At 72.9% G+C, this 115343-nt stretch carries 69 protein-coding genes and 1 pseudogene (2 of these 70 only partly in view); 42 read left to right on the top strand and 28 right to left on the bottom strand.

The features are described from left to right. The 3 genes in view from ACYVLT_RS04630 to ACYVLT_RS04620 are tightly spaced (each overlapping or abutting the next) and all read left to right on the top strand, a layout consistent with a single transcriptional unit that may run on beyond the window. Positions 1–547 carry the 3' portion of a hypothetical protein gene (locus ACYVLT_RS04630; RefSeq protein ID WP_461118833.1) on the top strand. The gene continues 305 nt to the left of window position 1, outside the view, so 547 of the gene's 852 nt are visible here — the last part of the coding sequence; its start codon lies off the left edge, out of view; the stop codon is at positions 545–547. Then, entirely contained in the window at positions 544–1344 is an 801-nt protein-coding gene (locus ACYVLT_RS04625) for a DUF2786 domain-containing protein (protein WP_461118832.1), read from the top strand. Before ACYVLT_RS04630 ends, ACYVLT_RS04625 begins: the two co-directional genes overlap by 4 nt. Beyond that, positions 1341–2528 (top strand): acyl-CoA dehydrogenase family protein, encoded by a 1188-nt coding sequence (locus ACYVLT_RS04620; RefSeq protein WP_461118831.1) that lies wholly within the window; start codon positions 1341–1343, stop codon positions 2526–2528. Before ACYVLT_RS04625 ends, ACYVLT_RS04620 begins: the two co-directional genes overlap by 4 nt. On the opposite strand, the gene ACYVLT_RS04615 is transcribed toward ACYVLT_RS04620, so the two are convergent. Beyond that, the gene (locus ACYVLT_RS04615; protein ID WP_461118830.1) at positions 2470–3042 is read right to left on the bottom strand and encodes a P-loop NTPase family protein; all 573 of its coding nucleotides are present in this window, start codon (positions 3040–3042) and stop codon (positions 2470–2472) included. The two genes, ACYVLT_RS04620 and ACYVLT_RS04615, sit on opposite strands and share 59 nt — an antisense overlap. 186 nt (positions 3043–3228) lie before the next feature. Continuing rightward, positions 3229–4821, bottom strand: coding sequence for a tryptophan halogenase family protein (locus ACYVLT_RS04610; protein WP_461118829.1), 1593 nt, complete (start codon positions 4819–4821; stop codon positions 3229–3231). 261 nt (positions 4822–5082) lie between these two features. Between ACYVLT_RS04610 and sbnB the strand changes: the two genes are divergently transcribed. From sbnB to ACYVLT_RS04560, 10 genes are all read left to right on the top strand, one after another. Continuing rightward, the gene (sbnB, locus tag ACYVLT_RS04605) at positions 5083–6105 is read left to right on the top strand and encodes a 2,3-diaminopropionate biosynthesis protein SbnB (protein ID WP_461118828.1); all 1023 of its coding nucleotides are present in this window, start codon (positions 5083–5085) and stop codon (positions 6103–6105) included. 36 nt (positions 6106–6141) lie between these two features. Further along, positions 6142–7143 carry a 2,3-diaminopropionate biosynthesis protein SbnA gene (gene sbnA / locus ACYVLT_RS04600; protein WP_461118827.1) on the top strand — a complete coding sequence of 334 codons (1002 nt, stop codon included), beginning with the start codon at positions 6142–6144 and terminating at the stop codon, positions 7141–7143. Continuing rightward, positions 7140–22037 carry a non-ribosomal peptide synthetase gene (locus ACYVLT_RS04595; protein ID WP_461118826.1) on the top strand — a complete coding sequence of 4966 codons (14898 nt, stop codon included), beginning with the start codon at positions 7140–7142 and terminating at the stop codon, positions 22035–22037. Before sbnA ends, ACYVLT_RS04595 begins: the two co-directional genes overlap by 4 nt. Beyond that, positions 22034–22849 carry an ABC transporter permease gene (locus tag ACYVLT_RS04590; protein ID WP_461118825.1) on the top strand — a complete coding sequence of 272 codons (816 nt, stop codon included), beginning with the start codon at positions 22034–22036 and terminating at the stop codon, positions 22847–22849. Before ACYVLT_RS04595 ends, ACYVLT_RS04590 begins: the two co-directional genes overlap by 4 nt. Before the next feature lie 17 nt (positions 22850–22866). Further along, complete coding sequence (locus tag ACYVLT_RS04585) at positions 22867–24075, top strand: cytochrome P450 (protein WP_461118824.1); 1209 nt, start codon at positions 22867–22869, stop codon at positions 24073–24075. 110 nt (positions 24076–24185) lie between these two features. After that, positions 24186–24410: an MbtH family protein gene (locus ACYVLT_RS04580; RefSeq protein WP_360447852.1), complete on the top strand. Its 225-nt coding sequence runs from the start codon at positions 24186–24188 to the stop codon at positions 24408–24410. Beyond that, on the top strand, positions 24410–25354 hold the full coding sequence (locus tag ACYVLT_RS04575; protein WP_461118823.1) for an ATP-binding cassette domain-containing protein: 945 nt from the start codon (positions 24410–24412) through the stop codon (positions 25352–25354). Before ACYVLT_RS04580 ends, ACYVLT_RS04575 begins: the two co-directional genes overlap by 1 nt. Before the next feature lie 135 nt (positions 25355–25489). Further along, positions 25490–26740 carry a cation:proton antiporter gene (locus ACYVLT_RS04570; protein WP_461118822.1) on the top strand — a complete coding sequence of 417 codons (1251 nt, stop codon included), beginning with the start codon at positions 25490–25492 and terminating at the stop codon, positions 26738–26740. Then, entirely contained in the window at positions 26737–27246 is a 510-nt protein-coding gene (locus ACYVLT_RS04565; protein WP_461118821.1) for a flavin reductase family protein, read from the top strand. The genes ACYVLT_RS04570 and ACYVLT_RS04565 overlap by 4 nt, the downstream gene beginning before the upstream one ends. Positions 27247–27329: 83 nt before the next feature. Next, complete coding sequence (locus tag ACYVLT_RS04560; RefSeq protein ID WP_461118820.1) at positions 27330–27923, top strand: hypothetical protein; 594 nt, start codon at positions 27330–27332, stop codon at positions 27921–27923. Here ACYVLT_RS04560 and ACYVLT_RS04555 read toward each other — a convergent pair whose 3' ends face one another. Both ACYVLT_RS04555 and ACYVLT_RS04550 read right to left on the bottom strand, forming a co-directional pair. Further along, positions 27924–28994, bottom strand: a complete 1071-nt coding sequence (locus ACYVLT_RS04555) for an LCP family protein (RefSeq protein ID WP_461118819.1) — start codon at positions 28992–28994, stop codon at positions 27924–27926. It abuts the gene before it with no gap. After that, entirely contained in the window at positions 28991–29497 is a 507-nt protein-coding gene (locus ACYVLT_RS04550; RefSeq protein WP_461118818.1) for a SigE family RNA polymerase sigma factor, read from the bottom strand. The genes ACYVLT_RS04555 and ACYVLT_RS04550 overlap by 4 nt, the downstream gene beginning before the upstream one ends. A 159-nt stretch (positions 29498–29656) precedes the next feature. On the opposite strand from ACYVLT_RS04550, the gene ACYVLT_RS04545 reads away from it, so the two are divergent. The 3 genes from ACYVLT_RS04545 to ACYVLT_RS04535 all read left to right on the top strand — a co-directional run bounded on the left by ACYVLT_RS04545 (position 29657) and on the right by ACYVLT_RS04535 (position 32805). After that, positions 29657–30355 carry a Clp protease N-terminal domain-containing protein gene (locus ACYVLT_RS04545; protein WP_461118817.1) on the top strand — a complete coding sequence of 233 codons (699 nt, stop codon included), beginning with the start codon at positions 29657–29659 and terminating at the stop codon, positions 30353–30355. Positions 30356–30500: 145 nt separating this feature from the next. After that, on the top strand, positions 30501–31778 hold the full coding sequence (locus tag ACYVLT_RS04540) for a DUF4032 domain-containing protein (RefSeq protein WP_461118816.1): 1278 nt from the start codon (positions 30501–30503) through the stop codon (positions 31776–31778). Positions 31779–31803: 25 nt separating this feature from the next. Beyond that, on the top strand, positions 31804–32805 hold the full coding sequence (locus ACYVLT_RS04535; RefSeq protein ID WP_461118815.1) for a YdcF family protein: 1002 nt from the start codon (positions 31804–31806) through the stop codon (positions 32803–32805). Here the strand turns inward: ACYVLT_RS04535 and ACYVLT_RS04530 are convergent. Together ACYVLT_RS04530 and ACYVLT_RS04525 are read right to left on the bottom strand one after the other, a co-directional pair. Then, positions 32795–32923: a hypothetical protein gene (locus tag ACYVLT_RS04530; RefSeq protein WP_461118814.1), complete on the bottom strand. Its 129-nt coding sequence runs from the start codon at positions 32921–32923 to the stop codon at positions 32795–32797. The two genes, ACYVLT_RS04535 and ACYVLT_RS04530, sit on opposite strands and share 11 nt — an antisense overlap. A 45-nt stretch (positions 32924–32968) precedes the next feature. Then, a complete protein-coding gene (locus ACYVLT_RS04525) occupies positions 32969–34786 on the bottom strand; it encodes a S9 family peptidase (RefSeq protein ID WP_461118813.1) in 1818 nt (605 codons plus the stop codon). A gap of 166 nt (positions 34787–34952) precedes the next feature. On the opposite strand from ACYVLT_RS04525, the gene ACYVLT_RS04520 reads away from it, so the two are divergent. Continuing rightward, complete coding sequence (locus ACYVLT_RS04520; protein WP_461118812.1) at positions 34953–35489, top strand: ArsR/SmtB family transcription factor; 537 nt, start codon at positions 34953–34955, stop codon at positions 35487–35489. 91 nt (positions 35490–35580) lie between these two features. Here ACYVLT_RS04520 and ACYVLT_RS04515 read toward each other — a convergent pair whose 3' ends face one another. Beyond that, on the bottom strand, positions 35581–37497 hold the full coding sequence (locus tag ACYVLT_RS04515; RefSeq protein WP_461118811.1) for an FAD-dependent oxidoreductase: 1917 nt from the start codon (positions 37495–37497) through the stop codon (positions 35581–35583). Positions 37498–37599: 102 nt separating this feature from the next. Continuing rightward, positions 37600–39060, bottom strand: coding sequence for an aldehyde dehydrogenase family protein (locus ACYVLT_RS04510; RefSeq protein ID WP_461118810.1), 1461 nt, complete (start codon positions 39058–39060; stop codon positions 37600–37602). Between the two features lie 125 nt (positions 39061–39185). Between ACYVLT_RS04510 and ACYVLT_RS04505 the strand changes: the two genes are divergently transcribed. The 3 genes from ACYVLT_RS04505 to ACYVLT_RS04495 all read left to right on the top strand — a co-directional run bounded on the left by ACYVLT_RS04505 (position 39186) and on the right by ACYVLT_RS04495 (position 41871). After that, entirely contained in the window at positions 39186–40850 is a 1665-nt protein-coding gene (locus ACYVLT_RS04505; RefSeq protein WP_461118809.1) for an IclR family transcriptional regulator domain-containing protein, read from the top strand. Between the two features lie 120 nt (positions 40851–40970). Beyond that, the gene (locus ACYVLT_RS04500) at positions 40971–41429 is read left to right on the top strand and encodes a DUF4383 domain-containing protein (protein WP_461118808.1); all 459 of its coding nucleotides are present in this window, start codon (positions 40971–40973) and stop codon (positions 41427–41429) included. A 22-nt stretch (positions 41430–41451) separates the two neighbouring features. Next, positions 41452–41871: a DUF6292 family protein gene (locus tag ACYVLT_RS04495; RefSeq protein ID WP_461118807.1), complete on the top strand. Its 420-nt coding sequence runs from the start codon at positions 41452–41454 to the stop codon at positions 41869–41871. A 100-nt stretch (positions 41872–41971) separates the two neighbouring features. Here the strand turns inward: ACYVLT_RS04495 and ACYVLT_RS04490 are convergent, their stop codons facing one another. Continuing rightward, the gene (locus ACYVLT_RS04490; protein ID WP_461118806.1) at positions 41972–43144 is read right to left on the bottom strand and encodes a glycosyltransferase; all 1173 of its coding nucleotides are present in this window, start codon (positions 43142–43144) and stop codon (positions 41972–41974) included. Between the two features lie 190 nt (positions 43145–43334). On the opposite strand from ACYVLT_RS04490, the gene ACYVLT_RS04485 reads away from it, so the two are divergent. Genes ACYVLT_RS04485 through ACYVLT_RS04475 form a run of 3 tightly spaced genes read left to right on the top strand, consistent with a single transcriptional unit; the run spans position 43335 to position 44578 of the window. Beyond that, positions 43335–43577 carry an acyl carrier protein gene (locus tag ACYVLT_RS04485; protein ID WP_461118805.1) on the top strand — a complete coding sequence of 81 codons (243 nt, stop codon included), beginning with the start codon at positions 43335–43337 and terminating at the stop codon, positions 43575–43577. A gap of 22 nt (positions 43578–43599) precedes the next feature. Then, a complete protein-coding gene (locus ACYVLT_RS04480; RefSeq protein ID WP_461118804.1) occupies positions 43600–44091 on the top strand; it encodes a metallophosphoesterase family protein in 492 nt (163 codons plus the stop codon). Between the two features lie 52 nt (positions 44092–44143). Beyond that, a complete protein-coding gene (locus ACYVLT_RS04475; protein ID WP_461118803.1) occupies positions 44144–44578 on the top strand; it encodes a VOC family protein in 435 nt (144 codons plus the stop codon). Positions 44579–44615: 37 nt separating this feature from the next. On the opposite strand, the gene ACYVLT_RS04470 is transcribed toward ACYVLT_RS04475, so the two are convergent. The 7 genes from ACYVLT_RS04470 to ACYVLT_RS04440 form a co-directional block, all read right to left on the bottom strand. After that, positions 44616–45251, bottom strand: a complete 636-nt coding sequence (locus tag ACYVLT_RS04470; protein WP_461118802.1) for a class I SAM-dependent methyltransferase — start codon at positions 45249–45251, stop codon at positions 44616–44618. An 82-nt stretch (positions 45252–45333) separates the two neighbouring features. Further along, complete coding sequence (locus tag ACYVLT_RS04465) at positions 45334–45525, bottom strand: MbtH family protein (RefSeq protein ID WP_461118801.1); 192 nt, start codon at positions 45523–45525, stop codon at positions 45334–45336. Beyond that, the gene (locus ACYVLT_RS04460; RefSeq protein ID WP_461118800.1) at positions 45522–46739 is read right to left on the bottom strand and encodes an MFS transporter; all 1218 of its coding nucleotides are present in this window, start codon (positions 46737–46739) and stop codon (positions 45522–45524) included. The genes ACYVLT_RS04465 and ACYVLT_RS04460 overlap by 4 nt, the downstream gene beginning before the upstream one ends. Continuing rightward, positions 46736–65530 (bottom strand): non-ribosomal peptide synthase/polyketide synthase, encoded by an 18795-nt coding sequence (locus ACYVLT_RS04455; protein WP_461118799.1) that lies wholly within the window; start codon positions 65528–65530, stop codon positions 46736–46738. The genes ACYVLT_RS04460 and ACYVLT_RS04455 overlap by 4 nt, the downstream gene beginning before the upstream one ends. 6 nt (positions 65531–65536) lie before the next feature. After that, on the bottom strand, positions 65537–73222 hold the full coding sequence (locus ACYVLT_RS04450) for an amino acid adenylation domain-containing protein (RefSeq protein WP_461118798.1): 7686 nt from the start codon (positions 73220–73222) through the stop codon (positions 65537–65539). A 93-nt stretch (positions 73223–73315) separates the two neighbouring features. Next, entirely contained in the window at positions 73316–74584 is a 1269-nt protein-coding gene (locus ACYVLT_RS04445; RefSeq protein WP_461118797.1) for a serine hydrolase domain-containing protein, read from the bottom strand. 708 nt (positions 74585–75292) lie between these two features. After that, the gene (locus ACYVLT_RS04440; RefSeq protein WP_461118796.1) at positions 75293–75907 is read right to left on the bottom strand and encodes a GTP pyrophosphokinase; all 615 of its coding nucleotides are present in this window, start codon (positions 75905–75907) and stop codon (positions 75293–75295) included. A 180-nt stretch (positions 75908–76087) separates the two neighbouring features. On the opposite strand from ACYVLT_RS04440, the gene ACYVLT_RS04435 reads away from it, so the two are divergent. After that, positions 76088–76933, top strand: a complete 846-nt coding sequence (locus ACYVLT_RS04435; RefSeq protein WP_461118795.1) for an EamA family transporter — start codon at positions 76088–76090, stop codon at positions 76931–76933. Positions 76934–76978: 45 nt separating this feature from the next. Here the strand turns inward: ACYVLT_RS04435 and ACYVLT_RS04430 are convergent, their stop codons facing one another. The 3 genes from ACYVLT_RS04430 to ACYVLT_RS04420 all read right to left on the bottom strand — a co-directional run bounded on the left by ACYVLT_RS04430 (position 76979) and on the right by ACYVLT_RS04420 (position 79093). Beyond that, positions 76979–77506 carry a hypothetical protein gene (locus ACYVLT_RS04430; RefSeq protein ID WP_461118794.1) on the bottom strand — a complete coding sequence of 176 codons (528 nt, stop codon included), beginning with the start codon at positions 77504–77506 and terminating at the stop codon, positions 76979–76981. Positions 77507–77688: 182 nt separating this feature from the next. Next, complete coding sequence (locus tag ACYVLT_RS04425; protein ID WP_360447919.1) at positions 77689–78189, bottom strand: ATP-binding protein; 501 nt, start codon at positions 78187–78189, stop codon at positions 77689–77691. A gap of 358 nt (positions 78190–78547) precedes the next feature. Continuing rightward, a complete protein-coding gene (locus tag ACYVLT_RS04420; protein WP_461118793.1) occupies positions 78548–79093 on the bottom strand; it encodes a YceI family protein in 546 nt (181 codons plus the stop codon). A gap of 92 nt (positions 79094–79185) precedes the next feature. Here ACYVLT_RS04420 and ACYVLT_RS04415 point away from each other — a divergent pair, with 92 nt between their 5' ends. The 5 genes from ACYVLT_RS04415 (at position 79186) to ACYVLT_RS04395 (ending at position 86620) form a co-directional block, all read left to right on the top strand. Next, a complete protein-coding gene (locus tag ACYVLT_RS04415; RefSeq protein WP_360447923.1) occupies positions 79186–79677 on the top strand; it encodes a MarR family winged helix-turn-helix transcriptional regulator in 492 nt (163 codons plus the stop codon). 132 nt (positions 79678–79809) lie between these two features. After that, on the top strand, positions 79810–81981 hold the full coding sequence (locus ACYVLT_RS04410) for a YncE family protein (RefSeq protein WP_461118792.1): 2172 nt from the start codon (positions 79810–79812) through the stop codon (positions 81979–81981). A 120-nt stretch (positions 81982–82101) separates the two neighbouring features. Further along, positions 82102–83088, top strand: coding sequence for an AAA family ATPase (locus ACYVLT_RS04405; RefSeq protein ID WP_461118791.1), 987 nt, complete (start codon positions 82102–82104; stop codon positions 83086–83088). Continuing rightward, on the top strand, positions 83085–84233 hold the full coding sequence (locus ACYVLT_RS04400; RefSeq protein WP_461118790.1) for a DUF58 domain-containing protein: 1149 nt from the start codon (positions 83085–83087) through the stop codon (positions 84231–84233). Before ACYVLT_RS04405 ends, ACYVLT_RS04400 begins: the two co-directional genes overlap by 4 nt. Further along, a complete protein-coding gene (locus tag ACYVLT_RS04395) occupies positions 84230–86620 on the top strand; it encodes a transglutaminaseTgpA domain-containing protein (RefSeq protein WP_461118789.1) in 2391 nt (796 codons plus the stop codon). Before ACYVLT_RS04400 ends, ACYVLT_RS04395 begins: the two co-directional genes overlap by 4 nt. Here ACYVLT_RS04395 and ACYVLT_RS04390 read toward each other — a convergent pair. Beyond that, complete coding sequence (locus ACYVLT_RS04390; RefSeq protein WP_461118788.1) at positions 86617–88230, bottom strand: serine/threonine-protein kinase; 1614 nt, start codon at positions 88228–88230, stop codon at positions 86617–86619. The genes ACYVLT_RS04395 and ACYVLT_RS04390 overlap by 4 nt on opposite strands. 147 nt (positions 88231–88377) lie before the next feature. Here ACYVLT_RS04390 and ACYVLT_RS04385 point away from each other — a divergent pair, with 147 nt between their 5' ends. From ACYVLT_RS04385 to ACYVLT_RS04375, 3 genes are all read left to right on the top strand, one after another. Continuing rightward, positions 88378–89256: a universal stress protein gene (locus ACYVLT_RS04385; protein WP_461118787.1), complete on the top strand. Its 879-nt coding sequence runs from the start codon at positions 88378–88380 to the stop codon at positions 89254–89256. Between the two features lie 100 nt (positions 89257–89356). After that, on the top strand, positions 89357–90631 hold the full coding sequence (locus ACYVLT_RS04380; protein ID WP_461118786.1) for an MFS transporter: 1275 nt from the start codon (positions 89357–89359) through the stop codon (positions 90629–90631). 80 nt (positions 90632–90711) lie between these two features. After that, the gene (locus ACYVLT_RS04375; RefSeq protein WP_461118785.1) at positions 90712–91959 is read left to right on the top strand and encodes a cytochrome P450 family protein; all 1248 of its coding nucleotides are present in this window, start codon (positions 90712–90714) and stop codon (positions 91957–91959) included. On the opposite strand, the gene ACYVLT_RS04370 is transcribed toward ACYVLT_RS04375, so the two are convergent. Further along, a complete protein-coding gene (locus ACYVLT_RS04370) occupies positions 91932–93035 on the bottom strand; it encodes a serine hydrolase domain-containing protein (RefSeq protein WP_461118784.1) in 1104 nt (367 codons plus the stop codon). The genes ACYVLT_RS04375 and ACYVLT_RS04370 overlap by 28 nt on opposite strands. 155 nt (positions 93036–93190) lie before the next feature. On the opposite strand from ACYVLT_RS04370, the gene ACYVLT_RS04365 reads away from it, so the two are divergent. Then, the gene (locus ACYVLT_RS04365; RefSeq protein ID WP_461118783.1) at positions 93191–94888 is read left to right on the top strand and encodes a cholesterol oxidase substrate-binding domain-containing protein; all 1698 of its coding nucleotides are present in this window, start codon (positions 93191–93193) and stop codon (positions 94886–94888) included. 220 nt (positions 94889–95108) lie between these two features. On the opposite strand, the pseudogene ACYVLT_RS04360 reads toward ACYVLT_RS04365, so the two are convergent. Continuing rightward, positions 95109–95300: pseudogene (locus ACYVLT_RS04360) on the bottom strand (FAD binding domain-containing protein); the annotation flags it as partial. A gap of 136 nt (positions 95301–95436) precedes the next feature. Here ACYVLT_RS04360 and ACYVLT_RS04355 point away from each other — a divergent pair. After that, positions 95437–97830, top strand: a complete 2394-nt coding sequence (locus tag ACYVLT_RS04355; protein WP_461118782.1) for a glycoside hydrolase family 95 protein — start codon at positions 95437–95439, stop codon at positions 97828–97830. Positions 97831–97896: 66 nt separating this feature from the next. Here ACYVLT_RS04355 and ACYVLT_RS04350 read toward each other — a convergent pair whose 3' ends face one another. Beyond that, positions 97897–98469, bottom strand: a complete 573-nt coding sequence (locus ACYVLT_RS04350; RefSeq protein WP_461118781.1) for a DinB family protein — start codon at positions 98467–98469, stop codon at positions 97897–97899. Between the two features lie 193 nt (positions 98470–98662). On the opposite strand from ACYVLT_RS04350, the gene ACYVLT_RS04345 reads away from it, so the two are divergent. From ACYVLT_RS04345 to rhaS, 4 genes are read left to right on the top strand one after another with little or no spacing between them, the layout of a single operon-like run. Continuing rightward, on the top strand, positions 98663–100153 hold the full coding sequence (locus ACYVLT_RS04345) for a sugar ABC transporter ATP-binding protein (protein ID WP_461118780.1): 1491 nt from the start codon (positions 98663–98665) through the stop codon (positions 100151–100153). Further along, on the top strand, positions 100150–101148 hold the full coding sequence (locus tag ACYVLT_RS04340; protein ID WP_461118779.1) for an ABC transporter permease: 999 nt from the start codon (positions 100150–100152) through the stop codon (positions 101146–101148). The genes ACYVLT_RS04345 and ACYVLT_RS04340 overlap by 4 nt, the downstream gene beginning before the upstream one ends. Further along, the gene (locus ACYVLT_RS04335; RefSeq protein WP_461118778.1) at positions 101141–102133 is read left to right on the top strand and encodes an ABC transporter permease; all 993 of its coding nucleotides are present in this window, start codon (positions 101141–101143) and stop codon (positions 102131–102133) included. The genes ACYVLT_RS04340 and ACYVLT_RS04335 overlap by 8 nt, the downstream gene beginning before the upstream one ends. 12 nt (positions 102134–102145) lie before the next feature. Beyond that, complete coding sequence (rhaS, locus tag ACYVLT_RS04330; RefSeq protein WP_461118777.1) at positions 102146–103222, top strand: rhamnose ABC transporter substrate-binding protein; 1077 nt, start codon at positions 102146–102148, stop codon at positions 103220–103222. Positions 103223–103354: 132 nt separating this feature from the next. On the opposite strand, the gene ACYVLT_RS04325 is transcribed toward rhaS, so the two are convergent. Next, a complete protein-coding gene (locus ACYVLT_RS04325) occupies positions 103355–105466 on the bottom strand; it encodes a cellulase family glycosylhydrolase (protein ID WP_461118776.1) in 2112 nt (703 codons plus the stop codon). Positions 105467–105950: 484 nt separating this feature from the next. Between ACYVLT_RS04325 and ACYVLT_RS04320 the strand changes: the two genes are divergently transcribed. Both ACYVLT_RS04320 and ACYVLT_RS04315 read left to right on the top strand, forming a co-directional pair. Next, positions 105951–106526: an LOG family protein gene (locus tag ACYVLT_RS04320; RefSeq protein WP_461118775.1), complete on the top strand. Its 576-nt coding sequence runs from the start codon at positions 105951–105953 to the stop codon at positions 106524–106526. Between the two features lie 72 nt (positions 106527–106598). Beyond that, entirely contained in the window at positions 106599–107954 is a 1356-nt protein-coding gene (locus ACYVLT_RS04315) for a serine hydrolase domain-containing protein (RefSeq protein ID WP_461118774.1), read from the top strand. 60 nt (positions 107955–108014) lie between these two features. Here ACYVLT_RS04315 and ACYVLT_RS04310 read toward each other — a convergent pair whose 3' ends face one another. Next, on the bottom strand, positions 108015–108671 hold the full coding sequence (locus ACYVLT_RS04310) for a pentapeptide repeat-containing protein (protein WP_461118773.1): 657 nt from the start codon (positions 108669–108671) through the stop codon (positions 108015–108017). A 112-nt stretch (positions 108672–108783) separates the two neighbouring features. Here ACYVLT_RS04310 and ACYVLT_RS04305 point away from each other — a divergent pair, with 112 nt between their 5' ends. Further along, a complete protein-coding gene (locus ACYVLT_RS04305; protein WP_461118772.1) occupies positions 108784–109215 on the top strand; it encodes a PPOX class F420-dependent oxidoreductase in 432 nt (143 codons plus the stop codon). 130 nt (positions 109216–109345) lie between these two features. Next, positions 109346–111160: a molecular chaperone HtpG gene (htpG, locus tag ACYVLT_RS04300; RefSeq protein ID WP_461119241.1), complete on the top strand. Its 1815-nt coding sequence runs from the start codon at positions 109346–109348 to the stop codon at positions 111158–111160. A 58-nt stretch (positions 111161–111218) separates the two neighbouring features. Here htpG and ACYVLT_RS04295 read toward each other — a convergent pair whose 3' ends face one another. The 3 genes from ACYVLT_RS04295 to ACYVLT_RS04285 form a co-directional block, all read right to left on the bottom strand. Continuing rightward, on the bottom strand, positions 111219–112250 hold the full coding sequence (locus ACYVLT_RS04295; protein ID WP_461118771.1) for a glycoside hydrolase family 5 protein: 1032 nt from the start codon (positions 112248–112250) through the stop codon (positions 111219–111221). Positions 112251–112275: 25 nt separating this feature from the next. After that, the gene (locus ACYVLT_RS04290; RefSeq protein ID WP_461118770.1) at positions 112276–114024 is read right to left on the bottom strand and encodes a glycoside hydrolase family 35 protein; all 1749 of its coding nucleotides are present in this window, start codon (positions 114022–114024) and stop codon (positions 112276–112278) included. A 108-nt stretch (positions 114025–114132) separates the two neighbouring features. Continuing rightward, positions 114133–115343, bottom strand: the 3' portion of a protein-coding gene (locus ACYVLT_RS04285) for an ABC transporter substrate-binding protein (protein WP_461118769.1). 127 nt of this gene lie beyond the right edge of the window; the window shows 1211 of its 1338 coding nt (coding positions 128–1338); the start codon falls outside the window, past its right edge — the gene reads right to left on this strand; its stop codon occupies positions 114133–114135.

Here is a 115343-nt window from a genome sequence, read left to right as displayed (position 1 = left end):
CGACCTGGACTGCCGGCTGGCCGCGGCGACGTACCTGGCCGAGGCCGTGCCCGGCCGACCGCTGTCGTTCTCGCTGTCCGACGTCGGCCGGTGCGCGCCGTTCGCGGCGTTGCGGATCGCGTCCGACTACGCGGTGCGGCACGGCTACACGCGTGCGCTGGTGGTGATCGCCGACCAGGCCACGCTGCCGTACGAGGTGGACGACCGGCCGGCCGGCGACGCCGGGGTGGCGTTGCTGCTGGAGCCGGGTGGCGCGCCGGTGTCGGTGGTGCACACGCCCGGTGTGTCGACCGCCGACCTGCCCGGTGCGATCACCGCCGGGCTGGCGTCGCTGGTCGGCGAGGACGAGCGGGTGGCGGTGGTCGCGGGCGCCGGGATCGACCCGGAGCTGGTGCGGCACGGCGGCACCGTGCGGTCCGCGCCGGCCGGGTACCCGTGCACCGCGCTGTGGGAGGGGCTGGCCGAGTCGCTGGGCCGGGTGGTGCTCGTGGAGCACGACGCGGCGACCGGTGACCTGGGGATCGCTGTGGTGGGGGAGGCCCGGTGACCACGTCGGTGCGGTTGGGTGCGGACCAGCTGTCGCGCTGCCACCTGGCGGCGCGGGAGGAGGGGTTGGCGCCCGCGTTGACGGTGCTGGGCTCGCTCGTGCTGCCCGGTGTGCTGCCGAGCGGCCCGGGTGGGCACGCGGTCGTGCCGCAGGAGGTCGCGGCGTCGGCGAACCGGGTGTGGCTGGACGGTGTCGTGGTGGACCGGTCGTTGCTCGACGAGTCCACTGTGGATACGATCGAGCTGCCCGGTGGCGCGGTCGTGCTGCTGCGGGGGTTGGGTACACGATCGGGTGAAGTCGGCCGGGAAATGTACGGAAACACCGTTCCCGTACCTCGGTTGAGAGAAGCGGACCCCGAAACCAGCCCCGGCACGTCCGACCAGCGCTCCGCCTGGGCCCTGGGCCTGGTGTGGCTGCGGCTCGGGCTGTCGGAGGCGTTGCGCGAGACGTGCATGCGCTACCTGAACGGCAGGCGCACCGGCTCCACCACCCTGCTCCAGCAGCAGATGGTGAAGGCGACCGTGGCCGACGGGCTGATCGAGCACCTGGAGGTGCGCGCGGTGCTGACCGGCGTGGACGCCGGTGGGCTGCCGGGCGTGATCCTGGCCCACCTGCACGCCCGGATCACCGCGGCCGACCGGTGGCTGGTGAACCTGCTCGGCGCGAGCGGCTACCTGGTCGGCGGGCCGGGACAGGTGGCGCACGTGTCGGAGCTGGTGGCCGAGGCGTACGTGACGGCCCAGGGCGCCGACGCCGTCGACGGCGTCGACGCGCGGCCCGAGGGCGTCGAGCCGTGAGCGGGCTGGAGGGGCGGCTGGTCGCGCTGCGGGACCAGGTGCGCGAGTGGGGCGCGGACTTCCGCCGCCTCGGCCTCGCCCTGGACCGCGACCCCGAGCTGATCCGCGCCCACTTCGACCTGCCCGCGGTGCGGTACCTGTCGACGATGGGCATCCCGCCGGAGTACGGGAACGTGCCCATCCCCATCGGGGGCAACCGGTTCTACGGCACGCTCGCGCTGGAACGCGCGATCATCATGGAGGAGCTGGCCTGCGCCGACGTCGGCATGCTGGTCGCCTCGCCGGGCCCGCTGCTGGCCGGGGTCCTGGTCGACCTGCTCGCCGACCGCGAGCAGAAGGAGTGGTTCTACGGGCGGATGCTCGCCGAGCCGCTGTGGACGTTCTTCGCCCTCACCGAACCCGACCGCGGGTCCGACGCGGGCGGCCTGACCTCGACGTTGACCCCGGTCGACGGCGGCGCGGTGCTGGCGGGCGAGAAGCGGTACGTCGGCAACGCGTGCCGGGCGCAGCTCGGGGTCGTGTTCGCGCGCGTCGGCTCCGGACCGCTGGGCATCAACGCGGTACTGGTGGAGACGCCCGCGCCCGGGTTCTCGGCGACCGCGCTGCCGAGCATCGGCCTGCGCGGCGCGCGGATCAGCGCGATCACGCTGGACGACGTGCACGTGCCCGCGTCCCGGTTCGTCGGACGGCACCTCTCGCCGTCACGGCGCGGCATGTGGGCGTTCGTGCAGACGTTCAACCTGCTCCGACCGGGTGTCGCGGCCATCGCGCTGGGCATCGCGCGAGCCGCCCACGAGTACGTGGTCGAGCACCGCACCACGTTGCGGCGCGACGAACGCGACCGGCTGGACGAGCTGGGCCGGCGGATCACCGCGGCACGCGCCCTCGTGCACCTGGCCGCCCGCGCGGTCGACGCCCGCACGTCCGACGGCTACCTGGCGTCCGCCGCCAAGGCGCGCGCGTCCCAGCTCGCCCTCGACGCCACCCGCGCGGCCTGCGAGTTCTTCGGCGTCGGCGCCCGCTTCGACCACCCGCAGCTGGACAAGCTGGTGCGTGACGCGCGCGGCCTGGAGTTCATCGAGGGCACGTCGAACATGCAGAAGCTGAACCTGTTCCAGGGCCTGTTCACCGGGAAGCTGGACCGGGACGACCCGTTCCGGGTGGGCGTCGGCTCACCGCGCTGAACCCCGCGAGCCACCGCCCCACCCCGGCGGCGGACCGCAGTCGCACCCACGGCACCCCGGCGCGCGCCAGGCGGTCCGGGTACTCGGCGAGGTGCCGGCGCCGGGCGCGCACCGCCCACGCCACCACCGAGTCGCGACCGATGAGGGCGTCGAGCCCTTCCCGGTTGCCGTTCCACAGCACGGTCCGGCGCACGATCCGGGCCGTGCTGCGGCGCACCAGGCGCGGCGCGACCACCCACAGCGGCAGGTCCAGCCACACGATCAGGTCCGCCCGGTGCCACAGCACCGCCGCGGTCCGGTCGACGTAGTTGCCGTCGACCACCCACGCGGGCCCCTCGGTGGCCGCCGCGAGCCGCGCCCGGAACTCGTCCACCGGCGGCGGGGTCCAGTCGGGGCCGTGCTGGATCGCGTCCAGCTCGACGTGCGGGCCGTCGACCACGCGGGCCAGCTCACGTGCCAAGGTCGACTTGCCCGCCCCGCTCACCCCGAGGACGACGATGCGGCGTGGGGTCATGCGAAGGCCTCCTGCGGATCCGGACCGGACCTTGCAGATCTACCAGCTCCCCGACCCGTCGGCCAACGGTTTCCCGCGCACGCGACGGACGGCACGCGACGGCACGCATCCCGGCCCGCGCACGGCGACGAGCCCACCGGGTCGGGGGACCGGTGGGCTCGTCTTCTTCCCGGGGGGAGGGAAGTCCTACTTGCCGTGCAGCTGCTTGAGGTACTCGTACGTGGTGGGCAGCGTGCTCATCAGTTCCTTCTGCGTCTGCTTGATCTGCGCGAACACCGCCTCGGCCGAGTCGAGCACCTCGGGCCGCGCGGCCAGCGCCGGCAGGGTGTGGTCGGGCAGGTACTCCAGCCCGGCGAAGATGCAGTAGTAGTTGGAGTTGTTCCAGAAGTTGCGGAACTCCGCCTCGAAGTTCGCGTAGTAGGTCGACTCGTCGGTGATCGGCATGTTGACCGCGAGACCGGCCTTGTACATGCGGACCTTCTCCTTGAAGTCGTCCGCCAGCTCCAGGTCCTTGCACGCCTGCCAGAACGGCGTGTCGTTGCGGGGCGCGAAGCTGAAGTGGCCCTGCACGAAGTCCCGGGAGTCGTCGAACATCGTCTCGATCTCCGCGTTGAAGCGGTCCTGCAGGATCGAGTCGAAGTTCTTGTCCGGGAAGTGCTTGGCCAGCTGGAACAGCGCGGCGTAGATGAAGTAGATGCCGGTCGACTCCAGCGGCTCCAGGAAGCACGACGCCAGGCCGATCGACACCACGTTCTTGACCCACGCCCGGCGGTTGCGGCCGACGCGGAACTTCACCTGGTTCAGCGGGGTGTTCTCGGGGTCGAGGCCCCACATGTTGCAGAACTCCAGCGTGGCGTCGTCACGCGACTGGAACCGGCTGGAGAAGACGTAACCGCTGCCGAAGCGGCCCAGCATCGGGATCTTCCACGTCCAGCCCGAGGACATGGCGATCGCGCCGGTGTAGGGCTCGACGCCGTCGGCCGCGTCGTCGTGGGGGACCTGGGCGGCGACCGCGCTGTCGTTGAGCAGGTGGTCGCTCATGTCCAGGAACGGCTCCTTCATGGCCTGGTTGATGAGCAGGCCGCGGAAGCCGGAGCAGTCGATGAACAGGTCGCCCTCGAGGACGCGCCCGGTCTCGGTCTTCAGCGCGGAGACGTGGCCGCGCTGGTCGATCACGGCCTCGACCATCTTGTCCTGGACGTGGATCGCGCCCTGCTTGGTGGTCGCGAAGCGGCGCAGGAAGTCGGCGACCAGGTTCGCGTCGAAGTGCCACGCGTAGTTGGTCCACTTGGTGCCGTCCATGAACCGCGGCGACAGGTTCTGGTCCATGATCGGGGGCTCGCGGTAGCAGGCGTAGTCGAACGGCTCGTCGGTCTGGCCGGTGAGCTTCTTGTGCGCCCAGTAGTGCGACAGCGGCTGGTTCTCGTGGTTGGGCAGCAGGCCGAACAGGTGGTAGTAGTGGTCGGTCGTGCCCTGGTACGGGCGACCGTTCGCCTCACCCACGCCCGGCGTGCGCCAGTTGGTGAACTTGATGCCCATCTTGAAGCTGGCGTTGCACTCCCGCATCCAGTCCTCCTCGGCGATGCCGAGGAAGTCGAAGAAAGTCTTGTGCAGGTTCGGCACGGTGGCCTCGCCGACGCCGATCTTGGGGATGGCGGGCGCTTCCAGCACGGTGATGGTCACGGCCGGCCCGAGCGCCTTGCCGAGGTACGACGCGGCCATCCAGCCCGCGGTGCCGCCACCGAGCACCACGACCTTCTTGATCCTACGATCTTCCATCGAGGTTTGTCCTCCCGTCATGATCACGACAAAAGCCGTCGGAACCGACGTTCGTCGCAGTGCTGCCGGTGTTCGAAGGGCGAGTGCCCGAGATTCCCGTGTCGGGACAACCTGAACCCAAATAGCTATGGAAGTTCTATATCGGCTGCCGTCAGTGGCGTGTCAGCGGCTTGTCAGCCGTGTTCGCCAACATGTGGTGGTGACCGCTGCCCCGCCGGGTCGGCGCTGGTCCTCGGGCCTGAACGAGAAAGGGGCGGTAACGTGGCACCTGCCTTCGCGGTGATTTCCGGCGCTCAGGTGAACCAGGTATTGCGAGGGCGGGAGAAGCACGTTCTCGAACTCATCGAGGCCGCCTACCGATGGCACGGTGAAGGTGACACGGTCAATCCGCCGTCCTATTTCCTGCGGTTCCCCGAAGACCCCTCGTCGCGGATCATCGCGTTGCCCGCGTCCATCGGCGGCGACATCGGCGTGCACGGGATGAAGTGGATCTCCAGCTTCCCCGCGAACGTGGCCGCGGGCCTGCCGCGCGCGTCCGCCGTGCTGATCCTCAACGACCGCGAGACCGGCTACCCGATCGCCTGCCTGGAGAGCTCCATCGTCAGCGCGGTGCGCACCGCCGCGTCGGCCGCCCTGGCCGCCGACTGGCTCAGCCGCGACCGCGACCGGCCGACCAGGGTCGGGTTCGTCGGCACCGGCCTGATCGCCCGCTACATCCACACCTACCTGACCGCCACCGGGTGGAGCTTCGACGAGGTCGGCGTGCACGACCTGAGCGCCGACTCCGCCAACGGCTTCCGCGAGTACGCGCAGGGCGCCGGCGACGGTGTGGTGAGGATCCACGACAGCGCGGAGAGCCTGATCCGGTCCAGCGACCTGGTGGTGTTCGCGACCGTCGCGGGCACGCCCCACGTCACCGACCCGACGTGGTTCGCCCACAACCCGCTCGTGCTGCACGTGTCGCTGCGCGACCTGTCACCCGAGGTGATCCTCGCCTCCACCAACCTGGTGGACGACGTCGAGCACTGCCTGAAGGCCAACACCTCGCCGCACCTGGCCGAACAGCTCACCGGCAACCGCGAGTTCCTGTCCGGCACCTTGTACGACGTCATGACCGGCGCGGTGACGCCACCGGCGGACCGGCCGCTGGTGTTCTCCCCGTTCGGCCTCGGCGTGCTGGACCTGGCGGTCGGCAAGCACGTCTACGACGAGGTGTCGCGGGCGGGCGAGCTGGCCGTGGTCCCGGACTTCTTCTTCGACCTCGACCGCTACGGCAAGCGCTGAGCCGCCTGACCGTGCACCTCGCCTAGGAGTCGGCGCATGCCAGTGATATCGACGCCCCAGGAGTTCAACGTGGACGACCTCTACGTGGACCTCCGGCGGCTCTCGGGCCACCCGCTGTACCTCAAGTGCGAAGGCTTCAACTTCGCCGGGTCCATCAAGCTGAAGGCCGCCAACGAGATGGTGTCCGCCGCCGTGCGCGCCGGCACCCTGCGCGAGGGCACCACGCTGGTGGAGAGCTCGTCGGGCAACCTCGGGGTGGCGCTGGCCATGGTGGCGGCGAGCCGCGGCTACCGGTTCCTGTGCGTCACCGACGCGCGCTGCAACCTCGCCACCAGGCAGCTGATGGAGGCCTTGGGCGCGCAGGTGCACATCATCACCGAGCCCGACCCGGAGACCGGGTACCTGGGCGCCCGCATCCGCCACGTGCAGCAGCTGTGCGAGAACGACAACCACGTGTGGCTCAACCAGTACGCCAACCCGGCGAACTGGATGGCGCACTACCAGAGCACCGGCCCGGAGATCCTCAAGAGCTTCCCCGAGGTCGACGTGGTGTTCATCGGCGCGGGCAGCACCGGCACGTTGATGGGCTGCGCCCGGTACTTCAAGGAGAACAAGCCGTCGGTGCGGATCGTCGCGGTCGACTCGGTCGGCTCCGTCACCTTCGGCACGCCCGCCCAGCCGCGGATGCTGCCGGGCCTGGGCACCAGCGTCCGCCCGCCGCTGCTGGACGAGTCCTTCGTGGACGAGGTGCTGCACGTGGCCGAGCGGGACACGGTCCGGGCCTGCCGGACCCTGCTGCGGCAGGGGTTCCTGTTCGGCGGCTCGACCGGCACGGTGCTGTCCGGCGCGACCGACTGGCTCACGCGCAACCGGCCCGGCGGCGACATGACCGCGGTCGCGATCGCGCCCGACCTCGGCGACCGCTACCTGGACACCGTCTACCACGACCAGTGGATCGCGGACATCTACGGCGCGGACCTGCTCGGCGACCAGGTCGCCGCGGCCGATCCCGCGACGCTTGCGAGGAGAATGCCATGACCGAAGCGGTGAACCTGCCCCTCTCCGCCGGACAGGCCGAGATCTGGTTCGACGAGAAGCTCAACGGGCGGGGCGTCGCTTACAACTCGGCGGGCTACCTCGACATCCGGGGCCCGCTCGACGTGCCCGCCCTGATCGCCGCCGCACGGGGGATGGTCGACGAGGCCGAGTGCACCCGCACCCGGTACGTCACCGTCGACGCGGACGGCAACCCGACGGAGGCGGAGGGCTCGCCGCGGCAGGTCGTGACACCGCTGCCGGAGCTGCCGCTGACCGAGCTGGCGCTGACCGCCGACGAGGCGGCCGACTGGATGCGCGCCGACCTGGCCACGCCGTTCTCGCTGGACGAGTTCCCGCTGTTCCGGCTCGCCGTGATCAAGGTGGCCGAGGACCGGCACTTCTTCTACATGCGCATCCACCACCTGCTGTGCGACGGGTACAGCCAGGTGGTGTTCTGGCGTCGGCTGGCCGAGCTGTACGCCGGGGTGGAGGGCACGCCGATCCCGCCGTTGAGCGCGCTGCTGGACGGTGAGCGGGCGTACGAGCAGTCCGCGGCGGCGGTGAAGGACAAGGACTTCTGGGCGGGCGCGTTCGACGAGGCGCCGGACCTGGTGAGCCTGTCCACCCGCACGGTGTCCGGGCCCGAGGTGCGGGGTTTCCTGCGCCGCACCGACGTGCTGTCGAAGGACACCGCGGAGGCGTTGCGCGAGCTGGCGAGCCGGTCGGCGTCCACGTGGCCCGCGGTCGTGCTGTCCGCGGTGGCCGTCTACACCCAGCGGCTGACCGGTGTCGGTGACGTGCTGCTCACCCTGCCCGCGACCGCCCGGATGGGCGCGACGATGCGCGCGGTGCCCGGGATGGTGGCGAACTACCTGCCGCTGCGGGTGCCGGTCCGCCCCGGCGAGACCCGGTCGGACCTGCTGCGGCGCACGTCGCGCGAGCTGGCCAAGGCGCTCAAGCACCAGCGGTACCGGGTGAGCCGGATCCGCCGCGGCATGGGCCTGGCCGGTGACGACCGGCGGCCGTTCGGCCCGTTCGTGAACATCCTGCCGCAGCAGACGACGTTCGCGCTGGGCGACTGCGAGGTCGAGGTCAACAACCTGTCGACCGGCCTCATCGAAGACCTGATGCTCACCGTGGTGGACGCGCCCGACGGCGGGCTGGAGGTCCACCTCAACGGCAACCCCGAGCTGTACACCGACGAGGAGGCGCGGGAGCACCTGGCCCGCTTCACCGCGTTCCTGGACCGGTTCGCCCGCGCCGACGACGACGAGCCGTTGGCACGCCTGGACGTGCTGGACCCGGCCGAGCGCTCGGCGTGGCTCGCCGCGACGACCGGCGCGACCCGGCGGGACCCGTTCACCGACGTGGTCGAGCAGGTGCGCGCGTTCGCCGAGCAGCGCCCGCACGCCGTCGCGGTGGTCGAGGACGACTTCGACGTCACCTACGCGTCGCTGGTCGCCCGGGCGAGCGCGTTGTCCCGCAAGCTGGTCGGCGCCGACCTGGTCGGCGTGCTCGCCGCGCCCGGCGCCGGGTTCGTCTCGGCGGTGCTCGGCGCGTGGGGCGCCGGCGCGGCCTACGTGCCGCTGGACACGCGCGCTCCCGCCGTGCGCACGGCGGAACTGGTGCGCGACAACGGGATCGGGCTGCTCGTGGTCGACCCCGCGCACCGCGCGTTGGCGCGCGAGCTCGGCGTCGAGACCGTCGTGCTGGACGGCACGGAGGACACCGACCTCGCGCCGGTGCTCGGCGGCCCGGACGACCTGGCGTACGTGATCTTCACCTCCGGCTCGACCGGCAAGCCCAAGGGCGCGATGGTGCACCGGCGCGGCATGGTGAACCACCTGCTGGCCAAGGTCGAGGACCTGGGCCTGACCGACCGCGACAGCGTGGTGCAGAACGCGCCGCTGACGTTCGACATCTCGGTGTGGCAGATGCTCGCCCCGCTGGTCGCGGGCGGCCGGGTGCGGGTGGTCGGCCGGGAGACCGCGGCCGACCCGGATCAGCTGTTCGGCCTGGTCGCCGACGAGCGGATCAGCGTGCTGGAGCTCGTGCCGTCGCTGCTGCGGGCCGCGCTGGACTCGTGGGACGTGGTCGAGGCGCGGCCCAAGCTGCCGTCGCTGCGGCACCTGGTGGTGACCGGCGAGGCGTTGCCGCCGGACCTGTGCCTGCGCTGGTTCGCCCGCTTCCCGACCGTGCCGGTGGTCAACGCCTACGGGCCGACCGAGTGCTCGGACGACGTCACGCACGCGTTCGTCACGGTCGAGGACGCGGCGGGCACCACCCGCGTGCCGATCGGCCGCGCGGTCCGCAACACCAGCCTGTACGTGCTGGGTGACGACCTGAGCCCGGTGCCCACCGGCGTGCCCGGTGAGCTGTACGTCGGCGGCGTCGGCGTCGGCCGCGGCTACCTCGGCGACCCGCGGCGCACCGCCGCGACGTTCATGGCCGACCCGTTCTCCGGTGGTCGGATGTACCGCACCGGTGACCGGGTGGTGCGCCGCGAGGACGGCCAGCTGGAGTTCCTGGAGCGCCGCGACCACCAGGTGAAGGTGCGCGGCCACCGGATCGAGCTCGGCGAGATCGAGACCACCCTGCGCGGCCTGTCCGGCATCGCCGACGCCGCCGTGCGGGTGGTCCCCGACGCGTCCGGCGGCAAGCGGCTGGTCGGGTACGTGGTCGCCGTCGACGGCCGCACGCTCGGCGACCTGCGCGCCCGGCTCGGCGAGGTGCTGCCGGAGTACCTGGTGCCGTCGGCGTTCGTGGAGCTGCCGAGGATGCCGCTGACCGCGCACGGCAAGGTGGACCGCAAGGCCCTGCCGGCACCCGACCTCACCGCCGGCGCCTCCCGCGCCCCGCGCACCCCGCGTGAACGGGTGCTGTGCGAGGTCGTCGGCGAGGTGCTGGGCCTGCGCGACGTCGGCGTGGACGACGACTTCTTCACCCTGGGCGGCGACAGCATCAGCTCCATCCAGGTGGTCAGCCGGGCACGCCGGGCCGGGGTCGTGTTCACCTCGCGTGACGTGCTCAAGCACCGCACGCCCGCCGCGATCGCCGCGATGGCCTCCCACGCGCACGGCCCGGCGGTCGCCGCGGACGACGGCGTCGGCGAGATCGAGCTGACGCCCATCGCGCACCAGCTGCGGGAGGACCTCTCCCAGCTCGACGACATCACCCGCCAGTACAGCCAGTACGTCGTGCTGCACGTGCCGACCGGCCTGGACGCGGTGAAGCTGGCGGGTGCGGTGCAGACCGTGATCGACCACCACGACGCGTTGCGCGCCAAGCTCTCCGTGCCCCTGCCCGGCCTGTGGGGCATGGAGGTCCTCCCGGTCGGCGCGATCCGGGCCACCAAGCTCGTCCGCCGCGCGCAGGTCGCCGAGTCCGACGACCTGGACGCGGCGGTGACCGGGGAGGTCGCCCGCGCCCGTGCCGCGCTCGCGCCCGAGGAGGGCCGCGTGGTCCAGGCCGTGCTGGTCGACTCCGGTGTCGAGGCGCGGCTGGTGCTCGTGATCCACCACCTCGTGGTGGACGGCGTCACGTGGCGGATCGTGGTGCCCGACCTGGTCGACGCGATGGCCGGCACGCCGTTGCAGCCCGTCGGCACCTCCTACCGGCGGTGGTCGAAGGTGCTCGCCGAGCACGCCCGCGCCGGCGCCCGGGTCACCGAGCTGCCGCTGTGGCTGGGCCAGCTCCAACGCGGCGACGTCCCGTTGGGCAGCCGCCCGCTCGACCCCTCCCGCGACACCTACGGCACCGCGCGGTCGATGCGGCTCGTGCTGCCCACCGAGCAGACGGCGGCCCTGCTGACCACGGTGCCCGCGGTGTTCCACGCCGAGATCAACGACGTGCTGCTGGCCGGTCTCGCGGTCGCGGTCGCCGACTGGCGGCGCAAGCGGCTCGGCACGGCCGACTCGGCGGTGCTGGTCGAGGTCGAGGGCCACGGCCGCGAGCAGGTCGTCGACGAGCTCGACCTGTCCCGCACGGCGGGCTGGTTCACCAGCGTCTTCCCGCTGCGCCTCGACCCCGGTCGGGCCGCCGGCTCCGCCGAGGGGACGGACCTGGACCGCGCCGACCTGTGGGCGGGCGGCGCGAGCGCGGGCACGGCCATCAAGCGGGTCAAGGAGCAGTTGCGCGCGCTGCCCGACCACGGCATCGGCTTCGGCCTGCTGCGCTACCTCAACCCGCAGACCGTCGGCGCGCTGGCCCGGTTCGCCACGCCGCAGATCGGGTTCAACTACCTCGGCCGCTTCGCCGCGGGCGAGCACGGCGAGTGGTCGCTGGACGCGGGCACGGCCATCGGCACGGGCGTCCACCCGGACATGCCGCTGAGGCACACCCTCGCGGTCACCCCGGTCACCGAGGACGGCCCGCACGGGCCCAACCTGGTCGCCGACTGGCTGTGGGCCGACGAACTGCTGACCGAGACCGACGTCGAGGACATCGCCCGCACGTGGTTCCGCGCGCTGGAGACGTTCGTCGAGCACGCCGCGCTGCCCGGCGCGGGCGGGCACAGCCCGTCCGACTTCGACCTGGTCGACCTGACCGAGCGGGAGATCGCCGACATCGAGCGCGAGACCGGCTCGGTGCTGGACGTGCTGCCGCTGTCGCCGTTGCAGAAGGGCCTGCTGTTCCAGGCCGAGTTCGACCGCGACGGCGCGGACGTCTACACCCTCCAGGTCGTCGTGGACGTCGAGGGCGCGCTGGACGTCGAGGCGTTCCGCGCCGCGGCCGAGGCGCTGCTGCGCAGGCACCCGAACCTGCGCGCCTCGTTCCACTCCCGCCCGTCCGGCGACGCGGTGCAGGTCGTCCCGGTGGCCGCGGCCCTGCCGTGGGAGGAGGTCGACCTCACCGGCATGGACCCCGACGACGCGGCGCGCGAGCTGGCGCGGCTGACCGACGCCGACTGGGTGCGCCGGTTCGACATGGCCGACCCGCCCCTGCTGCGGTTCACCGCGGTCCGGCTGGGCGACGGGAGGTTCCGGCTGATCTGGGCCGTGCACCACATCCTGGTGGACGGCTGGTCGATGCCGATCTTCGCCCGCGAGCTGTTCACCCTCACGGCCAACGGCGCGGACCTGTCCGCGCTGCCGCCGGCCGCACCCTCGCGCGGCTACCTGGAGTGGCTGGCCCGCCAGGACGAGGAGGCCGCCCGCGAGGCGTGGCGGACCGCGCTGGCGGGCGTCGACGAGGCGACCCGGATCGGTCCCGCCGACCGGGCGCGCGTCACCGAACCGCCCGCGTCGCTGGTGGTGGACCTGCCGGAGGACTTCACCCGCAAGCTGTCGAGCTGGGCCCGGGCCCGCGGCCTGACGCTGAACACCGTCATGCAGGGCGCGTGGGCGATCCTGCTCGGCCGCCTCACCGGGCGGCACGACGTGGTGTTCGGCGCGGTCCACTCGGGTCGTCCGGTCGACCTGCCGGGCATGGAGTCCATGGTCGGCCTGTTCCTCAACACCCTGCCGGTGCGGGTGCGGCTCGACCCGGCCACGTCGGTGTCCGACCTGCTGGCCCGCGTGCAGGACGAGCAGTTCGACCTGGCGCCGCACCACTTCCTCGGCCTGGCCGAGGTGCAGCAGCTGACCGGCGTGGGCGAGCTGTTCGACACGGTGGTCAGCTTCCACAACTACCCGATGGACACCGACGGCCTGTCCGGGATCATCCCCGGCGTCCGGCTGACCGGCGCCGAGGGCCGGCTGGTCGCCGAGTACCCGTTCGCGCTCTCGGTGTACCCGGGCCGGGAGGTGCGGCTGCTCGCCCAGTACCGCGCCGACATCTTCGGCGAGGACCACATCCGGTCCCTGGTGGACCGCTTCACGCGCCTGCTGCACACCCTGGTCAAGGAACCCGACACCCGGGTCGGGCAGGTCGACCTGCTGTCCGCCGACGAACGCGCCCACATCCTGCACGAGTGGGGCGGCACGATCGCGCCCGTCCCGGACGCCGTGGTCACCGACCTGTTCGAGGCACGCGCGTCCGCCGCACCCGACTCGACCGCGGCCGTCTTCCGCGGCGCCCGCCTCACCTACGCCGAGCTGAACGCCCGCGCGAACCGGCTCGCCCGGATGCTCGTCGCGCGGGGCGTCGGACCGGAGGGCGTGGTCGCGCTGGCCATGCCGCGCTCGCTGGAGATGCTGGTCGCCGTGCTGGGCGTGCTCAAGGCGGGCGCGGCCTACCTGCCCATCGACGCCAAGTACCCGGCCGACCGGGTCGACTACCTGATCACCGACGCCACGCCGAGCGTGCTGCTGTCCACCGCGGACGTCGCCGTCACGCTGGACGTGGACGTCGAGGTGGTCGCCATCGACGCGGTCGACCTCGACGCCTTCGCCGCCGCGGACCTCACCGACGACGACCGCGTCGCGCCGTTGCGGCCGCACCACCCGGCCTACGTCATCCACACCTCCGGCTCCACCGGCAAGCCCAAGGGCGTGGTGGTCGACCACGCGGGGTTCGTCGCGATGGTGCTGAGCCTGATCGACAAGTTCGGGGTCACGCCGGACACGCGGGTGCTCCAGTTCGCCTCGTACAGCTTCGACGCCACGGTGTGGGAGATGGGCCTGGCGCTGTGCGGCGGCGGCACGGTCGTGGTCGCGGGCGACGACGCGCGCGGACCCGGCCAGGCGCTGATCGACCTGATCAACGACAACGGGGTGAACCTGGCCGCGCTGCCGCCGGTGGTGGCGGGCGGCATGCCCGAGGGCACGGTGCTGCCCGCCGACCTGACCATGGTCGTGGCCGGTGAGGCGTGCCCGCCGGAGGTGGTGGCCCGCTGGTCGGTCACCCACCGCATGTTCAACGGGTACGGGCCGACCGAGTCGGTGCTGGCCGCGACGGTCGGTGGACCGCTCTCGCCGGGCGGGCGCCCGCCGATCGGCAGGCCCACCGCCGCGCACCGCGTGTACGTGCTGGACTCGCTGCTCCAGCCCGTGCCGGTGGGCGTCACGGGTGAGCTGTACGTCAGCGGCGGCCTGGCCCGCGGCTACCTCAACCGGCCCGGCCTGACCGCGGAGCGGTTCGTCGCCGACCCGTTCGGTGGCCCGGGCGACCGCATGTACCGCACCGGCGACCTGGTGAAGTGGCACCCGGACGGTCAGCTGGACTACCTGGGCCGCGCCGACGACCAGGTGCAGCTGCGCGGGTTCCGGATCGAGCTGGGCGAGATCGAGTCGGCGCTCCTCAAGCACGACGAAGTGAACCTCGCCGTGGCTGTCGTGCGCGAGGACGACGAAGGCGATCGGAAGTTGGTGGCCTACATCGTCACCGACGAGGGCAAGGCGGTCCCGGCCGGTCTGCGCGAGCAGCTGGTCGAGGCGCTGCCCGAGTACATGGTGCCGTCGGCGATCGTGGTGCTGGACGAGCTGCCGCTGACCACCCAGGGCAAGCTGGACCGCAAGGCGCTGCCGGCGCCGGACTTCGCCGGCCAGGCCCGCGGCCGCGGCCCGCGCAACCCGGTCGAGGAGATCCTGTGCGGGGTCTTCGCGGACGTGCTGCAACTGCCGCAGGTGGGCATCGACGACGACTTCTTCGCCCTGGGCGGGCACTCCCTGCTGGCCACGAAGGTGATCAGCCGAGCGCGTGCCGCCCTGGGTGTCGAGCTGCCGATCCGGGCGTTGTTCGAGGCCCGCACGGTCGCGGGGGTGGCCGAGCAGGTCGGCGGCGCGTCCGACGCCCGCCCACCGCTGCGCCCCTTCGCCCGCGACGAGCGGATCCCGCTGTCGTTCGCGCAGCGCAGGCTGTGGTTCCTGGACGAGTTCGAGGACGGCGCGACCGGCACCTACAACGTGCCGATGGCCGTGCGGCTGTCCGGCGACCTGGACGTGCCCGCGTTGCGCGGCGCGCTGCGCGACCTCGTGCAGCGGCACGAGATCCTGCGCTCGGTGTTCCCCGACGTCGAGGGCACGCCCTACCAGCGCGTGGTCGACGTGCCCGCCGACTACCCCGAGCTGCCGCTGACCCGGCTGCCCGAGGCGGAGCTGTCCGACGTGCTCACCGCCGAGGCCGACCGCGGCTTCGACCTGGCCACCGAGCCGGTGATGCGGGCACGGCTGTTCGGCGTCGCCCCGTCGGAGCACGTGCTGCTGCTGGTGTTCCACCACATCGCGTTCGACGGCTGGTCGATCGCGCCGCTGGTCAAGGACCTGGCCACGGCCTACCGCGCCCGGGTGGCGGGCACCCGGCCCGACTGGTCGCCGCTGGCCGTGCAGTACGCGGACTACGCGCTGTGGCAGCGGGAACTGCTCGGCGACGAGCACGACACCGAGAGCCTGCTGTCGCGCCAGCTCGCCTACTGGACCCGAGCGCTGGCGGGCGTGCCCGAGGAACTGGAGCTGCCCACCGACTTCGCCCGGCCCGCCGTGAGCAACTACGACGGCGACGAGCTGCGATTCGAGGTGGACGCCGAGCTGTACCACCGGGTGGTCGCGCTGGCCCGTGAGGCGGGCGCGAGCGTGTTCATGGTGTTCCAGGCCGCGCTGTCGGCGTTGCTGACCAAGCTCGGCGCGGGCACCGACATCCCGCTGGGCACGCCCACCGCCGGCCGCACGGACGACGAGCTCGGCGAGCTGATCGGCTTCTTCGTCAACACGCTGGTGCTGCGCACCGACACCGGCGGCGACCCGACGTTCGCCGAGCTGCTGCACCGGGTCCGCGACACGAACCTGGCCGCCTACCAGCACCAGGACGTGCCGTTCGAGCACCTGGTGGACAAGCTCAACCCGGAGCGGTCGCTGAACAAGCAGCCGCTGTTCCAGGTCATGCTCGCGCTGAACAGCAGCGACGACATCCCGCTGCACCTGCCGGGCCTGTCCGGTCGGGTGGAGCCGGTGCGGTCGCAGCGGGCGAAGTTCGACTTCACCGTGCTGCTGGAGGAGCGCTACGCCGAGGGCGTGCCGACCGGGATGCACGGCGTGCTGGAGTACAGCACCGAGCTGTTCACCGAGGCCTCGGCGCGCAGGCTGGCCGAACGCCTGGTCGCGTTCCTGCGCACGGTCGTGACCGACCCGGCCGCGCCGCTGAGCCGGTTCGACGTGCTCGACGAGGCCGAGCGGGCGCACGTGCTGGCCGCCGGCACCGGTCCGGTCCGACCCCAGCCGTACGAGGGCGTGGTCGAACGCGTCCGCGCGCTGGCGCTGGAGCGGCCCGACGCGGTGGCGGTCGTGGACGACCGCGGCAGCGCCACCTACGCCGAACTGGTCGGGCTCGCCAGTGCGTTCTCCCGGCGGGTCGGCGACGGGCTGACCGCCGTGCTGGCCGCACCCGGCGTCGGGTTCGTCACCGCGGTGCTCGGCGTGCTCGGCGCGGGCGGCGGGTACGTGCCGCTGGACGTGCAGGCCCCGGTGGCCCGCATCGCCGCGCTGCTGGCCGACAGCGGCGCACGGCGGCTCGCGGTGGACGAGGAGCACCTGGAGCTGGCCCGGGAAGTCGCCGGTGACGTGGAGGTCGTCGTGCTCGACGGCGCGGTGGACGCCGAGCCGGCCCCCGCCCTCGGCGAGCCCGACGACCTCGCGTACGTGATCTTCACCTCCGGCTCGACGGGCAAGCCCAAGGGCGCGATGGTGCACCGCCGGGGCATGGTGAACCACCTGTGGTGCAAGGTGGACGACCTCGAAGTGTCCTCTTCGGACAAGATCGTGCACAACGCGCCGGTCACGTTCGACATCTCGGTGTGGCAGATGCTGACCGCGCTGGTGGTGGGCGGGCAGGTGCGGGTCACCGGCCGCGACACGGCCGTCGACCCGAACGCGTTGTTCGCCACCGTCCCGGACGAGGGCGTGACCATCCTGGAAGTCGTCCCGTCGCTGCTGCGCGCCGCGCTGGACGCCTGGGACATCACCGAGGAGACGCCCGCGCTGTCCGGCCTGCGGTGGCTGGTGGTCACGGGCGAGGCGTTGCCGCCGGACCTGTGCCACCGCTGGTTCGCCCGCTACCCGGACATCCCGCTGGTCAACGCCTACGGCCCGACCGAGTGCTCCGACGACGTCACGCACGCGGTCATCCGGTACGGCGACCCGCTGGGCGGCGCGCGCGTGCCGATCGGCCGCCCGGTCCGCAACACGCGGCTGTACGTGCTGGGCGACGACCTGCGCCCGGTGCCCGCCGGTGTGGCCGGTGAGCTGTACGTGGGCGGCATCGGCGTCGGCCGTGGCTACCTCGGCGACCGCGCCAAGACCGCGGTGACGTTCCTCGGCGACCCGTACGGGGAGCCCGGAACCCGCATGTACCGCACGGGCGACCGGGTGGTGCTGCGGCCGGACGGCCAGTTGGAGTTCCTGGAGCGCCGCGACCACCAGGTCAAGATCCGCGGCCACCGCATCGAGCTGGGCGAGGTCGAGGCCGCGTTGCGCGCGGTGCCCGAGGTCGGCGACGCGGCCGTGGCGGTCGGCGGCGACCAGGGCGGCCACAAGCGGCTCGTCGGGTACGTGGTGGCCGCGCCCGGGTCGGTGCTGGACGTGGCGGCGGTGCGGGAGGCGTTGGCCGGATCGCTGCCCGACTACATGGTCCCGGCCGCGATGGTGGTGCTCGACGCGCTGCCGTTGACGCCCAACGGGAAGGTGGACCGCAAGGCGCTGCCCGAGCCGGACCCGGCCGCGAGCGCCAGGGGCCGCGGGCCGCGCACACCGGTCGAGGAGATCCTGTGCGGCGTGTTCGGCGAGGTGCTCGGCACCACCGAGGTCGGCGTGGAGGACGACTTCTTCGAGCTGGGCGGCCACTCGCTGCTCGCCACCAGGGTCGTCAGCCGGGTCCGCACGGTGCTGGACGTGGAGCTGCCGGTGCGGGCGCTGTTCGAGGCGCGCACGGTCGCCGGGCTGGCCAGGCTGGTCGTCGGCGCGGACCAGGCCCGGCCCGCGCTGCGCCCGGTCGAGCGCTCCGGCGACGAGGGCCTGCCGCTGTCGTTCGCGCAACGCCGGCTGTGGTTCCTCAACCAGCTGGAGGAGGGCTCCACCGGCACGTACAACATCCCGCTCGCGGTGCGGCTGGCCGGCGCCCTGGACGTGGCCGCGCTGGCCGAGGCCGTGGACGACGTGGTGGCGCGCAACGAGATCCTGCGGACCGTCTTCCCCGACGTGGACGGCGTGCCGTACCAGCGGGTGCTGCCCGCCCGGCCCGGCGTGCTGCGGACCGGCCGCACGGACGACATCGCGGCCACCCTTGCCGAAGAGGTCGACCGCGGTTTCGACCTCGGCGTGGAACCCGCGTTGCGCGCCCGGCTCTACGAGGTGGGCGAGCAGGAGCACGTGCTCCTGCTGGTGTTCCACCACATCGCGTTCGACGGCTGGTCGACCGCGCCGCTGGCCCGCGACCTCGCCACCGCCTACGCGGCCCGCCGCACGGGCAAGGCGCCGTCCTGGCGGCCGCTGCCCGCGCAGTACGCGGACTACGCGGTGTGGCAGCGGGAGTGGCTCGGCGACGAGCACGACCCGAAGAGCGTGCTGGCCGAGCAGCTGGCCTACTGGACGCGGGCGTTGGCCGACCTGCCCGAGGAGCTGGACCTGCCGACGGACTTCCCCCGGCCGGCGGTCAGCGACCACGAGGGCGACGTGCGCCAGTTCGCCGTGTCGCCCGAGCTGCACGCGGGGCTGCTGGCGCTGTCCCGCGAGACCGGCGCCAGCGTGTTCATGCTCATGCAGGCCGCGGTGTCGGTGCTGCTGACCAAGCTGGGCGCGGGCACCGACATCCCGCTGGGCAGCCCCATCGCGGGCCGCACCGACGAGGCGTTGCACGACATGGTCGGCTTCTTCGTCAACACGCTGGTGCTGCGCACCGACACCAGCGGCGACCCGACGTTCCGCGAGCTGGTGCGCCGGGTCCGGGAGACCGACCTGGCCGCCTACGCCCACCAGGACCTGCCGTTCGAGTACCTGGTGGAGGCGCTGAACCCGACCCGGTCGCTGGCCCGCCACCCGCTGTTCCAGGTGATGCTGGCGTTCCAGAACGACGACGACGCCACCGAGGCGCTGCCCGGCGTGCACGCGGCCGTGGAGCCGATGAAGGCCGAGCGGTCCAAGTTCGACCTGACCTTCGACCTGGTGGAGCGGCAGCTCGACGGCGTGCCCGCGGGCATGGACGGCGTGCTCGCCTACCGCACGGACCTGTTCCGCCGCACCACCGTGGACGCCATCGCGCAGCGGTTGATCCGGGTGCTCGCCGCCGTGGTGGCCGACCCCGACCGGCCGCTGAGCGACGTGGACGTGCTCAGCCCGGCCGAGCGGCACAAGATCCTGGTCGAGTGGAACGACACCGCGCGCAAGCTGGACCGGGCGCTGGTGCCGGACGTGGTCGCCAACCGGACCAGGCAGATCCCCGGCGTCACCGCGATGGTCGGCGGGGACGGCGAGCTGACCTACCGGCAGCTGGGCGCGCGGTCCAACCGGCTGGCGCGTGAGCTGATCCGGCGCGGCGCCGGCCCGGAGAGGATCGTCGCCATCGCCGTGCCCCGGTCGAGCGACCTGGTGGTGGCGGCGCTGGCGGTGCTCAAGTCCGGCGCCGCGTTCCTGCCGGTCGACCCGGACCACCCGGTCGACCGGATCCGGCTCACCCTGGCCGACGCCTCGCCCATCCTGGTCGTCACGACCTCGGGCACGGACCTGCCCGACGACGGCACGCCGAGGCTGGACCTCGACGCGCCCGAGGTGGGCCGGCTGCTGCGCGGTCGCGGCGGCGCGGCGGAGCTGACCGACCGGGACCGGCTCGCGCCGCTGCGGCCCGAGCACCCCGCCTACGTGATCTACACGTCCGGTTCCACCGGCAAGCCGAAGGGCGTGGTGGTGCCGCACCGGGCGCTGCGCAACCTGATCGCGGACATGCGGCTGCGCCTGGCGATGAGCCGGGACGACCGGCTGCTCGCGGTGACCACGTTCGGCTTCGACATCTCCATCCTGGAGATCTTCGTGCCGCTGGTCTCCGGCGCGACGCTGATCGTGGCCGACCGCGAGGTGGTGCGCGACCCGCACGCGCTCGGCGCGGCCGTGGTCGACACCCGCACGACCGTCATGCAGGCCACGCCGAGCCTGTGGCAGGCGTTGGTCGAGGCCGACCCGTCGGCGCTGCGCCGGCTGCGCGTGGTGCTCACCGGCGGCGAGGCGTTGAGCGAGTCGCTGGCCAACTCGCTGCGCGAGCACGCGCACGACGTGCGCAACATGTACGGGCCGACCGAGACCACTATCTGGTCCACGGTGGCCGAGGTGGACGGCGGCAAGCCGACCATCGGCAAGCCCATCGCCAACACCAAGGTGTACGTGCTCGACCACGCGCTGCGGCCGGTGCCGGTCGGCGTGCCGGGCGAGCTGTACATCGGCGGCGAGGGCCTGGCGCGCGGCTACCTCGGGCGCACCGCGCTGACCGCGGACCGGTTCCCGGCCGACCCGTTCGCCGGGCCGGGGGAGCGGATGTACCGCACCGGCGACGTGGTCCGGTGGGACGCCGAGGGCGAGATCGAGTTCCTGGGCCGCCGCGACCACCAGGTCAAGGTGCGCGGGTTCCGGATCGAGCTCGGCGAGGTGGAGGCGGCGCTGCGGGCCGTGCCGCAGATCGCGGACGCGGTCGTGGTGGCCGCGAACGGCAGGCTGGTCGGGTACGTGGTGCCGGTCGCGGGCGCCGAGGTGCCGGAGCCCGCCGCGGTGCGGCGGCGGATCGGCGAGTCGCTGCCGGACTACATGATCCCGTCCGCGCTCGTCACGCTGGAGCGGTTCCCGCTGAACACCAACGGGAAGGTGGACCGGGCGGCCCTGCCGGCGCCGGACTTCGCCGACCGCACCCCCTCGCGCGAACCGGCCACGGCGGCGGAGAGGCTGCTGTGCGACGTGTTCGCCGACGTGCTCGGCGTGCCGTCGGTGCGGGTGGAGGACGACTTCTTCGAGCTGGGCGGCCACTCGCTGCTGGCCACCGGCGTGGTCAGCCGGGCGCGCAAGGCCGGGCTGCGGTTCACCATCGCGGACGTCTTCGTGCACAAGACCGCGGCCGGGCTCGCGGCGATCGCCGAGGAGCAGGACGTGCCCTCGGCGGGCGCCTCGGCGGTGGCCCGGGTGTTCGACGAGGTGCGCGCGCTGGACTGCGGCGACGACACGCTCGACCCGTTCGCGATCGTGCTGCCGATCCGGCCGACCGGGTCGAGGCCGCCGCTGTTCGTGCTGCACAGCGGGTTGGGGTCGAGCCTGCCCTACGTCGGCCTGGCCCGGTCGCTGGACCCGGAGGTGCCGATCTACGGCATCCAGTCGCCCAGCGTCGGCCACCTCGCGCCGTTGCCCGAGTCGATCGAGGCGGTGGCGCAGGAGTACATCGGCCACCTGAAGTCCGTCCAGCCCGAGGGGCCCTACCACCTGCTCGGCTGGTCGTTCGGCGGCGTGCTGGCGCACGAGCTGGCCGTGCGGCTGCAAGCACAGGGCGACGAGGTGGCGCTGGTGGCCGACCTCGACGGTTACCCGCACCGACCCGGTACCGAGGACGAGGAACTCGGCCACGACGAGTTGCTGCTCCGCGTCATGGAGCAGATCGGGCACGACCGGCGCGAGTTCGCCGGCCGCGAGCTGAAGCCCGGTGACGTGGTCGAGGTGCTGCGCCGCGACCGGCACCCGCTGGCCGAGCTGGGCGAGCAGCGGCTGTTGGCCATGCTCGCCGTGGTGCGCAACCACGGCCGGATCATGGAGCGCTTCACGCCGTCGACCCTGCACGGCGACCTGGTGCTGTTCTCCGCGACCGCCGACCGGTCCGAGGCCGAGATCACCGAACTGGCCGATGCCTGGCAGTCCCACGTGGACGGACAGGTCCGCGTGCACCGCATCCCGTGCGGGCACGAGTACATGATGCACCCCGAACCGCAGGCGCTGATCGGCGCGGCGATCGCGGACGAGCTCCGCCGGGTGCAGGGCAACCACTCCGGGGAGGCACGACCGTGACCACGTTGGACATCCCGCCGTCGGCGGCACCGCCGCTGGCGTCCGTGACCGAGGTGCTGGCCATCGCGGGCCGGCGGTTGCGGCGGCTGCGCCGCAACCCCGGCCGGCTCGTCGGCATCACGCTCAACCCGCTGATCACCATGGTCGCGCTGGGCTACCTGTTCTCCAGCGCCATCCAGATCCCGGGCAGCACCAACTACATCGAGTTCATCTTCGCCGGTGTGGTGATGCAGGGCGCCCTGGCCGCCGTCGGCCCGACCGCGATCGCGGTGGCGCTGGACGTGCAGGGCGGCCTGGTCGACCGGTTCCGGTCGTTGCCGATCTCGCGGTCGGCCGTGCTCATCGGGCACGTCATCGCCGACCTGCTGATCAGCCTGATCGGGCTGGTGATCGTGGTCGCGTTCGGCCTGCTGTTCGGCTGGCGGCCGCACAACGGGATCCTGCCGACGCTGGCGGGGTTCGGCTTGGTCGCGGTGTTCATCTTCACCGTGCTCTGGGTCGGCGTGCTGCTGGGCATGGCGATGAGCAACCTGGAGACCATCGAGTCGGTCGGCGGCCTGGTGGCGGTGGTGTTCTCGTTCCTGTCCACCGGTTTCCTGTCGGTGGACAAGCTGCCCGGCTGGATCCAGCCGATCGCCCAGTGGAACCCGGTCAGCTCGGTGATCAGCGCCTGCCGGGAGTTGTGGGGCAACGCCTCGCCGACCGGAACCGGGTTCCCGGCCGAGAACCCCAGCCTGGTGATCCTCGTGTCGCTCGGGTTGCTGTTCCTGGTCACGTCCGTGCTGAGCGTCCGCCGCTACCGCAACGCCTGAAGGGACCGCACCCCGCGATGATCGCCGATCCGGCCACCCTCGACCTCGCCGACCCGCAGACGTTCCTGGACGTGGACCTGCCCGAGCTGTGGCGCCACCTGCGCGCGGAGAACCCGGTGCACTGGAACGAGCCGCGCGGCGACAACCCCGGTTTCTGGGCGGTGACCCGCCACGCCGACTGCGTCGCCGCCTACAAGGACAACAAGCGGCTCACGTCCGAGCGCGGCAACGTGCTCACCACGTTGTTGCAGGGCAACGACTCCGCGTCGGGCAAGATGCTCGCCGTCACCGACGGGGAGCGGCACCGCGCGGTGCGCAACCTGATGCTCAAGTCGTTCTCGCCGCGGTTCCTGGAGTCCGTGGCCGAGCAGGTCCGCAAGCGCACCATGGCGTTGCTGTCGGAGGTGATCGCGCGCGGGTCGTGCGACTTCGCCACCGACGTGGCCGACCACATCCCGATCAACACCATCGGCGACCTGATGGACGTGCCCGCCGCGGACCGGGCGAAGCTCGTCGACTGGAACAACCGCACGTTGAGCCGGATCAGCTCCGAGGACAGCCAGATGGACGAGTGGCTGGCCCGCAACGAGATCCTGCTCTACTTCAGCGACCTGGCCGACCAGCGCCGCCGCAACCCCGGCGACGACGTGCTCAGCGCGTTGGCCAACGGCCTCATCGACGGCGAGCCGCTGGCCGAGGACGAGGTGGTGTTCAACTCCTACAGCCTGATCCTGGGTGCGGACGAGTCGAGCCGGATGTCGTCCATCGGCGCGATCCTCGCCCTCGCCGAGCACCCCGAGCAGTGGCGCGCGCTGAAGAACGGCGACGTCTCCCTCTCCACCGCGACCGAGGAAGTCCTGCGCTGGACCACGCCCGCGATGCACTTCGGCCGGCGCGCGGTGACCGACGTCGAGCTCGGCGGTCGCACCATCCGCGAGGGCGACGTGGTCACCATGTGGAACAGCTCGGCGAACTTCGACGAGGACGTGTTCGACGACCCGGCGCGGTTCGACCTGGGCCGCACGCCCAACCGGCACATCGCGTTCGGCTTCGGGCCGCACTTCTGCGTCGGCGCCTACCTGGGCCGCGCGCACGTGTCGTCGGTGCTGGAAGGCCTGCGCGACCTGGTGTCGGAGATCCACGTCGAAGGACCGCCCACCCGTCTGTACTCCAACTTCGTCTACGGCTACAGCAGCCTGCCCGTGCGGCTGTCGCCGCAATCCTGAAGCGCACCGCCCGGCCGAGCGCATCACCCATCTGTCAGCGCCCGGTCAGCGCGGGCCGAAAGCATTGACCAACTGGGGTCCCCCATCCGCCCGAGGGTACGGAGAACCGAATGACGAACCCCTTCGACGATCAGGACGGCAGGTTCCTCGTGTTGGTGAACGACGAGGGTCAGCACTGCCTCTGGCCCGCGTTCGCCGAGGTCCCAGCCGGGTGGACCGTCGCACTCGCCGAGTCCACCCGTGAGGCCGCGTTGTCCTACGTGGAGGACAACTGGACCGACATGCGACCCCGCAGCCTGCGCGAGGCAGGCGCCGGCGAGAGCAGGGCGAGCTGATGGACCTCGCCATCGAAGTCACCGGACTCCGCAAGACCTACGACAAGACCGAGGCCCTGCGCGGCATCGACCTGTCCGTGCGCACGGGTTCGGTGCTCGGATTGCTCGGTCCGAACGGCGCGGGCAAGACCACCGCCGTGCGGGCGCTGGCCACGTTGCTCGTGCCGGACGGCGGGCAGGCCAAGGTCGCCGGGTTCGACGTGGTGCGGGAGCCGCGCGAGGTGCGCCGCCGGATCGGCCTGGCCGGCCAGAACGCGGCCGTGGACGAGCTGCTGACCGGCCGGGAGAACCTGGTGCTGCTGGGCAGGCTGCTGCACCTGGGCGGTGCGGGCGCCCGCCGTCGCGCGCAGGAGCTGCTGGAGCGCTTCGACCTCGTGGCCGCGGGCGACCGCCCGGTGGGCACCTACTCCGGCGGGATGCGCCGCCGGCTCGACCTGGCCAGCTGCCTGGTGGGCCACCCGCAGGTGCTGTTCCTGGACGAGCCGACCACCGGGCTGGACCCGGCCAGCAGGCAGTCGCTGTGGAACACCGTGCGCGGCCTGGTCGCCGAGGGCATGACCGTGCTGCTGACCACCCAGTACCTGGAGGAGGCCGACTACCTGGCCGACCAGATCGTGGTCATCGCGGCCGGCCAGGTGATCGCCGACGGCACGCCGGACGAGCTCAAGCGCAAGGTCGGCCAGGAGTGGCTGGAGGTGGCCGTCGCGCTGCCCGACCGGCTGCCCGCCGCGGTGGGCGTGCTCGCGCCGCTGGCCGTGGACGAACCGACCACCGACCCGGCGAAGGGCCTGGTGAAGCTGCAACTGCGCGACGGCATGGACGGCATCGCCGCCGCCGCGGTCGCCCTCCGGGACGCGGGGGTGGACGTCGCCGACTTCGCGCTGCGCCGCCCGACCCTCGACGACGTGTTCTTCAACCTCGTCGGGCACCAACCGCAGAGCTGATCGACACGACCGCAGAAGGCACCACCGACCGGTGAGAAGGGACTTGGCCGTGCACATGCGCATCCCCAACTTCGCGGGCAGCCGCGCGCTGTCGATGACCAGGCATGACGTCCTCGGATCACCGGGGGCGCGACCATGAGCGACATCCTGTTGCGCGCGGGGCACGTGGTCGCCGTCCTGGCGGTCGTGCTGGTCGCGGCGTACCTGGGCCGGGTCGCCGCACGCGCGTCGCGGCAACCCGAGGTCATCGGCGAGATCCTGGCGGGCATCCTGGTGGTGCCCGCGGTGCTCGCGGTCGGCGGTGCGCCGACCCTGGCGGCGGTGCTGCCCACCGACGTCGTGGACCCGCTGAAGGTGATCGGCCAGATCGGCCTGGTGCTGTTCCTCGTCGGCGTGGCGCACGACCTGCGCCACGGCGGCTCCGTGCTCGGCGCACGCGCGGTCGGCTGGGTGACCGCCGGCTCGTTCGTGCCCGCCCTGCTGACCGGCCTGGCGATGGCCGCGTGGGTGATCTGGTCGGCCGACCCGGACCTGCGCGGCGACGCCTCCACGCCGGCGCTCGTGCTGATGGTCGCGGTCGCCCTGAGCGTCACCGCCGTGCCCGTGCTGGCCCGCGTGCTGGAGGACCGCGGGATGGTCGACAGCCCGGCGGGCAAGCTCTCCATGGCCGCGGCCGTGGTCACCGACTCGGCGGCGTGGGTGCTGCTGGTGGTGGCCGTCGGCATCTCCGGCGGTGTCGTGGTGTCCCTGGTCCTGGTCGCCCTCGGCGTCACGGTGACCGTGGTCGGCCGCATCCTGTTGCGCGGCCGGGTGCCCATGTCGACCGCCGAGCGCTTCCCCCGCGCCACCGGCGCCGCCGTCGCGGCGCTGGCGCTGCTGGTCGCGTTCCAGTTCGAGCACTGGGGCCTGACCGCCGTGTTCGGCGCGTTCGTGGTCGGCCTCGCGATCCCCGGCGGCGCGTGGGCCGAGGTCGTGCGACCCGTCATGGGGTTGGGCCGGTTGCTGGTGCCGGTGTTCTTCGTGGTGGCGGGCATGGGCGTGGCCAACGCGCCGCGCGGCTCGGTGCCGTGGGCCGCCATCGCGATCGCCATCGCGCTCGCCGTCGTCGGCAAGGTCGGCGGCGGCTACCTCGGCGGGCGGTTGGCCGGCCAGGACCGCCGCACCTCGATCACGGTCGGCGTGCTGGTGAACACCCGCGGCCTGACCGAGATCGTCGTGCTGCAAGCCGGGTACAGCGCCGGTCTGCTCCCCGTGCAGCTGTTCCTGGCCCTCGTGGTGATGGCGTTGGTGACGACCGGCATGACCGGTCCGCTGCTCTCCCTCATCGAACGCACCCGCGCCCCGAGGCGCGTGCCGGTCCCCGAGTTGCCCGGGAGCAGGTCATGACCCAGTCGCTGCCCGCGATCGAGATCGCCGAGTTCCGCACCCTGATGTCGCACTTCCCGACCGGCGTCGCCATCATCACCACCACCGCCGAGGACGACTCGCCGCGCGGCATGACCGTCTCGTCGGTGTGCAGCGTGACGTTGTCGCCGCCGACGCTGCTGGTCTGCCTGCGCAACGGCAGCCCGACCCTGGACGCCGTGCTCGCCCGCGGCGCGTTCGCGGTGAACTTCCTGCACGGCAACGCGAAGGCGGTGGCGGAGCTGTTCGCCTCCGGCGCGCCGGACCGGTTCGACCTGATCCCGTGGCACCTGCCACCCAGCGCGGGCGGCCCGCACCTGGTCGAGGACGCGCACGCGGTGGCCGACTGCAGGGTCAGCCGGACCGAGGCGGTCGGTGACCACACGGTGGTGTTCGGCGAGGCATTCCAAGTCGCGCAGGAACAAGGCCACCTGCCGCTGCTCTACGGGATGCGCGAGTACCAGGTCTGGCGCGCCGACCAGGGGTAGGGCTGGCCCTACCGGCAGTTGGAGAACCACGATCGCCCCGGCGGCCCCTGCCGCCGGGGCGGTTCGCCACTAGCCTCGGGAACGTGGCCCGGTTCTCGCCAGTCATCGCCAGGTACGTGCCGGAGAACTTCGACCTGTGGCCGGTGTCCGGCGGCAACGGCCCGTGGCTGCACCTCGACGGGACGGTGGACCACGCCGGGGTCGGCGCCGTGCTCTGCACGCTCTACCTGCACAGCGGCGGCCGGGGCGCGCGGACTGCGGACGCGGCCGTGCACGAGCTGATCGGCTTCGACAGCCTGTTCGGGCGTGGCGGTCTGCTGCTCGACGGCGACGACGGCGTGCGCGCCGAACCAGGCGGCACCGACCTGTTCGAGTGGCGCACGTGGCTCGGCGCGCTGCACCGCGCACCGGTCGACCTCGGTCACCCGCCCGCGCCGCGGGTCGAGTACGTGGGCGAGGACGTCGTCCGCGTGTGGGTGGACGACGGGCTCGACGTGCCGCACGTCGACTTACCCAGGCGTGCCCTGCCGGCGATGCTGCGCGCCGCTCAGCGCGACCTGGTCGACTTCCTCGGCCCGCTGCGCGGCTGGGCCGGCGTCCACTCGCCGCACCAGGCGGAACTCCTGGTGGCGAGCGTGGACGCCGGCCTGCAGATCACCGAGCCGTTGCCGCTGTAGCTAGCTCACGCAGTCGCGCTCCGGCTGCTGCCTGCCGGGCGCCTGGGTCTCCGTGGCCAGGGGCACGGTGAACCCGCCGGTCGGCGTGTCGGTGGCGCCGTCGGCGAAGAACCCCGCCGTGAACGCCCGGACCGCCGCCGGGTCGACCGCACGGCCCCGGACCGCGCCCGTGCCGTTCTCCACGTCGACCTCCGCGCCGAGCGGGATGATCGCGGTCCGCACGGTCGGGGTGATCCGCTGGGCGAACTCCAGCAGGTTCAGGTCCGGGTCCGTGCGCACGGTGGAGCGCGCCGCCTCGACCACCCGCGTCACCAGCGCCGGGTCCTGCGCGCCGACGACCTTCGCCGCCAGGGCGCGCAGGAACGCCTGCTGCCGCACGACCCGGTCCAGGTCGCCGTTGGGCAACCCGTTGCGCTGCCGCAGGAACGCCAGCGCCTGGTGTCCACCCAACAGGGTGCGCCCGGCGGGCAGGTCGACGCCGGAGAGGTCGTCGCGGGCCGGCCGGCGCAGGCAGACGTCCACCCCGCCCACCACGTCGGACAGCGCGGCGAAGTCCGCCACGTCGACCTCGGCGTGGTGGTCGACCTCGACGCCGGTCAGCGACTCGACCGCGGCCGCCAACGCCTCCGCGCCGGCGCTCGCGCTCGCCTGGCCGGTTCCGGCTGCCCGTGAGTAGGCCGAGTTCAGCCTGTCCACGCCGACGCCGGGCAGGTCGACCAACGCGTTCCGGGGCAGCCACACCGCGCTGACCGGGGTGTCCGCGGCGACCCGCACCAGCACGATCGAGTCGGTGTTCCCGGCGCCGTCCGTGCCGATCAGCAGCACGGTCCGCGCGGACGAGGGCGGCGGAGCCACCTGCCCGCCGGGCGGCGCGGCGGTCCGGTCCAGGCTCAGCGGCACGATGACCGCGACGGCCGCCGCGGCGGCGGTCAGGGTGGCCGCGGCGAACAACGCGATCGGCCGCCGCCGGGACCGCTCGCGCCGCAGGTGGGCCAAGACCTCGCGGTGGTCGACGGCCTGGTCGGCCTCGGCCGCGATGGCCTCCCGGATGAGAGCTTCGTGGTCGGTCATCGCAGCACCTCCGACGGCGTGTTCTCGTTGACCCGGAGCTTGTGCAGCGCGCGGGAGATGTGGCTGCGCACGGTGCCTTCCGTGCAGCCCAGGACTTCGGCGATCTCGGCGTCGGTGCTGTCCTCGTAGTAGCGCAGCACCAGCGCGGCCCGTTGCTTGCGCGGCAGCACGGCGATCCGGGCGCGCATCGCGTCCCGCTCGGCGTGCCGGATCGCGGGGTCGGCGACCGCGGGCGCCAGGTCCTCCAGCGAGACGTGGGTGGACGAGACGTCCCGGGCCGCCCGACGCCGCCGCCATGACAGGTACTCGTTGGTCACCATCCGCTTGACGTAGAGGTAGGGCACGTCCACCGCCCCGATCCGCGCCCACCGCTGCCGGGCGCGCAGCAGCACGTCCTGGACGATGTCCTGGGCGAGGTGCTTGTCGCACGTCAAGGCCGTGGCGTAGCGCAAGAGTCGATCGAGACGTTCGGTGACGAACTGGTCGTAGTCGTCGTCCGGCACGTCGCCCCCTTCTGCCGCTGTCGGTGTCGCGTTGCGGTCGGGAAACCCTTGAGAGGACGCGCCACGTTGAACCATCCGGGTGTGACCTGCGACACGGCTTGTGTGTAACCCCGTGAGGGGGTATGAATGGGGTTATAACGATTTGAGGAGGTCGGACGCGTGCCGAAGATCAACGTCTACCTGCCCGACGACCTGGCCGAGCAGGTCAAGGAGGCGGGCGTGCCGGTGTCCGCGGTGTGCCAGCGCGCGCTGGAGCAGGCCGTGCGGCGGATCGGCACGATCAGGGCGATCCGGCTGGACGAGCCGGCGACGCAGGACGCGGCGGCCCGGCAGTCGAGGTTCACCGACCGGCTGCGCACCGCGCTGCGGCTGGCCGCCGACCGCGCCCGGGCGGACGGTGCGGCGACCGTGGGCACCGGGCACCTGCTCGGCGGCGTGCTGGCGGAGGGGGCGAACCTGGCGTTGCGCGTGCTGCGGGCGATGGACGTCGACCCGGAGCGCGTGCACCTGCCCGAGCGGTCCGGCGACACCACACCCACCGCCTACGGCACCGCGGCCGCCGCCGCGCTGGAGCTGGCCGTCACCGAAGCGCTCACGCTGGGCCACAACTACGTCGGCTGCGAACACCTGCTGATCGGCCTGGTCGCGGAACCCGACGGCTCGGCGGGCCGGGTGCTGCGCGGCCTGGGCGTCGACCCGCGCGGCGCCCGCCAGGCCGTGGTGGCGGCGTTGAGCGGTCTCGCGCACCTCCAGGCCGCCACGGCGGCGCAGCCCGACCCGACCGCCGTGATCACCGCGGTGGTCCGCCGGGAACTCCAGCCGCTCGTCGAACGGATCGAACGCCTGGAGAGCGCCTGACCGGGCCGTGCGGTCCGCGGTCGCACCGGGGGGTCGGCCGCGGATCGCACGTTCTGGATCGTGATGACCAGGACACATCGCGTGGCTGGACGGCGTCGTGACGAGGTAGCTTCGGCGTCGTCCGCGCACCAGCCACGGGGAGCACATGCGATTCCTCTTCCGCCCACCCGCCACCGAGGCCGGTGGACTGCTCGCCCTGCCGTGGGCACAGCCCCTGGAGGAGTGGGACGAGAAGCTGTTGCTGACCGTCCCGCAGCGGGGCATCTCGCGGCACGTCGTGCGGTTCGTGGCCAGCGAAGGGCGCGTGTACGCGCTCAAGGAGATCTCCGAGGCGCTGGCCCGCCACGAGTACGCCGTGCTCGGTGAGCTGGAGGGGGAGGGGATGCCCTCGGTGTCGGTGCTCGGGCTGTGCGTCGACCGCCCCGACGACCAGCAGGCCATCCTGGTCACCCGCTACCTCGACCACTCCATGTCCTACCGCTACCTGTTCTCCAGCCCGCGCGGCGACCACTCGGCCGAGCGCCTGGTGGACGTGCTGGTCGAGCTGCTGGTGCGGCTGCACCTGTCCGGCACGTTCTGGGGCGACTGCTCGCTGTCGAACACGCTGTTCCGGCTCGACGCGGGCAACCTGGCCGCGTACCTGGTCGACGCCGAGACCGTCGAGCGCCACCCGCAGCTGTCGGACGGCCAGCGCACCTACGACGTGGACCTGGCGCGCGAGCGCATCGGCGGCGAGCTGATGGACCTCGAAGCGGGCGGCCTGCTGCCGGCCGACATCGACCCGGTGGTGGTGGCCGACAGCGTGCCCGAGCGCTACGCCGCGCTGTGGGACGAGGTGACCCGCGAGGAGTTCTTCCGGCTGGACGAACAGCGCTACCGGGTCGCCGAACGCCTGCGCCGGCTCAACGACCTCGGCTTCGACGTCGGCGAGGTCGAGCTCGTCACCTCCGACAGCGGCGCGCGGCTGCGGGTGGACATCCGGGTCGCCGAGATCGGCCAGAGCCGGCGCGAGCTGTTCAAGCTCACCGGCCTGGAGGTGCAGGAGGGCCAGGCCCGCCGCCTGCTCAACGACCTGCGCTCGTTCCGCGCGTACCTGGAGCAGCGCGACGGCGCGCCGGTGCCCGAGACCACCGCCGGGCACCTGTGGCGCAACGAGGTCTACGACCCGGTCGTCGCCGCCGTCCCACCCGACCTGCTCGGCGTGCTCGCGCCGGCGGAGCTGTTCCACGAGGTGCTGGTGCACCGCTGGTTCCTGTCCGAGAACGCGGGCCGCGACGTCGGCACCACCGCCGCGTTGCGCTCCTACCTCGCCACCGTGCTGCCGGACCGGGAGGCGGCGGAGCGGGAGGGCGACCTGGCGGACGGGGACCTGGAGTACGAGGACTTGGCGGACGAGGACTTGGCGGACGAGGGCCTCGCGTGACCGCGGGCCGTCTACATTGGCCCGCATGATCTTCGGGATCGCGGCGCTCGTGCCCGCTCTGTTCTTCGTGGTCGGCGTGATCCGCGACCGGCGGCGACTGGGCAACGCGGTGTGGCTCGGCGTGACGCTGGTGTTCCTCGTGCTGTGGTTGGTGTTCCGGGCCTCGGTGAACGGCGGGTGGTCCGCCGCCGTCGTCGGGTACGCGGTCGTGGTCCTGCTCCTGGGGTTGGGGTTCGTGCTGCCGGGCGCGTTGATCGCCAACGGCGTGCTGATGGTGCGCCGGGAGGGTTTCGGCCTGGCGAACCTGCTCTCGCTGCTCGCCGGGCTCGCGATCTTCGGCGTGGTGGCCGCGTTCGGGTTCGCCACCGCGCACACCGGACCCGCGGTGGACGCCGTGATCGGGTCGCTGCTGATCGTCGCGGCCTACGTCGCGTTCCTGTTCGTCAGCCTGCTGCTGTACTCGATCGTGTACGGCAGCATCGGCCGCCGCACGGGCTTCGACGCCGTGGTCGTGCTGGGCGCGGGCCTGATCGGCGACCGCGTGCCGCCGCTGCTGGCCGCGCGGCTGGATCGCGGCCTGCACCTGTACCGCCGGGAGGTCGCCGCGGGCCGCACGCCGCTGCTCGTCGTCTCGGGCGGGCAGGGTCCGGGCGAGGTGGTGTCCGAGGCGGCGGCGATGCGGGACTACCTGCTGCGGCACGGCGTGCCGGACGAGCTGATCGTGCCGGAGGACCGGGCGACCACGACCGAGGAGAACCTGGCCTACAGCGCCCGGCTGCTCGCCGAGCGGGGCTGGACCGGTCGGGCGGTCGCGGTGACCAACAACTTCCACGTCTTCCGCGCCGCCGTGCTGGCCCGCAGGCTGCGGTTGCGCATGCAGATCATCGGCGCGCCCACGGCGTGGTACTTCCTGCCCAGCGCGTTCCTGCGGGAGTTCGCCGCGCTGCTCACCCACAACCCGGTCGTGCACACCGTCACGTGCGGCCTGCTGGTCGGGCTGCACCTGCTGCTGACCCTCACACCCTGACCGTGAGCGAGGCCGTGTAGCCGGCGTCGACGTCGCCGGTGACGTGGGCCGGCTGCTCGTCGTGCCCGTCGCGGAACACGGGGTCGAAGGCGCGGCCGCGGTCGTGGATCGGCGTCATGCCGTCCACCACGACGCCGGTTCCTGTGGGCCGCCCGTGGAGTTCCTATGCGGTTCTTGGCTCCAGGTGCTCGGCGAACCAGGAGACGATCAGCTCGACCGCGTCGGCGAGCCCGGCCCGGTCGATGCCGTGCCCGACCCCGGGGTGCAGCACCAGCCGTGCCGGTTTGCCCAGCTCACGCAGCCTGCGGTACATCTGCTCGGACTCCTGCGGGTTCACGTTCTTGTCGTTCTCCCCGTGCATGATCAGCACCGGCGCGCGGAGCCGGTCGGCGTTCTCCAGCGGGCTGCGCTCGGTGAGGCGGGCCACGTCGTCGGGGTCGTCGGGGTCGCCGATCCAGTCCACCGCCCGCTTGCGCCAGGTCGGCGGGAACGACCGGATGTCGCTGAGCAGGTCCGACGGCCCGCACTCGCTCACCCCCGCCCGCCACAGGTGCGGCAGCAGGGTCAGGCACGCCAGCGCGGCGAACCCGCCGTAGGACGCGCCGTGCACGCCGACCCGCGTCGCGTCGGCCCACGGCACGTCGTCCAGCAGCCGGACCGACGCCTCCAGGTCGACCAGGTCGCCGCCGCCCCAGTCGCGGTAGATCAACCGCTGGTAGCGCATCCCGTAGCCGGACGACCCGCGGAAGTTCGGCGCGAGCACACCGATCCCGCGGTGCAACAACGCCTGCACCACCGGCTGGAACAGCGGCAGCGCCTGCACCTCCGGTCCACCGTGGACGGTCACCACGACCGGCGCGGGGTGCTCCGCGCTCGCCGACGGCGGCCGGTAGAGCAGGCACGGCACGGTGAGCCCGTCCGCGCCGACCGCGCGGACCACCGTCGGCGGCACGATCGGCGAGGGCAGGCCCGCACCGCAGTCGGTCAGCTGCCGGACCTCACCGCGCGGCAGGTCGACCAGGAACAGGTCGGTCGCCGCGTCCGGCCGGCCGAGCTGCACCAGGAGCTCGCCGGACGGCGTGAACCGCGGGGCGAACCCGTCGAGGCCGAACTCGGTGACCGCGACACCGGGCGGCAGCCCGACGACGTCGGCGGCCGGACCGCCCACGTCCGCCCACCGCAGCCGGGTGTAGCCGTCCTCGTTGACACCCCAGACCAGCCGAGTGCCGTCCGGTGCCGGCGCGGCGCCCTCCACATCGGACTCCGGCGTGTCGATCCAGGTCAGCCCGCCGTCGAGGGACAACACCGCGAGGCCGAGGAAGTCACGGCCCTGGGACGTGCACAGGTAGACGCCGGTGGCGTCGGGCAGCCACGCGACGGGCTGGTACTTCGCCGGACCCTCGTGCGGGGTGAGCAGCCGGACCGTGCCGTCGGCCAGGTCGCACGCGAACAGGTCCTGCTCGGTCTGCTGGTGCAGCCGCAGCACGAGCAGCAGCCGCGAGTCGGGCGAGAAGCCCATCGGCAGGTACCGGTCGTCGCCGTGCAGCACGATCCGCTCTTCACCGGTGCGCAGGTCGCGCACCAGCACGTCGAACACCTCGGGGTCGCGTGCGTTGGAGGCGTAGGCGAGCAGCGTGCCGTCGGCGTTGTAGGGCTGCCCGGTGCTGCCGAAGGGCGTGCCGATCTCGCACCGCACGCCGTCCTCGGCGACCAGCCACTCGACGTCGCCGGTCACCGGGTCGACCTCGGCGAGCCGGTGGTCCTCGCCGCCGTCGGGGTCGGTCAGCACGAGGAGCCGCGCGCCGTCCGGTCGCCACGCACACCGTTGGACGGACCCGGCGACCTCGATGTGCCGGGCTTCGCCGTCCAGCGGCAGCACCCAGGGCTGCGGTCGCCCGGAGGCGTCGCTCACGTACACCACGCTCTTGCCGTCGGGGCTGGGGTCGGCGCCGTGCAGCCACTCGAAGTCGGTCCAGCTCACCTTCGCACCTCCGCGATCCCGCGCCGCCGGTCGCCTGCCTGACCCGCCGTGCCCGGCCCCATCCTGCCCACCGCTACCCCCGGAGTGATTTCACTTTGTGCAATCGATAGCAGTGAACCAAATCGGTGACGGTCGCGGCAAGAGCGGGTGGGTTAGCCTCTTCGGCGTGCCGGTCCTGCCCGATCACCCCGCCCGCGACGCCACGGTCGAGGAGCTGAAGGCGCTCGCGCACCCGTTGCGCTGGCGGATCCTGCGGTTGTGCTGGGACCGGGCGTTGACCAACAAGGAGCTGTCGGACCGGCTCGACGTCGCGCCGGCGACCGTGCTGCGGCACGTGCGGGCGTTGGTGAAGGCCGGGTTCCTGGCCGCCGACCCGGTGCGCAGCGGCGCGCGCGGCGCGTTGGAGCGGCCGTACCGGGCGACCGGTCGGACGTGGCGGCTCGGGCTCGTCGACGTGGCGGGGGAGGGCCTGGCCCAGCGGGTGGACCTGGCGATGCTGGCCGCGCACCGCGCCGAGGTGCTGGAGGCCGGGCCGGACGCGAACCGGGAGACCGCCAGGGGGGTGCTGCGCCTCGGCGCGACGTCCCAGGCCGAGCTCAACGCCCGGCTGCTGGAGCTGATCACGGAGTTCGCCCGGCGCGACGAGCCCGACGGCGAGCCGTTGAGCTACCTGTGGTCCCTGGTGGCGCGTTCCGAGCGTTGAACTCGGGTGTTCTGAACGTAGGACTCTCGCGTTCTGGAGGTAGGACACGCGCGTGCTGGAGGTAGGACACGCGCGGGGGTTGGGTGGGTGGTTAGGCGGCGCCGGTTTGGTGGTTGGTGGTGGGCAGGGTGGTGGAGCCCAGGGCGTTCTCCAGTTGCTCCCAGCGCGTGACCAGGTCCGACATCATCAGCATCAGCACGTCGGGGAAGGCGTAGAGGAAGCTCTGGTAGCGGTAGTGGTCCAGGTAGAACACCACGACGTCGTCGCTGAGCGCGGTGACCGATGTGGTGCGGGCGTTGAAGAACAGGTCGTGGTGGCCGAGCACGGTGCCCGGCCCCAGCACCGCGCGCTGGTAGATGCCGCCGAAGTCGACCTCGACCTCGCCGCGCGCGACGAGGAACACCCCGTGCGCGGCCTCGTCCTCCCGGCAGATCGGGTCGCCCGCGGTGAAGGGGATCTCGTCGAACATCGAGGCGAGCGTCTCCAGCTCCGAGTCGACCAGCGAGGCGAACAGCCGCACCCCGTGCGGGTCGACGCACTCGCGCAGGCACGCCACCCGCTCGGTGAGCTCGCGGTCGGTGATGTGGGTCATCCGCATCCGCACGAAGCGCAGCATCCGGTCGGTGTTGCGCGACTGGCGACGTGAGGTGCCGGCGCTCGGCGGTGCGTAGAGGGCGGAGTCCCCGCTGATCCGCGCGGCTTCCCGCCGGCCGGACTCGTAGGCGCTGTGCACGCAGCCCCAGTGGTAGGGGTTGGTGCCCTCGCCGGCGAAGAACAGGCGGTCGCCGACCGGTTCGGCGAGCGTGCCGATGTCCTTGGCCGAGGAGTCGACGCCGATGCAGGTGTAGGTGCCCCGGGCGAACGGGTCGCTGGACCACGCGGTGCGCGAGACGAGCTCGGGCGCGGGCGCGCCGGCGCCGAAGAGGTCGTGCACGACGGTGGTGGCGTAGCCGGCGACCTCCTCGTCGGACCAGGTCTCCATCTCCCGGCCGAGCGAGGCGCCCAGCAGCATCACCAGCACCGGCTTGCCGTGCGACTTCCACATGCTGATGACGACCGTGGGGTAGCGGTCGGTGTCACGGCACAGGTAGCCGAACACGTACTGGTCCCTCGGCCAGAAGGGCTCGCGGTAGTGCAGGGCGATCTTGTTGAGGGTGCCGAAGCCGAGCCGGGCGATCGCCGACCGCTTGGCCTCGGGCAGCGAGGGCTCGAAGCGCACCGCGCCTGCCTTGAGCACGCCCAGCGGCACGGTCACCAGCACCTTGTCGGCCTCGAACCCGCCGCGGTCGGTGGTGACCCGCACCCGCCCGTCGCCGGTGTCGACCCGCGTGACCACGTGCTCCAGCCGCACGTCCAGCCCTTCGGCCAGGGCGTCGACCACGGACTGGTAGCCCTGGTGCAGGACGCTGTCGCCGTAGCCGTAGACCAGGTAGCCGTCCTCCCAGTACTGGAACGACAGCTTGTCGACGTCCTCGGCCACGTCCTCGCGCAGGATCACGTTGAGGTGGTAGCGGACCGCCTGCTCGTCCTCGGGCGACAGCCCGCGCTCGGCGAGCACCCGGCGGAGGGCCTCGCCGAGCGGCATGTCCGGGTGCTGCCCCTTGCGGGCGATCGCGGCCCGCCGTTCGAGCTCGTGCAGCACGTCGTCGGCCAGTTCCAGGGTGCGGCTCTTGTGGCGGTGGTTCGCCAGGCGGTTGTCCGCGCCGAACAGGTCCAGGCTGTCGAAGCCACCGGTGTAGGCGCTGTCGCCGCCCACGTAGCTGTACGGGATGCCCAGGTCCTCGACCAGTTCGGTGATCGGGTTGCCGTCGGTGCCGTGGATCCAGTGCGCGCCGAGGTCGACGCCGTGCTCGTCGGTCCGGATCCGCCCGCCGACGCGGTCACGTGCCTCCAGGACGGTGACGGGGTGGCCGAGGTCGCGCAGCGCCCGCGCCGCGGCCAGTCCGGCCATGCCGGCACCCACGACCAGGACGCTGGGCGGACCGTCGGTGTCGGCTCTTGCGGACATGACCTGATTGTCGGCCGGTCACCACGGGTACGGACAGTCCCGGATCGTGTGCTTGCCGCTGGTCCGACCGGGTTGTCCTCGGCCGGGCACCGGTACGGAGGGTCAGAACGGGTAGCGGGACGGGGTGGTGGCGACGGTGAGCCATCGGGTGGTCGTGAAGGCGTCCACGCCCCAGCGCCCGCCGAAGCGGCCGTAGCCGCTGGCCTGCACGCCGCCGAACGGCGCCTGCGGCTCGTCGTCCACGGTCTGGTTGCCGACGTGCACGATCCCGGTGCGCAGCCGACGCGCGACGGCGAGGCCCCGGCGGGTGTCCTCGGTCAGGACACCGGCGGTGAGGCCGTACTCGGTGTCGTTGGCGAGCGCGATCGCCTCCTCGTCGTCGGCCACCGCGAGCACGGTCACCACCGGGCCGAAGACCTCCTCGTGGTGGATCCGCATGTCCGGCGTGACGCGGTCCAGCACGGTCGCCGGGTACCGGGCGCCCTCCGGTGGGCCACCGCCCGCGCGCACCCTCGCGCCGCGCCCGACCGCGTCGGCCACCAGGTCGGCCACCCGCCGCGCCGACGTGGCGCCGATCAGCGGACCGACCACCGTCGCGGGGTCGGTCGGGTCACCGTGCGGCAGCCCGGCGACCTTCATCGCCAGCCGTGCGGTGAACTCCTCCACGATCGACTCGTGGACCAGGACGCGGTCGGCCGACATGCACACCTGGCCCGCGTTGGCGAACGCGCCGAAGGCCACCGCGTCCACCGCGTGCCCCAGGTCGGCGTCGTCCAGCACCAGCACGGCGTTCTTGCCGCCCAGTTCGAGCACGGCGGGCTTGAGGCGGCGCGCGGCCGACTCGCCGACCACCCGACCGACCCGGGTGGAGCCGGTGAAGTTCACCAGTCGCACCCGGTCGTCACCGATCAGCGCCTCGGCGACGACCGCCGCGTCCGCCCGGTCGTTGGTGACGACGTTGAGCACGCCGTCGGGCAAGCCCGCCTCGCGCAGCACGTCGGCGAGGAACAGCCCGCTCGCGATCGGCGCGTCCTCGCTCGGCTTGAGCACCGCGGTGTTGCCGACGGCGAGCGGTGTCGCGATCGCCCGCGCGCCCAGGATCAGCGGCGCGTTCCAGGGCGCGAACGCCGCCACCACGCCGACCGGTTCGCGCACCGCCAGCGACAGCCGGCCCTCGGCCTCGGTGGCCAGCACGTCGCCGACGGGCTGGGTGACCGCCGCGGCGGCCTCGCGCAGGACGCTCGCCGCGAACCCCACGTTGAAGTGCGCCCACCCGGCCACCGCGCCCACCTCGGCGGCCATCAGCGCGACCGCCTCGGCGGCCCGCGCCTCCAGCACGTCGGCCGCCCGCAGCACGATCGCCCGCCGCGCGGACGGTGGCAGCGCCGACCACGACCCGAACGCGGTGTCGGCCGCCTCCACCGCCCGCCGCACGTCGACGACACCGGCGGCGGCGACGGTCGCGTACACCTCGCCGGTGTGCGGGTCGAGGTCGGCCGTGGTCCGCCGGTCCGCGGCGGGCACGTCCCGGCCGCCGATGAGGAGTCCGCGCGTCAGGGTCATCAAGGCTCCGTTCGCTGAGCGAAATCCGGTTCGCTGGAGGTGCACCGAGTGTCGTTCGACCGCCCGTCCCCGTCAAGGTCCGCCTACGATGTCCCCCCGGACACCGCGACCAGACTGGAACCGACGTGCAGTTCGCCGCCACCACCACCGAGGCCGCGGGCACGTTCGAACGCGGGCTCGCCGTGCTGCACGCCGTCGCCACGCACCCCGAGCCGAGGCTGCGCCGGGGCGACCTGGCCAAGGCGAGCGGCCTGCCGCGCGCCACCGTCGACCGCGTCACGGCAACCCTGCTGCACCTCGGCCACCTGCGCGCCGACGGTCACGACCTGCGGCTCGCGCTGCCCGCCATGGAGCCGGGCAACGCCTACCTCGCGTCGTGCGGGCTGGTCGGCCCGCTCGCGCCGCTGCTCACCCGGCTCGCCGACGAGCTGGACGAGTCGGTGACGCTCGCCGTGCCCGACGACGACGGCGCCCGGCTGATCGCCCAGTCGACCCGGCGGCGTGCCGTCTACCTGGCGTTCCACGTCGGCGCCGTGCTGCCGGACGACCGCACCGCCGCGGGTGTGGTGCTGGCCGCGACCTGGGGCGAGGAGCGGTTCGAGACGTGGCGGCACCGCCGCACCGCCGACCCGCTCGACACCGGGTTCCCCGCCGTGCCGACGCTGACCGACCCGCCACCGGACCGCGAGGCGGTGTTCCGGGCCCGCGTCGAGCAGGCCCGTGCGCGGGGCTGGTCGCTGGACGACCAGTGGGTCGAGCCGGGGCTGCTGGCCATCTCCGCGCCCGTGCACGACCCGGCCGGCCGGCCGGTGGCGGCGGTGAGCGTGTTGAGCCACACCAGCAGGCACACCGCCGGCACGTTCCCGGACACCGTGCTGCCACGGCTGCGTGCCGCGGTGGCGGACATGGAGGCGGCACTGCGCGAGACCCGCCGGGTCACCGAGCGGATCCCTCCCCGGCGGACCGTGCCTCCCGCCGACGACCCGCGATCCGCGAAGGCGGAACTGGGCATGAGCTTCCTGGAAGGCCTCGCCAGGGGCTTGGCCGTGCTCACGGCGTTCCGGGAAGCACCGGACGGCCACACGATCGCGACCGCCGCGGCGGCGTGCGGCCTGGCCCGTGCCACGGCGCGTCGGGCACTGCACGTGCTGTGCGACGCGGGCTACGCGGAGACCGACGGCAGGCGGTTCGTGCTGCTGCCGAAGGTGCTCGACCTGGGTTACGCCCGCCTCGCGCCGCTCACGTTGTCCGACATCGCCCAACCGCACCTCGCCGACCTGGCCGCGGGCGTGGGCGAGTCGGCGTCGATGGCCGTGCTCGAAGGCGACCGGGTCCGGTACGTGGCGCGGGTCGCGGCCGGCCGGGTCGTGCGGGTCGACATCGCGATCGGCACCCGCCTGCCGGCGTACGCCACGTCGATGGGCCGCGTGCTGCTGGCCGACCTCCCCGCCGCCGAACGGGCCGAGCTGATCCGCGCCGCCGACCCGCGCCCGCTGACCGGCCGCACGCTCGTGGACCCCGACGCGCTGGAAGCCGCCGTGCACGCGGTCGTCCGGGACGGCTGGGCGATGGTGGACGAGGAGCTGCACGAGGGTCTGCGCTCGCTGGCGGTCGGCGTGCGCGACCGGTCCGGCGCGGTGGTCGCGGCGGTCAACGTGGCCCTGCACGTCGGCCGCGCCACGCCGGAGGAGGCCGTGCGGTGGCTGTTGCCCGAGCTGCGCGCCGCCGCCGACCGGATCGAGGCTGACCTGGCCGTGGCGTTCGACCAGGTCCCGCTGGTCGTGCACTGACCCGGTGCGCGCTTCCACCGGGCCCGGTGCGGGTGGTGCGGGGACGGGTCGTTTGCCCCACCCGACTCCGGGTAGTCGGACGGCATCGGAAGTGGGTTCCGCGATGCGACGGGAGTCGACATGTCCAGACCCGACACAACCACGTCACGCACACCGGTCCAGCTGGCCGCCACGGTGGTGGGCGCGGTGTTCCTCGTGGTCGGCATCGCCGGGTTCATCCCGGGACTGACCACCAACTACGACACGCTGCGGTTCGCGGGTCACGATTCCCAGGCCATGCTGCTCGGCGTGTTCGCCGTCTCGATCCTGCACAACATCGTGCACCTGGCGTTCGGCGCCGCGGGCCTGGCGATGGCCAGGACGGCGCGCAACGCGTTCCTGTACCTCGTCGCCGGTGGTGTGGTGTACCTGCTGCTGTGGCTGTACGGCCTCATCATCGACCACGACAGCGCGGCGAACTTCGTGCCGGTGAACACCGCCGACAACTGGCTGCACCTGGTGCTGGGCCTCGGCATGATCGCGCTCGGCTTCGCGCTGGGCCGCTCGGCCCGGGCCGACGGCCTGCCGCGGGCCACCTGACCCGGGAACGGCGGCGAGCGGCGTGGACCCGGACTTCGACCCGGACTTCGGCGACACGCCGACCTGCGGCCTGCGGCGTTACGTGCGGGCCGTCGCGGCGGGCCTGGGCTTGGCGGGCCAGTGCTGGCACGTCGACCCGGGCCCGCCCGCGACGGCCGGGCTCGCCGTGGCCGCGACCCTGCCGTCGTTCCCCGACCGGGACTTCGCCCTGCTGTGGGACGAGGAGTACGGCTGGGCCGCCACCGTCCGCGCGGGCCACGACGAGCCACCGGTCGTCATCACCTACCTGGGTGGCGACGTGCTGCCGGGGCCGGCCGAGGTGGCCACCTTCGTGGCCGCGCTGAGGTACGACCGGCACCCCGGCGACCCGAGGCCGATCCGGTTGCGCGCGTACGGCACCCCCGACGACCTCGTGGACCGCCTCCGCACCTACCCCTCGTGACCGACCCGGGCCCCGCCGGCGAGCATCCCGCCGGCGAGCCGTCCCGCGAGCCCTTCCGCCGGCGCGAGCACATCGCCTCGCAACCGCGGTCGCGGCGCGGTCAGCCGTCGTGCACCGACGCCTCCACCGTCTCCGGCCGGCCGGCTGCCTCGCGATAGACGCGGATCGTCTCGGCGGCGATCCGGACCGTGCTGTACCGGGCGTCGACGCGGTCGGCGCCGGCTATGCCGTAGGCCTCGCGGCGGGCTTCGTCTGCCAGCAGGGAGCGCAGCGCCCGGGCCAGCGCGCGTGGGTCGTCCGGCGGCACGAGCAGCCCCGTGACGCTGTCCACGACCGTGTCCGTCGCCGCGCCGACGGTGGCGGCCACGACCGGCACGCCGCACGCCATGGCCTCCAGCGGCGTGACGCCGGGCGAGTCCGGCGCGCCGCACACGACCACGTCGGCGGACCTCATCAGCGCGGGCATCGCCGCCCTGGGCACCCGGCCGACCAGCCGCACCCGGTCGCCGACCCCGGACGTGCCGGCGTGCTCGCGCAACCGGCGCACGTCCTCCGCCCGGCCGCCGACGACCACCAGTTCGGTGTCCCACACCGACCGCAACGCGGTGATCACGTCACCGGCGCCGGCGGCGGGGCAGACCAGCCGGTGCGGCAGCGGCCGGTTCAGCCGCGGTCCCTCCGGCTTGAACTGCTCGACGTCCACGGCCTGCGGCACCAGGGCGATCCGGGCCCGCGGCACGCCCATGCGCACCAGCTGGTCCTTCTCGTCGGTGCAGCGGGCCACCACCCGGCTCGCCTCGCGCCCGATCAACCGCTCGGTGGACAGCCGCGCCTCCGGCACGGCCTCGTCACCCGAGTGCTGCACCACCACCCCCAACGAGTGGAACGTCTGCACCACCGGCACGTCGAGGCCGTTGGCGGCCAGCACCGACGCCACGCCGGACGTCCAGTAGTGGGCGTGCACGACGTCCGGCGGGTCGACCCGCCACTGCGCGCGCAGGAACCGGGTGAACTCGTCCAGGTGAGGCAGGAGCTCGTCCGGGTGAATCGGGCTGGGCGGCCCGGCCGTCACGTGCACCACGTCGTAACCGAGCCGGGTGCGCACCACATCGGGTGATCGAGGGGAGTCACGACGGGTGTGCACCACGACGTCGTGACCGCAGGCGGTGAGGGCCGCCGCCAAATCGGCGACGTGGACGTCCTGGCCGCCCTCCTCGGCATCGCCGAGCACGGGCAACGGGTTCGCGTGCGCCGAAACGAGCGCGATTCTCATGGGTTTTCCTCCAGCCGCGGATGCGGAACCGACCGCGTCACGTCCGCTTAGGCTGTCGTCTCAACCCAAGTTGGCACCGTACAAGCAACCTACGGCCGCTGCCACCGGAGCGCATGACGAGACGTGTGGTTGGCCGGGCGGCTGCCGGGTATGGCACAGGGCGACCACGCTCGACGACCGAGGAGGGATCATGGCCACCGGGGAGACCGGCTTCGACGACGTCAGCTACGACCTGATCTCCGTGCAGTACCACGCGCTCAAGGCCGGCCACGACTACGGCCAGTACGTCCGGGACGCGGAGAACGCGGGCAAGCAGGAGATCGCCGACTTCTTCCGCCGCGTGATGGAGGAGGACTCCGCGCGCGCCAAGCAGTGCCACGAGTTCCTCAAGGAGCTGTCCCTCAGCGGCGACGCGGGCCCGGCCCTCGGCTGAGCCGGACGGTGGGTCGAGCGCCATGCGGGTGGTCGTGCTGTCCGACACCCACGCGCCCCGGCGGTGGAAGTCGTGTCCCCCGGCGGTGGCGGAGCACCTGCGCCACGCGGACGTCATCCTGCACGCCGGTGACGTCTGCGTGGCGGCCGTGCTGGACGAACTGGCCCAGTACGCGCCGGTGACCGCGGTGTGCGGCAACAACGACGGGCCGGACGTGGTCGAGTGGGGCGCGCCGGAGACCGTCGAACTCGACCTGGCCGGACTGCGGGTGGCGATGATCCACGACAGCGGCCAGGCCACCGGCCGCACCGCGCGGATGCGCCGCCGGTTCCCCGGGGCCGACCTGGTGGTGTTCGGCCACTCCCACATCCCGATGGACGTCACCGGCGACGGCGTGCGCGTGTTCAACCCCGGCTCGCCCACCGACCGCCGACGTCAACCGCACGGCACCGTCGGCCTGCTCGACATCGCGGACGGCGCACTCGTGACCGCCCGGATCGTCCCGGTCACCTAGCGCGTGGCCCACCGGATCCCGGTGAAGATCACGCGCCACTATGGTGGGACCCATGGCGTCGGTCAGGCAGGTCCAGGTCACCTTCGACTGCGCGGAACCCGAGCGCGTCGCCCGGTTCTGGTGCGAGGTGCTGGGCTACGTCGTGCCGCCGCCACCGGACGGGTTCGCCACCCGGGACGACTACGACCGCTCGTTGCCGCCGGAGCGCCGGGGTGCGGACTTCGCCTGCACCGATCCCACGGGGGTGGGTCCGCGGCTGTTCTTCCAGCGCGTGCCCGAGGGCAAGGTCGTCAAGAACCGGGTGCACCTCGACGTGCGGGTCGGCACCGGGCTCGTGGGTGAGCAGCGCCTCGCCGCGCTGGAGGCCGAGTGCGCGCGACTGGTCGCGCTCGGCGCGGTCCGCGTGCGACTGCTGCCCGCCGACGGCGTGGACGAGTCCTGCATCGTGATGCAGGACGTCGAGGGCAACGAGTTCTGCCTGGACTGAGCCCGCGACCGGGCGGGCCGCGGGCGGGTGGGCGTGCTCAGCGCCGGCACAGCAGCACCCCGCCGGGCACGTCCGCGTCCGGTTCGAGGAGCACCTGCGCCTCGACGGTGAAGCCCGCGGCACGCAGCCAGGTCGCCACCCGCTCCACGGGGCGCCGGTGCACGTGCAGCGACATCGGGTGCCCGCCGTACCCCTCGGTCTTGAGGTGGTCGCGGTCGCCGACGTGGAAACCGACCATGACCACGCCACCGGGGCGCAGCACGCGGTGGAAGTGCGCGAACACCGTCGGCACCTCCGCGTCCGGGACGTGGATGACGGAGTAGAACGCCAGCACGCCGCCGACCGAGCCGTCGGCCAGGTCGAGGTCGGTCATCGAGCCGACCTCGAACCGCAGCCCGGGGTGGTCGCGGCGGGCGATCTCGACCATCCGGGGCGAGAGGTCGATGCCGAAGGCGTCCACCCCGAGGCCGGCGAGGTGGGCCGCGATCAACCCGGGTCCGCACCCGACGTCGGCCACCGGCCCGCCCAGCTGGCGCGCCGCCTCGGCGAACAGCGCCAGGACACCGCGCAGCAGCGGGGCCGTCGCCAACGCCCCGCGGGTGAAGTCGGTGTAGCTCTCGGCCACGGTGTCGTAGGAAACCCTGGTGTCGGTCAACCAGTCGTGTGCGGTCACGGCCGAGACGCTATCGGCCGGCGGAACCAGGGCTGCGGGAGGTCGTGGCCCGCCCGCGCGGGCAGGCCACGACCGGGGGCGCTCAGTCCATCGCCGCGCGCAGGGACGCGGGTCGCATGTCGGTCCACACTGTGTCGATGTGCGCCGAGCACTCGTCCTTGGTGCCCTTGGTGCCCTCGAACCGCCACCCGGCGGGCACGTCGTGGTGCGCGGGCCACAACGAGTACTGGCCCTCGTCGTTGACCAGGACCTGGTAGGTGATGTCGTCCCTCATGCGCTCTTCTCCTCTTGTTCCTTCGCGTACCCGCGCAGAGTCGGGCTGACTGTGACGAAAACCGTGATCAGGGCGATGCCCGCGGCGCAGACCAGCACCGCGGTGCGCGCCGACAGCGACTCGGTCAGCACGCCGCCGACCAGGGGGCCCACGGCCCCGGCGGCGCCGACCACGACGCCCATCACCCCGCTGAGCCGTCCTCGCAGCTCGTCCGGGGTGAGGAGCAACTGGTGGGTGTTGATGGTGGTGTTGGCGGTCGGCGCGAAGAAGCTCATCAGGGCGAACAACGCCCCGATCAGGTAAGCCGACTCGACCAGCAGGGCGCACGGCACCAGCACCGTCAGCACCCAGAACACCGACGCGATCGACCGGTGCGGCCCGAGCACGCGGTGCAGCCACGGCGCGGCCAGGGCGCCGAGCACACCGCCCACGCCGAGCATCGCCGCCATCACGCCGATCTCCGCGCCGGACGCCCCGCGCCCCTCCACCAGCACGATGACGACCAGGTAGAACGCGGTGAAGAACAGGTTCAGCACCACCGCGCACCACGCGGTCACCCGGATCTCGGGCCTGCTCCACACCCACCGCAGGCCTTCGCCGATCGACCGCAGCAGGGGCGGGTGGGACTCGACCGGCGCGGACGGCGGCACCCGCAGGAACAGCAGCGCCACGAACGCCACCGCGTGCGTGACCATGTCCACCAGGAACGGCAGCCACCGCGTGACCGCGAACAGCACGCCACCCAGCGCCGTGCCCGACATCTGCCCCAACGACGACCGGGCGCTGTTCATCGCCACGGCGGTGGCCAGCTGCGACTCCGGCACCAGCCGGGGCAGGGACGCGTCCTCGGCGGGTTCGAACAGCGCCCGGCACACGCCGAGCACCGCGGCGACCGCCAGGACGTGCGGGATCGTCACCGCGTCGACCCACACCGCGATCACGAGCCCGCCCAGGGCGAACACCTGGGCGGCCTCGCAGCACAGCATGATCCGGCGCCGGTCCCACCGGTCCACCAGCGCGCCGGCCGGCAGCCCGACCACGAGCTGCGCGGTGGCGTCGACGGTGAGCACCAGGCCCGACAGCAGCGGCGACCCGGTCAGCACCAGCACGAGCAGCGGCAGCGCGAGCATCGAGGCGCTGAACCCGACCTCGGCCAGCGCCTGACCGCCCCACAGCAGCGTGTAGTTGCGGTTGCGCGCCAACGACGTGGTCACAGCGCACCCCGGCAGTCCGCGGCGATCGCCCGCAACGCGGCGGCGAAGTCGGCGGCCACCGACTCGACCTCCGCGGTCGGGTGCGCCGACTGGTGGTGGTACCAGGTGAAGCCCAACGTCCTGCCGGCCTCGCCGACCACGTCGATCAGGTGGTCGCCGACGTCGGCCGGGTCGTGCTCCGCGCCGACCGAGGGCAGCACCTCCCGGTACAGCCCGGTGGGCGCCGCGGTGTCCCCGGCGGACCGGGTGGAGCCGAACTGACCCAGGTAGTTGAACGACACCGCGGGCCGCCCGCCGTCGGGCACCATGCCGTGCTGCCGCAGCGCCCCGTACCCGAACCCGTTGCCCGGCACGGCCCGCAACTGGCGGCGCACCGCCTTCACCCGGTCCCGCCAGCTGCCCTCGGGCAGCTCCAGCTCCACCGGGAACACGGTGGTGAACCAGCCGACGGTCCGGGAGAGGTCGACGTCCAGCACGTCCTCCCGCCCGTGGCCCTCCAGGTCCACCGCGACCCGGGACGAGCCGGTCCACCGCGACAACGCGTAGGCCAACGCGGCCAGCAGCACGTCGTTGATCTGCGTCCGGTAGGCGGTGGGCGCGCCGCGCAGCAACGCGTCGGTGTCCTCCTCCGACAGCTCGACCGTCACCGATCCGGGCGCGCCGCACGGTGCGGGGAAGGGCGGGAACGACCGGGTCCAGTACTCGACCTCGTCCGCCAGCCCGCCGCCGAGCACGTGGGCCTCCAGCCGCCGCGACCACTCCTGGTACGAGGTGGTCTTGGCGCCCAGGTCACCGCCCCGGTAGGCGGTCTCCAGGTCGTCGAGCAGGATCCGCCACGACACGCCGTCGACCACGAGGTGGTGCGCCACCAGCAACAGCAGCGGCGGCTCGGTCCCGGGTGACCCGGTGCGGAACAGCACGGCCCGGAACAACGGCCCGGACGCCAGGTCGAACGACGCGTGCACGTCGTCGGCGACCTTCTCCAACTCGTCCACGCCGTCCACGACGGTCAGCACGTCGACCTCCGACACGGGGTCGTTGACCTGGCGCCACACCCCGTCGGCCGACGTGAACCGCAGCCGCAGCGCGTCGTGCTGCGCCGGCAGCGCGCCCAACGCGCGCCGCAGCGCCGCCACGTCCACCGCCGGGTCCAGCTCCACCAGGTGCGACTGGTTGAAGTGGTGCGGGTTGCGCCGCCCCGAGGTGAGGAACCAGTGCTGGATCGGCGTCAGCGGCACGTCGCCGACCACCGGCGCCCGATCGGCCGTCGACACGACCTCCACCGTGACGTGCGGCGCGAGCGACGCGGGGGTCTGGTGCACGAACAGGTCGCGGGTGGTGAACCGGTACCCGGCCTGCCGCGCCCGCGCCACCACCTGCATGCTCAGGATCGAGTCGCCGCCCAGCGCGAAGAAGTTGTCCTGCGCCCCGACCCGCGGCACGGAGAGCACGTCCGCCCACACCGCCGCCAACGCCTCCTCCACCGGCCCGGACGGGGCGACGTACGCCGCCCCGACGAGCGCGCCGAAGTCCGGCTCGGGGAGCCTCGCCCGGTCCACCTTGCCGTTGGGGCTGATCGGCAGCGCGTCCACCGGCGCGAACACCGACGGCACCAGGTAGTCGGGCAACGACTCGCCCAGGAACTCCCGCACCTCCTCGACCTGGAACCGGGCGGCCACGACGTACGCGACGAGCCGCTTGTGGCCCCGCGCGTCGGCCTTGGCCACGACGACCGCCTCCCGCACGTCGGGGTGGCGCAGCAGGGCCGTCTCGATCTCGCCGAGCTCGATCCGGAAGCCGCGGATCTTCACCTGCTCGTCCGCCCGGCCGACGAACTCCAGCACACCGGTCGGCCGATCACCGGCTCCGCCGGAGGTGGCGTTCCACCGCACCACGTCACCGGTGCGGTACATGCGCGATCCGGGCGGCCCGAACGGGTTCGCCAGGAACCGCGACGCGGTCAACCCGGGCCGGTCCAGGTACCCGCGGGCCAGCCCGACACCGGAGACGTACAGCTCACCGGGCACCCCGATCGGCACGGGCCGCAACTCGGCGTCCAGCACGTGCACCCGGGTGCCGGGGATCGGCTTGCCGATCGGCGGCACCCCACCGGGTCGCAGCGGCTCGCTCCACGACGTGACCACGGTGGACTCGGTCGGACCGTAGGCGTTGATCATCCGCCGGCCGGGCGCCCACCGGCGCACCAGGTCGGCCGAGCACGCGTCACCACCGACCACCAGGGTGCGCAACGTCGGCAGCTCCGCGTCCGGCACGGTCGCCAGCGCGACCGGCGGGATCAACGCGTGCGTCACGCCGCGGGAGTCGACCACCTCGGCCAGCTGGTCGCCCAGCAGCGGCCCCGGCGGCGGCACCACCAGCGCCGCGCCGGCGGGCCACGCCATGCACAGCTCCAGCACCGACGCGTCGAAGCTGGGCGAGGAGAACTCCAGCACCCGGTCGCCCGGTCGCACGTCGAGGTGCGCGATCTCGGCCGCCGAGAACGTGGCCAGGCCGGCGTGCGACACCACCACGCCCTTCGGCCGCCCGGTCGACCCGGACGTGTAGATCACGTACGCCGGGTGCTCCGGCCGCACCGCCACGCCGGGGTTCGCGTCGGGCTGCCCGGTCACGTCGACCGGACCGTCCAGCACGACCAGCGGCCGGGCGTCGTCGACCATGAACGCGATCCGCTCGGCCGGGTAGTCCGGGTCGACGGGCAGGAACGCGGCGCCCGCCTTGAGCACCGCCAGCTCCGCCACCAGCAGGTCCACCGATCGCGGCAGCCGCAGCGCGACGATCCGCTCCGGACCCGCGCCCAGGCCGATCAGGTGGTGCGCCAACCGGTTCGCGCGGGCGTTCAGCTCGGCGTAGGTCACCTCCGCCGCGCCCGTCAACGCCACGGCGTCCGGCGTGCGCGCCACCTGCGCCTCGACCAGCTCCACGAGACCGGGGCCGTCGACGGCCGGGCCGCCCGCGCCCCACGCCGCCAGCAGGTCCCGCTCGGCCTCGGGCAGCACCGGCAGCGCCCACAGCGGACGGTCGGCGTCGGCCGCGATGCCGGCCAGCAGCACGCCCAGGTGCTCGACCAGCCGCTCGACCGTGCCCGCGTCGAACAGGTCGGTGTTGTACTCGACCGAGCCGTGCAGCCCGCCGTCCTCGGCCTCGCTGAACTCCACCGTGACGTCGAACCCGGTGCTCACCGTGGGCTGCGTGACGTCCTCCGCGTCCAGCCCCGGGAAGCCGGGCGCCTGCGGCGCGTTCTGCAACGCCACCACGGCCTGGAACAGCGGCGTGCGACTGGTGTCGCGGTCGGGTTGCACCGCGTCCACCACCCGCTCGAACGGCACGTCCTGGTGCGCGAACGCGTCCAGCACGGTTTCCCGCGTGCGGGCCAGGAACTGAGGGAACGTCGCCGACGGCTCGATCCGGGCCCGCAACGCGACCGTGTTGACGAAGAACCCGACGAGGTCCTGCGTCTCCGGCCGGTCGCGCCCGGACGCCACCGTGCCGACCGCGAAGTCGTCCTGCCCGGACCAGCGGTGGAACAACACCTCGCAGGCCGCGACCAACGCCATGAACAACGTGCCGTCCACGGCCCGCGCCAGCTCCCGCAGCCGTTGGGCGACCGGCGCGGGCACGGCGAACTCGGTCTGCGCGCCCGCTGTGGTCTGCACGGGCGGCCGCGGCCGGTCCGTGGGCAGCTCCAGCGCGGGCACGTCGGCCAGCGCCTCCCGCCAGTGGTCCAGCTGCGCGTCCAGCGGCTGCTCCCGTTGCCAGGCCGCGAAGTCGCCGTACCGGATGGGCAGCGGCGACAGCTCCTCGCCGCCGTACAGCGCGGCCAGGTCGGACATCAGCACACCGCCTGACCAGCCGTCGGTGACGATGTGGTGCATGGTCAGCGCCAGCACGTGGTCGTCCGGACCGCGACGAACCAGCGCCGGCCGGAACAGCGGACCCTCGGCCAGGTCGAACGGCTCCGGCGCGGGCAGGGCGTCCACCAGCGGCAGCGTCACCGCGGCCGCCGGCCGGACCACCGCGACCGGCAGCCCGTCCACCGCCGGGAACGTGGTCCGCAGCGAGTCGTGCCGCTCGACCAGCGCGGTCAGCGCCCGCTCCAGCCGGGGCACGTCCAGCTCGCCGCGCAGCCGCACGGCCAGCGGCGTCACGTACTCGGTGCCACCGGGCTGGAACTGGTCCAGGAACCACAACCGCTGCTGGGCGAACGACAGCGGCACGTCGCCGTCGGTCCGGGGGATGGCCGCGCCGTCCGAGCCCGATCCCCACGGCCCGGACCCGGACAACCGGGCCGCCAGCGCCGCCACGGTCGGGTGGTCGAACAGGTCGCGCGGCGAGGCGTCGAACCGCGACCGCAGCCGCGACACCACCCGGATGCTGGAGATGGAGTCACCGCCGAGGGTGAAGAAGTTGTCCTCGACGCCCACCTCCGACAGGCCGAGCACCTCGGCCCACACCTCGGCGACGAGCCGTTCGGCGTCGGTGCGCGGCGCGACGAACCCGACCGACGCCGACGCCTCCCGCTCCGGCGCGGGCAGCGCGGCCCGGTCCAGCTTGCCGTTGGCGTTGAGCGGCAACCGCTCCAGCGCCACGTACGCGGTCGGCACCATGTAGTCGGGCAGCGACCGCTCGACGTGCTCGCGCAACCCGCCCGCGTCCGCCATGCCGACGGGCACGTAGTAGGCGACCAGCCGGTCCTCCCGCACGACCACCGCGACCTGCGCCACCGCGTCGTGCGCGGCCAGCACCGCCTCGATCTCGCCGAGCTCGATCCGGAAGCCGCGGATCTTCACCTGCTGGTCGGCGCGGCCGAAGTACTCCAGCCGACCGTCCACCCACCGGGCCAGGTCACCCGTGCGGTACATGCGCGTGCCCGCCGGACCGAACGGGTCGGCCGGGAACCGCTGGGCGGTCAGGCCCGGCCGGTTGAGGTAGCCGCGCGCCACGCCCGGCCCGGCCACGTACATCTCGCCGACCACGCCGGGCGCGACCGGTTGCAACTCGTCGTCCAGCACGTAGACGCGCAGGTCGGGGATGGGCACCCCGATCGAGCCGTCGGCGGGCGTCCAGGTCACGTGGACCGTGGTCTCGGTGATGCCGTACATGTTGATCAAAGCGCCGGAACCGCGCCACGCGGACAGCTTGCGCATGTCCAGCGCCTCACCGCCGAAGATCACGTACCGCACGCCGAGGTCGGGCGCCTCCTCCAGCAGCTGGTAGAACGCCGACGGCGTCTGGTTCAGCACGGTCACGCCCTCGTCGGCCACCAGCCGGGCGAACTCGCGCGGCGACCGCGACACCTCGTACGGCACCACGACCAGCCGGCCGCCGTGCAGCAGCGGACCCCACAGCTCCCACACCGAGAAGTCGAACGCGTAGCTGTGGAACAGGGTCCACACGTCGTCCGGCCCGAAGCCGAACCAGTGGTCGGTCTCGGCGAACAACCGCACCACGTTCGAGTGCGGCACCACCACGCCCTTGGGTCGGCCGGTCGACCCGGACGTGTAGATCACGTAGGCGGTGTTCTCCGGTCGCAGCGGCACGTCCGGCGCGTCCACCGGCATCCCGGACAGGTCCGGCAGGGCATCCAGGGTCACCGCCGGCCGTGCGTCCTCGATCATGTACGCGATCCGGTCGGCCGGGTAGGAGACGTCCAGCGGCAGGTAGGCCGCACCCGACTTCAGCACGCCCAGCACCGCCACCACGAGGTCGAGCGAGCGCGGGAACCTCAGGGCCACCAGCGATTCCGGTCCGGCGCCCGCCGCGATCAGGTGGTGGGCCAACCGGTTGGACCGCTCGTCCAGCTCGCGGTAGGACAGGCTCGCGCCCTCGCACGTCACGGCGACCGCGTCCGGCGTGCGCGCCGCCTGGGCGGCGAACAGCGATGGGATGGTGTCCTGCACCACCGCGCCGGACGACGTGCCGTTCCACGACACCAGCACCTGGTCGCGTTCGTCGTCGGACAGCCACGGCAGCTCGAACACCCGCCGGCGCGGGTCCGCGCCGATGGCGTCGAGGAGCCGGGCCAGCCGGTCGCCGAGCGCGGTGATCGTGCCGGCGTCGAACAGCCGCGGGTCGTAGGTCAGCTCCACGTGCAACTCGTCGTCCACGTGCGCGCGAACCGTGAGCGGGAACGAGGTGGTGTCCAGGCCGTCGACCTCGCCGATGCCCGGCGCCCCGTCCGGCGAGTCCTTCTCGACCGGGTAGTTCTCGAACGCCAGGAGGCTGTCGAACAGGCGCGTGCCCGACCCGACCTTGGCCAGGCCCTGCACCTGCGCCAGCGACACGTGCTCGAACTGCCTCGACTCGGTCTGCGCGTCCTGCAACCGGCGCAGCCAGGCGACCACCTCGGCGTCGGACTCCACCGTCACCCTGGTGGGCACGGTGTTGATGAACATGCCGACGATCGACTCGACGCCGGGCAGCTCGGCCGGCCGGCCGGACACCGTGCTGCCGAACACCACGTCCCGCTGCCCCGAGGTGCGGGCCAGCAGCACCGCCCACGCGCCCTGCACCAGCGTGTTCACCGTGAGCCCGTGCGTGCGGGCGACCGCGTCCAGCCGCTCGGCCGGCAGGTCCAGCACGATCTGCGCGGACGACTCGGCCCGGTGCGCCTCGGCGGGCGCGCGGTCGAACGGCAGGGGAGTGGGCGTGTCGAACCCGGCCAGCACACCGCGCCAGTACGACTCCACGGCCGACTGGTCGACCTCGGCGAGCCAGGCCAGGTAGTCGCGGAACGGCCGCCGCGCCGGCGCCGTGCCGCCCGCGTACTCGGTGAGCACCTCGCCGAACACCTGCGCGGTGCTCCAGCCGTCGAGCAGCACGTGGTGCGAGGTCCACAGCAGGTCGACCTCGGTGTCGGACACCCGACCGATCGCCAGCCGCATCAGCGGCGCGGTGGTCAGGTCGATGCCCGCCGCCGCGTCGGCCGCGACCAGGTCGTCGGTGACGTCGGCGTAGGTCACCGGCACGGTGACACCGCGCCGCACGACCTGCACCGGCTCGTCCAGGCCCTCCCACACCACGTCGGTGCGCAGGATCGGCGTGCGGTCGACCACCCGTTGCCACGCCTCGGCGAAGCGCTCCGGGTCGTCCACGTTGGACAGTCGCACGCGCAGCTGGTTCACGTAGGCCGTGCCGTCGTCCATCAGGCTGTGGAACAACATGCCCGCCTGCAACGGAGTGAGCGGGTAGACGTCCTCCACGTCCCGGTCGGCGATCCGGTCCACCTGCTCGGCGGTCAGCTTCGCCAGCGGGAAGTCCGAGGGCGTGCGGCCCCAGGAGTCGGGCCGGGCGCAGAACGCGACGATCCCGCGCAGCGCGTCGGCCATCCGGTCGGCCAGCGCCCGCACCGCGGCCTCGTCGTGCGCCTCGGTGGAGTACTCCCACTCCAGCACCAGCTCGCCCGACGACACGGCGGCGGTGATGTCGAGCAGGTGCGGGCGAACGGCGTCGTCGGGCACCTCACGGCCGTGGTCGACGTCGGAACCCTCGTCGTCGTACTGGCCGAGGTAGTTGAAGCACACGCGCGGCAGCGCGCCGGTGACGCCCCGGTCCCAGTACTTCAGGGCCTCGTAACTCAACCCCTTGTCCGGCACGGCGCGCAACTGCTCCTTCACCGACTTCAGCGCCGTCCCCCAGTCCGCGTCCGGCAGCTCCAGCGCCACCGGGAACTGGGCGGTGAACCAGCCGACCGTGCGGGACAGGTCCACGCCGTCGAAGATCTCCTCCCGGCCGTGACCCTCCAGCGCGACCAGCGCCCGCCCGGCGAACGCCGAGGTCAGCGCGGTGAGCAGGACGTCGTTGACCTGCGTGCGGTAGGCGTCGGGCACGGCGTGCAGCAGGGCGTCGGTCTCGGCCTTGCCCAGCCGCACGGACACGCTGCGCGCGCTGCCCGCCGTCGTCGGCGCCGGTTCCTCGGCCGGCACGTCCGCCCAGTGCGGCAGGGCGTGGTCGAACCGGCCCTCGCGCACGTGCCGGTCCAGCCGGTGCGCCCAGTCGGTGAACGCGGTGCTCTTCGGCCCCAGGTCGCGGCCCGCGAGCGCGGTCTCCAGGTCGTCCAGCACGATTCGCCACGAGACCGCGTCGACCACCAGGTGGTGGGCCGTGACGAACAGCCTGCCGTCGCCGAACAGCACCGCGCGCAGCAGCGGGCCGTGGCGCAGGTCGAGGCTCGTCCGGGCCAGGTGGGCCTCCTCGGCGAGGTCACCGGAGGCGACGCGGAACACCTCGGCGGACTCCACCTCCGCCACCTCCTGCCGCCACACGCCGTCGACCTGCGTGAACCGCAGCCGCAGGGCGTCGTGGTGGGCGATCACGGCCCGCACGGCGTCGCGCACCGCGGCCGGCTCGACGTCGCCGAGCTCCACCACGACGGACATGGTGAAGTGCGCCGAAGGGCTCTGCTCGGCGAAGAACCAGCGCTGGACCGGGGTGAGCGGCGCCGGTCCGGCCACCGCCTCGTGGGTCGTCCCGGTGTCGTCGGTGACGGCGAGCGCCAGGTCGGCGACGGTCTGGCGGAGGAAGACGTCCTTGGACGTCAGCTTCAGCCCGGCCTGCCGCGCCCGGGACACGACCTGCATGCTCAGGATCGAGTCGCCGCCCAGGGCGAAGAAGTTGTCCCGCGCGCCGACCCGGTCGACACCGAGCACGTCGGCCCAGATGTCGGCGAGCGTGGCCGCGACACCGGGCTCGGGCGCCACGTACCCGGCGTCGGTGAACGTCGGCGCGGGCAGCGCCCGCCGGTCCACCTTGCCCGCCGGCGTCATCGGCAACGCCTCCAGCGTCACGAACGCCGACGGCACCAGGTAGTCGGGCAGCCGCTGCTTGAGCCAGCCGGCCAGGTCGGCGGCCGGACCCGCGGTGTAGGCGACGAGCCGCTGGTGGCCGTTGTGCTCGCGGGCCACCACGGCGGCCTGCGTCACGTCCGGGTGGTGCAGCAGCGCCGTCTCGACCTCGCCCAGTTCGACCCGGAAGCCGCGGATCTTCACCTGGTCGTCGTTGCGTCCCAGGTATTCCAGCCGGTCGCCGACCCAGCGCACCTTGTCGCCCGTGCGGTACATACGCGCACCAGGCTCGCCGAACGGGTCGGGCAGGAACCGCTGGGCGGTCAGCCCCGGCCGGTCGTGGTAGCCGCGGGCCACCTGCGCGCCGCCGAGGTGCAGCTCACCGGGCACGCCCACCGGCACCGGTCGCAGGTCCTCGTCCAGGACGTGCGCGACGAGGTTGGACAGCGGGCGGCCGATCACCGCGCGGTCGCCGGTGACGACGGTGGACACCGAGTCCACCGCCACCTCGGTGGGGCCGTAGTAGTTGTGCGCGGTCGTCCGGGACGTGGCCAGCGTGTGCCACAGCGCTTCGGGCAGCGCCTCGCCGCCGAGCATCACGTTCGCGGGCACGTGCTCGCCGTCCAGGAGCCCGGCCGGGATGAGCTGCTGCACGTAGGACGGGGTCAGGTCGAGGAAGTCGATCCGGTGCTCCCGCACGTACCCGACCAGGGCGGCCGGTTCGAGCCGGACGTCGTCGGTGATCACGTGCAGTTCGTGGCCGGCCGCCATGAGCAGCGGGCCCTCCCACGACGTGTCGAACGAGAACACGGCGGTCAGCGCGATCCGGGTGCGCTCACCGGCGAGCGCCCGGTGGTGGTTGTGCAGCAGGTTCGTCAGCTGCCGGTGCTCGACCACCACGCCCTTGGGCACGCCGGTCGAGCCGGACGTGTAGATCACGTACGCGGCCTGGTCCGGCCGCACGGCCACCTCCGGCCGGGTGTCCGGGAGGTCGGAGAGGTCGGGCACCGCGTCCAGCACCAGCGCCGGGCGTGCGTCGCGGAGCAGGAAGTCGACCCGCTCGCGCGGCAGGTCGCGGTCGACCGGCAGGTACACCGCGCCCGCCTTGTGCACGGCCAGGATCGCCACCACGGAGTCCGCCGAGCGCGGCAACGACACCGCGACCGTCCGCTCCGCGCCCGCGCCCCGCGCCAGCAGGTGGTGCGCGAGCCGGTTGGCCCGCGCGTCGACCTCGGCGAAGGTGAGCCGGGTGTCGCCGCACACCAGCGCGCCCGCGTCGGGCGTGCGGCGCGCCTGCGCCTCGAAGACCTCGGCGAACGTGGTGTCGGGCACGTCCAGGCGCTCGCCGTGCCCGTCCGGCTCGTCGCCGAGCAGCAGCGGCACCTCGGCCAGCGGCCGGTCCGGCGCCGCGGTGACGCCCTCCAGCAGCGTCACCAGGTGCCGCGCCATCCGGTCGATCGTGTCCGCGTCGAACAGGTCGGTGCTGTACTCCACCGCGCCGCGCAGCTCGCCGTCGACTTCGCCGAACTCGAACGTGACGTCGCACGTCGAGGTCAGCAGCGGCAGCCCGATGTCGTCCACCCGCAGGCCGGGCAGCTCGGGCGCCTCGGCGCCGAAGTTCTGCATCAGCACCATGACGTCGAACAGGGCGTTGCGGCTCGGGTCGCGGTCCGGCCGGACCGCCTCCACCACCCGTTCGAACGGCACGTCCTGGTGCGCGAAACCGTCCCGCACGGTGGTCCGCACGTCGGCCAGCAACCCGGTGAACGACCGCCGCAGGTCCACAGAGGACCGCAGCACGACGGTGTTGACGAACAGGCCGACCACGTCGTCCAGCTCGGCCCGCCCGCGACCGGACACCGCCGTGCCGACCGCGATGTCGTCCTGGCCGGTGTAGCGGGCCAGCAGCGCCTTGGTGGCCGCGACCAGCGCGGTGAACAGCGTGTCGCCGTGCTCGGCGGCCAACGCCCGCACCGCCTTCGCGACCGGGGTGGGCACGGTGAACTCGTGCATCGCGCCCGCGGTGCCGCGCACCGCCGCGCGCGGCCGGTCGGTCGGCAGCTCCAGCGGCGGCACACCGGTCAGGTGCCCGGTCCAGTAGTCGACCGGGGGTTCCGGCAGCCAGGCGGTGTAGTCCACGTACTGCACGGTGAGCGGCGGCAGCTCCGCACCCGCGTACAGCGCGCCGAGGTCACGGGCGAGCACGCCGGTGGACCAGCCGTCGGTGACGATGTGGTGCAGCGTCAGCACCAGCACGTGCTCCTCGGGCGCCACCCGCACCAGCCGGGTCCGGAACAACGGGCCCTGGCGCAGGTCGAACGGCGTGCTCACCTCTTCCAGCAGCACCCCGTCCCACGGGGTGTCCTCGACCGCGAGCGCCACCTCGTACGGCTCGTGCACGACCTGCACGTCGTCGTCGAACGTCGTGCGCAGCGACTCGTGCCGTGCCACCAGACCGTCGAGGGCACGCCGCAGGGCGTCCGGGTCCAGCGGTCCGCGCAGGCGCAGCGCGGTGGGCGTGACGTACTCCGTGCCGCCGGGTTCGAACTGGTCCAGGAACCACAACCGCCGCTGCGCGGGCGACTGCGGGTGCACGAGCGGAGGGTGGACGCCATCGCGCGGGATCACCGGGATGGCGTCCACCTCATCCTTGCCGGACTCCGCCCCGGTGCTGATGGCGGAGGCGAGCCCGGACACCGTGGGGTGTTCGAACACCGCGCGCGGCGACAGCTGCACGCCGAACGCCGCGCGCAACCGCGAGGTCACGCGGATGCTGAGGATCGAGTCGCCGCCGAGCCGGAAGAAGTCGTCCAGCGCGCCGACCCGCTCCAGGCCGAGCACGTCGGCCAGCACGTCGGCGACGACCCGTTCGGCGTCGGTGCGCGGCGCGACGTAGTCGCCGGCCAGGTCGGCCTCGGGCAGCGCCCGCCGGTCCAGCTTGCCGCTGGGCGACAGCGGCAGCTCGTCGATCACCACGACCGCGGCCGGCACCAGGTAGTCGGGCAGCGTCCGCGCCAGCACGTCACGCGGGTCGGTCTCCGGCGTGCCCGTCACGTACCCGATCAGCCGGTCGTGCCGGACCACCACGGCGGACTCCCGCACGCCGGGCACGTCCAGCAGGGCCGCCTCGACCTCGCCGGGCTCGATCCGGAAGCCGCGGATCTTGACCTGGTCGTCGGCCCGGCCCAGGTACTCCAGGACCCCGTCCGACGACCAGCGGACCCGGTCGCCGGTGCGGTACATGCGCGCGCCTGTCGAGGAATCCGACACGGCGAACGGGTCGGCGATGAACCGCTGCGCGGTGAGCCCGGGCCGGCCGAGGTAACCGCGTGCCACCTGCACGCCGCCCACGAACAGCTCACCGGGCACGCCCGGCGGCACCGGCCGCAGGTCGGCGTCCAGCACGTACGCGGTGAGGTTGTCCAGCGGGCGCCCGATCACCGGGTGCTCGCCGACGACCCGGGTCGCCACCGAGTCGACCGTGACCTCGGTGGGGCCGTAGTAGTTGAAGCCCTCCACCGGCGACTCGGCGATCTCCCGCCACAGCGGCGCGTCCACCGCCTCGCCGCCCAGCATGATCCGGCGCAACCCGGACTCCAGCAGCCCGGCCTGCACCAGCTGCCGCGCGTAGGACGGGGTCAGGTCGACCGTGCCGATGCCGTGCTCGGTGATGTACCGCACCAGCGCGGGCGGGTCCAGCCGCAGCTCCTCGTCGATGACGTGCAGCTCGCTGCCCGCCGCCAGGAACAGCAGGCCCTCCCACGACGTGTCGAACGAGAACGTCGCGGTGACCGCGAACCGCGTCGGTTCCCCCATCAGGGCGGTGCTGTTGGCGTAGAACAGGTTCGCCAGCTGCCGGTGCTCGACCACGACGCCCTTCGGCGTGCCGGTCGAGCCGGACGTGTAGATCAGGTAGGCGGCTTGCTCGGGGCGCAACACCACCGGCGGCGGCGCGTCCGGCAGGCCGGTCAGGTCCGGCACGGCGTCCAACACCAGCGCCGGTCTGGCGTCGCGCAGGAGGAAGTCGATGCGCTCGGCGGGCAGCCCCGGGTCGATCGGCAGGTACACCGCGCCCGCCTTGAGCACCGCGAGCACGGCCACCACCAGGTCGGCCGAGCGCGGCAGCACGACCGCGACCGTGCGCTCCGGGCCCGCGCCGTGCGCGAGCAGGTGGTGCGCCAGCCGGTTCGTGCGGGCGTCCAGCTCGGCGAAGGTCAGCGCCGTGCGCGACCCCGTGCGGTCGTGGCAGACCAGCGCGGTCGCGTCCGGCGTGCGGCGGGCCTGCTCGGCGAACACCTCCGGGTACAGCCCCCAGGGCGTGTCCCGCCCGGTCCGGTTCCACTCCACCAGCACCTGGTGCCGCTCGGCGCCGGTCAGCCACGGCAGGTCGGCGATCGGCGTCGTCGGGTCGGCCGCGATCGCCCGGACCAGCTCGCGCAGCCACCCGGCCAGCCGTTCGGCGGTGGCGGCGTCGAACAGCTCGGGGTCGTAGGCCAGGTCCAGGTTGAGCCGGTCGGTCAGGGACGCGCTCAACGTCAACGGCAGCGTGGCGTTGTCGACCGCGTCGACCTCGGCCACCCGCGGCCCGTCGCCGTCGCGTTCGAACGGGTAGTTCTCGAACACCACCACGGAGTCGAACAACCTCGTCCCGACCCACGACTGGATCTCGGCCAGCGAGGTGTGCTCGAACCGCCGCGACTCGCTCTGCGCCGCCTGGAGCTCGCGCAGCCACGCGCCCACCTCGGCCGTGCCGTCCACGACCGCCCTGGTCGGCACGGTGTTGATCAGCATGCCGACCATCGACTCGACCCCGGCGAGCTCCGCCGGGCGGCCGGACACCGTGCTGCCGAACACCACGTCGGCCTCACCGCAGGCGCGGGCCAGCAGCAACGCCCACGCGCCCTGCACGACCGTGTTCACGGTCAGCCCGGCGCGCTGCACGGCGTCGTCCAGCTCCAGCGAGAACTTCACCGACTCGGACGCCTCGGCGCGGTGCGCCCGCGTGGGCGGGCGGTCGAACGGCAGCGGCGTCGGTCCGTCCACATCGGACAGCACGGTCCGCCAGTGCGCCTCGGCCGCGGCCCGGTCCTGCTCGGCCAGCCAGTGCAGGTAGTCCCGGAACGAGCGCCGCGCGGGCAGCCGGGCGGGCGTGCCGGTGGTGATCGCCCGGTACTGCTCCAGCACCTCGCCGAACACCTGCGCGGTGCTCCAGCCGTCCAGGATCACGTGGTGCGACGACCAGACCAGCTCGACCCGGTCCTCGCCCAGCGGCGTGACGGCGACCCGCAGCAGCGGCGCGACACCCAGGTCGAACGGCGCGTCCACCGGTCCGTCGGGTAGCTCCACGTGCCGGTGCACGACCTGCACCGGCTCGGCCACCCCGTCCCACACCACGCTCGACCGCAGCACCGGCGTGCGGTCCACGACCCGTTGCCAGGCCTGCCGCAGCGCGGCCGGGTCGCGCACGCCTTCGAGCACCAGCCGCATCCGGTCCACGTACGTGCCGGGCTCGACCAGGCTGTGGAACACCATGCCCGCCTGGAGCGGCGTGAGGGGGTAGACGTCCTCCACGTCCGGCCCGGCGAGCGCGTCGACCTGCTCCTGGGTGAGGCGGGCCAGCGGGAAGTCCGACGGCGTGCGGCCACCGGCACCGGGCCGGGCGCAGTGCGCCACGATCTCCCGCAGCCCGGCCAGCATCCGCTCGGCCAGCCGCCGCACGGTCTCCTCGTCGTGCACGTGCTCGGAGTACTGCCAGCTCAGCTCCAGCTCGCCGCCCTCGACCAGCCCGGTCACGTCCAGCAGCTGGGTGCGGTGCTCGTCGGCCGCCAGGTCCGCACCGACCGAGTCCCGGCGGGCCCGGTAGAAACCGCCGTCGGCCACGTCGAACCGGCCGTGGTAGTTGAACGAGACCTGCGGCAGCGCGCCACCGCCCGGGCCGCGGATGTCGAGGGCGCCGAAGCTCAACCCCCGGTGCGGTGCCGCGCGCAGCGACTCCTTGACCGACTTCAGCGTCCGGTCCCACTCCTCGAACGCGGGCAGCACCACCGGGAACTGCGTGGTGAACCAGCCGATCGTGCGGTTGAGGTCCACGCCGGGCAACAGCTCTTCGCGGCCGTGGCCCTCCAGCACCACGCTGACCGCGTCCCGTCCGGTCCACTCGGCCAACGCGCGGCCGAGCGCGCTGAGCAGCACGTCGTTGACCTGCGTCCGGTACACCGGCGGCACGGCGGTCAGCAACGCGTCCGTGGTCTCCCGGTCCAGCCGCACCGACACCACGCGCGCCGAACCGGCGGTGTTGGCGCCGTCGCGGTCCACCGGCAGCGCTTCGGGCTCGGGCAGCGAGTCCCAGTGCTCCCGCGCGCCGTCGAACGCGCCGGACCGCACGTGCTCGTCCAGCCGGTGCGCCCACTGCGTGAACGACGTGCCGACCGGTTCCAGCGGCACGCCCCGGTAGGCCTGCTCCAGGTCGCCGAGCAGGATCCGCCACGACACGCCGTCCATCACCAGGTGGTGCACGGTCAGCAGCAGCTTCGGCCGCGCGCCGGGGAAGAACACCGCGCGCAGCAACGGTCCCGAGTTCGGGTCCAGGCTGCGCTGCGCCTCCCGTGCCGCGGCTTCCACGTCCGCGTCCGCCTCGACCCGGAACACGTCGACCTCGGTGTCCGCGACCTCCTGCGCCCACCGCCCGTCGACCTCGCGGAACCGCAGCCGCAGCGCGTCGTGGTGCCCGACCACGGTCCGCACGGCCGCGCGCAACGCCTCGGCGTCCGCCTCCGGTTCCAGCTCGACCAGCAACGACATGGTGAAGTGCCGCAGCTCGCCGTACTCGGCGAAGAACCACCGCTGGATCGGGGTGAGCGGCGCCGGCCCGGTGAACTCCGGCTCCGGCGCGGTCTCGGCGGCCTCGGACACCACCAGCGCCAACTCGGCCACGGTCTGGTGCCGGAACACGTCCCGCGAGGTCAGGTGCAACCCGGCCTGCCGGGCGCGGGACACCAGCTGGATGGACAGGATCGAGTCGCCGCCCACCGCGAAGAAGTTGTCCTCGACGCCGATCCGGTCCGCGCGGAGCACCTCGGCCCAGATCCGCGCCAGCTCGGCCTCGACGGGCGTGCGGGGCGCGACGAACTCGCCGTCGGCGACCGCCCGGGGCGCGGGCAGCGCGGCCCGGTCCAGCTTGCCGTTGGGCGTCAGCGGCAGCCGGTCCAGCTCCACGAACGCCGACGGCACCGCGTAGTCCGGCAACGACTCGCGCAGGTGGGCCCGCAGGTCGACCGGCCCGGTGGTGACGACGTACGCGACCAGCCGGGTGTGCCCGTCGTCCTCGCGGGCCACGACGGCGGCCTCGGTGACGTTCGGGTGGGTGGAGACGGCGGCTTCCACCTCGCCGGGCTCGACCCGGTACCCGCGGATCTTCACCTGGTCGTCGGTCCGCCCCATGAATTCGAGGACGGCCCGCTGTGCCCCGGCGTCGGCTCCGTCGACGGCCACCCAGCGCACCCGGTCTCCGGTGCGGTACATGCGCCCACCCGGCCCGCCGAACGGGTCGGCCAGGAACCGCTGCGCGGTCAGCCCCGGCCGGTCCAGGTAGCCGCGGGCCACCTGGGCGCCCGCGATGAACAGCTCGCCCGGCACGCCCACCGGCGCCGGCCGCAGGTCGTCGTCCAGCACGTACGCGGTCACGTTGCCCAGCGGCGTGCCGATGACCGGCCGGTCGCCGGTGATGCGGCACGACACGGCGTCGACCGTGGCCTCGGTGGGGCCGTAGTAGTTGTGCGCCCGCAGACCGGCGGCGACCAGGTCGCGCCACAGCGCGGTGCCCAGCGCCTCGCCGCCCAGCAGCAGCACCTTCGGCCCGTTCTCCGCCGTCAGCAGGCCGTCGGCCAGCAGCTGCCGGACGTAGGACGGCGGCAGGTCGAGCAGGTCGATCCGGTGCTCGCGGGCGTAGCCGATCAACGTGGCGGCGTCGAGCCGCACGTCGTCGGTGAGCACGTGCAGCTCGTGGCCGTCGGCCATGAGCAGCATGCCCTCCCACGACGTGTCGAACGAGAACACGGCGCTGAGCGCGACGCGCATCCGTTCGCCGGCGAACGTCTCGCGGTGGTTGTGCAGCAGGTTCACCAGGTGCCGGTGCTCGACCACCACGCCCTTGGGCAGCCCGGTCGAGCCGGACGTGTAGATCACGTACGCCGCGTGGTCGGGCCGCGGCCGCACGTCCGGCGCGGTCCCGGGCAGGCCGGAGGTGTCGACCGGCGCGTCGATCACGCGCACCGCGCCGGAGTCGGCCAGCAGGTACTCCCGGCGCGCGTCGGGCAGGCCCGGGTCGACGGGCAGGTACACCGCGCCGGCCTTGAGGATGCCCAGGACCGCGACGACCCAGTCGACACCGCGAGGCAAGGAGAGGGCGACGATCTGCTCGGGCTCGACGCCCTCGGCGAGCAGGTGGTGCGCGAGCCGGTTGGCGCGGGCGTCCACCTCGGCGAACGTGAGCGCGTCGCCGTCGCACACCAGTGCCGTGGCCTCGGGCGTGCGACGGGCCTGCGCCTCGAACGACGCCGGGAACGTGGTGTCGGGCACGGTCAGCGCCGGCCCGCGGCCGTCCGGCTCGTCGCCGAGCAGCATCGGCAGCTCGGCCATCGGCCGGTACGGGTCGGCGGTGATCGCGCTCATCAGCGCGAGCAGGTGCCGCGCCATCCGGTCGACCGTGTCGGCGTCGTACAGGTCGGTGCTGTACTCGACCGACCCGAGCAGCCCGCCGGGGGTCTCGGTGAACTCGAAGGTGAGGTCGAAGTTCGACCACTCGCGGCTGAGCGGGTGCTCCTCGACGCGCAGGCCCGGCAGCTCGGGCAGGGTGTGCCCAAGAAATGAAGCACTGTGGAGCACGACCATCACGTCGAACAGCGGCGTGCGGCTCGGGTCGCGTGCCGCGCCGACCGCCTCCACCACCCGGTCGAACGGCACGTCGTCGTGCGCGAACGCGTCCAGCGCGGCCCGGTTCGCCTCGGCCAGGAACTCGGTGAACGACCGTGATTTGTCCACTGTGGACCTCAGCACCACGGTGCCGACCAGGAAACCGACCAGCCCGGCCAGCTCCGGCCGGTTGCGCCCGCTGGTGACGGTGCCGACCGCGATGTCGTCCTGGCCGGTGTAGCGGGCCAGCAGCAGTTGGCACGCGGCCAGCAGCGTGGTGAACAGCGTGGTCTCGTGCACCCTGGCCAGCTCCGCCAGGTCGCCCGCCACCCGCGCGGGCACGGTGAACTCGTGCGTCGCGCCCGCCGACGTGCGCTCCGCCGGTCGCGGCCGGTCGGTGGGCAGGTCCAGCGGCGCCACCCCGGCCAGGCGGTCGACCCAGAACCCGGTGTCCACCGGCCGGCCGCGCTGCCAGACGGCGTAGTCGGCGTACTGCAACCGGGGCTCGGGCAGGGCTTCGCCCCGGTACAGCGCGCCCAGCTCGTCCGCCAGCACGCCGAGCGACCAGCCGTCCACCACGATGTGGTGCGAGGTCAGCAGCAGCACGTGCGACTCGTCGGACCCGGTCGGCGGCGCCGCGAGCAGCGCGGCGCGGAACAGCGGCCCGTGCCGCAGGTCGAACGGCTCGTCCAGCACGTCGCGCAGGTCGTCGGCGGCGACGAGGTCGACCTCGACGTCATCGTGCACCACCTGCACCGGACGGCCGTCGACCTGGTCGAACGTCGTGCGCAGCGACTCGTGCCTGCGCACCAGGCCGCGGACGGCCCCGGTCAGCCGGCGCCGGTCGAGCGGACCGGTCAGGCGCAACGCGATCGCGCTGGTGTACTCGGTGCTCCCCGGCTGGAACTGGGCCAGGAACCACAGCCGCTGCTGGCCCGCCGACAGCGGCAACGGCTGGTCGCGCGGCGCGGGCGGGATCACGTCGGCCCGCGGCGCGGCGCGGCCGGCGAGCCGCGCGCGCAGCTTCTCGCGGAGGTGCTCCGGCAACGCGGAGATGCGGTCGTTCTTGGACGCGGTCATGACGGGTCACGCCTCCGTGTCGGCAGCGAGAGCTTCGAGGTCCGCGAGCACCAGGTCCTCGACCAGGTCGGCCAGGGCGGAGACGGTGCGCGCGGTGAGGACGTCGCGCGGTGACAGGTCGACGCCGAACGCCGCCTTGGTCCGGGACGTGATGTGCAGGCTGCGGATCGAGTCGCCGCCCAGGGTGAAGAAGCTGTCCTCCACGCCGACCTGGCCGACCCCGAGCACGTCCGCCCAGATGGCGGCGATCGCCTCTTCGGTCTCGGTCCGGGGGGACACGTACTCGCCGGATGTGACCGCGTCGCGCTCGGGCGCGGGGAGCGCGACGCGGTCGAGCTTGCCGTTCACGGTCAACGGCAGGCTTTCCAGTGCGACGAACGCCGCGGGCACCATGTGGTCGGGCAGGACCTTGGCCGTGTGGTCGCGCAACTCCGCCGCCGTAGTCGGCTTGTCCGGCACGAAGTACGCCACCAAGCGTTGTTCGTTCGCCACTACAACGACCTGGGCGACGGCAGGATGCGCGGCGAGCACCGATTCCACCTCACCGAGCTCGATCCGGAACCCGCGGATCTTCACCTGCTGGTCGGCGCGGCCCAGGTAGTGCAACACGCCGTCCTCCCACCGGGCGAGGTCGCCGCTGCGGTACATGCGGGTACCGGGTGGGCCGAACGGATCAGCGACGAACCGGGACGCGGTCAGCCCCGGTCGGTCGAGGTAGCCGCGGGCCAGGCCCGGCCCGGCCACGTACATCTCGCCCGGCACGCGCGGCGGGACCGGGTTGAGGTCCTCGTCCAGCACGTAGACCCGCAGGTCCGGGATGGGCACGCCGACGGAGCCGTCGGCGACCGTCCACGTCACGTGCACGGTCGTCTCGGTGATCCCGTACATGTTGATCAACGCGCCGGTCCCGCGCCACGCGGACAGCTTGCGCGTGTCGAGGGCTTCGCCGCCGAAGATCACGTAGCGGACGCCGAGGTCGGGCGCGTGCTCCAGCAGCTGGTAGAACGCCGACGGCGTCTGGTTGAGCACCGTCACGCCCTCGTCGGCGATCAGGCGGGCGAACTCGCGCGGCGATCGCGCCACGTCGTGCGGCACGACGACGAGCCGGCCGCCGTGCAGCAGCGGTCCCCACAGCTCCCAGACGGAGAAGTCGAAGGAGTAGCTGTGGAACAGGGTCCACACGTCGTCGGGCCCGAAGCCGAACCAGTGGTCGGTGGCGGAGAACAGCCGCACCACGTTGCCGTGCGGGACGACCACGCCCTTGGGCCGTCCGGTGGAACCGGAGGTGTAGATGACGTACGCCGAGTGGTCCGGGCGCAGCGCAGGCGTCGGCGCCGTCGTGGGCAGGCCGGTCAGCTCCGGGATCTCCGACAGCACGGCCACCGGTCGCGCGTCGGCGATCGTGGCCGCGATCCGGTCGGCCGGGTAGGCCGGGTCCAGCGGCAGGTAGGCCGCGCCCGACTTGAGCACCGCCAGCACCGCGACGACCTGGTCCAGCGAGCGGGGGAACCGCAGCGCGACTATCCGCTCCGGCGCCGCGCCGAGGGCGACCAGGTGGTGCGCCAGCCGGTTCGCACGCTCGTCCAGCTCGCGGTAGGTCAGGTGCGCGCCCTCGCACGTCACCGCGACCGCGTCCGGCGTGCGGGCGGCCTGGGCGGCGAACAGCGCGGTGATCGTGGTGGTCGGCACGTCCACTGCGGTGCCGTTCCAGTCGGACAGCACCTGGCGGACCTCGTCGTCGGACAGCCACGGCACGTCGGCCACCGGCCGGTCCGGGTCGGCGACGAGACCGACCAGCAGCCTGCGCAGCCGCTCGCCGAGCCGTTCGACCCCGGCCCGCTCGAACATCGCGGGCTCGTAGCCCAGCAGCACCCCCAGCCGTTCGGCCGGGTAGACGGTGGCGCTGAGCGGGAAGCTCGTGGTCTCGACCGCGGACAGCTCCCGCAGACCCATGTCCGCGGCGAGCTCGACCGGGTAGTTCTCGAACACCACGACGCTGTCGAACAGGTTCGTGCCGCGCTCGACCTCGCTCCAGGACTGGATGTCGGTCAACGGCACGTGCTCGAAGCGCCGCGACTCGACCTGGGCGTCCTGCAACGCGCGCAGCCAGTCCGCGACCGGCGCCGCCCCGTCGACCTGGACCCGGACCGGCAGCGTGTTGATGAAGATGCCGGTGATCGCGTCCACGCCGGGCAGCTCCGCGGGCCGGCCGGAGACCGTCGCGCCGAAGCAGACGTCACGCCTGCCGCTGGAGCGGGCCAGCAGCAGTGCCCACGCGCCCTGCACGATGGCGCTGGGCGTGAGGCGGTGCCGGCGCGCGAACTCGTACAGCCCCGCGGACTCCTCGTCGGTCAGCTCGACCTTGAGGCGTTGCGACGACGTGCCGTGCTCGGCCGGGCGGTCGGCGGGCAACGGGGTCGGCGAGTCGAACCCGGCCAGCACCCGCCGCCAGTGGGCCTCCGCCTCGGCCTCGTCCTGCTCGGCCGTCCAGGCGACGTAGTCGCGGAACGGCCGCCGCTGCGCCGGTTCGCCGAGCACGTCGGACAGCACGTGGAAGATGCTCCAGCCGTCGAGCAGCACGTGGTGGAACGTCCACAGCACTTGCACGCTGGTGGGGGACAGGCGCGCGATCGCGACCCGCATCAGCGGCGGCGCGGCCAGGTCGATGCCCTCGGCCCGGTCCTCCGCCAGCAGTTCGCGCAGCCGGTCGGCGCGGGCGCCGTCGTCGAGGTCGCTCCAGTCCAGGAACGTGAACGGCACGCGGACGTGCTCGTGCACGACCTGCAACGGCTGCCGCACGCCCTCCCACAGCACGCTACTGCGCAGTACGGGGGTCCGGTCCACCACCCGCTGCCAGGCGGCGGCGAACTCGGCCGGGTCGGTGACGCCGTCGACCACGAACGTGGTCTGCTGGAAGTACACGCCCTTGTCGCCCAGGCCGTGGAAGACCATGCCCGCCTGCATGGGCGTGAGCGGATAGGCGTCCTCGCCGGTGATCCGGTCCACCTCGGCCTGGGTGAGGTCGGCCAGCGGGAAGTCCGACGGCGTGCGGCCACCCGCGCCCGGCTCGGCGCAGTGCGCCACGATGCCGCGCAACGCCGCGGCGAACCCGTCGGCGAGCCGGGAGATCGTGTCCCGGTCGTGGTTGTGCTCGCTGTAGTGGAAGGTGAACTCCAGCCGGTCGCCGCGCACCTGGCCGACGACGTCGAGCAGGTGGGGTCGCGGCGCGCGCGGGTCGGCGGACAGCTCCAGGTCGCGCTGGTCGGCGTCGAACCGGCCCAGGTAGTTGAACGAGATCCGGGGGTCGCAGGCGGGCGCGGTGCGGGCCAGGTGCCGCAGCGCGCCGTACCCGATGCCGCGTCCGGGCACGGCCCTGAGCTGTTCCTTCACCGACTTCAGCGCGGTGCCCCACTCGTCGGGCGCTCGGTCGTCGGACGCCCGGTCGCGGTCGGGCAGGTCGAGCGCGACCGGGAAGACGGTGGTGAACCAGCCGACCGTGCGGGACAGGTCGACGTCGGCGAACAGCTCCTCGCGGCCGTGGCCCTCCAGGTCGAGGAGCACCCGCGGCCGGCCGGTCCAGTCGGCCAGCACCCGGCCCAGGGCGGTCAGCAGCACGTCGTTGACCTGGGTGCGGTACACGCCGGGCACGTCGCGCAGCACCGCGCGGGTCTCCTCGGCGGTGAGCCGCACGGTGACCTCCCGCTGGGAGCCGACCGTGTTCGGGCCGGGCCGGTCGACCGGGATGTCGGTCGGGGTGGCGGCCACGGCGGTCCAGTGGTCGAGCTCGGCGTCGAAGCCGTGCTCGGCGTGCTCGGCGAGCCGGTTCGCCCAGTCCCGGAACGACGTCGTCTTGCGTCCGATGTGGACGGTCTGACCCGCGTGGGCCTGGTGATAGGCCGTGGTGAGGTCCTCGACCAGCACCCGCCACGAGACGCCGTCGACCACGAGGTGGTGCGCGGTCAGCCGCACCGACCGCGCGTCGAGCACCTCGGCCCGCAGCAGGGGGCCGCGGGTGAGGTCGAAGTGCTCCAGCGCCAACGGGTCGGCGTGCGTGACGGGCTCGACCACCTGCCGGTCCCCCTCGAACCGGGTGCGCAGCGCGTCGTGGTGCTCGACCAGCGCGGCCAGGGCGGTGCGCAGCGCCGGCACGTCGAGGTCGGCGTCGAGGTCGACGACGACGGACTGGTCGAAGTGCTCGGGGCGAACGGCGTGGTGGTCGAGGAACCAGCGTTGGATCGGGGTGAGCGGCGCGTCGCCGGTGACCTCGCCCTGATCGGCGTCCGGCGGCAGGTCGCGGGTGACGTGCGGCGCGATGGCGGCGATGGTCTGGTGCGCGAAGATGTCCCGCGAGGTCAGCACGAGGCCGGCGCGGCGGGCGCGGGTGACCACCTGGATGCCCAGGATGGAGTCGCCGCCCAGGGCGAAGAAGTTGTCCCGCACGCCGACCCGGGCCGCGCCGAGCACGTCGGCGAACACGTCCGCCAGCACCGCCTCGACCGGCGTGCGCGGTGCCACGTAACGGGTTTCGGCGCGTTCGTCGGGCGGTGCGGGCAGCGCGTCGCGGTCGAGGTGGTCGAGCCCGACGAACGTCGTGGGCACGGCGTGCGCGGGCAGCACCTGACCGAGGAACCCCGCCAACGCGGCCGCGTTGACCGGGGGCGTCACGTACGCGACCAGTCGGCGGTCGGCGAGGACCACGGCCGCGTCGGTCACCTCGTCGTGCCGCCGGATCGCCCGCTCGACCTCGGCGAGGTCGACCCGGACGCCCCGGATGCGGACCGTCTGGTCCGGCGTGCCGTCGTCCGACCCCGGGTCGAGGTCGACCAGGCCGCGCAGCGGGCGGTCCGGGTCGTCCACCACCAGGCGCAGCAACGCTTCCAGGTCGTCGCCGAGCGACTCGACGGTGGCGGCGTCGAACAGGTCGGTGTTGTACTCGACGGTCAGCGCGAGGTCGTCGCCGCGCGGCCAGAACTCCACCACGAGGTCGAACCGGGCCACCGGCCGGGGCAGGTCGTGCTCGACCGCGGTCAGCCCGCCGAACGCGGCGTCGCGCAGCAGCGGCTGGTGCAGCGCCACGACGGCCTGCACGAGCGGCGTGCGGCTGGGGTCCGGGTCGGGCCGCACCGCCTCCACCACCCGGTCGAACGGCACGTCGTCGTGCGCGAACGCCTCCAGCGCGGTGTCCCGCACCTGGTCGAGGAACGCGCTGAACGGCAGGTCCGGGTCCACCCACGAGCGCAGCACGAGCGTGCGCACGAAGAAGCCGACCGCGCGTTCCAGGTCGGCGCGGTCGCGGCCGGAGCTGACCGTGCCCACGGCGACGTCCCGCTGCCTGCTGCGCGCCGACAGCAGCACCTGCACGGCGGCGGTGAGCGTCATGAACAGGGTGGCGTCGTGCGCGCGGCCGACGGCCGTGAGCCGCCGGACCAGCCCGGCGGGCAGCGGGCGGCGCAGCACCGCGCCGGACGTGGTGCGCAGCGGCGGTCGCGGGCGGTCGGTGGGCAGGTCCAGCGCCTCGATGCCGTCGAGCCGGTCGCGCCAGTAGGCCGGGTCGCCCGCGGGTCTGGCCATGTCCCACACGGTGAAGTCGGGGTACTGCACGGCCGGCTCGGCGGGTTGCCCGCCCGCGTACAGCTCGGCCAGCTCCTCCAGCAGCACCTGCACCGACCAGCCGTCGGTGACGATGTGGTGCTGCACCAGGACCAGCAGGTGCTCGTCGGTGCCGAGCGGGCTGAGCACGGCGCGGGTCAGCGGGCCGCGCCGCAGGTCGAACGGCTCGTCCAGGCCGAGGTCGGCGGTCGTGGCCCGGTCGGGCAGCACGCGCAGCGGGATCGTGCCGCCCGGCGCCACGACCTGCACCGGCTCGTCGCCCATGAGGTCGAACGTGGTGCGCAGCGCGTCGTGCCGGCAGGCGACCGCCTCCAGCGCCCTGGCCAGCCGGGGCACGTCCAGCGACCCGGTGAGCCGGATGCCGACCGCGGTGTTCTGCTCGGCGGTGCCGTCCAGCGAGAACAGCCGGCGCTGGGCCGACGACAGCGGCAGCGGCGTGACCCGCGGCACGCGCGGGATCGGGGTGCCGTCCTGTTCGGGCAGGGCTTCGGCGAGCGCGGCGACCGTGCGGTGGTCGAACATCGCCCGCACCGGCAGCCCGCCGAGCCGGGACAGCGCCCGCACGGCCAGGATCGAGTCGCCGCCCAGGGCGAAGAAGTCGTCGTGCGCGCCCACTCGCGGCACGCCGAGCACGTCCGACCACACCTCGGCGACCCGGCGCTCGGCCGCGGTGCGCGGCTCGACGTGATCTTCCGGCACGTCGCCGACGACGGGCTCGGGCAGCGCGTCGCGGTCCAGCTTCCCGTTGGGCGTCAACGGGAACGCCTCCAGCGCGACGAACGCGGACGGGACCAGGTAGTCCGGCAGCTTCGCGGCCAGGCCCTGGCGCAACCCCGCCAGGTGCTCGTCCGACCCCGTCTCGCCGACCACGTACGCGACCAGCCGCTTCGGCTCACCGCGCGCGACGACGACGGCGTGCTCGACACCGGGCTGCCGGCGCAGCAGCGCCTCGATCTCGCCGGGCTCGACCCGGAAGCCCCGGATCTTCACCTGGTGGTCGGCGCGGCCGACGAACTCCAGCTGGCCGTCGGCGCGGGTGCGGACCACGTCGCCGGTGCGGTACATGCGGGCGCCGGGCGGGCCGAACGGGTCGGCCACGAACCGCTGCGCGGTCAGCCCCGGCCGGCCCAGGTAGCCCCGCGCCAGGCCGACGCCGGTGACGTACAGCTCGCCCTCGGTGGACGGGCGCAGGTCGTCGTCCAGCAACCGGACCTCGGTGCCGGGGATGGGGCGGCCGATGGGCGGCGTGCCGCCGGGCTCCAGCGGCTCGCTCCACGACGTGACCACGGTGGACTCGGTGGGCCCGTAGGCGTTGATCATGCGGCGGCCGGGTGCCCACTTCGCGACGAGGTCCGGCGGGCAGGCGTCGCCGCCGACGATCAGCGTGCGGAAGGAGGGCAGCGCCACGTCCGGCACGGTGGCCAGCGCCACCGGCGGGATCAGCGCGTGCGTGACGCCGAAGCCGGCGATCACCTGCGCGAGCTGGTCGCCCAGCAGCGGGCCGGGCGGCGGCACCACGAGCGCCGCGCCGGCGGGCAGCGCCATGCACAGCTCCAGCACCGAGGCGTCGAAGCTGGGTGAGGAGAACTGGAGCACCCGGTCGCCCGGGCGCACGTCGAAGTGGTCGATCTCGGCGGCCGAGAACGCCGGTAAGCCCCGGTGCGGCACTACCACGCCCTTGGGTCGGCCGGTCGAGCCGGACGTGTAGATGACGTACGCGGGGTCGTCCGGTCGGATCTCCACGTCGGGCGCCGTGGTCGGACCGCCGGCGAGCTCCGGCGTGCCGTCGAGCACCAGCAGCGGCTCGGCGTCCTCGACCATGAACGCGATCCGGTCGGCCGGGTAGTCCGGGTCGATCGGCAGGTACGCGGCACCGGTCTTGAGCACCGCGAGTCGCGCCACCACGTTGTCCACCGACCGCGGCATGGCCACCCCGACGATCCGTTCCCGCCGTGCCCCCTTGGCGACCAGCAGGTGCGCGAGCCGGTTCGCGCGCTCATCGAGTTCCCGGTAGTCCAACACCTCGTCGGCGGATATGACGGCGGGTGCGTCGGGGGTGCGCAGCGCCTGCGCGGCGATCAATTCCGGCAGTGTGCGGGCGTGCGTCATCGCGAGAGGTGCCTTTCTGACCGAAGGGCGCGGTTTACCCATTCCGCGGGGGTCTAAACGTGAAGTTCAGTGCATTTTCGCGACTTGCCTGCGGGCGAGCCGGCCGCCGATCTGGATCCACCTGATCCCGCCGCCGCCCGGGTCGCGCAGGAAACGCCCGGTCTGGTTGGTGTCGCCGGTGTCGGAATCACGCATCGCGAACACCAGGCCGTCGAACAACGACAGGTCCGCGAACGGCTCGCCGTCCACCGTGAGCGCCAGGCGCTCGCGGTCCACGGCGCGCACCGCGTATTCGACGTCCCCGTTGCGGAAGCTCCCGGCGCAGTCCGGGGGAGGGGCGATGCGGCGGTGCAGGCCGCTCATTCCGTCGTAATCGGCCACCGGCAGACCCGCGGCGACCAATTCCGGCACGAGGTCCCGCCACATCGCGAAGCCGCTGCTCCCGTTGGTGGTCAGGGCGACCGCGGTGCCGTCGGCCGGGTTGATCCGCAGGTGGCACGACGTGCCGTCGGCGGTGCCGTCGTGGCCGACCCAGCGCACGCCGTCGCGCTGGAACAGCGCCAGGCCGAGGCCCCAGCCGTCGGCCATGCCGAACGGCTCGGCGTGCCGGACCGGTGTGCGCATCAGGGCGAGGTCGGCCGGGTCGATCAGGTGCGGTGCGGCCCCGCCGAGCATCCGGCCGAACGCGACCAGGTCGGTGGCGCTGGCCGCCAGGGCGCCGGCGGGCGCGTCGACCGGCGCCAGCGACTGGACCACCGGGACCACCCGGCCCGTGCCGGCGTTGACCGCGTGACCGGTGACGACGTCGGCGTCCATGGGGGTGGTGAACCTGGCGCGCACGCCCAGCGGCCGCAGCAGGACCGCCTCCACCGCCTCCGACCAGGACATACCGGTCGTGACCTCGATCAGGTGGCCGATCAGGCAGTAGCCGATGTTGGAGTAGGAGAAGCCTGCGCCCGGCTCGTGCAGGGGGTGCAGTTCGCGCAGCGCCTGCCGCACGTGGTTGCGCAGGGACGTGGTGCGCACGTCCTCCGGGTCCGACGGCAGGCCGCCGGTGTGGCTGAGCAGGTGGCGCAACGTGAGCTCGTCGGCCACCCCGGGCAGGTGGTCCGACAGCGGCGCGTCCAGGTCCAGGTCCCCGTCGGAGACCAGAGCCATGGCCACGGTCGCGGTGAACGTCTTGGTGATCGAGCCGATGGGCACGGCCGCGTCCGCGGCCAGGCCCACCTCGTGCGTCCACGTGCGTCCGGCGTGGTGCACGGCGAGCTGCGCTCCGGGCACGAGGTGCTCGCGGGCGAGCATAGTTAATCGGGTGGCGATCCGGTCGGTGTCCATGCGTGATCCTCTGGAAATTTGCCTCAGCGTCAATGAGTTACCGGGGCTCGGGGCAACGTTGGCTGTCGGTGGGAGATCGTCGCGACCGCCGAACGGAGCATTCACCGAATGGACGTTCCCTATTTTGAGGGAACTGTAACCCAATGTTAGAAGGGACACTTCCCGGGTTCACTCGAACGGCCTGGTTTGGACCGGCCCGTCTCGTAAATACGCCCAGTACGCGAGGGTTATTCGCAGTCACGTGTCAACGGGTTGCGCGACTGCCTAGGCTGTCCATCAGATGGGCATCAAAATGTTCTTCGTGGTCCGTTCAGACGGATTTCGATGATGTGCCCAGAAGGCCGTAACCTTTGTCGAAGAACGTCGTTTGGCGTTACTCGGCCGTAGCCGCCGAGGTGGTGCGCCGGTACTGGCGGGTGGCGCGGGCCCGATTACTGCGCGCCGGCGAGCGCCACTCGCGTCTCGGCTGGTCTTTTGTGGAGTAGAGCACGCATCCGGCGCGTAGCAGGAGCACAACAGCGCGTGTTCGGGCCCCGGTGTTCGTCAGGCGGATCGCCCGAGCACGCCTGGACACCCGCGACCCCGGTCGCGTCGCCGCCGCGTGCACATCGGACTCGGTGCGGCGCGACCGGCCCGAGTCCGCGCGGGGGCACGACGAGATCGTCGCGTTCCCGACCACGTGGCCATCGCGGACGCCGACCGCCGCCGTCAGTCGCGCTGGACCTCGTGGTGCAGGGCCTGCATCCGGGCGTCGAGCTCGGCGGCGATGGCGGCGGTGGCGGTCAGCTCCTCGACGAAACCCGCGGGCACCTGGTCGTCGTACTTGTAGTAGAGCTTGTGCTCCAAAGTGGCCCAGAAGTCCATCGCGATGGTCCGCAGCTGCACCTCGACCTTCACGTGCTCGACCCGGTCGGACAGGAACACCGGGATGCGCACGATCAGGTGCAGGCTGCGGTACCCGTTGGCCTTCGGCGCGGCGATGTAGTCCTTGGTCAGGAGGATCTCCACGTCGCTCTGCCGCGCCAGCATGTCCCGCACCCGGTACACATCGGACACGAACGGGCACACCACCCGGACGCCCGCGACGTCGTCGAGGTGCTCGGCGGCCAGCGCCAGGTCGGCCGGCAGCCCCTTGCGCCGGAGCTTGTCGAGGATCGCGTCGGGCCGCTTCACCCGGTGCGTGACGTGCTCGATGGGGTCGTGCCGGTGGACGAGGTCGAACTCCTCGCTGAGGATCCGCAGTTTCGTCATGAGCTCGTCGACCGCGAACTTGTACACCACGAGGGACCGCCGCAGCAGGTCGTCCGCGACGCCGATCTCCATGATCCCACGATACCGGGACGGGGTTCGGCTAGGCTGCCGGTCGTGAACACCCATTGGCACGTGGTCCTTCCGCCGCCGTGCGCCTGACCGGGCGCACTCGCTGACACACCTCCGCACGCCTGCCTGATCGCGCAGTGCGCCCGTTCGCGTCCCTCTTCTCGTCTCGCGAACGGAGACCTCGTGTCGACCATTGTCGTACAAGCACGCCCTGCCGCCACCCGCGGACCGCTGCCGATCCTGGCCGCGTGCGTCCTGTGGGGCACCACCGGCACCGCCAGTTCGCTGGCGCCCGCCTCCGCACCGGCCGCGGCCGTCGGCGCGGCGGGCCTCGTGGTGGGCGGCCTGCTGCTCTTCCTCACCGCACGCGGCACGCGTGCCGTGCTGCGGACCGCCGACCGGCGGCTGCTGCTGCTCGGCGCGGTGACCGTCGCGGGCTACGCGCTCGCGTTCTACCCGGCGGTCGCGCGCACCGGTGTGGCGGTGGCCACCACCGTGGCGTTGGCCACCGCGCCGGTCGTGCTCGGCCTGCGCTCCCGACCGGTGGTCACGTCGACCGCCGTGCTCGGCTGCACGGTGCTCGTCCTGGGCGGCGGTGACGCGCACGTCGACCTGGTCGGCGTGGCGTTGGCGCTGGTCGCGGGCTTGTCGTACGCGGCTTACTCGGTGATCTGCGCCTACCTGGTCGGGCTCGGGCACCCGTCCCGGGCCGTGGTGGGCACGGTGTTCGGCGGCGCGTCCGTGTTGACGCTGCCGGTGCTGCTCGTGCTCGGCGTCGGGTGGGTGGCGAGCCCCGCGGGGCTGGCGGTGACCGCGCACCTGGCGGTGTTCACCACGTTCGCGGCCTACCTGCTGTTCGGGCTCGGGCTGCGGCACGTCAGCGCGGCCGCCGCGACCACGTTGACCCTCGCCGAGCCCGCCGTGGCGGCGGTGCTGGGCGTGGTCGTGCTGCACGAGCGCCTGCCGCTCGTGTCGTGGTGCGGCATGGGCTTGCTGGCGCTCGCCCTGGTCGCGCTCGCCCGCGGGTGACCGCACGGGGTCGGCGCCCGAACCCCGGTCGCCGACCCCGGCGGGTCACCCGCGAGGGGTCAGCACCCACTCCTGGGTGCCGTCGTCACGGATGTCCTGGATGTCGACCTGTGGTGGGTAGGTCGGCCGCGGCGACCGGTCGAGCCGCAGCATGCCACCCAACACCGGGTGGATGCGCACGCGGTCGGGCGCCGAGCCGACGACGCTGACGGACCAGGAGAACGGGTACGGGCTCGCCACGACCGGCCGGCGGTGCTGCGGCTCACGCCCGCCCAGCCCGAGGTAGAGACCGGTGCGGACGTTCCGGATGAGCTGGCTCGTCCGGCTGTCCCGGACGAACTCCCACTCCTGACGCCCCGGCTCGCCGAACGACGGCAGCAGGACGGTCGGCGACCCCTGCTGGTTCGAGATGTGGGTGACCAGGGCGTTCCCGTCGCCGCCGAAGGCGATGCGGTAGACCCCGTCGGGGACCACGCGGGCCGGCGACGCCACGGCCGCGGGCGCGGCCGCCAACGCCAGCACCGCTACCGCCCACGCGACCACCCCCCTGGCGGCACGTCGGAGAATCATCATCAACGGATCCCTTTCCTCAGGCGTGCTCCTCGCGGGAGCGAGGCACCTCAGGAATACCGCCATCCGGCCGCCGGTGCAGTCGATCGAACGGTGGTACTGCTCGTTCGGAGGATGCCCGTTCGGAGGACGCCCGTTGAGAGGGGAGAACCCGCCGGTGGCGGAGGGCTGGTCGGTGCGGCCGGCTAGTCGGTGCGGTGTGCTCCGCCGCCCAGGCCGTAGAGGATGCGCTGGATCACTTCCGGGTCCACGTCCGGCTCGTCGCCCAGCTTCTCGGCGGCGGGGGAGCGGCGGGGCTCGCGGCGCGGCAGCGGCACGGCCGAGGCGTTCATGCCCGACGGCAGGGCCAGCTCGCACCACGCCAGGTGGCCGCCCGCGGTGAGGTCGACCAGGCCCGCGCGGGAGCCCGCCAGTTCCGGCGGCAGCGCGACGCGGTTGCCCTCGACCTCGACCACCAGGTAGGTGCCGGTCAGCCGCAGGCGCACCAGCAGGAAGCCGGGCGCGCGCCGGTCGGCCACGTCGACCGCGGCGCCGACCAGCCGCCGGATGGTCTGCGCGGCCTCGTCCTGCATCGCACGCAGGCGCCATTCGCCGAGCGAGAAGCGGACGAACATGTCCGCGACGTTCACCGCGGTGGGCAGCGCGACGAGTCGAAGGTCGTCGACCTGTTCGGTCTGGGCGTTCACACCGATCCTCCTCGCCTGCGTCCGGCGCGTGCTGCGCCAGATGGTGCCATGAACACGTCCGATGTCACCCACGTGGTCTACGACCGTGAGCGGAACGTGTCCGCATCGAGTTCTACAGCTTCAGTGTTGACCGAAAGAGAACCCTGGTTCCACGACCTACTACGGGTGAAGACGGTGCACGGTTCACACGGGTTGCGGCGGCGGACCGAAAACTACCGAAATGCGAGCCGAAAGGGAATCACGGCGGAGGTGCACCCGGACGTGCAACTTTGCCTACGCAGCGTAGGCGACAGCACCCTCTACGTCGTCGAAGGGCCCGCCGACGTTCCGGCGGGCCCTTCGACGGGTCGTGAGGGGGTCAGACCTGCTTGACGGCCTCGATCTCCAGCAGGATGGTGATCTTGTCGCCGACGACGGCGCCGGCCGGGCCGCCGGTCACGCCGAACTCGCGGCGGTTGATCTCGGTGGAGGCGGAGAAGCCCGCGACCTTGGCGCCCTCGAAGCCGTCGCCGAAGCCGTTGATCTCCAGCTCCAGCGTCACCGGCTTGGTCACACCGTGCAGCGACAGCTCACCGTCGACGAGGAAGCCCTCGCCGTGGGCGCGCACGCCGGTGGACGTGAAGGTGAGCTCGGGGAACTTCTCGACGTCCAGGAAGTCCTCGCCCTTGACGTGCGCGTCGCGCTGGTCGTTGCGGGTGTCGACGGAGGTGGCGTCGATCTTGGCGGTGACCGTGGACTCCAGCGGGTCCTCGGCCGTCACGATGGTGCCCTCGAAGGTGCCGAAGTGGCCGCGGACCTTGGACACGCCGAGGTGGCGGACCACGAAGGAGACGTCCGAGTGCACCGGGTCGATCGCCCACGTGCCCGCGAGGTAGCCGGGGATCTGCACAGTCTGCGTGGTCATTGAGTGGTCCTTCTGGGTTGGTCTGGTTGAACTCTCAACAGAATATAGCTCATCCTGGTTGAGGGTTCAACAACGCCCGTATGATGGGAGGCATGAGCGACGTGCGGTGGCTGAGCGCCGAGGAGCAGCAGGTGTGGCGTGGCTTCATGACCGCCGTCACCAAGTTCACCGAACACCTGGACCGGCAGTTGCAGCGCGACTCCGGCATGCCCATGGCGTACTACGAGATCCTGGTCGCGCTGTCCGAGGCGCCCGGGCGTGAGTTGCGGATGAGCGAGCTGGCGGCGGTGTGCCACTCGTCGCGGTCGCGGCTCTCGCACGCGGTGGCCCGGCTGGAGAAGGAGGACTGGGTCGTGCGGCGGGCGTGCCCGTCGGACCGGCGTGGCTCGATCGCGGCGCTCACCGACGCCGGGTTCGCCGTGCTGGAGCAGGCGGCGGCGGGGCACGTGACGGCCGTGCGCGAGCACCTGTTCGACGTGCTGACCCCTGAGCAGCTGCGGTCGCTGGCGGAGATCAGCCGGGCCGTGGACGCGGGGTTGACGTCGGAGTGCGCGAAGGTGCGCGAGGAGTACGCCGACCTCTGAGGTCGGGCGATCCCACGTGCGGAGGACGTCCGGTCCGATGTGGACGCATCCGGCGCAGTGGCGCGTGGGCCGAGCGGAGCAGGTTCGCGGGTCGTCTCAGAATTGTCATGTCGGCCCGTTAGCATCCGGCTCGTGGGAGCGAAGCTGGGCAGGGTCGCGCGTCGGGTGATCGGCGCGGGACAACGCGAGTCGGCCAGTGTCGGCGCCGCCGCGTTGGGTTTGCTGTTGCTGGTCGGCGCCGCACTGGGCGACGGCATCTCGCGCACCGCCGTCGAGGTCTCCGACGGCTTGACCTGGCTGGGCGACGACCAGCGCGGCGAGGTCGTCCAGGTCAACCCCAGCTCCGGCAAACCGCAGACGCGGTTGCAGGTCAGCGGTGCGGACGCGCAGCTGGAGATCGCGCAGTCCGACGACAAGCTGATCGTGCTCGACCGCCGCACCGGGCAGATCACCGTGATCGACCTGGCCACGTTGCTGTCGTCCGGTCGCAGGCAGGCGCCTCCCGGACCGTCGGCGAAGGTGCTCATCGCGGGTGACCGCGTGTTCGTGGTCGACCGCGCGGCGGGGTCGGTGCACAACGCCGACCCGGTGACGCTGGCCGACATCGGCTCGCCGTGGTCGGCGGGCCAGCCGCTGGCCGACGTGGTGGTCGACGACCACGACGTGGTCTGGGCGGTGGACCACGGCGGCAACCTGTACGCGTTGGAGTGGTCCGAGGACGACCAGGAGTTCGTGGAGCGGTCCAACAAGGCGGTGGCGGGCGCGGGCCCGCGGACCGCGTTGGTGCCGCACGAGCGCGGCGTGACGCTGCTCGGGTTGGAGGGCGGCGTGGTGGTGCGTGACGGCACCGGCCGCGACACCACCGTGAGCACCTCGTCGTTCACGGGTGAGGTGCTGGCCGCGCAGATGAGCCCGTCGGGCCTGGTGCCCGCGTCGGTGCCGGACGCGTCGGTGGTCGTGCTGGTGATCGGTGACGAGGTGGTGCGGGTCGACATGGGGCGGTTCGACTGTCGCAAGCCGGGCCGCCCGGTGGTGTTCCGCGAGCGGGTCTACGTGCCGTGCCGCGGTTCGGGCAAGGTCGTGGTGCTGGACCGGTCGGGTGAGCGTGGCGCGAAGGACGTGCCCACGGGCGGTTCGGGCGATCCGACGCTGGTGTTCGACGACGGCAAGTTGTTCATCAACGCGCCGGGCGCGGACCAGGGCGTGATCGTGGACGCCGACGGCCGCACCCGCGACGTGGTGATCCGCAGCCCCGAGTTGCCGGTGCTGGACCCGGAGCGGTCACCGATCCCGAGCGTGCCGAGCCCGCCTCCGCCGCGTCCCGAGCCGCCGACGCGCGACAACCGCGGCAACGGCCAGAACCCGCCGCCGCGCGGCGACCAGGTGACGACCACGGTGCCGGTGACGACGAGCGCCGGTGCGCCGGGTGCGGTGCCGGGGCGTCCGGCGGGTGTGACGGTCTCGCAGCGCAGCAACAACGGCACGTCGGTGGTCGTGGCGGTGAGCTGGAACGCGGTGCCGGACGGCGGTGAGCCGATCTCGGGCTACGCGGTGACGGGCACCGGCGGGTTCTCGGGTGGCACCCGGGAGACGCAGGTGGCGGGCACGTCGGCCGAGTTGGTGTTGCCGTGCGCGGGTTCCACGTTCTGCACGAGCGGCAAGGTGGACGTCGCGGTGGCGGCGTACAACCGGTTCGGCGCGGGTGAGGCGGGCACGGCGTCGTGGACGATCCGCCCGGCGGGCGGGCCGCCGATCACCACCACTACCACCACCCAGGCACCCGTGGTCACGACGACCACGACCACGCAGGCGCCCCCGCCCCCTCCGCCTCCCACGACGACCACCACCGTGGCTCCGCCACCTCCGTCGCTGCCCCAAGGGGGCGTGACCGTGATCAGCCTGGTCGGTGCGGGCTCCCACCGGTACGAGAAGAAGGTGACCACCGCGCCACCCGCCGACTGGGCGAGCCACACCGGCCGCTGCGAGGTCGTCAACACGACCCACGAGAACAGCGTGCCGATCGCCTGTGCGGGCGGCACGGTGACGATCGCGGTCGACATCGGCCCCAACGCGCTGGTCGTTCGGGCCTATGCCGCGTCCGGTTCGGGTTCGGTGGACTCGGCGGTGCGCAACGCGCCCGTGCGCGAGACCGAGAACTGCGGTGGCGGCCGGATCTGCCAGCCGAGGAGCGTGCCCGCGTCGGAGGAGAGCAACCAGTTGGTCGGCGGCGGCATCGGGTTGCTGGCGACGGCGTGGCTGTTGACGTTGCGCAACCGGCGGATGCGGCGCGGCGAGTCGGAGTGACGGCAGTAGGAGTGACGGCTGTCCGGTCGTGAACCGCGGGCGTTCGCGCCCCGAATGCCCCTGCGGGTGTAGCGCACGGCGGGCTTGCGGCGATGTGGGTCGAGTGACGAGGGGCGAGAAGTGACGACTACGGCGGTGCCGGCGATCGGCGAGGACGAGATCGCGGCGTTCCGCGCCCTGCACGCGCGGCTCGGTGACGCGGTCGAATCGGCGGTGCGGGGCAAGCGGGACGTGGTGGACCTCGTGCTGGTGGCGATGTTCGCCGGTGGGCACGTGCTGCTGGAGGACGTGCCGGGCACCGGCAAGACGACGCTGGCGCGTGCGGTGGCGGGCGCGCTGGGCGGGGTGTCGCGGCGGGTGCAGTTCACGCCCGACCTGCTGCCGTCGGACGTCACGGGCACGTCGGTGTACGACCCGCAGACCGGTCAGGTGCGGTTCCGGCCGGGTCCGGTGTTCGCCAACATCGTGCTGGCCGACGAGATCAACCGCGCCGCGGCCAAGACGCAGTCGGCGCTGCTGGAGGTCATGGAGGAGCGGACGGTCACGGTCGACGGCGTGGCGCACGCCGTGCCCGCGCCGTTCCTGGTGGTGGCCACGCAGAACCCGATCGACCTGGACGGCACGTACCGGCTGCCCGAGGCGCAGCTGGACCGGTTCATGCTGCGCACGTCCATCGGCTACCCGTCGGTGCGGCACGAGATCGACGTGCTGCGGCCCGGCAGCGGCGCGGGCCAGGTCGGCGCGGTGCCGACGGTGAGCAACCCGCACGTGATCGCCGAGCACGGGCGTCGGTTGGCGACCCTGCACGTGGCGGACCCGTTGTTGCACTACATCAGCGACATCGGGGTCGCCTCGCGGGGCGACAGCCGGTTGCGGTTGGGCGCGAGCACGCGTGGGCTGCGTGCGCTGGTGCGGTGCGTGCAGGTGTACGCGGCGGCGCAGGGCAGGCACTTCGTGGTGCCGGGTGACGTGCAGGCGTTGGCCGTGCCGGTGCTGGCGCACCGGTTGGTGCTGACCCGTGAGGCGCAGTTGGCGGGCACCACGACCGAGGAGGTCCTGGCCGACGTCCTGGCCGGCGTGGCGGTGCCGCGACCGGCCGCGCGATGACCAGGGTGCGGCTGACCGCGCGGGGGTCCGGCGCGGTGCTGCTGGGCGTGCCGTTGGTGGCGTGCGGGTTGTGGTGGCGTTATCCGGGTGTGGCGGGGTTGGGCATCGCGCTGCTGGTGCTCGCCCTCGCCGGTGTGCTGTCGGTGCTGTCGCGTGCGCAGGTCGCGCCGAAGCGGACCGTCCGGCCGCGGACCGTGCAGCGGTTGGGCGCGTGCACGGGCGTGGTCGAGCTGACCGGCACCAGCAAGAGGTTCCCGGTGGTGTTCGACGCGACCGACGAGGTGGCCGGTGACGTCGTGGCGGTGGACATCCCGCTGCTCGCGCCGGGGCAGAAGGTGAAGGTGGAGTACCCGATCCCGACGCACACGCGTGGTCTGCTGCGGGTGGGCCCGCTGACGTTGAGCCGCCGCGGTCTGGCGGGTCTGGCGCACGCCCGCACGGTCGTCGGCGAGGTGGTCGAGGTGCGCGTGGTGCCGCGCGTGCTGCCGGTGCGCGGTCTGCCCGGCGGGGTGCGGCGCGGGCACGTCGGCGCGGACGAGCGGGTGGAGCGCGGCGGCACGGACCTGGTGGGGTTGCGGGAGTACGTGCCCGGTGACGACCTGCGCCGGTTGCACTGGGCGACGTCCGCGCGCACGGGCACGTTGATGATCCGCGAGGACGCGGACCCGGCGCGCCCGCACCTGGCGGTGGTGCTGGACGACCACGCCGGTTCCTACGCCGCGGCCGGGGACTTCGAGGACGCGGTGGAGGTGGCGGCGTCGCTGGTGGCGGTGGCGATCGCCGAGGGGCACCCGGTGCGGTTGGTGTCGTCGTCGGGCGCGGTGGACGTGGAGCTGCCCGCGGGCGCGGTGGACGCCGACGCGTCGGTGGTGCTGGCGGCGTTGGCCGACCTGAAGGCCGCCGACCGGCCCGCCGCGGCACGTCCGCTGCCGATCCGGGACCTGGACGTGGTGGCGGTCGTGTGCGGCGCGGAGGCCGACATGTCCGCGCTGATGCTGGAGGCCGGGCGGGCGTCGGTGGGTGTGGTGCTGGCGGTCGATCCCGCGCCGACGCACCCGATCTCGGCGGTCGGCTCGGTGTTGGTGCTGCGCGACGCGAAGGCCGAAGGGCTGTTGGACGCCTGGAACACGGCGGTGTCGCGGTGAGGGCGCGGTCGAGCTGGTCGGCGTTGCTGGTGGTGGTCGCGGCGCTGCACCTGGGCTCGGGGTGGCAGGGGTACACGGCGTCGCTGGTGTTCGCGGGCGCGGTGGTGGTCGCGTTCGGCTGCCTGCCGTTGGTGCGGTGGCGGCGGATGCCGACCGGGCTGGTGGTGTTCTCGTTGGTGGCGCTGGCGCTGGTCGGCGGCTACTGGGTGGCGCGGGGCACGGCGATCGACTCGACCGACCCGCTGCCGGTGCTGCTGGACCTGGTGCCGCGCCTGCTGACCGCCGCACGGCCCGCGCCCGCGACGCCCGAGCTGCTGGTGCCGGGCGCGTTGCTGGTGTTCGGCGTGTCGCTGGTCGTGGTGCTGGCGCTGGTGCGGCGTGGGCGGTCGCTGCTCGCGCCGGTGGTCGGTGCGGCGGTGCTCTACACCTGCACGGCGTTGCTGACGGCCGGGCGGGCGGACCGGTACGGCGTGGTCGCGGTGGTGCTGGTCGCGCTGGTCGCCCTCGGTTGGCTGCTGGTCGACCGGCTGGAGGCCGGTGGCCGGGTGCTGCTCGGGCTGCCCGCCGTGCCGGTGGCGGTGGTGGCGGCGCTCGCCGTCGTGCTGCCGTCCGGTGACGCGTTCGAGCCGCGCGAGCTGGTCGAACCGCCGGTCAGCGACCTGGGCGTGGCGAGCCCGCTGCCGCAGCTGGCGTCGTGGGCGAACCTGGGCGACACCGAGCTGTTCCGGGTGCGCGGGCCGGAGCGCGCGGTGCGGCTGGTGGCGTTGTCCGACTACTCCGGCGCGGCGTGGCGGGCCGCGTCGCTGTACGGGCCGATCGGCGCGGTGGCCGAGCCGGACCTCCCGTCGGGCGCGCGGGTGGACGAGACCGAGGTGGAAATCACCATCGGTGAGCTGGGCGGACGGTGGCTGCCCGCGGTCGGGCGGCCGACCGGGGTGACGTTGGACGGCGCGATGGTCGACCCGGACTCGGGGTCGCTGGTGCTGCTGAACGAGCTCAGGCCGGGCCTGTCGTACCGGGTGCGCGGTGTGCTCGACGTGCCCGACGACACGGACCTGCTCGGCGCCACGGTGCCCGCCGACGCGGGCCGGTACCTGGCGTTGCCGGGGTTGCCGTACTCGTTGGCGGAGTACGCGCGGCAGATCGCGCAGCACGCGCGGACGCCGTACGAGCGGGCCGTGGCCATCGAGCAGGTGGTGAAGCAGGGGCGGACGCCGGATGCCCAGGCGCCGGTCGGGTCGTCCTACGCGCGGTTGGAGCGGTTCCTGTTCGGCGGGCCCGGTGAGCCGGGGGCGAACGCGGGGACGGCGGAGCAGTTCGCGTCGGCGTTCGCGGTGCTGGCGCGGGCGGTGGGGCTGCCGACCCGGGTCGTCGTCGGCTTCCAGCCCGCGGCCGGTGAGGAGCGGGTGGTGCGCGGCAGCGACGCGACCGCGTGGCCCGAGGTGTACTTCGCCGGGTGGGGCTGGGTCCCGTTCGACCCGGTGGCCGGTGTGTCGTCGGGTGGTTCGAGCGCGGCGCAGAAGCGCGAGGTGCTGGACCGGTTGGCGTCGGTCACCGCCACGCCGACCAGCACCCCGCTGTCCGCACCGCCGCCGTTGGCGACGCCGTCGAGCCAGGTGGCCGCGCAGGGGACGCCCGCCGAGTCGCGGCGGTGGATCGGCTACGCAGTGCTGGGCGGGGTGCCGGTGCTGGTGCTGCTGGTGCTCGGGTTGGCGCGGTTGGTACGGCGCGGACGCCTGCGTGCCGCGGGCGCGACCGGCGCGTGGGCCTACGTCCTGGACGGCCTGCTGCTGGCCGGCCGAACCCCGCCGTGCGACCGGACCGCGCCGGACATCGCGGCGGACCTGGCGTCGGCGCCGGCGGTGGAACTGGCCCGGTTGGCGGACTACGCGGCTTTCGCCCCGGCGCACTCGGACTACCCGGCCACCTCGGGCTCCCGGCCGCCTGGCACGACCACCGCACCACGAACCGGTGACGTAGCCGGCCGGGCCGTGGCGGGACACGGGGGAGTGGGCCACGCGCCGCCGCAAACGTTGGGGGCACCGGGCCATCCGACATCAGGGCCTCGGGGGTCGGGCGGTGTGCCGGCGAGCGGTGGGGCGGCCGGTCACCCGGTGTTCGATCCGTCGGTGGCGGGTTCCGGGTCACCGGGGGCCGGGGGAACCGGGGTGGGTGGTCAGCCGATGGCCGGGCGCGGGGGAGTGGGGTACGCGCCACCGAGAGGTGATCAGCGGCTGTCGGGTCGGACCGGGCCCGGCGGCACGGGGAGTGCGTTGCCGTCGGCTTGGTGGTTGGCGCGGCAGGTGCGTGGTGGGCTTCGGCGCGGAATACCCTGGTACCGCAGGCTTTTCTGGGCGGTCGACCCGCGGCCCCTGTGGCGGCGCTAGCCGTTGCGCACGGCGCAGGTGCGGGCGGAGGCGCCGCGTTGGGTCGACGGGTCGGCCAGACCGATCGCGAGCACCTGGAAGCAGTATTGCGGCGCCTTCGGCTCCAGTCCCTCCAGCACGTGTGACGTCGCCCCGGCCGCCACCGTCACCAGCGGCTTCGCGGCCGGGCCCGTCACGTCCACCACGACGAACTGGGCGTTGCCGTCGCTCGGATCGGTCCAGAACAGCTCGATCCGGTCGCCGTCGTCCTCCAGCCGCTTGAGCACCGGCGTGAACTTCGGGTCGCCACCCTCCGGCAGGCTCGCCGTCGTGGCGGTCGTCGTGGTCGCGGCGACCGTACTGGTGGTCGTGGACACCGACGACGACGGCGTCGCCGCCTGCTCCGACCGACCGGGCAGGCTCAACGCCACCCCCACGACCACGCCCACGAACACCGCGCTCACCGCCGCCAACGTCCACGACCGGCGCGACCTGCGCGGCGCCGGTTCCGGCAGCGCCACCAACGGCGGCGCGGGCGGCGGCACGGGCGGACGGCGCTCGGTGTGGTGGCGGACGGTCAGGTCGGCCAGGTCCTCGGTCCACGACCTCACCGGCTCGGCCGCGACGGCGGCGGGTTCCGGCGCCGCTTCCACCACCTGCCGCGGGCCGAAGTCGGGCAGCTCCGTCGGACCGTCCGGGTAGCGCTCCGGCACCTGCCGCCGCACCGCCGCCGTGTGCTCGGGGTCCACTGTGGACTGCGGCGTCCACGTCGGCACCGCGGCCAGCGCCGCCCGCAACGACGCCGCGTCGGGGAACCGCTCCTCGCGCGCCTTGCGCAGGCACCGCAGGAGGATCGCCATCAGCTCGACCGGCACGTCCCGCCGCAGCAGCGACCTCGGCTGCGCCTCCCGCACCCGCCCGAGGTAGGCGAGCATGGTGTCCTCGCCGGGGTTGGCCGACGCGAACGGCGGCTGCCCGTCCAGCAGCGTGAACAGCGTGGACCCCAGCGACCACAGGTCGTCGGTCGCGGCGGGCGGCTGCCCGTCCACCATCTGCGGCGCGGCGTGCCGGTAGCTCACCATGTGCAACGACGCCGTGTGCGCCGCGTCCGCGCCCCGCGCGATGCCGAAGTCGGCGAGCACGTACGACGTGGGCAGCACCAGGATGTTCTGCGGCTTCACGTCCCGGTGCAGGATCCCCTGGCCGTGCGCGAAGGACAGCGCGTCGGCCACCGCGATCCCGGCCGCGACCACCTCGTGCACGGGCAGCGGTCCGCGCTGCTGCAACCGGTCGTGCAGCGACCCGAGGTCGTAGTACTCCATCACGATGCACGGCCGACCGGCGATCACACCGGTGTCCAGCACCGTCACGACGTGCGGGTGCTGGCGGCCGAGCCGGACGGTGATCTCCAGCTCGCGGCGGAACCGGCTGACCGTCTCCGGGTCGGTCACGTCCAGCACCTTCACCGCGACGTCGCGCCCCAGCCCGTCCTGGGTGGCCCGGTACACGGTGCCCTCGCCGCCGTGCGCGACGAGCCGGAAGTCGCTGTAGCCGGGCAGCGCGACGGCCTGCGCCGCACCGCCCCCACCCGGCGGGGGCGCCCAGGCGAGCAGGTCGTCGGCGGGGTCCACGCGAAGGATCGTATCCGGCCGGCACGACACCGCGAGGACTCCTCCGAACGCGGTGGTGCGGTGGCCCGCACGGCTGTCGACGTGCGGCCGGACGCCCGTCGTCGGATGGTGTGTGGGTGTCGCCGACGTCGGCTGGAGGTAGCGGTGATGAGTGGTCCGATCGTGGTCGGAGTGGACGGCTCGGAGTCGGCGCTGAGGGCCGTCCGGTGGGCCGCGGAGCAGGCCGCGCGGCATCGTGCGCCGCTCCTGCTCGTGCACGCCTACCTGCTGCCCGCGCACGGGTACCCGGAGGTGGTGCCGAGCGGCCGCGAGGTGCGGGAGGCGTTCGAGGAGCAGGGCAGGCGGTGGCTGGAGACGGCGGCGGCGAGCGTGCACGACCTCGTCGCCGAGCTGCCCGAGGTGCGGACGTCGGTGGCGGTCGACCAGCCCGCCGCCGCGCTGATCGCCGCGTCCCGGGACGCGCGGGCCGTCGTGCTCGGCTCGCAGGGGCTGGGCGCGTTCCTCGGGCTGGTCGTCGGGTCGGTGGCGGTGTCGGTCGCCGCACACGGCCACGGCCCCGTGGTCGTCGTGCGCGGCCCGTACCCGGCCACCGGCCCGGTCGTGGTCGGCGTGGACGGCTCGCCGGCGGGGGAGGCGGCGATCGCGTTCGCGTTCGAGGAGGCGTCGGTGCGGGGGACGACGCTCACCGCGCTCATCGCGTGGACGCCGCTGCTCGCGGACACCCCCTACGCCGACCGGATGCGGGTTCACTCGGACGAGGTGCGCGAACAGCAGCGGCAACTGCTGGCCCAACGCCTGGCCGGTTGGCAGGAGAAGTACCCGGACGTGGTGGTCGACCGACGGGTGGTGCGCGACCGCCCGGCGAAAGCCCTGATCGACGCCTCACGGGACGCGGGGCTGCTGGTCGTCGGCAGTCGCGGCCGCGGCGGGTTCACCGGGATGCTCCTCGGCTCCACCAGCCAGGCCCTGGTCCACCACTCGCCGTGCCCCCTGGCGGTCGTCCGACCGCACGCGTCGGTGGACTGACCCGCCCACCGGGTCCCGCCATCCGACGTGATCTTCGGGCATGATCGGCACCCCGAGGCGAACGCCTCGGTCCGTACCGGCGACGCGGCGGGGGAGCGGAATGGTCGCAGTGCTCGGTGGTCTGCGGGGGAACCGGGACCTGGCGGTGCTGGTGGGCGGGTCCGGCGTGGCCTGCCTCGGCGCGCAGCTCACGCTGATCGGGTTCACCACCGAACTGGCCGCCGGTGGGGCGTTCGCCGTGGCCGGGCTGTTCGTCGCGGTCGCGTTCGGCGCGGTGGTCGGCGCGCCGCTCGGCGGGTGGGCGGTCGACCGGTTCCCCAACCGCCTGCTGCTCACCGTGGCGGTGTTCACGCAGGTGCTGCTGCTGGTCGGACTGCTGTTCGGGCACGCCCGGCTGCCGGTGCTGTACGGGGTGGTCGCGCTGCTCGGCGTGTGCGGCGGCGTCGTGCGGGCCTGCGCGTCCGCGCTGATCCCGTTCGCCACCGGCGAGGAGGGCGCGGCCGGTGGGCACGCGTCGTGGTCGTCGGCGCAGAACACCGGGTCGGTGGCGGGCATCGTGCTGGGCGGCGTGATCGCGGTCGGGCCGGGTGTCGAGTGGGCCGTCATGCTCGACGCGGTGTCGGTGTGCACGTACCTCGCGCTCGTGGTGCTGTGGCTGCGGGTGGACCGCGACCCCGGGCGGGACGACGTGGTCGCCGCGTCGGACGGCCAGTGGAGCGGCTGGGTGCTGCTGCGCAGCGACCGGTTGCTGCTGGGACGCGTCGTCGCGCAGGCCGTGGTCGGCGTCGCCGTGGCGATCGCGCTGGCCAACGAGGTGTTCCTGGTCTTCGGCCCGATCGGCGGCAACGAGTTCACCTACAGCGCGATGCTCGCCTGCTGGACGGCGGGCCTGCTGCTCGGCGCGGACCTGGGCAGGCGCTTCACCGCGGCACGCGCGTCGGTCGCGGCCTTCGCCACCGGCAACGTGGTCCTGGCGTTGGCGCTCGCCGCACCGGCGCAGCTGCCGCACCTGCTGGTCAACGCGGTCGCGTGGCTGGTCGCCGGTGCGTGCGGCGCGGTGCAGAACGCGACGCTGAACGGCTTGGTCGAGGCCAGGACGCCCGAGGCGGTCCGGGGACGGGTGTTCGCCACCGTCGGTGCGGTGACCGCCTGTTCGGGCGTGGTCGGCATCCTGGTCGCGGGCGCGGTCGTCGGCGCGGCCGGCCCACTCGGGGCGCTGACCGTCGCGTCGGTGTTCGCGGTGCTGGCGGCCCTGATGGCGGGTCTGGCGGTGCTGCGCCGGGACCACCTGCGCGGTTCCGTCGTGGCACCCGACTTCGGCCCTGCGACCCGCGAACGCGCGTCCCGCTCACGCGTCCGGCACGGCGCCTCATAGCCGGGGACCGGGCGAACCAGGTCTGCGAGCACTCCGGCACCGCCTTGTCCGGTCGGTGATCTTGCGGTAACGATGGGTGCATGACTCCGGGCTCGCACACGCTCGACCCGACCGGTCGCGACATCCACGCCGAGGCCGCGGCCCTGCGCGCGGTCGGGCCGGTGGCGCGAGTCCGACTGCCGGGCGGCGTCACGGCCTGGTCGGTCGGCGACCTCGACCTGCTCCGCCGGCTGCTCGCCGACCCGCGCGTCTCCAAGGACGCGCGCCGCCACTGGCCCGCCCTGATCGACGGTGAGGTCCGGGAGGACTGGCCGCTGTACCTGTGGGTCGCCGCGCGGAACATGTTCACCGCCTACGGCGCCGAGCACCGCAGGCTGCGTTCGTTGATCTCCAAGGCCTTCACCGCCCGCCGGACCGAGGCGCTGCGCCCGCAGGTGGAGCGGATCGCGGCGGACCTGGTCGACCGGCTCGCCGCCGGACCGGACGAGGTCGACCTGCGCGCCGGGTTCGCCTACCCGCTGCCGATCGAGGTGATCTGCGGCCTGCTGAGCATCCCCGACGACGCCCGTCCGGGCCTGCGCCGGACCGTGGACAGCCTCTTCGACACCACGACGACCCCGGAGGAGGCGGTGACCAACCAGCGCCTGCTCTACGAGATCCTGGGCGGCCTGGTCGCGGCCAAGCGGGCCGACCCCGGTGACGACCTGACCAGCGGCCTGATCGCGGCGAGCGACGAGGACGGCACCCGGCTCACCGAGCCGGAGCTGCTCGACACCCTCCTGCTGGTGATCTCCGCGGGCCACGAGACCACGGTCAACCTCCTCGACCACGCCGTCACCGCGCTGCTCACCCACCCCGACCAACTCCGCCTGGTCCGGTCCGGCGAACGCGGCTGGGACGAGGTGATCGAGGAGACGCTGCGGTGGCAGGCCCCGGTGGCGAACCTGCCGCTGCGCTACGCCGTCGAGGACATCGCGGTGGACGGCGTCACGATCCGCCGGGGCGAGGCGATCCTCGCCGCCTACGCCGCCGCCGGGCGCGACCCGGCCCACCACGGGACCGGGGCCGACCGCTACGACATCGCCCGCGCGGACAAGACGCACCTGTCCTTCGGCCACGGCGTCCACTACTGCCTCGGCGCGCCGCTGGCCCGCATCGAGGCCGAAGTGGCGCTGCGCACCCTGTTCGACCGCTTCCCCGACCTCGCCCTCGCCGTGCCCGCCGACGAACTGCGACCCCTGCCGTCGTTCATCTCCAACGGCCACCGCACCCTGCCGGTCGTGCTCGGGACCGGCCGTGGTCAGGCCGCGGCGGCGAGCCCGTCGTAGGCGGCCAGCACGATCCCGAGGCCGCGGTTGTCGCCCATCGTGCCCTGCTCCAGCATCTGGTTCATCACGTACGCGACCGTCATGCGGGTGTCCAGGTCGACCACCACGACCGAACCGCCCCACCCGCCCCAGGAGCACGTCCGCCCCTCGACCCGGAAACCCATGCCGTAGCGCAGCGGCACGCCCAGGTAGTGGTCCACGCCCCGGAACTGCTGCTCCAGCACGCGTCGGCACCCGGCCTCCGACAGCAGCCGCACGCCACCGACCGTTCCGCCGCACGCCAACGCGGACTGCACCAACGCCACCGAACGCGCGTTGCCGTGCCCTCCGGCGGACGGGATCTCCGCCCGCCGCCACGCCGGCGCGTTCGCGTCCTCCGCCACGATGGCGGGGTTGGGCTCCTCCCCGGCCAACCCGGGAGCCGCCTCGCCCGCCGAACCCGGCGGCGGGATCACCCGCGCCACCCGGTGGTCGTGCTCGACGGGCAGGCCGATGTGGAAGTCGGCGCCCAGCGGCCCGGCCACCTCCTCGGCGAAGAACGCGCCCAGGCCGCGCCCGGTCACCCGGCGGACCACCTCGCCCACCAGGAACCCCTGCGTCAACGGGTGGTAGCACCCGACCGCGCCCGGCTCCCACCGGGCGGGCTGCGCCGCCAGCCGTGCCGTCGCGTCCTCCCAGTCGAACAGGTCGGGCACCGTGATCGGCTCCTGCCAGGTGGGCAGGCCCGCGGTGTGGCCCAGCACGTGCCGCACCCGCACGCCGCCCTTGCCCGCCGCGGCGAACTCCGGCCAGTACTCGGCGACCGGCGCGTCCAGGTCGAGCACGCCCCGGTCGGCGAGGATCAACGCGCACAGCGCGGCCATGGTCTTGGTGGTGGACCAGACGTTGACGATGGTGTCCCGTTCCCACGGCCTGGTGCGCGCCGCGTCGGCGTGACCGCCCCAGAGGTCGACCACCGGCTCGCCGTCCAGGTACACCGCGACCGACGCGCCGACATCGTCCCGGTCCAGTGACGCCGCCAAGGTGTCGCGCACCGCACCGAACCGCTCGTCGCACGTGCCGTGGATCTCCGCCATCGGCGGAACGTATCGCCGGCGGACCTCGCCCGGCGACCGGATTGTTGCCCAGCCGGCGGCGAGGCGCGCCAACCGAGACGATCGCGCTGCGCTGTTCGGCGCAACCTCCCGTCGGCGCCGCGCGAGCCACCCCGGGTGGACTTAGGGTCGGGATCATGAGCCCGCTCGGCGATTCCCTGTCCCGCCGCAGTTTCCTCGGCGCCTCGGCCCTGGCCTGGTTGCCCGTCGGCGCGCTGTCGGCGGGCGAGGTCGCGGCCGACCCGCCGCCCGCGTTCCCGTCGGGCGTCGACCTGTACCGCCAGGCCTACCGGAACTGGGCGGGGGAGATCCGCACCGACGACCTGTGGACGTGCGCGCCGCGCACCCCGGCCGACGTGGTGCTCCTCGCCAACTGGGCGCACGGCCAGGGGTACACGTTGCGGCCCAGGGGTTTCCGGCACGGGTGGTCGCCGCTCACCGTCACCGCCGACACCACCGGCGCGGACCGCGTCGTGCTGGTCGACACCACCCGCCACCTCAAGGCCGTGACCGTGCTGCCGGGCGCGGTGCGGGCGCAGACCGGCGCGTCGATGGACGACCTGTTGGCGCTGCTGGAGGACGCGGGCCTCGGCGTGACCAACACGCCGGCGCCGGGCGACCTCACCGTGGGCGGTGTGCTGGCGATCAACGGCCACGGCACGTCGATCCCGGCGGTCGGCGAGACCCGCGTGCCGGGCCACACCTACGGCACCCTGAGCAACCTGATCATCTCGCTGACCGCCGTGGTGTGGGAGGGCGGCGAGTACCGGTTGCGCACCTTCCAGCGCGACGAGCCCGAGTGCGCCGCGCTGCTGACCCACGTGGGCCGCGCGTTCCTGACCGAGGTCACCCTCCGCGTCGGCGCGAACCAGAACCTGCGCTGCGTGAGCCGGGTCGACATCCCGACCAGCGAGTTGTTCGCACCGCCGGGCAGCGGCGCGACCCGCACGTTCGCGAGCTTCCTCGACCAGGCGGGACGGGTCGAGGCGATCTGGTTCGTCTTCACCGACCACCCGTGGCTCAAGACGTGGAGCGTCGCGCCGACCAAGCCGCCGACCTCCCGCCACGTCGTCGCGCCGTACAACTACGTGTTCTCCGACAACGTGCCCAAGCCCGTGTCCGACCTCGCCGACCTGCTGATCACCGGCGCGTGGGCGCTCACCCCGACGTTCGGGCAGCTGCAGTACACGACGGCGGCCACCGGGTTGACCGCCACGCTCACCACCGACCTGTGGGGCGCGTCGAAGAACCTCCTGCTCTACGTCAAGCCGACCACGCTGCGCGAGACCGCGAACGGGTACGCGGTGCTGACCAGCCGCGCCGAGGTCCAGCGCGTGGTCAGCGACTTCGCCGCGTTCTACCAGGAGCTCCTGCTGTCCTACAAGAACCGCGGGCTGTTCCCGGTGACCGGCCAGGTGGAGATCCGCGTCGGCGGCCTGGACGACCCGTCGCACGTCGGCGTGCCCGGCGCGCAAACGCCCGCGCTCTCCGCCGCACGGCCCCGCGCGGACCACCCCGAGTGGGACGTCGCGGTGTGGTTCGACGTGCTGACCTTCCCGACCGCGCCCGGCGCGGCGGCGTTCTACCGCGAGCTGGAGCAGTTCTTCTTCACCCGGTACACCGGCGCGTACGCGACGACCCGGGCCGAGTGGTCCAAGGGCTGGGCGTACACGAACCAGGCGGCCTGGGCCGACCACACGATGCTCACCTCCACCGTGCCCGACAGCTACCGGCAGGGCCCGAACCCGAGCTGGGACGCCGCCCTGGCCACCCTCAACGCCTTCGACCCGCACCGGGTGTTCAGCAACCCGTTCCTGGACGTGCTGCTGCCCTAGACCGCGACCACGTCACAGTCGGGCGGCCCGGGCCGCCCGGCTCAGCTCCCGCAGCGCGGACACCACCGCGTTGCGGGCCAGGACGGCCTTGAAACCGTTGCCCGCCAACGGCGCGCGCCCGCGAGCTCCGCGTCGACCGCCCGGTGGAACACGTCCTCAGGTCCACCGACGTGATCAGGTCGGACGGGGTCACCTGCGCGTCGAGCGCCGCCATCGCCACGCGCTTGTTGCCCGGCGTCGTGACGTCCCGGAAGTACCCGCACCGGGTGCGTTGCAGCAGGTTCCCGGCGGTCGTGGCGAGGTTGCGGATCTGCCCGGACGCGCCGGACGGCAGCGCACGGGCCGGCACCGGGTAGTCCCGCCCGACCACCGGGTGCGCCGCGAGATCGGCGTTGGCTTCCCGCGCACCCAGGGGTCAATCGACGATCCACCGAACGGTTTCACCCCTCCGATGTATCGCTCCATCTAGTGCGTCATTCGGGCGTGCGAGCCGCAGAGGGCTTCCGACACTTCGGATGTATTGTTACCGTCACGGAGACATGAGACGTATGCGCAGCAGTGTGGCAGCGGTCGTCGTCGCGGGTCTCGCCCTCGGCGTCGGCGTGCCCGAGGAGGATCGAGCGGTGGCCGCGGTGGATCGGGGAACGTTGACGCTCTGGTACGACGAGCCCGCCGCCGACTGGGAGCGCGAGTCGCTGCCCATCGGCAACGGCGCCCTCGGCGGCGGCGTGTTCGGCACCGTGGCGCGCGAACGCATCCAGCTCAACGAGAAGACCCTGTGGACCGGTGGTCCCGGCTCGGCGCAGGGCTACGACTTCGGCAACTGGACCAGCCCGCGACCGGACGCCGTCCGCACCGTCCAGGAACTGGTCGAACGCGATCAGCGGGTCGCACCGGCCACCGTCGCGGCGGCATTGGGCCAACCGCGCCGCGGGTTCGGCGCCTACCAGCCGTTCGGCGAACTCGGCCTGACGCTCACCGACCCACCCGCCGAGGTCACCGACTACCGGCGTGCCCTGGACCTGTCCCGCGCGGTCGCCTCGGTGACCTACGCGGCGGACGGCGTGCGGTACACGCGGGAGTACTTCGCCACCGCCGCCGACGGCGTGCTGGTCGCCCGGCTGTCCGCCGACCGGCCCGGCCGGATCGGCTTCACCACGTCGATCACCGCGCCGGACAACCGTTCCGCGCACACCGCGGCCGGCGGCGGCCGGTCCACCCTCACCGGCGCGTTGCACGACAACGGCATGCGGTTCGAGTCCCAGCTCCAGGTGCTCAACCGGGGCGGCACGCGCGTCGACAACGCCGACGGCACGGTCACCGTGACGGCCGCCGACAGCGCGGTGCTGGTGTTCGCGGCGGGCACCGACTACGCCGACGACTACCCGACCTACCGCGGCCCGGACCCGCACGACCGCGTCCGAGCGCTCGTCGACGCGGCGTCGGCGAAGGGCTGGCACCGGCTGCTCGACGCGCACGAACGCGACCACCGCGCGCTGTTCGACCGGGTGCGGCTGGACATCGGGCAGCAGCGGGTGGACGTGCCGACCGACGAACTCCTGCGCGGCTACGCCACCGCGCCCACGACGGCCCGGCGCGCGTTGGAGGCCCTGTACTTCCAGTACGGCCGCTACCTGCTGATCTCCTCCTCGCGGTCCGGGTCGCTGCCCGCGAACCTGCAAGGGGTGTGGAACAACTCGGTGTCGCCGCCGTGGAGCGCGGACTACCACGTGAACATCAACCTGCAGATGAACTACTGGCCCGCCGAGACGACGAACCTCGCCGAGACCACCGGGCCCCTGTTCGACTTCGTGGACGAACTGCGCGAGCCGGGCGCCGTCACCGCCCGGGAGATGCACGGCAGCCGCGGCTGGGTCGTCAACAACGAGACGAACCCCTTCGGCTTCACCGGTGTGCACGACTGGGCGACCGCGTTCTGGTTCCCCGAGGCGGGCGCGTGGCTCGCGCAGCACTACTACGAGCACTACCTGTTCACCGGTGACCGCCGGTTCCTGCGCGAGCGGGCGTACCCGGTGATGAGGGAACTCGCCCGGTTCTGGCTCGACGGGCTGCGGGTGGACCCGCGCGACGGCACGCTCGTCGTCACGCCGAGCTACTCGCCCGAGCACGGCGACTTCTCCGCGGGCGCCGCCATGTCGCAGCAGATCGTCGGGCAGCTGTTCGCCAACGTCGTGTCCGCCGCCGACGTCGTGGGCGACACCGCGTTCGGCGGCGAGGTGCGCAAGGCGCTCGACCGGCTCGACCCCGGCACGAGGATCGGGTCCTGGGGCCAGTTGCAGGAGTGGAAGCAGGACTGGGACGACCCGGCGAACACCCACCGGCACGTCTCGCACCTGTTCGCCCTGTTCCCGGGCAACGGGATCAGCCCGCGCAAGACCCCGGAGCTCGCGGCCGCCGCCGAGACCTCGTTGACCGCGCGCGGCGACGGCGGCACCGGCTGGAGCAAGGCGTGGAAGATCAACTTCTGGGCGCGGCTGCTGGACGGCGACCACGCGCACAGGATGTTGGCGGAGCAGCTGATCGGCAGCACGTTGCCGAACCTCTGGGACACCCACCCGCCGTTCCAGATCGACGGCAACTTCGGCGCGACCGCGGGGGTGGCGGAAATGCTGCTGCAGAGCCAGGACGGCGTGGTCGACGTGCTGCCCGCGCTGCCCGGCGAGTGGCGCGACGGGTCGTACGCGGGCCTGCGGGCGCGCGGTGACGTCACGGTCGACGTGCGGTGGTCCGACGGCGCGGCCCGGGAGATCACCCTGGCGACCGGCCGGGACGGCCCGGTGACGGCCCGCAGCACCCTGTTCCGCGACGGTTTCCGGCTGGTCGACGTGCGGACCGGGAGGCAGGTGCCCAGCCGCGCGGACGGCGACTCCATCACCTTCACCGCCCGCGCCGGGCACCGCTACGCGGCCACGGCCCGGTGAGCCGTGCCTGTGCGCCCGCCGTCCGGTGAGCCCTGCCGGTCGGCGAGCCCTACCGGCCGTTGGGCCCTACTGGCCGACCCGGCCGTCGATCCGCTCGCGGATGAGGTCGGCGTGGCCGTTGTGCCGGGCGTACTCCTCGATCAGGTGGATCAGGACTTCGCGCAGCGGGATCGGGGCGTGTTCCGGGTCGCCCGTGCCCGGCACGTCCAGGTCCGGCGCGGCGGCCACGAAGCGCTCGGCGAAGGCCACCTCGGCCCGCCAGGTGGCCCACGCGTCCTTGACCACCTCGGGATCGGCCCTCGCCTCGCCGAACGCGACGGTCGCCGAGGTGTAGTGCGGTGTGACGTCCTGGCCTGCCATCACCCGCCGGAACCAGTACTGCTCGACCTCCGCCAGGTGCCGCACCAGCCCGAGCAGCGACAGGTCCGACGGCGGCACCGTGCGGCGGGCCAGGTCCTCCGCGCCCAGCCCGGCGCACTTCAGCTCCAGCGTCAACCGCCGGTCGCGCAGGTACCGCACCAGGGTCTGGCGCTCACCGGAGTACGGCCCGCCCGCCTCGCGCGGGTCGTCCTCCGGCTGGGCCCACATGTCCGCCCAGCCGAACGCCCGATCGCTCGCGGCCGCGCCGTCACCCGTCATGCGGCCGATCGTCGACGGCCCCGTTCGGCGGCGCAACCGGATAACGCCCAAGGGTCCGGCGGTGGCGCCATCCGACGCGGGGTTCTGAAACGTATCAGCGACCATCGGCGCCTTGACGGGTCCGGGTGGGCTGGATAACGTCGGCCACGTGGAATGAAACGTTTCATGCTCGCACGGCGGGAGCGAGGTCAGCGTGGGTCCACTGCTCCAGCTCCGGGACGTCGCCAAGTCGTTCCAGGCCGTGCGGGCGCTGCGCGGTGTCTCGATCTCCTTGCAGGCGGGCGAGGTGCACGCGTTGGCCGGTGAGAACGGCGCGGGCAAGTCGACCGTGGTGCGGATCATCGGCGGCGAGCACCGGCCGGACGCGGGTGAGGTGCTGCTCGACGGCGAGCCGGTGCGGTTCTCCTCGCCGCGCGACGCCCGGCGGCGCGGTGTCGCGGTCATCCACCAGGAACCGGTGCGGTTCCCCGACCTCAGCGTGGCCGAGAACGTCTTCATGGGCAGGCAACCGCTGCGCCGCGGCCGGCGGATCGACCGGCGCGAGATGCACCGGCGCACGGCCGGGTTGCTCGACCGCCTCGGCGTGCCCCTGGACCCGTCCCGGCCGACCAGGGGCCTGTCGATCGCCGACCAGCAGATCATCGAGATCGCCAAGGCGTTGTCCGCCGACGCGCGGGTGATCGTGATGGACGAGCCGACCGCCGCGCTGTCCGCGGTCGAGGCCGAGCGGCTGTTCCGGGTGGCGCGCGGGCTGGCCGGGCGCGGTGCCGCGCTGCTGTTCATCTCGCACCGGCTGGAGGAGATGTACCAGCTGTGCGACCGGGTGACGGTGTTGCGCGACGGCGCGCTGGTGTCGACCGACCCCATGGCGGAGGTCCCGCGCGACGAGCTGGTCCGGCGCATGGTCGGCCGGTCGGTCGAGCGGCTGTTCCCCCGGCGGCGCACCGAGATCGGCGAACCGCGCCTGGTGGTCGAGGGCCTGACGCGCACCGGGGTGTTCCACGATATCTCGTTCACCGTGCGGCGCGGTGAGATCGTCGGCCTGGCCGGGCTGGTCGGCTCCGGCCGCACGGAGGTGGCGCGGGCCGTGTTCGGGGTCGACGACCGGGACGCGGGCATGGTGTCGGTGGACGGGGCGCGGCTGCCGGCCGGCGACCCGCGCACGGCCATCGACCGGGGTGTGGCGCTGGTGCCGGAGGACCGCCGCGAGCAGGGCCTGGTGCCGGAGCTGTCGATCGAGCGCAACGCGAGCCTGGCCCGGCTGCGGGAGGTCTCGCCCCGCTGGATCACCCGCCGTGCGCGGGAACGGGCGTTGGCCGGGGAGTGGGGACGGCGGCTGTCGGTGAAGGCGGGCCGCCTGACCGACCCGGCGGCCACGTTGTCCGGCGGCAACCAGCAGAAGGTCGTGCTGGGCAAGTGGCTGGCCACCGAGCCGTCGGTGCTGATCGTGGACGAGCCGACCCGGGGCATCGACATCGGCACGAAGGTCGAGGTGCACGCCCTGCTGGCGGAGCTGGCGTCCGGTGGCATGGCCGTGCTGCTGATCTCGTCCGAGCTGCCCGAGGTGCTCGGCATGGCCGACCGGGTGCTGGTGATGCACGAGGGCCGGATCACCGCCGAGCTGTCGGCCCGCGACGCCACCGAGGAGGCCGTGATGCGGGCGGCGACCGGGGGCGCGGCATGAGGTTGCGGGCGCTGCTGTCCGGCCGGGAGATGGGCATCGTGGTCGCGCTCGTCGTGGTGGTCGCGGTGACCACGGCGGTGCGGCCGGCGTTCCTCGACGCGCAGGGGTTGCACGACCTGTTCCTCAACGCCTCCATCATCTCGTTGCTGGCCATCGGGCAGACGCTGCTGGTGATCACCCGCAACATCGACCTGTCCGTCGGCTCGGTGATGGGGCTGACCGCGTTCCTGTCGGGACAGCTGTTCCTGGCCGACCGCGACCTGCCGGTCGTGCTGGTGCTGGTGGCCGGGACGGCACTGGGCGCGGCCTGCGGCGCGTGCAACGGCGCGCTGGTCGCGGTGGCGAAGGTGCCCGCGCTGGTGGTCACGCTCGGCACCCTGTACGTGTTCCGGGGCCTGGACTACGGCTGGGCCGGTGCCACCGGCGTCCGGCAGGTCAACGCCGATCGGATGGCGCCGGAGTTCCTGGCGTTCGGCAGCGGCGCCGTGCTGGGCGTCCCGAACCTGACCCTGATCGCCGTGGGCGCGCTGCTCGTGACGGGGTACGCGCTGCACAACTGGCGGTCCGGCCGCGAGCTGTACGCGATCGGGTCGAACCCGGAGGCCGCGCGGCTGGCGGGCATCCCGGCGGGCAGGCGGGTGTTCACCGCGTTCGTCGTGTCCGGCGCGCTGGTGGGCTTGGCCGGTGTGCTGCACGCGGCGTACTTCGGCACCGTGAACGCCTCCGTCGGCACGGGCCGTGAGCTGGCGGTGGTGGCGGCCGTCGTGGTGGGCGGTGTGGCGATCTTCGGCGGCAGCGGTTCGGTGCTGGGCGCGGTGCTCGGCGCGTTGCTGCTGACCACGATCACCGGCGCGTTGCCGATCCTGGGGGTGCCCGCGTTCTGGCAGCGGGCGGTGGACGGCGCCGCGCTGCTGCTGGCCATCTCGCTGGACCGGGCCGTGATGCTGCGGTTGGCCGCCCGCTTGCGCCGGGAGAGGGGTGCGAGCCGTGCGTGAGAAGGTGCTGCGCTGGGAGGCGGTGTTGATCCTGTTGTGCGGCGCGGTGTTCGTGTTCGGCTCGGTCGGCACGCCCGGGTTCGCGGACGGGGACAACGTCGGCTTCCTGGTGCAGGACTTCGCCGAGGTCTCGTTGCTGGCGATGGCGTTGCTGCCGATCGTGCTGACCGGTGAGATCGACCTGTCGGTGGCGTCGGTGCTGGGGTTCTGCTCGGCGTTGATTGGCGTGCTGTGGGACGCGGGCGTGCCGTTCGAGACCATCGTGCCGTCGGTGCTGGTGGCGGGCGCGGTGCTGGGTTCGGTCAACGCGGGGCTGATCGTGTGGTTCGGGCTGCCGGCGCTGGCCGTCACCATCGGCACGCTCGGCCTGTACCGGGGCCTGGCCTACGGGGTGCTGGGCGACGGCGCGGTGACGGGTTTCCCGGAGAACTACCGGCCGTTCGCCACCGACGCGATCCCCGGCACGTTCCTGCCGTACACCATGATCCCGGTGCTGGTGGTCGGGTTGCTGGCCTGGCTCGTCGTCCACCACACGCCGGTGGGGCGATCGCTCTACGCCATCGGGTCGGGCGAGCAGACCGCGCGGTTCTCCGGCATCCGGGTGGACCGGGTCAGGTTCACGCTGTACGTCGTGTCGGGCGTGCTGTGCGCGGTGGCGTCGCTGATCTACACGTTGCGGTACAACAGCGCCCGCGCCGACAACGCCGGCGGCATGGAACTGGTCGCGGTCACGGCGGTGCTGCTCGGCGGTGTGTCGATCTTCGGCGGTCGCGGCACCGTGCTGGGCGTGGCGAGCGCGTTGCTGCTGATGGCCGGGCTGCGCAACGTGCTGTTCCTCAACGACGTGACCAATGAGGTCCAGCACGTCGTCAACGGCCTGCTGCTGATCGTCTCGGTGTTGGTGCCGGTGGCGGTGGACGTGCTGCGGGGACGACGTCGCCCGCGGCTCGTGCGGGCACGTCCGAGCTCGTCCGATCTCGTGTGAGGAGGACCGACGATGATCCGTTCCGCGTCAGGGGTGAAGGTGGCCGGCGTCGCGCTGGCGGTCGTGCTGGTGGGGGCGTGCGGTGGGACGACCAAGGACTCCACGGCCGGGACCGGCACCGGCGGTTCGACCGGGACCGGGCGGACGGCCGACCCGAACGCGCCGGTCAAGGAGGGGGTGAAGGTCGCCTTCCTGCCCAAGGAGGTCGACAACCCGTACGAGATCATCATGGACCAAGGCGGCATCGAGGCGGTCACCGAGCTCAAGGGCGAGGGCAAGGAGGTCGGCCCGTCGGACGCGTCGGCGTCCTCGCAGGTGTCCTACATCAACACGCTCGTGCGGCAGCGGCAGGACGCGATCGTGATCGCGGCCAACGACCCGAACGCCGTCGCGCCCGCGTTGAAGGACGCCATGGCCAAGGGCATCGCGGTGGTGACGGTCGACTCGGACGCCGCTCCCGACGCACGGCAGGTGTTCGTGAACCAGGCCGACTCGGAGGAGATCGGGCGGTCGCAGATCAGACTGGTCTCGGCCCAGGTCGGCGGTCGGGGCAAGATCGCGATCCTGTCCGCCACGCCGAACGCCACCAACCAGAACACCTGGATCGGGTTCATGCGGGACGAGCTGACCAAGCCCGAGCACCAGGGCCTGGAGCTGGTCCGGGTGGCGTACGGCGACGACGACGACCAGAAGTCGTTCCAGGAGACGCAGGCCCTGCTCCAGTCCATCCCGGACCTCAAGGGCATCGTGTCGCCGACCACGGTCGGCATCTCGGCGGCCGCGCGGTACCTCTCGTCCTCGCCGTACAAGGGCAAGGTGGCGTTGACCGGCCTGGGCACGCCCAACCAGATGCGGCAGTTCGTCAAGGACGGCACGGTGACCGAGTTCGCGCTGTGGGACCCGAACCGGCTGGGCTACCTGGCGGGGTACGCCGCCGTCGCGCTCGCGTCGGGCCGGATCACCGGCGCCGAGGGGGAGAAGTTGGCGGCGGGCACGCTCGGCGAGCGGACCATCGGCAAGAACGGCGAGATCATCCTCGGCCCGCCGACGAACTTCAACGCGGCCAACATCGACCGGTTCGACTTCTGACGACCGGGACGGGCGCGGGGCCGGGTGGTCGAGCCTCCGCAGGAGCTCGAGCACCAAGCGCACCACGAACAGCAGCGCGAACGGCGGGCCCGCAGCGAGGTGCTCCGGGCCCGCCGTTCGCACCGGGTGCGGTCAGGCGGTGGTGCCGGTGACCGACGTGCCGGACTTGGTGACGTAGTAGGTCAGCTTCGCGCCGCTCCAGTAGTGGAACGTCAGCGTGACCCGCGAGCCGTCGGTGACCTCGGCGAAGAACTCGGGCTTCAGCGTGGTCGTGTTGGCGGTGTAGTTCGGCGCGAACGTGACGTCGAACTCCTTGAACGAGGTCCAGTTGTGCGGCCCGGCGTTGCTGCCGTCCGCGTACTTGGCCTCCATGGTGGCCAGCTGGTCGCCGCGGAACTGGGTCGGGACGGCGAACGCGCTCGTCGTCCCGGTCGCGTTCTGCAGCACCGGCGTGTCGTAGGTGACCAGGTTGATCCGCCACGGCACGCCCGCCGAGAACCGGGCCGACAGCGTCGCGTTCGTGCCGTACGCCCGCGACCCGCTCAACCGGGTGATCAAGGCCGCCTTGATGGTCAGCTGGTCGCCGCTGACGGTGTAGTCCGTGCCCCGCACCAGGTCGGTGGTGCCGTGGCGCAGCCCGACGAACGACGTGCCGTTCAAGTTGAGCGTCAACGCCTTGTCGGTGACCGCCGACGCCTTGGCGCTGAACACCTGGTCCGCCGAGGCCGTGCCGGACCGGGTCGTCCAGCTCGACTTGATCTGCGCGATCAGCTCCGCGTCGCTCCACTGGAACGAGGTGCGGCCGAAGTGCTGGCCGTTGTCCCAGAGCATCGTGGTGATCTTCTTGGCGCGCGCGTAGTGGCCGAGGAACTCGAAGAACTTCAGCTTCTCGCCCTGCTGGATGGTGCCGGTGTGCCGGTCGAAGCCCAGCAGCCCGTACTCGCCGAGGATGACCGGGATGCCGCGGGCCACGAACGCGTTGGCCACGCGGTCGAACGAGTCGGTCAGGTCCTTCTGCACGGCGGCGTCGAACTTCGTGCCGCCCGCGACGTTCACGCTGAACGGCCAGTAGCCGTAGAAGTGGAACGTGGCGATGAGGTTCGGGTCGTTGAGCGCGTTGAACGTGGCCACCAGCTCGTCCACCCGGGCCTGCTCGGACGAGGTGTGCAGGGTGGGCAGGACGAGCAGGCGGGTGGCGTTGTTGCCACCCGAGGCGCGCACGATCCGGTGGAACGAGGTGTTGAGCTCGTGCAGCAGCTGCGCGTTCTGCGCGTCACCGGAGCTGTTGGCGAACTGCGGCTCGTTGACGCTCTCCAGCATCAGCTTGGCCGACGAGTCGCGGAACGCGCCGGCGATCTGCGTCCACGCCGCGTTGTAGCGGGCCAGCACGTTCGCCCGGTCGGTCGGCATGGCGTTGATCCACTGCCACGAGTCGTGGTGGATGTTGATCATGACGTAGAAGCCGTCCGCCAACGCCCAGTTCACGACCTCCTTCACCCGCGCCAGGTACGCCGCCTCGATGGTGTAGCTCGGCGCGCCGCCCTGGTGCGCGCTCCACGTGACCGGGATGCGGATGCTCTTGAAGCCCTGCGCCCGGACGTTGTCCAGCAGCGCCTCGGTGATGCGCGGGTTGCCCCACGACGTCTCGTCGCTGCCGGTGGCGTCCAGCGAGTTGCCGAGGTTCCAGCCCGGCTGCATCTCCGCCACCCTCGCCATGGCGTCGCCCGGCGGGTTGGTCGTCGTCGTGGTGGTGGTCGTGGACGTCGTGGTTGTGGTGGTCGTCGTGGACGTGGACGTGGTGGTCGTCGTGTCACCGGTGCAGGTGACGCCGTTGAGCGCGAAGGACGTGGGAGCGGTGTTCGAGCCGGTCCACGAGCCGTTGAAGCCGAACGACACCGTCCCGTTGGTGGGCAGGCCCGCGTTGTAGCTGACGTTGGTCGCGGTCACCTGGGCGCCCGACGACGTGACGGTGGCGTTCCACGCCTGGCTCACGGTCTGACCGGCCGGGAACGCCCACGTGAGGCGCCACCCGCTGATCGGGTCGCCCAGGTTGGTGATGCTGACGTTGCCGGTGAAACCGCCCTGCCACTGGCTGGGCACCGAATACGCGACCCGGCAACCCGCGGCCGCCTGGGCGTCGGTCACCGCGACCACACCCATGCCGGCGAGCAACGACACCATTCCGGTCGCCAGCAGGCCAACCCGCCAACGGATTTTTCTCAGCTTGCCGCGCATATCGGCCATGACGCTCCTCGTAATCGCATGCGGCAGCGGGAGGGGTGGGAACCGAAGGCGCGCGGGCGGTGCGCCCGGCCGCAGTGGGAATCCAGTTGCGCCGGTCGCCGCTCGGCGCACCCGCACGCCACGACCGGGTCCGGGCGCGGCGGCGTGTTCCAGCGCTGCCTCGCCATGATGTTGGCGGTAACGGATGGGTGACACAAGGGTTTCGACGGTAATCGACTCCGCGACACCATCGGACAATGCGGGATCCGGGTACGCGGTCGAATTGGTTCGACGGACCGCCGGGTGCCGTTCGACAAATCCGTCGAATGCGTTCGACGTTCCGGTCGTCGAATTCCGGGAATTGTCGGTCCGAGGAGCGGATCGATCCCGGCCGAATCGGCGCCGACAGGAAACGGGGCATGCGGTCGCGGCCGCACGGTCGACGTCGCCTCGCCGGGCGTCGCCGTTCTGGGCCGCTGACCGCCCCGGCCACTACCGTGGCGGGATGCGGGTGTGCGTGTTCTGCGGTTCCTCCAGCGGACGGGTGCGGCACGTCGAGGTGGCCCGGCAGGTCGGTCGCACGCTGGCCGAGCGGGGCATCGAGGTGGTGTACGGCGGCGGCCGCGTCGGCACGATGGGCGCGCTGGCCGACGGCGCGTTGGCGGCGGGCGGGTCGGTGATCGGCGTGATACCGCGCGACCTGGTCGACTGGGAGGTCGCCCACGTGGGGCTCACCCGGCTGCACGTGGTGGAGTCGATGCACGAGCGCAAGGCGTTGATGGCGGAGCTGTCCGACGCGTTCGTGACCCTGCCCGGCGGCGCGGGCACGTTGGAGGAGCTGTTCGAGGTGTGGACGTGGGCGCAGCTGGGCCTGCACACCAAGCCGGTCGGCCTGCTGGACGTCGACGGCTACTTCACGCACCTGGTCGCGATGATCGACCACATGGTCGAGGAGGGGTTCCTCAAACCGCCGTACCGCGACATGTTGCTGATGGACCAGGACTTCGACCGCCTCCTGGCGCGCTGCGCCGACTACCGGACCCCTGACTTCAGGTGGACCGAGGACAAACCGCTCCCGTAGACCCGAAAATCGGTACGGTGGGTTGCTTGCGAGGTGTTTCGCGAGTTCCGCGCAATCCGGGGGGATCGGGCGATGGACATCAACCACTGGCAGGGTCGTTTGGCGGAGCTGTGCGTCGCGCACCGGGTGCCCGGCGCGTCGCTCGCGGTGCTGGTCGACGGCGAGATCCACGAGTGCGCGACGGGCGTGCTGCACTGCGGCACGGGGGTCCCGGTCACGGCGGACTCGTTGTTCCAGATCGGCTCCATCAGCAAGCTCTACACCGCCACCCTGATCATGCAGCTGGTCGCCGAGGGCAGGCTCGACCTGGACGCGCCGGTGGCCTCCGTGCTGCCCGGGTTCGCCGTGGCCGACCCCGTGGCGACCGAGACCGTCACCAGCCGACAGCTGCTGACCCACACCAGCGGCATCGACGGCGACTTCTTCCACGACACCGGGCGCGGCGACGACTGCCTGGCCGCCTACGTGGCGGCCTGCGCCCGGCTCGGCCAGAACCACCCACCGGGCGCCACGATGTCCTACGGCAACAGCGGGTTCTCCGTGCTCGGTCGGATCATCGAGGTGCTGACCGGCCAGGTCTGGGACGTCGCCCTGCGCGAACGCCTGCTCGACCCGCTCGGCACGCGCGGCACGATGACCCTGCCCGAGGACGTGCTGAGGTTCCGCTCGGCCATGGGGCACCTGGGCGAACCCGGCGAGGCGCCGGTGCCCGCGCCCGTGTGGGGGCTGCCCCGTTCGGCCGGACCGGCCGGGACGATCAACGCGACCGCCGCCGACGTGCTCCGCTTCGCCCGCCTGCACCTCGACGGCGGCCGCACGCCGGACGGCACGGTGGTGCTGGCCGCCGACCACGTCGCCGCGATGCACCGACCGGTGGTGGAGCCGCCGTCCAGCGAGGCGACCGGCATGCGGTGGGGCCTCGGCTGGATCGCCTACGACTGGCCCGGCGGTCGGGTCATCGGCCACGACGGCGCGACGGTCGGGCAGAAGGCGTTCCTGCGCGCCGTGCCCGAGGCCGGGGTGGCGGTCGCGCTGCTCACCAACGGCGGTGTGCCCGCCGAGGTCTACCAGCGGCTGTTCACCGAACTGCTGACCGAGCACGCCGGCGTCGCGCCGCCGCTGTTCGAGCCGCCCGCCGAGCCGCCCGTGGTCCCGGTCGGCCAGTACGTCGGCTCGTACCCGCGCGAGGGCTACGACGTGGCGGTGACCGAGCGGGACGGCGTGCTGCACCTGCGCGGCGTGACCACCGGTGAGCTGGCCGGGATCAACGCGGTGACCGAGGTGGACCTCGTGCCGGTGGAGGAAGGCCTGTTCGCCGCGCGGCGCAACGAACACGAGCCGTGGGTGCCGGTGGTCTTCTACCGGCTGCCGGACGGCTCGCCCTACCTGCACTTCAGCATGCGCGCGGCACCGAAGCGCGAAGCCTGACCCGGCCGTCCTCGACGCGGCTGACCTCGACCCAGCCGCCTCGACTCAGCCGTCTTGGACTCAGCCGTCCTTGACGGTGATGCCGAGCGTGTGGGCGAACACCGGGGCCAGGTCCAGCGCCTGGGTGAAGGTGATCGTGGCACCCCGCAGCGAGTCGCACCCGTTGCGGATGCCCAGTTCGGCCGCGTCGCGGAAGTCGACCTTCTTCAGCTTGACCTGCTCGAACCGGATGTCCTCCAACGTCGAGCCCGGGAACGTGACGCCGGTGAGCTCGGCTTCGGTGAAGTCCACGTCGCGCAGCACGCAGTTCACGAACGTGACGTCGCGCAGCGCGGCGCCGCGCAGGTTGACCGAGATCAGCTTGCAGCCGAAGAACGACACCCGGCTCAGCCCGGCCTCGAACATCGCCACCCCGGCGAACGCGCTGTTCACGACCTCCGCGTCGAGCCACCCGGTCTCGGCCAGGTCGGTGCCGATGACCTGGACGCCGTGCAGCCACACGTCGTTGAACCGCGACCGGCGCATCGCCCCGTCGGTGAACCTGATCGTGGCGAGGGCCGATTCGCTGAACCGCGCGTTGCCCGCCGCCGGCTCGGTGAACTCGCGGTCGGCGATGTGCACGACGTTGTAGTCACCGCCGGGCTCCAGCTCGGCCCCGTCGTGGGCTTCGAGGTAGGGGGCGAACGGCAGGTCCGCGATCGTCCGGGGTTCCTGCACGCGCACCTCGTGGTGATCGACTGTGGCCGCTTGGTCCCGGCCGATCCTAGTCGGCCCGAAAGTGTGACGGTGGGCGGGAATATCCGGCCGTTGATCGTGGGTTGCCGCCGGCATGACCGACACCGGATTCGACCCGCTCGCGCTGCTCGCGCGCAGCAAGCTCGCCGTGCTCGCCACGATCAAGGCCGACGGTCGCCCGCAGCTGTCCCCGGTCCTGCCGTCCTACGACCCGGACGCCGGCGTCATCCGGGTGTCGACGACCGCCCGGACCGCCAAGTTCGCCAACCTGCGCCGTGACCCGCGGGTCGCGCTGGAGGTCACCGGCGAGAGCGGCGCGGAGTGGGCCACGGTCGAGGGCACGGCGACCATGACCGGGCCGGGCACCGACCCGCACGGACCGGAGGTCGACGCGCTGGTGGAGTACTACCGCGCCGCCGCGGGCGAGCACCCCGACTGGGACGACTACCGGTCGGTCATGGTGTCCGACCGGCGGGTGCTCCTGACGATCGCGATCGACCACGTGTACGGCGCCAAGGTCGCCTGACCCCGCCCGGCCGGAGGTGAACCGCACCGCGTCCGACTGGATACGATGACGGGTCGACGGAAGTCGGAGAGAAAGGACGAACGTGGAAACGCTTGAGTTCCAGTCGGAGGCCCGTCAGCTCCTGCGGCTGATGATCCACTCGGTCTACTCGAACAAGGACACGTTCCTGCGCGAGCTCGTGTCCAACGCCTCGGACGCCCTGGACAAGCTCAGGCTGGAGACCTTCCGCGACAAGGACCTGGTCGCGGACACGTCGGACCTCCACATCGCCCTGGAGGTCGACCGCGAGGCGCGCACGTTCACGGTCCGCGACAACGGCATCGGCATGACCCGCGAGGACGTGATCGGGCTCATCGGCACCATCGCGAAGTCCGGCACCGCCGAGTTCCTGCAGAAGCTGAAGGAGTCTCAGGACGCCGCCTCGCAGGACCTGATCGGGCAGTTCGGCATCGGCTTCTACTCCTCGTTCATGGTCGCCGACAAGGTCACCCTCGTGACCAGGCACCCGCGGGCCGAGGGCGTCCGGTGGGAGTCCACCGGCGAGGGCACCTACACGATCGAGGACGTCGCCGACGCGCCGCAGGGCACGGCGGTGACCCTCCACCTCAAGCCGGCCGACCCCGAGGACCACCTCGCCGACTTCACGTCGACCGCCAAGATCACCGAGATCGTCAAGCGGTACGCCGACTTCATCACCTGGCCGATCAGGATGGCGACGGAGGACGGCGCCGAGCCGACCACGATCAACTCGCGCAAGGCCCTGTGGGCGCGGTCCGCCTCCGACGTCACCGAGGACGAGTACGCCGAGTTCTACCGGCACGTCAGCCACGACTGGAACAAGCCGCTCGACACGATCCGGATGCACGGCGAGGGCGTGTTCGAGTACCAGGCGCTGCTGTTCATCCCGTCCCAGGCGCCGCTGGACCTGTTCATGCGCGAGCGCAAGCGCGGTGTGCAGCTCTACGTCAAGCGCGTCTTCATCATGGACGACTGCGAAGAGCTGATGCCGGAGTACCTCCGGTTCGTCAAGGGCGTGGTGGACGCCCAGGACCTGTCGCTCAACGTGTCCCGCGAGCTGCTCCAGCACGACCGCCAGATCCAGCTGGTGCGGCGGCGGCTGGTGAAGAAGGTGCTCTCCACCGTCAAGGCCATGATGGCCGACAAGCCCGAGTCGTACGCGACGTTCTGGCGCGAGTTCGGCGGCGCGGTCAAGGAAGGCCTGCTCAGCGACCCCGAGAACCGCGACGCCATCCTCGGCATCGCCTCCTTCGCCTCCACGGCCGACGCCGAGGAGCCGACCACGCTCGCCCGGTACGTCGAGCGGATGAAGGACGACCAGCAGCACATCTACTACATGACCGGCGACTCGCGGGCCACCGTGGAGAACTCGCCGCACCTGGAAGCGCTGCGGGCCAAGGGCTTCGAGGTGCTGATCCTCACCGACCCGATCGACGAGATGTGGGTCGACGCCGTGCCCGGCTTCGGGGACAAGACGTTCCAGTCGATCGCCAAGGGGCAGGTCGACCTGGAGACCGACGAGGAGAAGGCGCGGGCGCAGGAGCGGCGCGAGGAGTTCGCCGACTTCCTGGGGTGGATGACGACCACCCTGGCCGACCAGGTCAAGGAGGTGCGCCTCTCCTCCCGCCTCACCTCCTCGCCCGCGTGCGTGGTCGGCGACGCCCACGACCTGACCCCGACCCTGGAGAAGATGTACCGGGCGATGGGCCAGGAGCTGCCGCCGGTCAAGCGGATCCTCGAACTCAACCCCGACCACGCGCTGGTCGCCGGCCTGCACAAGGCCTTCGCCGACCGCGAGGACCGCGGCTCACTGGCCGGGTCCGCCGAGCTGCTGCACGGCATGGCGCTGCTGGCCGAGGGCGGCGACCTGCCCGACCCGGCCCGCTTCGTCCGGTTGATGTCCGAGCACCTGGAGCGGGCGCTGTGACGTCGTGACCTGCGGGTTCCCGGTCACCACGACCGGGAACCCGCAGGTCGCGGGGCGATCAGCGGCCCCGACCCCAGCCCCACCGCAGGCGGTCCAGGCCGCTGCGGTTGGTCACGGTCAGGGACAGGTCCGCGCCGGTCCCGTCGAGGGTGGTGAGCGAGTAGGTGTCACCGGTGCGCAACCCCGGCCAGTAGACCGAGCCCATGCCCAGCTCGCGCAGGGTGTCGGTCACCGCCTGGATGTAGGCGATCTCGTTGGACCCGTTGACCGGGCCGTTGTAGTCCAGCCCGGTGGTCATCGACGCGCCGAACTCGTCCAGGACGGTCCGGGACGCGCACGTGCCGATGCGTTCCCTCAGGTCCGCGGCCCACTGCTCGGGCCTGGTCCAGTCCTGGTGCCAGAACCCGTACTGGTGCAGCGCCAGGTACGTGCCGTCGAGGCGGCGGTCCGCGCACACCGGCTTGACGTCCTCGCTGTACTTCACCCCGCCGATGAAGACCCGGTCGCGCCGCACCCGGGGGAAGGTCGCCAGCCAGTCGGCGGCCACGTCGCGCCACTCCTGGCTGCTGTAGCCGAACGGCTCGTTCATCGGCTCGAAGTACACCGAGCCGTGGCGGGCGTACCGCGAGGTGACGCGGCTCCACATCCGGTGGAACGCGTCGGCGTCGTCGATCCGGCCGTCCTTGGCCGGCACCGGCGACTCCCAGTAGGCCAGGATCACCTTGAACCCCCTGGCCGCGGCCGCGTCGATGGCGCCGGTGTAGGAGTGCCAGAACGGGCCGTTCACCGTGGCCGGGTTGATCGGCAGCCGCACCGTGTTCGCACCGAGCTCGGCCGCGAACTCGCCGATCACCGCGCTCGCCTTGGCGTAGGTCGTGGCGTAGCCGTCGGTCTTGGCCAGACCGGAGGGCACGACCTCGTCGGCGGCGTAGTTGTCGCGCGGGTCGGCCCAGTTGACGCCCTTGAACTGCTTGGTGGTCGCGCCGGCGGCGGGCGCGACGGCGGTCAGCAGACCGGCCACGCCCGCGGCACAGGCGATCACGGCGACCAAGCGCGACAACGCGCGTCGGCCGGCAGGGGAAGCGCTCATGGTCGATCTCCTCCTGGGCAGGGGTTCAGCGATCGGTCGGACCGAGATCGGGCCGCGCCACCAGGGCGACCGCGGCACGGCGCGCGGCGTGCAGTTCGAGCACGGTGATCTCGTTCGCGCCCGGCCGCAGCACGGGCGCGGGCACGTAGAGCGTCTGCTGCGGGCCGCGCGACCAGTAGCGGCCGAGGTGGAAGCCGTTGACCCACGCGTTGCCCTTGGTCCAGCCGGCCAGCGACAGGAACGTGTCGGCCGGGGTGTCGACGTGTGCCAAGCCCCGGTGGAACGTCGGGCCGACCGGCGGCGCCGTGGTCGGGGCGAACCGCAGGCCGGTGAGGTCGTCCAGCGGCAGGGCCCGACTGGTCCAGTCCTCGACCTCGGCACCGTCCAGCAGCACGGGGCCGGTGACGCCCTTGCGGTCGTGGATGGCCTGGCCGTAGTCGACGCGGCCCTGGTTCTCCACGAGCAGCGCGAGCGTCGCACCGGCGTGCGGCACGGTCAGCGCGAGCACGTGCTCGTGCCGCTCCCGCTCCAGCACGCCCACCGGCTGACCGGCCACGAACACCTGCACCCGGTCGCCGAACGCGGTGACGTCCAGCAGGGCGGGGCCTGCCTGCGCGATCGAGGTCTCGTACAGCACGAAACCGGAGGCCTGCCCCAGCTGCTCCATGCTCGACGGCCGCACGTCCTGCTTGGCCACCCCGAGCACGCCCACGCCGTCCAGCAGCGGCACGCTGTCGGTCAGCTCCACCTCGGGCACGGCCAGCTTCGGACCGGCCTGCGGTGGCGGTCCCGACGGCACCGGCGCGTGCTTGGCGATCACGTCCCGGAACGCGAAGTACTTGGCCGTCGGGTCGCCCGCCTCGCTCAGCGGGCTGTCGTAGTCGTAGGAGGTGGTGATCGGCCGGTAGACGCCCTTGTCGTTGGCACCGCTGGTGAAGCCGAAGTTCGTGCCGCCGTGGAACATGTAGAGGTTGACCGACGCCCCGGCGGTCAGCATCTCGTCCAGCGTGGCGGCGGCGTCCGCCGCGGACCGGGTGACGTGGTGCCCGCCCCAGTCGTCGAACCAGCCGTTCCAGAACTCCGAGCACATCAGCGGCCCGGTGGGCTGCTGCGCGCGCAACGCGGCCAGCGACTCCGCGACCCGGCTGCCGAACGTGACCGTGCGCAGCACGCCGGGCAGCGCGCCGCGGGCCAGGTCGGCGGGCTGGTCGCAGGTGAACAGCGGCACGTCGACACCGTTGTGCCGCAACAGCTCCGCGAGCCGGCGCAGGTAGTCGGTGTCGTCGCCGAACGCGCCGTACTCGTTCTCCACCTGCACGGCCAGCACCGGACCGCCCCGGGTGGCGAGCTTGTCCACCAGCATCGGCCACAGCGCCGCGAAGTAGGACTCGACCGCGTCCAGGAACCGGGGATCGGTGCTGCGGTAGCGGATGTCGGGCTCGGTGAGCAGCCACGGCGGCAGGCCGCCACCGTCCCACTCCGCGCAGATGTACGGCCCCGGGCGCAGGAGCACGTGCAGGTCGTGCTCCTGCGCCAGGTCGATGAACGCGGGCAGGTCGAGCCCCGCCTCGGCACCGACGACACCCCGCTGCGGCTCGTGCAGGTTCCACGGGATGTAGGTGTCGATGGTGTTCAGGCCCATCCACTTCGCCTTGCGCATCCGGTCCGCCCACAGCCGCGGGTGCACGCGGAAGTAGTGCAACGCGCCGGAGATCATCCGGAACGGGGCGCCGTCGAGGGTGAATCCGTCATCGGCGATGCCCAGCACGCCCATGTGCGTCCCTTTCGTAGTGGTGGTGGGGTCGGCGTGCGTCCCGACCGCGCCGGGTCGGGACGCACGCCGGGTCGGGACCGCGCTGCGCAGCGGCTGCGCCGGGCCGGGTCAGGACCCGACCGTGAAGCCCTGTTCCTTGCCGTACTTGACGGTCGACTCCTGCCAGGCCTTCAGCCCGTCGTCCAGCGTCGTGCCCGACACGTAGGCCTTGCCGACGGTGTCGTTGAAGACGCTGTTGGCGTAGACCTGGAAGGGCAGGTACGACCAGCCGGTGACGACGTTCTGCGCGGCCTGGGAGAGCACCTCGTTGGCCTTCTGGCCGCCGAAGTAGGGGAACTCGGCGTTGAGGAACTCCGGTGAGGTGAGCTCGGCCGTGGTCGCCGGGAACGCGCCGCCGTCGACGCGGGCCTTGACGCCCTCCTCGGTGGTGGCGTACTTGACGAACGCGTAGGCCAGGGCCTTGTTCGCGCCGGCGGCCGGGATGGACAGCCCGCTGCCGCCGTTCTCCGAGACGGCCTTGCCGCCCGCCTGCCACTGCGGCATCGGGGCGACGCGCCACTTGCCCGCGCCCGCCGCGACACCGGACTGGAGGTTGGCGGGCATCCACGCGCCGATGACCAGCGTGGCGATGGTGCCGTCGCCCAGGCCCTGGTACCACTGGTCGCTCCACCCGTTCACCGGCGCGACCAGCTTCTCGCTGACGAGCTGCTGCCACAGGGAGGTGAACCGCTTGGTGCCCTCGTCGGTGAAGTCGACCGTGACGTTGGTGCCGTCGACTCCGTAGGGCTTGCCGCCTGCCTGCCAGATCATGCTGGTGGTGAAGCCGGCGTCACCGGTGTCGCTGGTGATGTAGGCCTTCGGGTCCGCCGCGTGCAGCTTGCGGGCCGCGGCCAGGTACTCGTCCCACGTGGTCGGGACCTGGATACCATGCTTGTCGAAGACTTCCTTGTTGTAGAACAAGGCCATCGGGCCGGAGTCCATCGGCAGGCCGTAGATGCCCCCGCCCGCCTGGACCGACCCCCACGGACCGGGGGTGAACCTGCCCTCGAACGAGCCCGCGTCGAACGACTTCAGGTCGACCATCGACTTGGCCAGCGCGAACTGCGGCAGCGCGTAGTACTCGACCTGGGCCACGTCGGGCACGCCCGAGCCCGCCGCGATCGCGTTCTGCAACGCGGTGTACTGCTTGTCGCCGGTGCCCGCGTTGACCAGCTCGACCTTCACCTTCGGGTACTTCCGCTGGAAGCCGGTGACGACCTCCTTGAGCGTCGGTTCCCAGGCCCACACCTTGATCGTGCCGCCGGCGTCCAGCGCGGCCT

Source organism: Saccharothrix stipae, assembly GCF_054781895.1.
This window is presented reverse-complemented; position numbering and strand designations above follow the sequence as displayed.

Coding starts and splice junctions, on each gene's coding strand:
- ACYVLT_RS04615 (WP_461118830.1), bottom strand. CDS start 3,042: ATGACCCCACGCCGCATCGTCGTCCTCGGGGTGAGCGGGGCGGGCAAG.
- ACYVLT_RS04610 (WP_461118829.1), bottom strand. CDS start 4,821: ATGGAAGATCGTAGGATCAAGAAGGTCGTGGTGCTCGGTGGCGGCACC.
- sbnA (WP_461118827.1), top strand. CDS start 6,142: ATGCCAGTGATATCGACGCCCCAGGAGTTCAACGTGGACGACCTCTAC.
- ACYVLT_RS04595 (WP_461118826.1), top strand. CDS start 7,140: ATGACCGAAGCGGTGAACCTGCCCCTCTCCGCCGGACAGGCCGAGATC.
- ACYVLT_RS04585 (WP_461118824.1), top strand. CDS start 22,867: ATGATCGCCGATCCGGCCACCCTCGACCTCGCCGACCCGCAGACGTTC.
- ACYVLT_RS04580 (WP_360447852.1), top strand. CDS start 24,186: ATGACGAACCCCTTCGACGATCAGGACGGCAGGTTCCTCGTGTTGGTG.
- ACYVLT_RS04575 (WP_461118823.1), top strand. CDS start 24,410: ATGGACCTCGCCATCGAAGTCACCGGACTCCGCAAGACCTACGACAAG.
- ACYVLT_RS04570 (WP_461118822.1), top strand. CDS start 25,490: ATGAGCGACATCCTGTTGCGCGCGGGGCACGTGGTCGCCGTCCTGGCG.
- ACYVLT_RS04565 (WP_461118821.1), top strand. CDS start 26,737: ATGACCCAGTCGCTGCCCGCGATCGAGATCGCCGAGTTCCGCACCCTG.
- ACYVLT_RS04555 (WP_461118819.1), bottom strand. CDS start 28,994: ATGACCGACCACGAAGCTCTCATCCGGGAGGCCATCGCGGCCGAGGCC.
- ACYVLT_RS04540 (WP_461118816.1), top strand. CDS start 30,501: ATGCGATTCCTCTTCCGCCCACCCGCCACCGAGGCCGGTGGACTGCTC.
- ACYVLT_RS04535 (WP_461118815.1), top strand. CDS start 31,804: ATGATCTTCGGGATCGCGGCGCTCGTGCCCGCTCTGTTCTTCGTGGTC.
- ACYVLT_RS04530 (WP_461118814.1), bottom strand. CDS start 32,923: ATGACGCCGATCCACGACCGCGGCCGCGCCTTCGACCCCGTGTTCCGC.
- ACYVLT_RS04515 (WP_461118811.1), bottom strand. CDS start 37,497: ATGTCCGCAAGAGCCGACACCGACGGTCCGCCCAGCGTCCTGGTCGTG.
- ACYVLT_RS04510 (WP_461118810.1), bottom strand. CDS start 39,060: ATGACCCTGACGCGCGGACTCCTCATCGGCGGCCGGGACGTGCCCGCC.
- ACYVLT_RS04500 (WP_461118808.1), top strand. CDS start 40,971: ATGTCCAGACCCGACACAACCACGTCACGCACACCGGTCCAGCTGGCC.
- ACYVLT_RS04490 (WP_461118806.1), bottom strand. CDS start 43,144: ATGAGAATCGCGCTCGTTTCGGCGCACGCGAACCCGTTGCCCGTGCTC.
- ACYVLT_RS04485 (WP_461118805.1), top strand. CDS start 43,335: ATGGCCACCGGGGAGACCGGCTTCGACGACGTCAGCTACGACCTGATC.
- ACYVLT_RS04480 (WP_461118804.1), top strand. CDS start 43,600: ATGCGGGTGGTCGTGCTGTCCGACACCCACGCGCCCCGGCGGTGGAAG.
- ACYVLT_RS04475 (WP_461118803.1), top strand. CDS start 44,144: ATGGCGTCGGTCAGGCAGGTCCAGGTCACCTTCGACTGCGCGGAACCC.
- ACYVLT_RS04465 (WP_461118801.1), bottom strand. CDS start 45,525: ATGAGGGACGACATCACCTACCAGGTCCTGGTCAACGACGAGGGCCAG.
- ACYVLT_RS04455 (WP_461118799.1), bottom strand. CDS start 65,530: ATGACCGCGTCCAAGAACGACCGCATCTCCGCGTTGCCGGAGCACCTC.
- ACYVLT_RS04445 (WP_461118797.1), bottom strand. CDS start 74,584: ATGGACACCGACCGGATCGCCACCCGATTAACTATGCTCGCCCGCGAG.
- ACYVLT_RS04440 (WP_461118796.1), bottom strand. CDS start 75,907: ATGGAGATCGGCGTCGCGGACGACCTGCTGCGGCGGTCCCTCGTGGTG.
- ACYVLT_RS04430 (WP_461118794.1), bottom strand. CDS start 77,506: ATGATGATTCTCCGACGTGCCGCCAGGGGGGTGGTCGCGTGGGCGGTA.
- ACYVLT_RS04420 (WP_461118793.1), bottom strand. CDS start 79,093: ATGACCACGCAGACTGTGCAGATCCCCGGCTACCTCGCGGGCACGTGG.
- ACYVLT_RS04415 (WP_360447923.1), top strand. CDS start 79,186: ATGAGCGACGTGCGGTGGCTGAGCGCCGAGGAGCAGCAGGTGTGGCGT.
- ACYVLT_RS04400 (WP_461118790.1), top strand. CDS start 83,085: ATGACCAGGGTGCGGCTGACCGCGCGGGGGTCCGGCGCGGTGCTGCTG.
- ACYVLT_RS04385 (WP_461118787.1), top strand. CDS start 88,378: ATGAGTGGTCCGATCGTGGTCGGAGTGGACGGCTCGGAGTCGGCGCTG.
- ACYVLT_RS04380 (WP_461118786.1), top strand. CDS start 89,357: ATGGTCGCAGTGCTCGGTGGTCTGCGGGGGAACCGGGACCTGGCGGTG.
- ACYVLT_RS04375 (WP_461118785.1), top strand. CDS start 90,712: ATGACTCCGGGCTCGCACACGCTCGACCCGACCGGTCGCGACATCCAC.
- ACYVLT_RS04370 (WP_461118784.1), bottom strand. CDS start 93,035: ATGGCGGAGATCCACGGCACGTGCGACGAGCGGTTCGGTGCGGTGCGC.
- ACYVLT_RS04365 (WP_461118783.1), top strand. CDS start 93,191: ATGAGCCCGCTCGGCGATTCCCTGTCCCGCCGCAGTTTCCTCGGCGCC.
- ACYVLT_RS04355 (WP_461118782.1), top strand. CDS start 95,437: ATGCGCAGCAGTGTGGCAGCGGTCGTCGTCGCGGGTCTCGCCCTCGGC.
- ACYVLT_RS04350 (WP_461118781.1), bottom strand. CDS start 98,469: ATGACGGGTGACGGCGCGGCCGCGAGCGATCGGGCGTTCGGCTGGGCG.
- ACYVLT_RS04340 (WP_461118779.1), top strand. CDS start 100,150: ATGAGGTTGCGGGCGCTGCTGTCCGGCCGGGAGATGGGCATCGTGGTC.
- rhaS (WP_461118777.1), top strand. CDS start 102,146: ATGATCCGTTCCGCGTCAGGGGTGAAGGTGGCCGGCGTCGCGCTGGCG.
- ACYVLT_RS04325 (WP_461118776.1), bottom strand. CDS start 105,466: ATGGCCGATATGCGCGGCAAGCTGAGAAAAATCCGTTGGCGGGTTGGC.
- ACYVLT_RS04320 (WP_461118775.1), top strand. CDS start 105,951: ATGCGGGTGTGCGTGTTCTGCGGTTCCTCCAGCGGACGGGTGCGGCAC.
- ACYVLT_RS04315 (WP_461118774.1), top strand. CDS start 106,599: ATGGACATCAACCACTGGCAGGGTCGTTTGGCGGAGCTGTGCGTCGCG.
- ACYVLT_RS04305 (WP_461118772.1), top strand. CDS start 108,784: ATGACCGACACCGGATTCGACCCGCTCGCGCTGCTCGCGCGCAGCAAG.
- htpG (WP_461119241.1), top strand. CDS start 109,346: ATGATCCACTCGGTCTACTCGAACAAGGACACGTTCCTGCGCGAGCTC.
- ACYVLT_RS04295 (WP_461118771.1), bottom strand. CDS start 112,250: ATGAGCGCTTCCCCTGCCGGCCGACGCGCGTTGTCGCGCTTGGTCGCC.
- ACYVLT_RS04290 (WP_461118770.1), bottom strand. CDS start 114,024: ATGGGCGTGCTGGGCATCGCCGATGACGGATTCACCCTCGACGGCGCC.